This window comes from Roseovarius sp. (genome assembly GCF_048262375.1).
Taxonomy (GTDB): domain Bacteria; phylum Pseudomonadota; class Alphaproteobacteria; order Rhodobacterales; family Rhodobacteraceae; genus Roseovarius.
In genome coordinates, this window is the sequence record NZ_JBLXFE010000001.1 from 1 (window position 1) to 112,324 (window position 112,324).

Genomic DNA, 112,324 nt, shown 5'->3' on the forward strand with positions numbered 1-112,324 from the left:
GGTGGCCGCCAGCAGCGCCAGCGTGAGCATCGAGCGTTCGCGCAAGCTGATGCCATCACTGGCCCACACCGTGCCCCAGGCGGATTCGGTGATCAGCCCCTGAAACGCCGCGTCAAACTCCGACTTCTGCGCCTCCGCCCGGTCAACATGCGCATCCCCCAAAACCCGGCGCCGAACCGCCATCCCAATGGTGTAGCGCTCGGTCATCGTTTTGGAATCCCCTTGTGGCGCATCAGGCGTTTTTGTGCGGCGATGCGGAAGGGGGCGTTGGGGGCGCCGTAGCCCTGATAGCCGCCCTGACGCTGGACGAGTTCAAAGAACATGCCGCCGGCGTAGGGGCGTGAATAGAGCTGAAAGAAGGCGCCGCCGGCATCCTCGTCATAGAGGATATTGCCCGCCTCAAGCCGCGCCAGCAGGTCTGGTGCGAGGTCAAAGCGCGCCGCCAGATCCGCGTAGTAATTGGGCGACATTGGCAGGGGTTTGAACCCGCGCGCGCTGAGCGCCCGGGAGGTGGCGAAGATGTCATCGGTCGCAAGCGCGATATGCTGGACCGACGCGCCAAAGCTGTCAGCGAGGAAGTTGCCCGCCATGGTGCGGTGGGTTTCCGCGCCGTTGAGGGTGATGCGAAAAGAGCCGTCGGCGGTTTCCAGCGCCTGACTGCGCACAAGGCCATCGGGGTCAACCACATCGACCATCGGCGATTTTTGCATGCCAAAGAGCGTGGTGTAAAAGAGCGACCACGAGAGCATCTGATCATAGCTCATGGTTTGCGCCAGATGATCGATGCGGGTCAGCCCTGCGCCTTGCGGGCTGGGCTGTTCGGGGATGAATTCGACCGACCAGACATCGCTGAGCCCGCTCTTGTCGTCGATGAAATGCAGCACGCTGCCGCTGAGCCCACGGATGGCGGGAATGTCCAGTTCGCCCGGCCCGAGCGGTTGTGAGAAGGGATGCGCGCCAAGCGCCGTGGCGCGGGTGACGGTTGCATCCGCATCGTCCACGGCCAGACCCACGTCACAAACTGTGGTGCCATGCATCGTGTAGGCGCTGCTGGCATAGCCGGTGGTTTCGCGGTTGACGATGATGCGAATGTCGCCTTGGGTCCAGAGCGAAAGCTGTTTGGCAATATGGCTGCCCGCATGGGCAAAGCCCAGAGAGGCCAGCATTGCCTCAAGCGCCATGGCCTCGTCGCCCCGAGAGGCGAATTCCACGAAAGAGACACCCTGCACGGTGGCGCGGGCGGGCATTTGCGGCAGATCGAGCGCGGTTGACGGTTCCTTGCGCCGGACATCGTCCAGCAGGGCGGTGAGCGAGCGATAACCGTCTTCGGCCACGGTTCGGGTGCTGCCGCCGCGAAACTGATCGTTGAAGATTTCGAGCGAGATCGGGCCTGCGTAGCCAGTGGCGACCACCGCCTGCATGAAGGCGGTCACGTCGAGATCGCCCTCGCCGGGCATGTTGCGGAAATGCCGGGACCAATAGAGCAGGTCCATGTCAATCAGCGGCGCATCCGCGAGTTGAACAAAGAAGATCTTGTCGCCGGGGATGCGGCGGATGGTTTCGGGGTCGATGCCGCGCCCGAGGGTGTGAAAGCTGTCGAGGATCAGGCCGACATTCGCGTGATCGGCGCGGCGCACGATTTCCCATGCGTCGCGGTGATCGTTGACATGGCGACCCCAGGCGAGCGCCTCAAAGCCCACGCGCAACCCGCGCTTGGCCGCGCGGGTGCCAAGCTCGTGAAAGTCAGTCGCTGCACGGTCGATACCGCCAAGCGCCTCCGGATGGCAGGAGGAGCAGACCAGAATGAGATCGGTGCCCAGTTCCTGCATCAGGTCGAATTTGCGCTCGGCGCGGTCAAACGCCTTGGTGCGCAGGGGGGCGGGCAGGCCTTCGAAGTCGCGGAAGGGCTGGAAGAGGGTGATCTCAAGACCCATGGCGCGGATCATCTCGCCCACTTCGCGGGGGCTGCCGTCATGGGCGATGAAATCCTGCTCGAAGATCTCGATCCCGTCAAAACCGGCGGCGGCGATGGCTTCGAGTTTCTCGGGCAAGCTGCCGGAGACAGAGACCGTGGCGATGGAGGTTTTCATATGCTGTCCCCTTCGATGGCGGCGCGCAGGGCGGGCTCATCGAGTGGGGTGGCGGTGAAGATTGCCCAGGCGTCTGCCCCCTGTCCAAAGAAAAGCTCGTAGCCCGAAATGATGCGCAGCCCGGCGGCAGCGGCGTCGTGCAGGAATTGGGTATCGACGGGCGTATAGACCGCGTCGAAGGCCCAAGTGGCCCCTGCCATCGCGGAGCCGGGCAGGGGCGTGCCACCGATGCCCACCATCCCCAGAGGCGTGCAGTTGATCAGACCATCGGCACCCTTTGCGGCGGTGACAGGATCGGTCGTGACCTCGATTTGCGTGTCGGTGCCAAGGGCGCGCAGGCTGTCGGCCAATGCCTCGGCCTTGGCGGCATCGAGATCGACGCAGCGGATCACGGCCGCGCCAAGGCCGATCAGGCCAAAGGCCACCGCCTTGCCCACGCCGCCGGTGCCGATGAGGCAGACGGTGCCCGGATTGGTTGTGCCCAGCACGTCGCGATAGGCGCGCATGAAGCCGGTGTAATCGGTGTTGAACCCCTTTGGCCCGTCCGCGTCAAAGACCACCGTGTTGACCGCCCCGATGGCGTGCACCAACGGATCGGTGACGGTGACGCGCCGGGTCACGAGTTCCTTGTAGGGGTAGGTGATGTTGAGGCCGCGATAGCCTTTGGCCTGCGCCTGATCGAATACCTCGTCAAAGGTGAGGTGCATGTCGTGGGGGATCAGGCGGTCATAGGTCACGTTGAGCCCGGTCAGTTGTCCCGCCGTGACATGCAGCCGGGGAGATTTCGAGCGGGTGATATTGTCGCCGATCAGGCCGAGTTTGACGGCACGGGTCATGGTCGCGATCATTGTGTTGCCTTTCGGAAGAGGCGGGTTTTCAGGGCAGTCCAGAGCGGTGTCTGGCTGACGAAGATCAGGACCACCGCTATGAAGAGGGTGAGGGAGAGCGGGCTGGTGACGATGCCTTCGAAGAAGCGGCCAAGATCTTCGCGCTCGGAGATGATGGCGCGCCGCCAGTTGTCATCCAGGAGGCGTGAGAGAATGACGCCGAGGATCACCGGGCCAAGCGGATAGCCGTAATGCCGCATGAAGTAGCCAAAGACGCCAAAGCCCAGCATCCAGTAGACATCCGAGATCGCATTGTTGACCGCATAGGCCCCGACGATCGACAAAAGCAGGATCAGCGGAATGATGACCGCGCGCGGCATTTCCACGATCTTGGTAAAGATGCGGATGCCGGTGAGGCCAAAGATCAGCATGAAGATATTGGCGACAAAGAGCGCACCGACGATGAACCAGAACATATCGGGTTGGTCGATCATCAGCATCGGGCCGGGGTTGAGCCCGTGGATGAAGAGCGCGCCAATCATGATGGCGGTCACCGCATCGCCGGGGATGCCCAGCGTCATCATCGGGATAAAGGCCCCGCCCACGGCGGCGTTGTTGGCGGTCTCAGGGGCCACCAGCCCCTCCATCGCGCCTTTGCCAAAGGGCACCTTGGGGTTTTTGGTCACGCGCTTGGCGTGGTCATAGGCCATGAGCGCCGCGATATCGCCGCCGGTGCCGGGCAGGGCGCCGATGATCACCCCGATGGTCGAGGTTTGCAACGACAGTGGCAGGTATTTGCGGATCACGCCGAAGGACGGCACGATCTTGGTGATCTTTTGCCGGATGGCGGTTTTGTTGACATTCTGGAGTTGCAAGAGCGCCTCGGACACGCCGAACATGCCGATCATCACCGCAATAAAGGAAATCCCGCCCTGCATCAGTTGCAGATCGAAGGTGAAGCGTTCGGTGAAGGTCAGCGGATCGCGTCCAACAGCGCCGATGGCAAGGCCCAAGGCCCCGGCAAAGATGCCCTTGACCAGACTGCCAGAGGAGAGCGAGCCGACCAGAAGGATGCCCAGAACCGCAAGCAGCATGTAGTCGCGTGGCTGGAATGTCAGCGCGAAAACCGAGACATAGGGGGCGGCGAGGGCCAGAACGACGATGCCGATCAGCCCGCCGAAGAACGACATGACGGTGGTCACGCCAATTGCCTGACCTGCCTCGCCGCGCTGCGCCATGGGATAGCCATCCATCGCGGTGGCAATCGCCGAGGGAGCGCCGGGAATGTTGAGCAGGATCGCGGTGCGTGATCCACCGTAAACGCCGCCCATGTAGATGCCCACCATGAGCGAGATCGCCGGATAGACATCCCATGAGAAGGTGAAGGAGATCAGGATCGACACCGCCATGGTGACCGAAAGGCCGGGAATGGCGCCGATATAGATCCCGGCAAAGGTGCCCACCGCGACCAGAAGCAAAAGTTGGGGCTGGGTAAAGACCGTGAGAATGGCAAAGAGCGTATCCATCATGCGCCCCCCCCGGACAGAAGAGTGCGGAAGAACTGGATGAATTCCGCCTCGGGGACCACGCCTGAGGGCAGCAGCACGGTGAAGATCACCCGGAAGACGATCCAGATCACCAAAAGCGCGCCCAGAGCAACGACGATCGTGCGCGACCAGTCCCAGCGGGCCAGAAGTTTGATCGCGGCGATCAGAAAGAGTGCGGCGGTCGGCAGGAACCCAAGGGGTTTGAGCAGCAGCCCGAAGACGATCAGAAAGCCAGCAAAGATGACAACTGTCAGCGGGAAAATATCGCGTGACAGGCTTTCATGCATGACCTGCGGCAGGCGGGCGGTGCGCAGCGTGATCAAAAGGGCTGAAATGAGCATGGTGGCAGTGGTGGCCATGGGCACGGAGCCGGGGGCGGACAGGGCCTCGAAGCCTGAAATCGCATGTGCGTTGTAGAGCAGGACCGCGCTTGCGATGGTGAGGAACAGGGCAAAGCCCAATTCACCGGGTCTGCGTTTGGCGTCATACCCGCCGGGTGTTGCGTCGGACGTACCGTCGTGGTGGTCCTGATCGCCTCTGAATTCGGGGTCCATCGTTGTCTCCTCCCTTGGCCTGTCCGGGGATGATCCCGGCTGCAATGCATCGCCCAGCCCAAGGCCTTCGGTCATGTCCCGAAAAGCTGAAGAGCACGAACTGTCTGATTGGGCGCGATTACGAACAGAAAAGTCACGCAAGTTTTTCTGTAAGTGCTCAGTGGCGCGGGGCGCCGGGTGTGGCTGGCCAAAGGGCCAGCCACCATTGCGTTGGTCGATTACTTGCCGGGACGGGCGATGCCGAACTCTTCCGGCGAGGCTTTGGTCAGACCGGCCTCTTGCAAGAGCCAGGCGGTGTTCTGCTGCCATTTGGTCAGGAACTCGGTGGCCTCGGCCCCGCTGATCCCCATCATGGTAAAGCCGCGGCCATCCATCAATGCGAGGAAGTCGGGGTGCTGTGCGCCGGTTGCATAGGCGTCCGTCAGCTTGGCCACGACATCATCGGGTGTGCCTTTGGGGGCGAAGACGCCAAAGAACGGGCCCCAAGGCAGGTAGGTGTTGTAGCCGTCGTTGAAGGAGGTCACCACCGGCACATCGGGCAGTTTTTCGTTGGCGGCGACGTCAAAGATTGCCAGCGGTTTCATTGCCCCGGCGCGGATCGATTCGATGGCTGCGCCCAGAACGGCGGGCATCACGTCAATCGCGCCGCTTTGCAGGGCGGTCAGGGCGGGGCCGTCGCCGTCATAGGGAACGGCGGTTACATCAAGGGTGCCCTCGACAGTGTTCATCATCGCGGTGACGACCGACGGCACGCCGCCCGGTCCGGTGGAGCCGATGCGCAATTCGCCCGGATTGGATTTGATGAAATCCATCATCCCGGCGTAATCGTCGAAGGGCGCATCATTGCGAGCCACCAGAATGGGCGTGCCGCGTGCGAGGATGTTGATCGGGGTGAATTCCGAGTAATCTTTGTCGCCAAGGCCCATCACCTTATAGAGCAGCGGGTTTTCCGCACCCATCAGCAATGTGTAGCCATCCGCATCCGCATCCGCGACATAGTTGAGGGCAATTGCCCCCACCGCGCCGGTCATGTTCTGCATGACGACGGTGCCACCCAGTGCGGCCTCGGCATGCGGTGTGACCGAACGCATCACAGTGTCGGTCGAGCCACCGGCCCCCCATTGGATGATGCCTTGAATTTCCTTGGCGGGGTAGTCCTGCGCTGTTGCAACGGCGGCACTCAGGCCGAGCGCAACGAAGGCGCCAATAAGCTTACGAGACATCTCTGTCCTCCCTGGATTTCATCGCTGACGATTCGCTCCTCGTACCGCCAGTTAAGTTCTTTTATGTACCTTGCGGTTAATTTGTCAACACAAATGGACCTATGGGTTAAATTCATGCTATTCAGATCAGGAATCACTAAAGGTATGAGGCGGTTGCATGGGCGGGAGTACGGGTGACGCGAGTATCAAGCGCAAAACGTCATGGAAAAAAGACCCCGAGGCGGTGCGGCAAGACATTCTGACCATTGCGACGCAGGAGTTTGCCGCGCATGGGTTGTCGGGGGCCAATATCAATGAAATCGCACGCCAGACCTCTACCTCGAAGCGGATGATCTACTATTATTTCGGTGACAAAGAGGGGTTGTATTGCAGTGTGCTGGAGGGGGTTTATGCCACCCTGCGCGCGCGTGAGGATGAGTTGGATGTGGCCGGGCTTGAGCCGGTCGCGGCGCTGCGGCGGCTGATCGAGGCGACGTTCGAGGCGCATGTCCGCGCCCCGCATTTCATCCGGCTGGTGATGATCGAGAACATCCACAACGCCGAATATCTGCGCAAGTCAGAGATCGTGCCGAAACTCAACCGTTCGATCATCGAAAAGCTGGAAGATGTCTGCGCGCGCGGTAAGGCGGCGGGTCTGTTTCGCGAGGGGGTCGATGCGTTGGAGCTGCACTGGCTCACCAGTTCATTCAGTTTTTACAACGTGTCGAACCGCGCGACATTCTCGGCCTCGTTTGGCGAGACGCTCTATTCAGAATCGCGGCAGACGCACCTGATCGAACGGCTGGTTGATTTGGTTCTGGGCACTGTGGTGATCGGGTATGAGCCGCGATCCTGGAATGACCCTGTCTGACACCGGGGCGCTAGAATGGCGCCTGTTCCTTTAAAAAGAACCGGGCTGATCCGCCCGGCGGGTGCAAGTCGCGAGCGGAATGCGGAGTTGGATTTGCCAATTTTGCAGGGTTTCGAATGCTTTGGCCGCGAGGCGGGTCTTGGTCTTTTGCGCGTCGGGCCCGCTGTCTCAGAGCCAGACGATATGGTTGTCCCAAGCCAGCGCCCCTTGTGACAGGGCGCGCGTGTGCCCGCCCTGGAGCGCGAGCAGCCCGCCCAGCCCGTCGCTCAGAAAGAACCCTGTCGCGCGGGGGGCGAGGCCGCAGACATCGGCGCGTGAGACCGGACCCGCAAAGACGCCCTCTGCCGAGAAGCGGTGCAGTCGCCCGCCGCGCGGCGAGGTGATGGCGACCTCGGTTCCGTCACCACTGAAGGCCACGCTGCCTGCATAGCCCCGCATGGCGATTTCATCCGCAAGGGGCGCGCTGGCGAGGATCGGCGCGGCGCCTCGTCGGTGCAGGCCCAAAAGCGGTGGCGCGGCGCCTTCTTCGCCTTCCCATTGCATGGCAAAGGCCAAAAGCCCGTCGGACCGCAGGGCAAGATGCCGGATCGAATTGTGGTGCAGGTCCGGGGCAAGCTCTATCTGGTCCACAACCTCTCCCGCCAGATTGAGATAACTCAGATTGGGGCGCATTGTCGCGATATTGAGCTTGCGACGGTCGGAGGGGTCCGTCGCGATGCCGCCATTGGCCACTGCCAGCGTCTGCCCATCGGGCATCAGCCGAAGGTCATGCGGCCCGGTCCCGCCACTGGCGTATTCACCGATGCGACGATAGCCCGCCTCGACGTCCCAAACCCCGATTGCGCCAGCGCTGGTGTCGCTGTATTGCTCGGCGGTCAAGAGCCACGCGCCGTTCATCGCATAGCAGCCATGACCGTTAAAGTGCCGCCCCTCGGCGGGGGTGAGGCGGTGCCGCAAAGCCCCGGTGGCGCAGTCGATCACCAGAGCAAAGGTTCCCGGACGGCGGGCGAATCCCACTGCCTCGGCGCGTGTCGGGTGGCCCGCTCCGGCATGCCCGCGCGCGGGCAAGGGGATGTGAAACAGGCTCTGCCCGTCTTTATCAAGCCCGTGCAGCGCAAAACTGCCATCGGCCGTGCGGGCGGCGGCGAGATAGGCGGGGTTGCCCGCCGCAGCCCAGCCAAGGCGCGGTGCGGCGCCGCTGGCCAGAAGCGAGGCGAGAAAGGCGCGTCTTGTGGTCATGGTCTCAGTCTCCGTCCTGCGCGTTAAAGCCCGGCGCGATGCCAAGCCGGGTGCCGATTTCTGCAGTGATGGCGTCATGCAGCCCGCGCACTGCCTGTTGCAGCACCTCGACGTGCAACCGTGCCTGTGGATCGGTGATGTCCTGAAAGGCGGGGTTGGTGATCCTGTCGGCGGCCTCTGTCACGCGGATCAGGGCGGCGTCGCTCTGTGGCATGGGTCCATCGACGAGGGCCGTGGCAAGGGCATGCGCCGCCTCGGCGGCACGCATCACCTGTCGCAGACTGCGGCCAGACCGGCGCGCCTCGGCCAAGGGGGGGCGGGGGTGCGCAAAGGTGCCAAGCGGCAGGCCAAGCCGTTTGTCGGCGGTGATGTCAAGCGCGCTCAGAACTTGGGTGTAGAGGGCGCGCCGCGCCTCATCAGGGCTGAGATAGGTGGCGTTGCCAGGGGTTCCAGCCGTGCGCAGCACGGGCGCGTAGTCTTCTTGCCAAGCCGAGAACAGCGCCGTGGCCTGGGTGTTCAGATCGGCGGCGATGGTGGCGACGAGCGCGCAGCTGTAACTGTCTTGGTCATAATCCGAGAGCGTGGGATCATAGAGCAGCATGTCGAGCGCAAACATCCCCCGCGCGGCGATGGATACCTCAGAGTAATCGTCTGGCGCATGGGCTATGGGGTCCTCTTCGGCAATGAGCCGGGACAGCGTCCGCTCTGTAAACCCGCGCGGGTCGGGCCAGAAGGCTATGGAAAGCGCGCCGGTCTCGGATGGTCCGAGGCGCAGGTCGCCCACCGTCATCCATGCGTCAAACGCGGTGTGATAGGCGGGGCGCAGGGCCACGGCGCGGCAATCCTGTGCGGCCATCTGTGACAGATCCTCTGTCGTTCGCGCGAACTGGGCAAAGCCGGGCAGGATGTGTTGGTCCAGCGCCTCTTGCACACCGGCATTGGCTGCGGTGGCAAGGCACAGGGTCACGGCAAGGGGGGCAAGGCGCATTACAGGCTCTCCAGAAAGCGGATCAGGGCGGCGCGGTCTTTGGGCTGCATGGTCGTCACGGTGTCACGGGCCGCCTGCGCCTCGCCGCCGTGCCAGAGCACGGCCTCAAGCAGCGAGCGCGCGCGCCCGTCATGCAGAAAATAGCTATGGCCCGAGACCGCCTTGGTCAGCCCGATTCCCCAGAGCGGCGACGTGCGCCATTCCTGACCGTTCGCGCGCCCCTCGGGGCGGTTGTCGGCCAGGCCCTCGCCCATGTCATGCAGCAAGAGATCGGTATAGGGCCAGATCAGTTGGAACGACGCCGGGTTTTCATCCTTGAGCCGGTGGGTCACGAAATTGGGCCGGTGACAGGCTGTGCAGCCGGTGTCGTAGAAAACTTCGCGCCCGCGCAGCACCTCTGGATCAGCCAGATCGCGGCGGGCCGGAACGGCCAGCGTGCGGCTGTAGAAACTGACAAGGTCGAGCCCGGTCTGGTCCACCTCGAAGCCGCCCTGTTCGGGGTCGCCGCCGTGGATCGCCGCGCGGCAACCGGTCTGTGCCTCGGTGCAATCCCCCGCGCCAGCAGGGTGCAGGGGGTTGGAAATGCCGATATCGCCGGCAAAGGCGCTGGCGGTTTGTTCGAGCACGGTTGGATTGCCGGCCTTGAGCCCGAAGCGACCCAGCATGGGCCGGTCATGCAGGTCCGACCAGACGATCTGTGGCCGACCCGAAATGCCGTTGCCGTCGGCATCATCCGGATCAGCGGCGGCCAGAATATCTTTGGTGGGGATCGCCTCTAATAGCCCCATGCCGATCATCTGGGGAGCGATCCGCGGGCTGAGCATGGCATTCGGGTGAAGCGGGCCATAGCCAAGATCGGCGGCGCGATAGGTTGGCTGGCGCAAATACGCCACTGCGCCGCCCGAGAGGGGCACCTCCAGCTCTGCGTAGGTTACATCAAGCCGGTATTCGGGCGCATGGCCCGGCAGGCTGAAATCCTGCAACTGTGCGCCATAGGTGGGGTCGGGTGCTGTCGGATAGGTGCCCGCAATATAGGCCGCGATCTCTGACGGGGCTGGGGCGGGGATCGAGATGCGCAGGAACATTGATACGGCGCTGTCGGTGGGCCCGTCGGGCGGATGGCCGCGCCCGTCCTTGAGGTGGCAGCGCTGGCAGGAGCGTGCATTGTAGAGCGGACCCAGACCGTCGGAGGCCAGCGTTGAGGCCGGTGGCGACACCCAGAGCCGCCGGAAGAGCCCGTTGCCGACCCGGAAATCCAGTTCTTGTTCGAAGGTGAGGTTTGCGGCGGGCTGCGAGAAGGCATCGGCGGTGTCGCGCGCCCGCACGGTTTGCGCACCGCCCGCGTTTTCCTCAAACGGCCAAGCGGCGGAAAAGTCCTGTGGTGGGGCGGTGGCGGCGGTGACCCGCGCCCGCTCTGCCTTGGTGCGCGGCACGATGTCGAGATGAACGTCGGCCAGCGGTTGAGCAACGGTCATGCCCGCGCAAAGGGTGGCTGTTCCGAGGGTCAGAAGGGCCAAACGATGAAGCTGGGACAGGGGCACGGGCATGACCTTTTCGTTGTTTTCTAGAAGGCGTAGGCGAGCAATGCGCCGATGGTATGCGTTTCGTCACCGCTCTCGTCGCCATAGCGATAGGCAAGGGCCGCGCTCAGCCCGTCGGCCAGTTCGATTTCGCCCGAGACTGTCGCGAGGCGGTCGCGCGGCAGGGTATCGACATCCCGCAGCGCATAGACCGCCGAGAGCGTCACCGGCCCGACCGGCATCGCGGCCCCGATGGTGGCATAGGTGGCGCTGTCGCGGGTGCCGTCGAAACGATCGAAATAGGCCAGTTCGGCCAAGAGCGTGACCGGAGTGGTGCCGGTGGTGAAATCATGGCTGATACCGCCCACGACGCCTGTTTGATCGGCCAGATCGCCCACGCCGCGCGATTGGGATTGCCAGCCAAGTGTGTAGCCGGTTGCGCCGAATGTGCCCGAGAGGGCGACAGAGACGGATTCCGGCCCGCTGGTGTTCGACACGCCGCCCGCGCTCTGCCTGGTGCGCCCGCGATTTTCGCCGAGCGATTCGCTCAGGACCGTACGATCGGCGTTGAAGATGGCGAGGCTGAGTTCATGTTCGCCCTGTGCCATGGCAAAGGGGATCACAATGCCAGCACCTATCTTTTCGGTGATCTCGTAATCCTCCGCTAAATCAGCGCCATAGATACCCGGCGCGGCATCCCATGCGATGCCAAAGGCGGGATTGAACTTGCCCAGAACGATCTGTGCCGCGCCGAAATCATGTGCGGCGTAAAGTTCTTCGGCATAGAGACCGTGATCTTCGAGAATGCTGTCTGAGGTGGGCGCCGTGATCTGCTCGAACACCAGCGAGGTATTGAGCGAGGTTCGGGACGTGACTGCGTAGGAAATGGCACCTTCGATGGTGGCGAAGGTGTTGTCGATCTTGCCTCCGGGGGCGGAGGAGTCGACGGTGAAATCGCTTTGCAGTTCGACCGAAAATTCCGCTGAGAGAGGCACGGCGGATTCTTGGGATTGGGCGGTGCTCGCGGAGAATGCTGCGCAGGCCATGAGTGTAACAGGTAGGGTTTTCATCACTGTCCTTTGGATGTTTTGAGGGCAGCGGTCCTGTGGGCCCCCAGTTGATTATGTGATCGCGTACCTTGCTGCAGGCTGGGTCATTTCGCCCGCCACCTGAGGCGGCGGGCCGGAAAAAAAGGTTTACTGAAATACGGCCGAGGGATCGTCGAGGCTGTCGGAGCCCTCAATCGTCACCCCGTCAAGGTCGAGCGCCGTGATCACCCGTTCAATGGTGCGGGTCTGCGTGATCAGTGCATCGACACCGCCCATCACAAGTGCCTCGCCTGCCGGGTTGCCGCGCGCCAGCATCATGTCATAGGCAAAGCCTGCCTCGGCTGCTGTTTTGATTCGGCCAAGCGCCACCATCGTTGCGTCAAGCCGTGCGCGCATTTCGGTATCCAGCGCAGGATCAGTATCCGCCACGAGATCAGCCAGCGATGGGCCCGAGATCAGGGTGCCGTCGACGCGCAGATAGGTGCCCTGATAGACGTTGCGAATGCCCAGCCCATCGTAATAGTGGCTGTTATGGGTGTTATCGGAAAAGCAGTCATGCTCTTCTTCGGGGTCGTTGAGCATCAGCCCAAGCCGCATCCGCTCTCCGGCCTGTTCGCCATATGACAGGCTGCCCATGCCAGTCAGCATCGCCGTCAGCCCGCCCTGTGCATCCTTGGTGGCATATGTGCGGGCGGCGCCGTCGTTTTGCCACTGCGCCACCATCCATTCGAGGTCTGAGACCAGCAGATCAGTCGCGGCCTTGAGATACTCTGCCCGCCGGTCGCAATGGCCGCCCGTGCAGGCCTCGGGTGCTGCGTAATCCGTCCAAGGGCGAGCGCCCGCGCCGGGGGCGTGGCCGTTCAAATCCTGCCCCCAGAGCAGGAATTCGATGGCGTGATAGCCGGTGGCGACATTGGCCTCGATCCCGTCTGCCTCGTGCAGCGTATCGGTGAGCAATGCGGGGGTGATTTCAGAGGCGTCGATGTCTTGGCCCGAGAGGGTGAATGTCGGGTTGGCGATGACGTTGAGGGCGGCCAGTTGATTGGCATCCGTCGGCCCGCCATAGGCACCGTCGACATAGTCGATCAGCCCTTCGTCGAGTGGCCAGGCGTTTACCTTTCCTTCCCAATCGTCGACGATTGCGTTGCCAAAACGGTAAACCTCGGACTGCTGATAGGGCACGCGGGCGCGCAGCCAGGCGGTGCGGGCCTCGTCCAGATGTTCGGGTGAGGGGGTGTTGATCAGCGTGTCAACCGCCGCTTGCAGCATGCGGGCGGTGATCAGGCTGTCCTCATATGTTGCGGCGGCAAGATCGGCGTAGTGATCAAGCACCTCAGTGGCGGTTTGCGCCACGGCGGCCCCGGTGAGCGAGAGGCAGAGTGAGGTGGTGGTCAGGAAAATGCGGGTCATCGGGTGTCTTTCTGAGCGTGTCATTGCGGTGTGTCGCGCTCTGAACGCGCGCGTCTGCTGGGTGTGAGGCCCGTGCCGGGATCCGTGCTCTGACCCGTGCGTTTTGCAGCGTCGAGAGCTGTCCGTCGTCTCTTGTGGCAACGGGACGGCCCGCGCCGTCAGTTGGAACCTGTCCTGGGCGTCTTGCCTGTGATCTACTCCTCAGGGGAGTGATGCGGTTCCTAAGTGAAACAGTCAGGTATGGCAATTCCTAAGTTAAACAGTCACCTAATTTTTGCCTGTCAATCGGAGGCATACGGTTGTGCCTTGAGCCTTAGAACTGCAATTTCGCTGCGGTGACCGCGGCGGGACGTTCTGGGGATTTTGACAGGTTTGGGGGAGGTGGCCCTTGCACGGCGACATTTTGCGCGTTGTCAGAGCCATCAGACGCAGAGCCACTGTTCCGGGCGGATTCCCTGCCCATAATCTGAAACCGGTTGAAAGAAGCCCGAATCACGCGTGCGCTTGCAGGGCGGGTGCCCCGAAATTATCGGGTCTGAGGACGACCCATTGAGCCGGAATCGTGTGATCGAGAACCGCGCATTCCGCGCCAACGGCGCGCGCAGCTTAAGAGCCTCTGAAAGAGATGCCTCAAACCCCGCGCCACCCCCAATTGGGGAAAGCATAATTTTGGCAAGTGGTGAGCCGTGCAGGATTCGAACCTGCGACCCACTGATTAAAAGTCAGTTGCTCTACCAACTGAGCTAACGGCCCACTAGACGCGCTATCTAGAAAGAGCGGAGCGGGGGGTCAACCCCGAAAGTGCAAGATAATTCCGCGATCTGCTGGATTCGTCGCGAGGCTGGGTTTATATGCGCGAGCATGAGCCAAGTTGACCTCACTGGATTGCCCTTTTTCAAGATGCATGGGCTGGGAAACGATTTTGTCGTGCTGGATGGGCGCGCGCGGGATTTAGGGCTGACGCCGGAGCTGATCACGGGAATCGCGGATCGGCATAGGGGCATTGGATTCGATCAGCTGGCGGTGATCTCTGAGGGCTCGGGTGATGCGCATCTGACCTTTTACAATGCGGATGGATCGACCTCGGCGGCCTGTGGCAACGCCACGCGCTGTATTGCGCGGCATCTGATGCAGGAGAGTGGCAAGACCCGGCTGGAGCTGAGCACCGCGCGCGGCGCGCTGGTGGCGGTGGATGCGGGCGGCGGGCTGACGTCGGTGAACATGGGCGCGCCGCAGCTTGACTGGGCCGAGATTCCGCTGGCTGAGGCAATGGATACGCTGGAATTGCCGATCGAGGGCGGGCCGGTGGCCACCGGTATGGGCAATCCGCATTGCACATTCTTCGTGGCCGATGCCGAGGCCGTGCCGCTGGAGCAGTTCGGGCCGCGCTATGAGCATCACCCGCTTTACCCTGAGCGCACCAATGTGCAGGTGGCGACGGTCATCGGCACGGATCATATCCGCATGCGGGTCTGGGAGCGGGGCGTGGGGGTGACGCTGGCCTCTGGTTCATCGTCCTGTGCGACGGCGGTTGCGGCGGCGCGGCGGGGGTTGACGGGGCGCAGGGTGCGGATTGATCTCGATGGTGGCACGATCCATGTTGACTGGCGCGAGGATGGCGTCTGGATGACCGGCGAGACCGCGCATGTGGCAAGCGGGTGGTTCACGCCTGCGTTTCTGGCAGCGTTCCAATGAGCGAACAGAGAATCGGGGCGCCGAAATTCACCACGCTGGGCTGTCGGCTGAATGCCTATGAGACCGAGGCGATGAAGGAACTGGCCGGGCAGGCGGGTCTGGACAACGCGGTCATCGTCAACACCTGCGCGGTGACGAGCGAGGCCGTGCGCAAGGCGCGTCAGGAGATTCGGCGCTTGCGGCGCGAGAACCCCGCGGCACGGCTGATCGTGACCGGATGCGCGGCGCAGACCGAGCCCGAAACCTTTGCCGCGATGCCCGAGGTGGATGCGGTCATCGGCAATACCGAAAAGATGAGCCCTGAAACCTGGGGGCGGCTGGCCGGGGATTTCATCGGTGAAACCGAACGGGTTCTGGTCGATGATATCATGTCGGTGCGTGAAACAGCCGGGCATCTGATTGACGGGTTCGGCAGCCGCAGCCGCGCCTATGTGCAGGTGCAAAATGGCTGCGATCATCGCTGCACGTTCTGTATCATCCCGTTTGGACGGGGCAATTCGCGCTCTGTGCCCGCTGGCGTTGTGGTTGAGCAGATCAAGCGGCTGGTGGGTGCAGGCTATAACGAGGTGGTGCTGACGGGCGTGGACCTGACAAGCTGGGGGGCGGATTTGCCCGCCGCGCCCAAGCTGGGCGATCTGGTGATGCGGATTTTGCGGCTGGTGCCGGACCTGCCGCGTTTGCGGATATCCTCAATCGATTCCATCGAGGTGGATGAGAACCTGATGCAGGCGATTGCCACTGAACCGCGACTCATGCCGCATCTGCACCTGAGCCTGCAGCATGGCGATGATCTGATCCTCAAGCGAATGAAGCGGCGGCATCTGCGCGATGATGCCATTCGGTTCGCGGAAGAGGCGCGGCGCTTGCGGCCCGAGATGACCTTTGGTGCGGATATCATTGCGGGATTTCCGACCGAGACCGAGGCGCAGTTTGAAAATTCGTTGCGGCTGGTCGAGGACTGCCACCTGACCTGGCTGCATGTCTTTCCCTATTCCCCGCGCCCCGGCACGCCCGCAGCACGGATGCCGCAGGTCAAGGGGCCTGCGATCAAGGACCGGGCCGCGCGGTTGCGTGCCGCCGGAGAGGCGCGGGTGGCCGCGCATCTGGCCGAGCAGCAGGGCCGCGCACATGCTGTGCTGATGGAGGCCCCGCGCATGGGGCGGACCGAACAATTTACCGAAGTCGTGTTTGGCAGCGATCAGCCCGTGGGGCAAATCGTGCGCGCCACGGTTACCGGCTGGCAGGATGGGCAATTGACGGCAACCTGAGCGCGCCGGCCTTGGCCTGAGTGGCCGGGGCGATGCCGCAATGAGTATTTGCAGAACGGTGATCTGCAGGGCACCTGCCAAAAATGCCACATTTTGGGAGCTAGCCCATTGGTTTTGCTGGACCTGAGGCCGGGGCTTGGGTAGATTCAAGGAAACGGGACGCGAATGATCCCGAACCTTGAGGCAGTATCAGATGTTTCCCGAGCGGTTTGCGAACCTTCCGGCCTATGCGTTTCCGCGCCTGCGGACCCTGCTTGACGCTCATGCGCCCGGCGGCGAGGTCGTGCATATGACAATTGGCGAGCCCAAGCACGCATTTCCGCGCTGGGTTATTGATATTATTGCAGAAAATGCGGATGGATTTGGCTCTTATCCGGTCAATGAGGGGATGCCCGCGCTGCTTGAGGCTGCAAGTGGCTGGCTGGGGCGGCGCTATGGCGTGACGCTTGATCCGGCTCGCCATGTGATGGCGCTCAATGGTACGCGTGAGGGGCTCTATAATGCGATGATGGCGCTCAGCCCTGAAACCAAGGGCGGCAAGCGGCCCGTGGTGCTGACCCCCAACCCGTTTTATCAGGTCTATATGGTGGCGGCGCTCAGCGTGGGGGCCGAGCCGGTTTTCCTCAATGCGACGCATGAGACCGGGTTCTTGCCGGATTTTAACGCACTGTCCGAAGAAGTGCTGAACCGGGTGACGGTGGCCTATCTGTGTTCGCCTGCCAATCCGCAAGGCACGGTGGCCAGCCGCGCATATTGGGCGGATCTGATCCGGCTGGCGGAACGCTACGATTTCCGCATCTTTGCGGATGAATGCTATTCCGAGATTTACCGGGATACCCCGCCGGTGGGTATTCTGGAGGTGGCGCGGGATATGGGCGCGGACCCCGAGCGCATCGTTGCCTTTCACAGCCTGTCGAAGCGGTCGAATCTGCCGGGGCTGCGCAGTGGATTTGTCGCCTCTGGCCCCCAGAATATCGCGCAGATGAAGCAATTGCGCAATTATGCCGGATCGCCGCTGCCGATGCCGTTGCAGCATGCGGCGGCAAAGCTCTGGGCGGATGAGACGCATGTGATCGAGAACCGGCGGCTCTATGGCGAGAAATACGAGATTGCCGATGAGATTCTGGGCAATCTGCCGGGCTATCACAGCCCGGAGGCTGGATTTTTCCTATGGTTGCCAGTTGAGGATGGCGAGGCGGCGACGCTGCGGCTCTGGCAGGAAACCGGCGTGCGGGTGCTGCCGGGTGCCTATCTGAGCCAAGAGGCGGGGGGCGTGAACCCCGGTCAGGGATATATTCGGGTCGCGATGGTGGCCCCAAAAACCGAGATGGCGGGCGGTCTGATGCGGCTGCGCGACTGTCTCTATGGATGATTGAGGACGAGGGACGACATGGCATATCAGACGCGCGGGCGCGACCCTTTGCTGGACAGCTCCATGGCTGAGGCGCTCGAGAAACGTGGCAAGGAATTGCTGGGTCTTGTGATGATCGTCGTGGCGATGATGGCGGCGGCAATGGTGGTCTCGTACAGCCCGGATGATCCGAGCTGGATGTCGGCCACGGATGCGCCGGTGCAGAACTGGATAGGGCGCTTTGGGGCGTCGGTGGCGGCCCCTTTGTTCATGATCATCGGTTGGGGGTCGTGGGGTATTGCGCTGGTGCTGGGGGCGTGGGGCGCACGTCTGGCGCTGCACCGGGGCCAAGAGCGGGCCATGGGCCGGTTGATCTTTGCGCCGATCTGGCTGGCGGTTCTGGCGCTTTATGCGGCGTCGCTGACGCCGGGGGCGGACTGGGCGCAGACCCATAGCTTTGGTCTGGGTGGTCTGTTTGGTGATACCGTTCTGGGCACGTTGCTGGGGATTCTGCCCATCGGGGCGAGTGTCGGGCTCAAGCTCTTGTCGCTGGTGCTGGGGGCGGGGGTGTTGGCGCTGGGCGCGTTCGTGCTGGGCTTTAGCGGGGACGAGTTACGCCGGATCGGGCGGTTTCTGCTGGTTGGAGTGATCTTGTGCTACGTTGCGCTGATGCGCGTGATGGGCCGGGGGGCCGGGGGTGCGACACAGGCCGGGCAAGCGGTGCAGGCGATGCTGGCGGCGCGCCGGGCGCGCCGTGCCGAACGTGTCGCGGCACAGCCGCAGCGGGCCGAACCCGCGATGCAGGGCGCGCGCGTGCGCCGGTCCGATGATGTGCCGCTGACGGCACGCGCCGCAGTTGAGCCACAGCAACCCCTGGAAAAGCCCGTGGAAAAACCCGGTGGTTTGCTCGCGCGGATGCCGTTGCTGATGCGCAAGCCCGAGGTCATGCCCGAGCCGGAACTGATCGAGGCTGCGACCTATGAGGGTGAGGCGGAAATGCCCGGCGATGACCGGATTCGCGCCAAGATTTCGGATGTGATCAAGTCACGGGTGCGGCAGAACCCTGCGGTGCGGGTGGATACGGTTGCCCCCCTGACCAAAGGCCGGGGCAGGGGGCCTGATCCGTTGATCCTGAACTCTGCGCCGCGCGGGGCCTTGCCCCCCGAGCCGCCGCTGACCGCGCGCCATGCCGCACAAGAGTCTGCGCTGATGCAGCGTGCGCGCCCGGCCACCACGTCCTACCCGTCCGAGCCGCCGCTCACCGCGCGGTCCGCGGCGGCAGAGCCCGCGCCGATGATCGATCTGACTGAGGACGAGGAGTTCGACGCCATGATCGAGGCCTATGGTCTGGATGATGCGCCAGAGATGGCCGCCCCCGCGCCGCGCATTCCCATGCCCGAGCCGCGCAAGGTGGTTCAGCATGCCCCGCGCAAGCCGATGCAGCCGTCATCGCGCGCCTTGGCCGAGGCGCAGCCAACCTTGCGATTTGAGACCCCTGCGCAGCCGGAATATGAATTGCCGCCGCTGAGCCTGTTGTCGGACCCGGAAAATATCCAGCGGCATCACCTGAGTGACGATTCGCTGGAAGAAAACGCGCGGATGCTGGAAAACGTGCTGGATGATTATGGCGTCAAGGGCGAGATCGTCAGCGTGCGCCCCGGCCCCGTCGTCACCATGTATGAGCTGGAGCCGGCACCGGGTCTCAAGGCGAGCCGCGTGATCGGTCTGGCAGATGACATCGCGCGCTCGATGTCGGCGCTCTCGGCCCGTGTCTCGACCGTGCCGGGGCGCAGTGTCATCGGTATCGAACTGCCTAATGACAACCGCGAGATGGTGGGATTCCGCGAAATCCTGTCGAGCCGCGCCTATGGCGATGGCAATCAAAAGCTGCCCTTGGCACTGGGCAAGGACATTGGCGGCGATCCGATTGTGGCCAACCTTGCCAAGATGCCCCACCTCTTGATCGCCGGCACCACCGGGTCGGGCAAATCGGTGGCGATCAACACGATGATCCTGAGCCTGCTTTACAAGCTGACACCGGATGAATGCCGGCTGATCATGATCGACCCCAAGATGCTGGAACTGAGCGTTTATGACGGCATTCCGCATCTGCTGTCTCCTGTTGTGACCGACCCCAAAAAGGCGGTGGTCGCGCTCAAATGGGTGGTGGCCGAGATGGAGGACCGCTATCGCAAGATGTCCAAGATGGGCGTGCGCAATATCGATGGCTATAACGGGCGCGTGGCCGAAGCGCTGAAAAAAGGCGAGATGTTCAGCCGCACGGTGCAGACCGGGTTTGACGACGACACCGGCGAGCCGGTGTTTGAGACCGAAGAATTCGCGCCCGAGAAAATGCCCTATATCGTGGTCATCGTGGATGAGATGGCCGACCTGATGATGGTGGCGGGCAAGGAAATCGAGGCCTGTATCCAGCGGCTGGCGCAGATGGCGCGGGCCTCTGGTATCCACCTCATCATGGCGACACAGCGCCCGTCGGTCGATGTGATCACCGGCACGATCAAGGCGAATTTCCCGACGCGGATTTCGTTTCAGGTGACCTCCAAGATCGACAGCCGCACCATTCTGGGCGAGATGGGGGCCGAGCAGCTCTTGGGCATGGGCGACATGCTCTATATGGCCGGGGGCGGCAAGATCACCCGCTGTCATGGTCCTTTTGTGAGCGATGAAGAGGTTGAAGAAGTGGTCAATCACCTCAAGGCTTACGGCCCGCCGACCTATGTGGGATCGGTGCTGCAAGGGCCGGATGAGGATAAGGCCGAGAGCATTGATGCGGTGCTGGGGCTGTCGTCAGGCAGCGGCGCTGAGGGGGATGATCTGCTGTATGATCAGGCGGTGGCGATCGTGATCAGGGATCGCAAATGCTCGACCTCCTATATTCAGCGCAAGTTGGCGATTGGCTATAACAAGGCCGCGCGTCTGGTCGAGCAGATGGAGGATGAGGGGGTTGTCAGTTCCTCGAACCACGTCGGCAAGCGCGAAGTGCTGGTGCCCGAGCCGCAGTAGCAGGCGGCGGAAGATCGCCCGGGCACAAAAATTTACGCCCCGCGCAGGTGCAATCCTGCGTGGGGCGTCTTATCTCGGGAGAATGAACAAGATGCGTTTTCTCATGGTGCCCGTCCTCTGGGCGGCGATGGCGCTCCCGGCGGCGGCGGAAAAGCTGTCTTTGGGAGAAATCTCAACCTATCTCAATGGGCTAAAGACCGTGCAGGGGGCCTTTACCCAGATCAATGATGATGGCACGATCAGCACGGGCCGGATATTGATCAAGCGTCCGGGGCGCGTGCGCTTTGAATACGACCCGCCCGAACAGGCGTTGGTGGTGGCCGATGGCGATACGGTGGGGATCATTGATCCGCGCTCGAATGACGGGCCGCAGGGCTATCCGCTGAACCGTACCCCGCTCAAGATCATTCTGGCGCATAATGTCGATCTCTCGCGCGAGCGGATGGTGGTGGGGCATGCCAGTGACGGCACCGCGACCACGGTGCGCGCGCAGGACCCGGACAATCCCGAATATGGCAGCATTGATCTGGTTTTCACAGGCGATCCGGTCGAGTTGCGCCAGTGGGTGATACATGACGGCAGCGGCGGTGCGACCACTGTGGTTCTGGGGGATATGACGCGCGATGTTCGGCTGAACGACGAGAGTTTCGTCATCCCCGGCAAGGAACGGATGCGAATCGACCGCTGATGTGGTCGCCCCTAGGGGGCGACCGTAGGTGCGGGATGTTTCAGATCAGACCACGCGAACAGGTGCCAAGCTGGGCGCGATAGGTCTGCGACCGGACTTCGACCTCATCGGCCACGCGCAACAGCCACGGCTTGTTGTTGTGGCTGGCGCGGGAAAATCCGGTGCGCCCTTCGTGATAGGCCAGATACTGGTTGCGCGCATCGCTGAGTGAGATTCCCAGCCGTTCGTTGGATTGCGCCATGTACCAGCCGATGAAATCCGTGGCGTCCCGAATATCGGTTCGCCGCGCGCCGAACCGTCTGGTGTCTCGTTGGTATTCCTCCCATGTGCCATCAAGCGCCTGACTATAGCCATAGGCCGAACTGATCCGCCCGGTCGGAATCACGCCAAGTGCCCAGCGGAACGGCGTGCGCGCGTCGCTAATGAACTTGCTTTCCTGATAAATGGTCGCCATCTGCACATGCGCAGGCACGCCCCACCGCCGCTCTGCGGCGCGAAAGGCGCGGGCGTATTCGGGGCGCTCGTCCAGAATGGCGCATGCGTGGTCCAGATTGCGCGGGGCTGTGCCATAGCCATTGCCGCCCCCGCAGGAGGCCAGCACGAATAGCACCATCAACGCGCGAAGAGTTCTGCTCATATGCCTCTCGCTCTCTTTTTTTGGGGACAGTTTAACGGAAAGCGTCTCCGGGGGAAATCATGAATTCATCGGTTGTGCGCCGAAGTCCGCTGTCACCTTTCGGTTCACAAACTGTTTCCCGACTGTTTCAGCCGAAAATTGGACAAACCACCCTTGAAAGGTGTACACTCTCTCGTTAGGGGCTAGTTTAATATGATTAAAACGCGTGCAAAATATCATCTGGGTCAAGTGGTCCGCCACAAGAAGCATCCCTTTCGCGGGGTGATCTTTGACGTTGATCCACAGTTCTCGAACTCTGAGGAATGGTATACCTCGATTCCCGAGGACAGCCGCCCATCCAAAGAACAGCCGTTCTACCATCTGCTCGCAGAGAATGAGCAGAGTTATTATGTGGCCTATGTGAGCGAACAGAACCTCGTGGCCGATTATTCGGGCGAGCCCGTTGATCATCCGGACATTCCCGATCTCTTTGGACCGTTCGAGGACGGGCATTACCCGTTGCACTTCCAGTTGAACTGAGCCGGTTGCGGTGGGTTGGCCCCCACCCTACATCGCGCCTGTAGGGTGGGGGAAACCCACTGATTGCCATCAATACCCGAGCGCGCAGCCATCCTTACGCGGGTCGCTGCCACCTTCGAGCAGGCCGTCCTCATGAATGTAGATTGCCTGCGCGCCGCCGATAGGACCGGGCAGGCGCAGAATCTCGTGGCCCATGTCGGCAAGAGTCTGCGCCACCTCAGGCCCATAACCGCGTTCGAGGTTTAGACCCAACGGATCGGCAAAGGCGCGCGGTGCGTCGATAGCGGATTGTGGGTCCATCCCGAAATCGCGCATGTTTGACACCATCCGTGCATGGCCGGTCGATTGATACGAGCCGCCCATTACGCCAAAGGGCATGGCCACGCGGCCATTTTCTACCAGCATCCCGGGGATGATCGTGTGCATCGGGCGTTTGCCGCCGCCAAATTCGTTGGGATGCCCCTCTTCCAGCGTAAAGCCCGCGCCGCGGTTTTGCAGCAGCACGCCGAATTTCTCGGATGCGATGCCAGAACCGAAACCGTGAAAGATCGAATAGATCAGCGAGACCGCCATGCGGTCGCGGTCTACCACAGTGATGTAGATCGTATCGCGATGCACCGCCTCGGTCAGCGGTTTGGCAGCGGTCATGGCGCGTTTCGGATTGATCAGAGCGGCCAGTTTCGCCGCGGTTTCCGGCGACAGCATATAGTCGAGCTTGGTCGTGTGATTGGGATCGGCGATAAAGCGATTGCGCGCGTCATAGGCAAGTTTGGTGGCCTCGGCCTCGATATGAATGCGTTGGGCGCCAAACGGGTCCATGTCCGCAATATCGAAGTGTTTCAAGATGTTGAGCAGAAGGATCGCCGTTGCGCCTTGTCCGTTGGGCGGATGTTCGACCAGATTGGCGCCTTTGTATTCGCCGCTGACCGGCGTGGTGTAATCACAGCGTTGAGCGGCGAAATCGGCCGCCGTGTGCGTGCCGCCAAGCGCGTTGAGCGTGGCGATGATATCTTCGGCCACCTCGCCCTCGTAATAGGCAGCACGCCCGTCGCGCGCGACGCGGCGCAGCACCTCGGCCTGACCGGGCGCGTAGAACATCTGGCCGGTCTTGGGCGGGGTGCCTGTTGGCATGAAATGGGTCAGCCCGTGACCTTGCAGCGCTGCCCCGGCAGTGGGCCAGTCAAAGGCCACACGGGGGGCCACCGGAATACCCTCTTCGGCGTAGCGGATAGACGGTGCCAACAGCGTGTCGAGCCCGAGCTTGCCGTGATCGGCGCTGAGTTGGCAAAATGCGTCGACGGCACCGGGCACGGTCACCGCATGCGCGCTCTGGAGGGGGACGGTCTCATGTCCTGCGGCGCGCAGGGCGGCAGCAGAGGCTGCGGCGGGTGCGCGGCCAGAGCCGTTGAGCGCGTGAATGGTCTGATCGCCCGGTTTCGAGAAGAGGACAAAGCAATCGCCACCAATTCCGGTCATCTGCGGTTCGCAGAGGCCAAGGAGGATTGCGCCGGCAATTGCTGCGTCCATGGCGTTGCCGCCGCGTTCGAGGATGTCGATGGCTGTTTTGGCGGCCAGCGGGTGCGACGTGGCGCACATGCCATTAGTGGAGAACGTGGCCGAGCGGCCGGGCATATGAAAATCGCGCATAGATTGTCCTTGTGTCAGTGATGCCTGAACACTAGGCGCAGTTGCGACGTTTGCCAATTGGGGAAGATACGTTAAGGCCTCGACGCCGCGCGCTGGGTGGGGGCAAATACACGCGACGTCGAGGGAAGCCATATGCAGCTACAGGTTAAGGTATGCAGGGGCCGTGCGGCGTGAGTTTGCTCAGATTGAGGTAAGATTGAGGCGGGCGATTCCTCTGGTTGTATTAGGCGCGATTCACCGTAAATTCGAGCGTCAGATGGTTCCAGCCTGCCCTGCGGCGATAGGCCAGCCGTTCGGTCAGATCGCGAATCAGGAACCAGCCGAATCCGCCCTCGGGCAGATCATCACGCCCGACACTGGGATCCGGCAGGGCGCCGCCCGGCGGTTTGAGATCAGGCAAGGCCGCGCCTTGATCACTGAGCACGCAGACAAGCCGGGCCGGGGACAGCCTAACGACAAGCCGAATCCCGCCCGGCGTTTCCGCCGCATAGGCATGTTCCACGATATTGTTCAGCGCCTCTGCCAAGGCCAGCTCCACCGTGCCGCAGGTTTCGTCGGCGAGGCCTTTTGTGCGCAGCCAAACGCGGGCGCGGGCGAGAATGTCTCGTACCGAAAGCTCGGTTGCCTTGGTGATGAGTGTCAAGTTCTGTGGCGTGGCGCTGGGGGTCACCGCGCGCTCCCGTTGATGGTGATGGGGGGGGCCGTCCATCCCGCCGCGTCAGCCGCTGGCGCGGGATCTGAGGTCGAGGAGATCATCATGGATCTTAAAGACCGAATCCATGCGTGTGAGACGAAATACCTTGGCGACATCGGGCGTGAGCCCGGCCAGATCGAGCCGCCGCTCGCCCCCCATCTGTTTCATCGCGGCGACAATCGCGCCCAGGCCGCTTGAATCAACAAAGGTCACGTTGCTGAGGTCCAGCACCATATGCCCCGGCACATCTGAGGTGGCGGCGCGCATGGCGTCCTTGAATCGGATGGCGGCGGCGGCATCAATGCGCGCCTCGCCAACGGTGATGATGGTCATGTGATTGTGATGGGTTGCTTGCAGATCCATGGTGCCTCCGGGGCGATACGTAGTAATACGAGGCAAGCTAGACCCAATTCCTTACCATTCGGTATGCAGGATCAGGATTTGCGAGGAGGCAAACATGCAAGAGGTGTTTATTGCAGGGGCGGCGCGCACGCCCATGGGTGGATTTCAGGGCGATTTCGACGGTGTGCCTGCGGCGGTGCTCGGCGGGGCTGCGATTCGCGCGGCATTGGCGGATGCGCGGGCTGAAACGGTCGATGAGGTGCTGATGGGCTGTGTCTTGCCTGCGGGTCAGGGGCAGGCTCCGGCACGGCAGGCCGGGTTTCTGGGGGGCTTGGGCGAAGAAGTGCCCGCCACCACGCTGAACAAGATGTGCGGATCAGGCATGAAGGCGGCGATGGTGGCGTTTGACCAGATCGCATTGGGCCAGGCACAGGTGATGCTCGCGGGTGGCATGGAATCGATGTCCGGCGCGCCGTATCTCTTGCCCAAGATGCGCGGTGGGGCACGGTTGGGCCATGCGCAGGTGGTTGATCACATGTTTCTGGACGGTCTCGAGGATGCCTATGACAAGGGGCGGCTGATGGGCACATTCGCCGAGGATTGCGCGGAGGCGTTTCAATTCACCCGCGAGGCGCAGGACGCCTATGCGCTGGCCTCTTTGCAAGGCGCATTGGATGCGCAGGCCTCGGGGGCGTTCGCGCGTGAGATTGCGCCGGTGACTGTCCAAACCCGCAAGGGTGCGGTGGTTGTTTCCGCTGACGAACAGCCCGCCAAGGCCCGGCCCGAAAAGATACCAGAGTTGAAGCCGGCGTTTCGGGCAGGGGGCACAGTGACGGCGGCCAATTCCAGCTCGATCAGCGATGGTGCGGCGGCATTGGTTCTGGCCTCGCGCAGCGCGGTCGAGGCGCAGGGCCTGGAGGTTCGCGCCCGGATCATGGGCCATGCCAGCCATGCACAGGCCCCCGGTCTGTTTACCACAGCACCTGTTCCCGCCGCGCGCAAACTCTTGGAGCGGTTGGGCTGGAGCATTGCGGATGTCGATCTCTGGGAGGTGAACGAGGCCTTTGCCGTGGTGCCCATGGCCTTTATGCATGAGATGGGCCTGCCGCGTGACAAGGTCAACGTCAACGGCGGTGCCTGTGCCTTGGGTCATCCGATTGGCGCGTCTGGCGCGCGGATCATGGTGACGCTGCTCAATGCGCTGGAAACACGCGGATTGAAACGCGGCGTCGCAGCCATCTGCATCGGTGGCGGAGAGGGAACGGCGATCGCCATCGAACGGGTGTGATGTCATCTGGCCCAAAATACCTCGGGGGTGCGGGGGCTGGCCCCCGCGCGTCGCCACAAGGAGCAGAGCCTGCGGATAGGCTGTGAGCATAGCACACCATAGCACCCGGACTGCTGATTTTGAGACGCCGTGCAACGCGTCGGGGTCATACGGGGTTGGTCGGCCTATCTGCCGGGGGCCATGCCGCTTCAGGGCAAATCACGCCCTGCGGCGGCACGGTCTCTCCCGCTGTCAGCGCCCGGTCCAGACCGGATCGCGTTTTTCAGCAAAGGCGCGCGCGCCCTCTTGCTGATCCTCGGAGGCATAGAGGATGTCCACTGTCTCGAATTGTCGCCCGGTGATCCGGTTCATCGCATCCTGAAAGCGCATCGCCTCGGCCTCGCGCACGATCTCCTTGATCGCAGCATAGACCAGCGGCGGGCCAGAGGCGATGGTGTCGGCCATGGCGCGGGCCTCATCCATCAGCCGGTCGGCGGGGTGGATATGGTTGATCAGCCCCCATTGCGCCGCCTCCTTGGCATCGAACCAGCGGCCGGTGATCAGGAGTTCCATGGCGATGTGATAGGGGATGCGCTTGGGCAGTTTCACGCTGGCGGCATCGGCCACGGTGCCAGAGCGGATTTCGGGCAGGGCAAATGTGGCATGCTCGGCCGCAAGGATGATATCGGCCGAGAGCGCCAGTTCCAGCCCGCCGCCGCAGGCGATGCCATTGACGGCGGCAATCACCGGCTTGTTCATCCCGCGCAATTCCTGAAGGCCGCCAAAGCCGCCGACGCCATAGTCGCTATCGGGCGCTTCGCCTTGGGCTGCGGATTTGAGATCCCAGCCGGGGCAGAAGAATTTTTCGCCCGCGCCGGTCAGGATTGCCACGCGCAGGTCTGGATCGTCGCGGAAGTCGCGGAATACCTCACCCATGATCCGGCTGGTGGTGGCGTCGATGGCATTGGCCTTGGGGCGATCCAGCGTCACTTCGAGCACCGCGCCACGGCGTTCTGTCTTGACGGGCGTGTCGGTCATGGTTTCTCTCCCTTGGTGATGAGCGCATCCACCGCGACCGCGTCAGCGGCGGTGCAGAGGAGCGGGTTGATTTCCACCTCTTCGAGGGTGGCGGCATGGACGGTGACATACTCCTGCACCGCCTGAATAGCACGCAGGATCGCGGCGCGACAGGCGGCGGGCTGGCCGCGATAGCCGTTGAGCAGCGGTGCAAGGCGCAGACGCTCCAGCGCATCAGTGAGGTCGGTGTCCGTCACCGGCAAGAGCAGCGAAACGGTATCGCGCAGGATCTCGGTTAGGGTGCCCCCCGCGCCAAGGGTCAGCACAAAGCCATGCGCGGGGTCGCGCAGCACGCCGATCAGCAGTTCGGCGATCGGGCTCTCGATCATCTCTTCAATCAGCCAGCTCTGGCAAGGCATGGCCAAGGCCCTGGCCCGCGCCTCGGGCAGATCCTCTGCGGTGCGGGCAAAGACCACGCCGCCTGCCTCGGTCTTATGCGCCAGCCCCTCGGCCTTGATCACCAGCGGCAGGGGCATGTCGTTCAGGATTCCGGCAAGATCAGCGGCTGAGGGCGCACGGCGCGCGTGCGGGATGCGCAGACCGTGGGCAGCGAGCGCCGCCTTGGCCTCGGCTTCGGTCAGGGTGCAGACCTGCTGGGGAGTGCCGGGCAGCAGCAAGGGCGCAGGGGTGGCGCGCGCCTCTCCCAACCATGCCGCGCGGGCGATGGCGGCAAGGCCGTCATCGAGCCCCGCCAGCGGGATCAACCCGTTTGCGATGGCGCGCTCTGCCATGGCCTCGGGCAGGCAATCGGGCAATGTGGCGATGAGGGCCAGCGGCTTGCCTACCCGGCGCTGCGCCTCGGCGCCCGCCTCGAAAATACATTCCCACGCAGAGGCGTCGCAGCGGTCGGCGCGCGGGAAATCGGCGATCAGAACGCCGATATCCGCAGGCCCATCCAGCGCGGCGCTGAACGTGTCGGCCATGGCGGGCACGTCGCCCCAGATGAAGGTGTGGTAGTCCAGCGGATTGGCCAGCGCCACCCGTGGCCCGAGGGCCGCGCGCAGGGCGCTGGCCTGTGCGATCGTGAGCGGCGGCAGAGTAATGTCATGGTCAAGCGCGGTGTCGGCCATCAGACTGGCCTCGCCGCCCGAGCAGGAAATCGAGGCCACGGCATGTCCGGGCAGGGGGCCTGCGAAATGCAAAAGCTTGAGGGTCTCCAGCAGTTGCGGCAGCGATGTCACCTGCGCGATACCCAGCCGCGCCAGCAGCGCCGCTGCCCCCGCGCCGCTGCCCGCCAGCGAGGCGGTGTGCGATTGCGTGGCGGCGCGCGCCTGCTCTGAGCGGCCGGATTTGAGGGCGACGATGGGTTTGCCCGTCGCGCGCGCCGCATCTGCCAGTGCTTCGAAGGCGCGCAGATCGCCCACCCCTTCGATATGCAGGCCAAGCGCGGTGACGCGCGGATCCTCCAGAAGCGCGCGACCAAGGTCCGAAAGACCAAGCTGCGCCTGATTGCCCGCAGTCATCAGATAGGCGATGGGCAGGCCACGTGCCTGCATGCTGAGGTTGATGGCGATGTTCGAGCTTTGGGTAAGGATCGCCACGCCCGCCGCGCAGCGCCGACCGCCATGCTGATCGGGCCAGAGCAGTGCACCATCGAGATAATTGACGAAGCCATAGCAATTGGGACCGATGATGGGCATCTCGCCCGCCGCCTTGAGAAGCCGCGCCTGCATCTGCGCTCCGTCGCCCAGTTCGGCCTCGGCTTCGAGAAAGCCTGCGGCAAAGCAGACAGCGCCGCCCGCACCCATGTCTCGAAGCTGCGCGATGGTGGTGATGGTCGCCTCGCGGTTGACGCCGACAAAGACGGCATCGGGCGCGCCGGGCAGGGCGTCAAGCGACGCATAGGTGCGCGCACCGCCGATTTCTGACTTGGTGGGATGCACCGGCCAGACCGGCCCGACAAAGCCCATGCGTGCGCATTGGCGCATGAGATTGGCGCACCATGTGCCACCACCGATCACGGCGATGGAGGCGGGGCGCAGCAAGCGAGAGAGATCTTGGGTCATGACTGGACACTTTGAGAGAGGAAATCGGAGGGGCGCTGCCCCTCTGGCCCTGCGGGCCATTCACCCCGAGGTATTTCTGGCCAGATGAAACGGTTGCTTAACCATTTTCTGAGAGTCTGAGACTGCGGTACAGGCTGGGGAGCCGATGACCGCGCCAGGTGAAGCCCCCTGCTCTGATCGGGCGGGGGGTGCACCTGTTTCATCTGGCCAGAAATACTTCGGGGGTTTGGGGGCAGCGCCCCCAACCGGGTCCTCAGGCGGGGCGCGGGCGGCGGTGTCATTACGCCCCCAGAGGCCGCAGCATCTCGCGGCTGATGATATGGCGCTGGATCTCCGACGTGCCGTCCCAGATGCGTTCAACGCGGGCATCGCGCCAGAATCGTTCAATCGGCAGGTCGTCCATCAGCCCCATGCCGCCATGGATTTGCAGCGTTGCATCGGTGACGCGCGCCAGCATTTCGGAGGCATAGAGCTTGGCGCTGGCGATTTCGCGATTGGCAGGCAGGCCCTGATCCAGCCGCCACGCGGCGTTGAGCGTCAAGAGGTCGGCGGCGTCGATTTCGGTGATCATGTCGGCCAGTTGAAAGCTGACGCCCTGAAACTTGCCAATCGCCTGACCGAATTGTTCGCGCTCGGCGGCGTAGCTGAGCGCGTGGTCAAAGCAGCGGCGCGCCCGGCCCACCGCCATGGTGGCCACGGTGATGCGGGTGGCGTAGAGCCATTCGTTCATCACCGCGAAACCGCCGTCAACCTCGCCCAGCACCTGCGCGTCGGGCAGGCGGCAATCGTCGAATTCCAGTACCATGTTCTTGTAGCCGCGATGGCTGACCGAGTTATAGCCGTGGCGGATGGTAAAACCGGGCGTGCCGCGATCCACGAGGAAGGTGGTGATACGCTTTTTCGGGCCTTTGTCGGTCTGATCTTCGCCGGTGGCGACAAAGACGATGACGAAATCGGCGTGATCGGCGCCCGAGGTGAAATGTTTGGTGCCGTTCAGGATCCAGTCGCCGCCCTCGCGCCGTGCCGAGCATTTCATGCCGCGCACGTCAGATCCCGCCCCCGGTTCGGTCATGGCGAGCGCATCCATCCGTTCGCCGCGCACCGCAGGGTGCAGGTAGCGCTCGATCTGTTCGCCCTTGCAGGCCATCAGGATGTTCTGCGGGCGGCCAAAGAAATGCGTGAGCGCCATGGAGCCACGCCCCAATTCGCGCTCGACCAGCGCGAATTCGAGATGGGACAGCCCCGCGCCACCGACGTCTTCGGGAAAGTTGCAGGCGTAAAACCCGAGGTCGATGGTTTTTTGCTTGATGGCCTGGGCCACCTCGGGGGGCACTTCGCCGGTACGCTCGACCAGTGTCTCGTGGGGGTAAATTTCATTCTCGACAAAGCTGCGCACGGTCGAGACGATCATTTCCTGTTCGTCGGTCAGGCTGAAATGCATCTCATGCCTCCTTGTGCAGTTGCGCCAATGCCTCGACCCGGGCCAGAACATCGGCGCGCGGCTCGCAGGATTTGCGGGTTTTGAGATCGACATGCAGCATGAACTGATCCGAGGTCGCCAAAAGCTCAGCATCGCTCTCGCGCCGCATTTCGTGGAAACAGCGTAGTTTCTTGCCCTCGCCTTGGGTCACGCGTGTCTCGACGCGGACAGGTTCGCCGGCATGGGCCTCGGCCAGAAAGCTGATGGTGTTCTCGACGGTGAAATAGCTGAGCCCGCCCGCGATATAATCGGCATCGGCGCCGACATGGGTCATCACCGCGTCGGCGGCATCGCTGAAGAGCTGGCCAAAACGGCCTTCGTTCATATGGCCGTTGTAATCGGTCCAGTCGGCGGGGATGACGCGGCGGGCGCTGATGATCGGTGGCCCGTCGGTGAGTGCTGTTTTGAGGCTCGCCTGATGTTCGTTGATCAGCCGCCCCGCCGCATTGCCCTGCTGGCGCAGCGCGCGCATCATGGCGATGAGGTTATTGTCGCGTTTACGTTCCAGTGCGCGGATGCTGAGGTGGCCGGATTGCGCATCCGATTGATCGGCGATCATCTGCGCCAGTTCATCGGTCAATTCCGGCACATCCATCAGCTTGGTCCAAGGCCAAGAGAGGCAGGGGCCGAACTGGTCGATGAAATGCCGCATGCCCGCCTCGCCGCCCGCGATGCGGTAGGTTTCGAACAGGCCCATCTGCCCCCAACGCAGGCCAAAGCCGTAGCGGATGGCGTTGTCGATTTCCTCGGTCGTGGCGATGCCGTCCTTGATCAGCCAGAGCGCTTCGCGCCACACGGCCTCGAGGAAACGATCCGCGATATGGGCGTCGATTTCCTTTTGCACATGCAGGGGAAATTGGCCGAGAGAGGTGAGGATATCCTTGGCGCGGGTGATAAGGGCGGGGCTGTTTTTCTCGGTTGTCACCAGTTCGATCAGCGGCAAGAGGTAGACCGGGTTGAACGGATGGGTGACGACGATCTGTTCGGGACGGCTGGCGCAGCCCTGCAATTCCGAAGGTTTAAAGCCAGAGGTCGATGAGCCGATGATCGCGGTTGGGTCGCAATGCTCTTGAAGGGTTTGGAACACTTTGCGCTTTAGCTCCAACCTCTCGGGCACGCTTTCCTGAATCCACTCTGCCCCGGCGACGGTCTCGGACATGGTGGGGTGAAAGCTAAGCTGCCCTTCGTCAGGCAAGGCCACATCATAGAGCATCGGCAGGGCGTGGCGCGCATTGGCCAGCACCTCGCCGATATTGCGTTCTGCCTCTGGGTCGGGGTCGAACACCCGTACATCCCAGCCATTGAGAAGGAACCGCGCGGCCCAGCCACCGCCGATCACGCCACCGCCAATGATTGCTGCTGTTTTCGTCATTACACCATGCTCTCCGTATGTCCGTCCACGGCCAAAATCTGGCCCGTAACCTTGCTTGCGGCGGGCGAGGCGAGGAACAGCGCCATATCCGCCAAATCATCCGCTGTGACCCATGTGCGCAGGCTGGTGCCGCGTGCATAGAGCGTGCGCACCTCATCCTCGGTCCGGCCCGAGGCGCGGGCCTCCATTTCTACCACGCGCTCCATCCGCGCGCCCTCGACCGCGCCGGGGGCAATTGCGTTGACGCGCACACCGGCGGGGCCAAGCTCCATCGCGAGGGTCTTGGTCAGTCCCACCAGCCCCCATTTGGCCGCGACATAGGGCGTGCGATAGGGCACGCCGTGCAGGCCTGAGGTGGAGGTGGTCAGCAGGATCAGCCCCGCGCCCTGCGCCCGCATCACCCGCGCCGCCCAACGGCAGGCGAGGAAGGTGCCAAAGAGATTGACGCCGACGCAGGCCTGCCACTCGGCATAATCCAGGTCTTCGATCCGGCCCGCGGGGCCGCCAGTGCCAGCATTGGCGCAGAGCACATCGGCACCGCCCCATTCGGCCTCGACCTGTCCCAGAAACGCGGTCATCTGCGCCTCGTCGGTCACATCGGCCTGACGGGCTATCATCAAAGGGTGATCCGCCTGCATCCGGGCCACAGCATCGCCATCGGCATCGCAAATTGCCACCCGGTCGCCGCGCGCGGCAAAGCGCTCAGCGAGCCTGCGCCCGATCCCCGACGCGCCGCCGGTGATCACAATGCGTTGGCTCATCCGCGCGGGGCCCGTTTGGTCAGGTGCAGTTTCTGGCGCACTTCCGCAGGGGTCATCAGCCGTGCGCCAAGCCCTTCGATAATGCCCTTTGCGCGATCCACCAATTGCGCATTGGTGGCCAATACGCCGCGATCCAGCAGAAGATTATCCTCAAGCCCCACCCGGACATGCCCGCCCGCCAGCACCGAGGCGGCGACATAAGGCATCTGGTGGCGGCCAAGCGCGAAGGCGGAAAAGGTCCAGTTGTCAGGCACATTATTGACCATCGCCATGAAGGTGTTGAGATCATCGGGCGCGCCCCACGGCACGCCCATGCAAAGCTGCACCAGCGCATCGGGTTCCAGAATGCCATCTTTGACCAGTTGCTTGGCATACCAGAGGTGACCGGTGTCAAACGCCTCGATCTCCGGCTTTACGCCCAATTCGGTCATCATCCGGCCCATGGCCTGCAACATGCCGGGGGTGTTGGTCATGACATAATCGGCCTCGGCGAAATTCATCGTGCCGCAGTCGAGCGTGCAAATCTCGGGCAGGCATTCGGCCACATGCGCGACGCGCTCTGTTGCCCCGGCCATGTCGGTGCCTTTGCTCGAGAGGGGCAGGGGGGATTCCACCCCGCCAAAGATCATGTCACCGCCCATGCCCGCCGTCAGGTTGAGGACAACATCGGTGGCGCTGTCGCGGATGCGGTCGGTGAGTTCGCGATAGAGTTTGGGATCGCGCGACGGCGTGCCGGTTTCGGGGTCGCGGACGTGGCAATGCACCACCGCCGCCCCGGCCTGCGCGGCGGCAATCGCGCTCTCGGCAATCTCTTTGGGTGAGCGCGGGACATGCGGGCTTTTGTCTTGTGTGGCGCCGGATCCGGTGACGGCACAGGTGATGAAAACCTCGCGGTTCATGGTGAGCGGCATGGCATCCTCCGGTTTGCGTGCTGGGATCAGCCTATCGTGCTGGTGTGGCATTTGATTTTGCGGTATCAGACAAAAATCATGCCGGAATGGACAAAATCACCGCACGCGCCGACGCGCATCGCACTCCTGCTCTTTGACAGGTTCTCGAACCTCTGCCTTGCGAATTGCCTGGAGCCTTTGCGTGCCGCAAACACGTTGGCGCCCCGGCGCGGATTTGACTGGCAGATCCTGACACTGGACGGTGCGCCTGCGCGCTCTTCCAGTGGAATCGAAGTCTTGGCGCATGGCGGGCTGAAGGCGCTGACGGCCTGTGATTACCTCTTTGTGCTGGCCAGCTATGACCACGACCGGCATGACACTGCCGCCACGCGGCGCGCGCTTCAGGCGGCGGCGCGACGGGCGGGGGTAACGGTGGGGCTGGATGCAGGGCCGTGGCTCTTGGCGTCGGCGGGGCTCTTGGACGGGCGGCGCGCAACGGTGCATTGGGACCTGCTTGATACCTTTACCGAGCGGTTTCTGGCGGTCACGCCCGAGCGTGCGCGGGTGCTGCGCGACGGGCCGCGTATGACCTGTGCCGGGGCGATGTCGGCGCTTGATCTGACGCTGGGGTTGATCAGTGATCATCTTGGCGTGGCGGTGCGGCTGGATGTTGAGGCGCTGTTTTTGCATGGCGATCCGCCCTTGGCCCCGGCGCGCGACGGCGAGGCGGTGGGGGATCCGCTGTTGCGCCGGGCGCTGGCGCTCATGCGCGATCACGTTGAACGGCCGCTGTCGCTGGCGGATCTGGCGCGGCGGTTGTCGTGTCAGCCGCGCACGCTGGACCGACGGTTTCGGGCGGGGCTGGGTGCGCCCCCCGGCGCGGTGTACCGCCATCTGCGGCTGGCGGCGGCGCGCAAGCTGGTGGAGAATACACGCCTTGGCATGGCTGAAATCGCGCTGCGCTCAGGCTATGAATCCCCGGCGGCAATGACCCGTGCGCTGCGGCGGCAGTATGGCACCACGCCGCGCGCGTTGCGGCGGGGGTGAGCGGCGTCAGTCCCGGCGATGTTGCGCGCGCATGGCGCGGTAGTCAGCGATCTGCGCCTCAAGCCGGTCGGCATAGGCGGCGCGTTCGGCGTTGCTCATCTGGGCGAGATGCGCCATCAGCGCGACTTGTCCCATCTCGAAACGGGCGGCAAAGCCGTCGCGCTGGGCGCGCATTTGCGCGGCGACCCGGTCGGCATCAAACGGCACGGCGCGCAGATCTATCACCAACGCGTCAAAGCTGTCCCCGATGCTGGGGCCGGTGCCCGCGTGCGCACGCCATGCCGCACGCATGGCGCGGCTGATCTTTTGACGGTCCTCATCGGACAGCGCGCGCGTGAGCGGTCCCCCCACCATATCAAGGCGGGATGGGTGATGCCCGGAGTAATTGCCGCTATGCCGCAACGCCCAGCCCGCCGCCAGCCCTGCAACCGCAAGGTTGAGCGCCAGAGAGACCACCAGAAGCGCCCGTACCCAAGGCGTCATCTGACCCGCGGTGTCATGTTGCTCAGCCATCAGAAATCCCCCGCCAGTTCAAACACCGCGTCCGGTGCGATATCGACCAGATAGGCCGCCTCTGCACCGCCAGCCAACAGCCCCTCAGGCAGACCGGTGCCGATCCATATACCGGTAAGCGCCGCCGTCGTGAGCCCCGCCATGGCGGGCCAGCCGCCCAAAAGGCGATAAATTTGCTCCAAAAGGCCGGATTGCGGCGTTGCGTCCGCAACCTGCGCGCGGCGGCGCAGCCGGGCCTGTTCCGCCTCTGCACCGTTCAGCACGCGGGCCATCAGATCCGCCGATGGCGCGGGCGCATGGGTGCGGGCGGCGTCAAAGAACGCCTCCAACCCTGTGACATCCTTGTCCTTATCGCTCATCGGCATATCCCAACTCCTCTTGTCGTCCCGCAAGCTGCGCGCTGAGCGCGCGTTTTCCACGCGAGGTCAGACTCTCGACCGCTTCAACGGTCACGTCCATGATTTCGGCGATCTCGGGGTTCGCCAGCCCTTCGATATGCCGCAGCACCACCGCCTGACGCTGCCGTTCCGGCAACTGATCCAGTGCGGATTGCAGTGCGTCGGCGCGGGCGCGTTCCTGCATCCGGTCGGCGGCGCTGGCCTGCCCATCTTCGGGTTCGGGGATGGCATCGAGCGGCACCGAGCCGCCGCGCGTTCGGCGGCGGCGATCAATGCACAGATTGGCCACCACCCGGTAGAGCCATGTGCTGACCTTGGCCTCGCCGCTGCGCCAGTCAGGGGCCTGTCGCCAGAGCCGGAGCATCGCCTCTTGCGCGATATCCTCGGCCTCGGCCCTGCTGCCAAGCAGGCGGTAGGCATGCGCCAGAACGCGCGGCGTGAGTCGCAGGGTCAGGACACGCGCGGCCATGGCATCGCCGCCAGCGAAGCGCGCCAAAAGCGCGTCGTCGGGAAGTTCCTCCATGGCGTCGAATGGCATGCGCATCGCCCTCAAGCGTATCCTTCAGACGGGCCTCTGACCAGAGGCCCGGCGCGGGGCCATGCCCGCGCCGCCCCTTGTTACTCGCTTGCCTTGTTGTCTATCATCTTGCCGTGATGCTGGCCATGCTGGCCATGCTGACCGCGCATCTCGGCAAATTCTTCCTTGGAAATCGCGCCGTCGCCATCGGTGTCCATCCTGTCAAAGATGTTGCCCTTGTGGCGGGCCTGCATTTCATCCGAGGTGAGCTTGCCATCGCTATTGGCGTCGTGCCGCTCGATCATGTGATCGGCATAGGCGGCCATGCGCTCGGCCTGACGCTCGATCATGCGCGCAACCAGCTCGTCTTTGGACAGGGCCCCGTCGCCATCGGTATCGGCCCCCTCGAAACGCGCCTGCATTTGGGCGGTCATTTCCTCCGGGGTAATCTTGCCGTCGCCGTCGGCATCCAGATCCTCAAAGCTGTGCTGCATGCCCATGCCTTTGCCCATACCCATACCCATTTTTCCCATACGGCTATCGGCCTGTGCCATACTCAGCCCACCGGCCAGAATCGCGGTCGTCAGACCCAGCATCAAAACGGTCTTGTTCATAGTCTAATCTCCCTCAGGGATCGTTGTGGCATTTCGCGAAGCGCCCCGGTCATCGCGGCGTTTCTGAGGGCTCTAACGCAGGTCTCGGGCGGCTCCGTCGCGGATGGTGAAAATATTTGCAGATGGGAACCATCTTTGCGACATCGCGCCGCAAGGACGGTCGGTCGTCTTTCGGTTAGACCGCCGATGTGCGATGTTTGCGCAAACGCAATAAGAGGCGCCCTATGCTCGATTCTACCGCTGTTCAGTCTGACCGAGCCCTTTGGCCTGCGTTGCGCCGGGGATTTTCTCGTAAATGTCCCAAATGTGGGAGTGGTCCGATCCTCAGCAGCTATCTCAAGCTGCGCGACACCTGCCCGGTGTGCCGCGAGGACCTGAGCCATGCGCGCGCCGATGATGGACCGGCCTATCTTACGATTCTGATCGTCGGGCATCTGATGGCGCCGCTTCTGCATATCGCCTTTGTGCAATGGCGGCCTGAACCGCTGGTGCTGTTCACCATATTCGCTATTGGCACCATCGCACTGTCGCTCTACCTTCTGCCTCGGTTGAAGGGGGCTATCGTGGCCTTTCAATGGGCGCGGTTGATGCATGGGTTCGAACAGAGCCAATAGCCTCGCCGTTAAGGGGGCAGGCATGACCGCAATCGACAAAACCGCCATACGCGACGCCGCGACCGTGATCGTTTTGCGTGATCCGGAGCGCCCGCATGTCCTGATGGGACAGCGCGGGGCGACCGCGGCGTTCATGCCCAACAAATTTGTCTTTCCCGGTGGGGCGGTGGATGCGGGGGATGCGGATATTCCGCTGGGGCGTCCGCTGCCGCCGCTCTGTGCCGAACGTCTGACGGAGGATTGTGACCGCGATCTGAGCCATGCGCTGGCTGCGGCGGCAATCCGCGAGCTGTGGGAAGAAACCGGGCTGGCGCTTGGTATGCCCGGTGCGTGGCCGAATGCGGTGCCCGGCGATTGGGCGGGTTTTGCCGCGCGTGGTCTGGTGCCGGTGGCTGATCCTTTGCAATTCGTGTTTCGCGCCATCACCCCGCCGGGACGCCCACGCCGGTTTGATGCGCGGTTCTTTCTCGTGCATGCCGAGGCGCTGGCGGGCGATCTGGATGATTTCTCTGCCGCCTGCGAAGAATTGAGCCATTTGCAGTGGATTCCGCTGGAGGATGCCCGCCGCTTTGATCTGCCCTTCATCACCGAGGTGGTTTTGGCCGAGGTCACGGCGCGTGCGCATGACCGCAACCCGCCAGCCTCGGTGCCCTTCTTTCGCAACGACGACGAGGAGAGCCTGTTTTTGCGGCTCAAGGGGGCGGCGGCCGGGTGAAGGGGGATGCTGCGCGCGCCCCGCGCGGCTGAGCCGTCCCCTACCTGAGCGCCACCACCGCCATCACCGACAGGGTGATCAACGCAATCCCCCAGCCCTCGCGCCGGGTAATGCGCTCGCCAAAGAACAAAACTGAAGCGAAGAGCGAAAAGATCACCTCAACCTGACCCACCGCAAAGACCATCGCCGCATTTTGCAGGGTAAAGGCCGTGAACCAGCACAGGCTTCCGGCCATGCCGGTCAATCCCATCCAGACCGCCGTGCGCCGCGCTGCGACGACGCGCCCGACCTGTCCGGGTTCGCGCCACATCAGCCACAGCGTGAGTGCTGCCGCCTGCATCACTGTCACCACCATCAGCGACAGACCCGCGCGCAAGAGCGCGTCCTCGCTGGCAATTTCCAGTGTTGCACCACGATAGCCCACTGCCGAGATCGCAAAGAACGCCCCCGACGCCAGCCCAAGCGCCGCCGCGCGATTGCCCAAGCGCCGCCACCAGCGGCCCTCAAGCCCCGGCATGTCCGACAGGATCAGCACCCCGATCAGCCCCAAGAGGATCGCACCAAGCCCCAGCCACGTGATCCGGTCGCCAAGGATGACGAGGCCCACGAGGGCGGTTTGCACCACTTCGGTTTTCTTGAAGGTGATGCCCACCGCGAAATTACGCTCGGCAAAGAGGGCCACCACGCACCATGTCGCGAGTATTTGTGCGAGCCCGCCCGCCACGGCATAGGCCCAAAAGAGCGGGGTGTAGCCCGGCCAAACGGCATCCGTCGCCGCCAGATACCCCAGCGACAGCGCCACAACGAAAGGCGCGGAATAAAAGAACCGCGCCAGCGTCGCCCCGCCCGCACTGAGCGCCCCCATGCTGAGGTGCTTTTGCAGCATGAAGCGCAGCGTCTGAAACGCTGCCGCTGCGATTGAAATGAGGATCCAGGGTTCCATACCCGATCATGAAACCGAATGCGGCACGGGTGTGCCCTTAGCCGCCAAACTGGCCCTCATAGACCGGCTCCAGCGTCGGCGTGTCAAACAGCGACGACACGCTGGTGCCGTTCCAGATGTTGAGGATCGCCTGGGCAAAGACCGGGGCCGTGGGGATGATGCGGATATTCGGGGTCGCGCGCACCGCATCGGTGGGCAGGATCGTATCGGTGATCACCATGGATTTCAGCACGGATTTGGTGATCCGCTCGACCGCCGGGCCGGACATCACGCCATGGGTGGTATAGGCATGCACCTCGCGTGCGCCGTTTTCCAGCAGCACCTCAGCGGCCTTGCACATGGTGCCGGCAGTGTCACACATGTCATCGACGATGATGCAGATTTTATCTGTGACATCGCCGATCACGGTCATCTCGGCGACCTCGCCTGCTTTTTCCCGGCGCTTATCGACGATCGACAGGGGGGCGGTGATCCGCTTGGCCAGTTCGCGGGCCCGCGCCACCCCGCCCACGTCGGGCGAGACCACCATCACATCCTGTATGCAGCCCTTGAATTGCGTCATGATATCCAGCGCAAAAATCGGTGAGGCGTAAAGGTTGTCCACTGGAATGTCGAAAAAGCCCTGAATCTGGGCGGCATGCAGATCCATGGTCAGCACCCGCTCGACCCCGGCCTCGACGATCATGTTGGCAACAAGCTTGGCCGAAATCGGTGTCCGCGCCTTGGAGCGGCGATCCTGCCGCGCATAGCCGAAATAGGGGATCACGGCAGTGATGCGCGCCGCTGAGGACCGGCGCAGCGCGTCGGCCATGATCAAGAGTTCCATCAGGTTGTCATTGGCCGGGTTCGACGTAGGCTGGATAATAAACATGTCCTCGCCGCGCACGTTCTCATAAACCTCGACAAAGATTTCCTGATCGTTGAAGCGCTCGACCCGCGCATCCACCAACCCCACGTTGACGCCACGATGCATCGACATTCGACGGGCAATGGCCGTGGCAAGCGGCAGGTTGGCATTGCCCGAAATGAGCTTCGGTTGCGATGTGGCTGGCATTATGTGTCCCCGGCTGTGCAATATGACAGATTCGTGATGTTGACACCGCTTAGCATGTGGTCATGCTCAGGCAAAGTGATGCAGCAAGGGAACGTGCAGAAATGCCCCATATTGACTATTATTTCTCGACCCTCTCCCCCTATGCCTATCTCGCGGGTGCGGGATTAGAAGAGATCGCCGCGCGGCACGGCGCGAGCATCACCTATAAACCGCTCGATATCATGGCGCTTTTTGCGCGCACGGGGGGGGCCGCACCGGCGGACCGGCATCCGTCGCGCACGGCCTATCGCAATCAGGAATTGCCGCGTCAGGCGAAAAAGCGCGGTATGGCCCTGACATTGAAGCCTGCCTTTTGGCCGACCAACCCGGCCCCCTCGTCCTATGCCATCATCGCGGCACAGGCGGCAGGCGGCGGCGATCTGGGGGCGTTGGTGCAATCCATTCTGCGCGCCTGCTGGGCGGAAGAGCGCAACATCGCCGAGGACGAGGTGATCCGAGATTGCCTGAGCCGTGCCGGATTTGATCCGGCGCTGGCGGACAAGGGGCTGCTCAGCGGTGCGGAAACCTATGCCTCCAATCTTGAACAGGCGGTGGCGGCGGGCGTCTTTGGTGCGCCTTTCTATGTGGTGGATAGCGGCCAGAATTTCTGGGGTCAGGACCGGCTTGAGGATCTCGACCTGCATCTGGCGGGCAAGCTCTGATCCGATGCCGCAGGACATCCGGGGGGGATTTCCCACCCATTGGACAGAAATAGGCACGGGGTCGCGCCGGGCGCTGGCCATTCATTGCTCGCTGGCCCATTCCGGCAGTTGGGGGCCCTTGGCACGCGCGCTTGGGGACGCATTGCGTTTGACCGCGTTCGATCTGCCGGGACACGGGCACAGCGGCGCATGGCAAGGGCAGGGCGAGATTCAGGCGGTCAGCACCGCAATGGCGGCGGATTTTCTGGACGCGCCCACCGATATCATCGGTCATTCCTTTGGGGCGACGGTGGCGCTGCGGCTGGCGGTTGAGCATCCCGAACTGGTGCGGTCCCTGATTCTCTATGAACCGGTGTTTTTTGCCGTCGCCCTGCACGATCGCCCTGACGTGCGCGCAGGCCATGAGGCCGAAATGGCGGAATATGGTGCAGGCATGGCGGCAGGTGATTTTTACCGCGCAGCAGTGGGGTTCACCCATGTCTGGGGCGATCGGCGCGGATGGACGGTTCTGCCCGAGGCCGCCCGCCGCGCCATGGCGGCGCAAATGCCGCTGATCGAGGCGGCGAACCCTGCGCTCTACGGGGATGCAGGCGGGATGCTGGCCAGCGGCGCGTTGGAGAGGATCGGCGCGCCGACGCTCTTGATGGAGGGCAGCACCTCACCCGAGATCATCGGCGTGATCAACGCCGGACTGGCGGCGCGCTTGCCAAACGCCCGCCGCGTGAGTGTCCAAGGGGCCGGGCATATGGGGCCGATCAGCCATTCAAAGGTGGTCGCGGAAGAGGTTCTGGGATTTCTCCGGGGGATGCGGGCCGCCAATCTCGCGCCTACATCAGATCGCTGAGCGCCACGGCCTGACCGGGTGTGGCGGCAAATTCCACCGCCTCGACATCGACCAGCGTAACCGCGCCCTGTGGCCCCTCCAAGATCACCCGCACGCCGTCGCGCCCGATTCCATACGCGTCCCGCGCTCCCGGCAGGATTGCCAGATCACGGCCCCCGCCGCCGTGCATCCGGTCATTGCCGCCATGCCCTATGAGAACGTCATCGCCGGCATCCCCCAACAGAATATCGGCCTTGGCCGTGCCATCGAGCCGGGCGCCACCGGGGGCTGCCCGCAGTGTCACACCCTGCAAAAATACATCGGTGTCGCGCGTGCCATCCCACGTCGGCGCGACCGCATTGGCGCGCATCAGCGCATCCCAACGCGCGGTGCTGTCGTTCAAATACCGCAACGCGCCCCAACTGCCCCATTTCGACGGGGCCGCCACATCGACAAACGCATTAAAGAGTGTGCCGCCCGCCGCCGTCCAGCCGGTCATCAGCGCATCATAGAGCGCCCCCATCTGTGGGCTGTAATTGAACCCGACAAAGAAATCGGTCAGCGCGTCATTCTCGACCACCGCACCCTGCCCAACCACATGCGTGCCGCCCTCATACATCACCAATCGCAGGCCGTGCCGTGCCGCGACCTGCGCGTGATAGGGCAGGGTGTCGCGCAGCAACTCGCCCAGTGATCCCTGACGCAACGCCTCTGCGGCCAGATCATAGGCCAGATCATGCCCATGTGCGGCCACATAGGCCTCGGGGTCTGCCCCGGTCTCGACCGCCTTGGCGCGGGCCACGGCCTCGCTCGCGGCGATCCACGCCAGCACCGCGCGCGCCTGATCTTCGCTGCCCAGCTCATAGCCGAAATAGCCGGTCACGCCGTAGGCATCAAACCGCGTCACGGGGGGCTCTGTCAGTTGTCCATGCTCCAGTGCCAATGGGGCCATCAGCAGCGGCTCTTCCAATCCCGGCCAGCCGGTATGTGTTCCGATGACGATCTGCAAGCGGTCGTCTTGCCCGGCATAGATCGCGCGCCAGATATCGGCCATCTGCGCCGCACGCAGCCCGGCAAACTGCATCCATGCATCATCGCCTGCCGCCTCGCCCCAAAGCGCCAGCGCCTGATCCCGCGCCCAGACCGTCTGGGGGAACATGAAATTCCAGATCTCATTGGAATATTCGACATGCGCGTGCAAACCGGGATCGAGATGGTCACGCATATAGGTGGCAAAGCCCCGGAAATAGGCGTCGTTCCCGGCATGCGGCATGTTCACCCAAGGGTCGGCCCCGATCTGATTGGCGAGATCAACCATCACCTCGACCGGCACGCCGCGCCAGACATAGCTGGCGTCCTGCTGCACCGGACGATCCGCCCAGCCCGTCTGTGTTGCGCCATTGGTGAACATCCAGTCCATGAACCGGATCACCCGCAGATCGGCGATCTTTTCGATCCAGAGCGGGTTAAAAATCACCCCCAACTCGTGCAGGGCCAGCTGATCCTCGCGCACGATGGTTATGTCGCGCAATGGGTTGCCCGGCTGGGTCTCAAGCAGGGTGAGCGCGACCGGTCCCGCGCCGGGCATCACATCAAACCGCACCTCGCGCTTGCTGTAATCATAGCGCACATTGTCGGCGCGCCCGACGACGCGGATCACGCCCTTGCCAGTGTAGCGCAGCACATAGCGGCCAGTCAGATGCGTGGCCCCCTCGGGCTGATCGGTCAGGATGAACGCCTCCAGCGCCTTGGCCCCATCCGGCAGCGCCAGCGGCCAGCCAAATTCATCAAGATAACCCCCGGCCCGCAAGGCTTCGGTCGAATACGCCCCCCAATCCTTTGCTGTATGCCCAATCCAAGGGCGCGCGGTTTTCATCACATCGACGAACGGATGCTGGCTCGACCAATCGGCAATCCCGTTCAACCCTATGCCGAGGCTGGGATTGGCCAACCCCACGCCGGGTGCGGCATCGGTCTGTTGCACGGTCTGCACCGGCTTTGCGGTCCGCGCCTCATCGCGCAGCCCCAAACCCTGCGCCACCTCCTCAATAAGCCGAGCGTATTGGTCACGCACCTGCGGATGCAGGCGTGCGGGCAATTCAAACGCCACCGGCGCGGAGGTCTCATAGAGCGCGCTATAGGTGACCAGAGCGGCCAGAAAATAGAGGGTCGCGGTGCCATGCGGCGCGTCGTCCGAATAGAGCGCCTCGACAGGCACATCCTCCAGAACGCCGGTTTGCAACCCCGTGAGCACGGACGAGACAGGCAAGAGCGTGATGTCCACCTCTGGCCGCGCCGCCTGCAAAGCGGCCACATAATCGCGAAACCAGTCGTGATATTCGCTCAGCGCATAGCCATGCCAGCGCCGCAGATTTCGGGCCGAGGGCGGAAAGCCTCGGGTGAAGGCGCCCATATCGGGCCATCCCTCATAGATCAGCACCCGCGCGCCGGGCCAATCGCCGGTCGCTTGGTCGATCACGTCAAGCGTCACCGAAACCGGGCTGGCGCGACCCGGATTGTCGCCCTCAAACGGTGCATCCGGCGCTTGACCTTGAATGAAATTCGCAGGGGTGATGAGAACGGTATCCGCCGCCCCTCGCCGCACGCCCACACCGTCAAACGACCAGTTGGGCGCAACACCTTTGGTCGCGAAATCACGCAGAAACCCCCATTGCCCCGAAAGGGCCAGATCGCGCCCCCCCGCCTGCGCCAGCCGCGCCAGCCAATAGGGCACATTCGTGGCCGGATCGTCGCTGAGGTGATGCACGAGAGAATTGCCAAAGACATGCGCGTGGAGCGTTGCACGCTCCGCCTGCGCCGGGGCGGAGCCAAGGATCAACAATGCTCCGATCAGTCCAATCACATGTCGCACGGTCCATTCCCCCTTTGCCCTCACGTCACTATAGAGACAGGGCGCGCGCCTTGCCACCATCTGCGGTGCCGCCGACGTGGTGGAGTTCGGGTATTTTGCCAAGAAGAAACCCATGCCTGCGAATCATGCTTTTCTGGCCTCGGCCGATAGGGCAGAACAGGGCACATGACACCCGACGATCTGGTTCTCACCCGACTTGGCCTGCGGTTTCGCGGGCGCCGCTATCCCTGCACCATCGGGCGCGGTGGGATATCGGCATGCAAGCGCGAAGGCGACGGGGCGACGCCCGTAGGCGTGCATCGCATCGTGGGCCTGCTCTATCGCCCTGACCGCATGGCGCGGCCCAGCGATTGGGCGGTGCCGATCCGCCCCGGTGATCTGTGGTCGGATGATCCAGAGCATGAGGATTACAACCTCATGGTGCGCGCGCCCTATCTGCATAGCCACGAGGCGCTGCGCCGCGCCGATCCGCTCTATGATCTGGTGCTGATCACCGATTGGAACTGGCCGCAGGCCGAGCGTGGGCGCGGGTCCTGCATTTTCATCCACCGCTGGCGGCGTCCGGGCTATCCCACGGCAGGCTGCATCGGGCTGCGCCCCGATCACCTGCTCCAAATCGCAGGCCAGATCACCTTTGGTGCGCGGCTGATTGTGCGGTCGCGCTAGGCTTACTCGGGATATTTGCGGCTTGCAGTGGCGCGCGCCAGAACCTTTTTGTTGGCCCGCGCCGTCGCGGTCCAGACATAGGTGTGCACCCCGCCCGGCGGGCATGGGCTCTTGTATTTGAAAGCGCCGAACGGCAATTGCCCATCGCTGCCGATTTTCAACCGTCCGCCGCCGTGATTGTAATTTGGCGCATCGCGATCCTTGAGCGCAAACTCGATTGACGTGGTACCAGCCGGGACCCCGCGCAGAACAAAGGCGGGGCTTCCGACCGTGTTGGGATTTCCAGAGCGGCAAGCGGGGATATCGCCCCATTCAAAAGAAATCGTGAACTCTGCCGCCGCCGTAGTTGCGGACAGCGCAAGCGCGGCAAGTGAAAGCGATAAAAGGCGCATTTTCAATCTCCAGTTCAGACAGTCGCAACACAAAAAGCGTAGCCTGCTGCGCCCATCCTGACAAACGAAAGTTAATGTGACTTCAGCCGTAATCCCGCTCGCCAAAGATCGCAGACCCGACCCGAATATGTGTGGCGCCCTGCGCGATGGCACGTTCGAAATCGCTGCTCATGCCCATCGACAGCCCCTTTAGCCCGTTGCGCGCCGCCATTTTCGCCAGAAGCGCGAAATGCAGGCTTGGTTCTTCGTCCACCGGCGGGATGCACATCAGCCCCTGAACCGGCAGGTCGAGCGCGCGGCATTCGGCCACGAACCCGTCCACGGCGTCTGGCAAAACGCCCGCCTTTTGCGGCTCTTCGCCAGTGTTGACCTGCAAGAACAGCTCCGGGCAATGGCCCATCTCCTGCGCCAGCCGCGCGATGGTCTGTGCGATTTTGGGGCGGTCTACCGAGTGGATCGCCTGAAACATCTCCATCGCCTGCCGTGCCTTGTTGCTCTGCAACGGCCCGATCAGATGCAGCACGATTCCGTCATAGCGTTCCTGAAACGGCGGCCAGCGGCCTGCCGCCTCTTGCACCCGGTTTTCACCAAAGACGCGGTGGCCTTGGTCCAGTACGGCGGCGACCCGGTCCTCGGGTTGCACCTTGGATACTGCGATCAATTCCACCTCGGACGGCGCGCGCCCTGCTGCGGCGCAGGCCTTGTCCACCAGTGCTTTGATTTCGCTCAGACCCATGACTATTTCCTCATCTTGCCTGCGCCCTGCATGCCACAGCGCACAGTGCCGGCACAAGTGCGCGACAAACTGTCAAACGGCTTGCCCCTTCGGCCCGGCTTGGATAGTAGAGATGGAAACAATCCCGGACGGTGCCATGACCCACTCGCGTTTCAAGATCGTCGGCCTGACCGCGGCCTGCCTCGTGCTTCTGAGCGGCTGCGGCGGGTTTAAGAACGCCAAGCTCGACCCCGAGGCGATGCGTGTCAAAGGCGGACGCGAAAGACAGGCTGCGGCCGATGATGGCTCGATCTTTGATGCGTTTCGCGGCGCCAAGGATACCGTCAAGGTCAACCGCTTTCTCTGGACTGCGTCGCTTCAGGTGTTGGATTTCCTGCCGATTGAGGCGGCTGATCCCTTTACCGGCGTAATTTCCACCGGCTATGGCACCCCGCCGGGCGGTGGTCAGGCGTACCGAGCGACCATCCTGATCAGCGATCCGGCTCTGGATGCCCGCGCGCTCAACGTCGCGCTGCAAACCCGGAGCGGTGCGGTTGACGCGGCGACCGAGCGTGCGGTCGAGGATGCGATTCTCAACCGTGCCCGGCAATTGCGTATCAACGCCGCCCGGTTCTAAGCAGCCGCTAGGCGCGACGCCGTTCATCCAGCGCCTGCCGGATGATCTGGCGTGCGGAGTTGACAAAAAGCGTGGCCATGACCCCGGCGACAATCAGGTCGGGCCAGCCAGAGGCGGCCCCCCAAACGGCCAATGCCGCGACCATCACCGCAACATTGCCGATCGCGTCATTGCGGGAACACAGCCAGACCGAGCGGACATTGGCATCGCCATCCTTGTAGGCCATGAGCAAGAGCACGCTCGTCACATTGGCGGCCAGCGCCAGAAATCCGATGCTGCCCATGATCCCGGCCTCGGGCACGCCCAGATAGAACACCCGGTAAACCGTCGCGCCCAGCACCCAGATGCCCATCGTCATCAGGCTTAACCCCTTGAAAAGCGCCGCGGTGGCCCGCACCTGTACGGACATGCCGATCACAGCCAAGGACAGCCCATAGGTCAGCGCATCGCCCAGAAAATCCAGCGCGTCGGCCTTGAGCGCCTGCGACTGCGCCGCCTGCCCCGCGAACATTTCCACCGCGAACATCGTCGCGTTGATCGCGATCACGATCCATAATCGCCGCTTATAGGCTGCTGACATCCCGTCAAACCGGGCGTCATGGCCACAACATCCCGCCATTCCGGGGCCTCCTTTGCATTTGCATCACGGGCAATGTAATCTCTCTAGCGACTAGAGCTTCAAGAGGGATGTTCGATGTTTTTGTCGATCGGCGATCTGTCCCGGCGCACCGGGGTCAAGGTGCCAACCATTCGCTATTACGAAACCCGTGGTCTGCTCGACGCCCCTCTGCGCAGCGCGGGCAATCAGCGGCGCTATGGGCGCGCAGAACTGGAACGGCTGGGCTTTATCCGCCACGCCCGCGATCTGGGATTCGCGCTCGACGCCATCGCCGCGCTGATCGAGTTGCAGGACCACCCAGATCGCGCCTGTACGACGGCCACCCGAATTGCGCAGGTCCAGCTAGAGGCGGTGCGCCAGAAAATCCGCCGCCTGCGCGCGCTTGAGGCAGAGCTTGCGCGGATCACCGGGGGCTGCACCGGGACCGGCACCTCGCGCGACTGCTATGTGCTGGCCTCATTGGCGGATCACGATCTCTGCGCGCAGGATCACTTACCCGAAGCCAGCCCCTCGACCCAGCTCATCTGACGCGGCAGACAGATGGTGCGCAGATCATACTGCGTGCGGATCAATTCTCGGGCGTTGGCCCCCAACCGCGCCCGCTCTGTTGCATCCTCCAACAGCGCGCAGACCTCATTCACCAGCGCCTCACGGTCAAAGAAATCCACCAGCCGCCCGGTTTCGCCATGGGTGATGACCTCACGCACCGGGGCGGTATCGCCCGCCACGATTGCCGCCGCGCAGGACATCGCCTCCAGCAAGGACCAACTCAGGACAAAGGGATAGGTCAGGTAGACATGCACGCGGCTGACCTGCAACAGCCGCAGGAACTGGTCATAGGGAATTCGGCCAAGGAAATGCACCCTCTGCCAGTCGGGCGTGGAAATACGGCCGCGGACCTCGTCGATGAAAATCTGCTTCCATGTTTGCCCCTTGGGGGCGCGCGCGCCATAGCTTACCTCATCGCCGCCGACGATCAGCACCTTGGCATTTGGCCGTTCGCGCAACAGGCGCGGCAGCGCGCGCATAAAGATGTGATAGCCGCGATAAGGCTCCAGATTCCGGTTTACAAAGGTAATCACCTCATCGGCGCGGGTCACATCGCACTGCCCCTCGATGCTGAGCCGCACATCTGCAAGGGGCGCGGCCTGAACCGTGTCGATGCCGTCATGGCTGATCGTGATCCGTTCGCGGAACGGCAGGGGAAAGGTATCCGCCTGAAACCGTGTTGGGCTAATGCCGGCATGACCGGCCTCGAAATGCAGGTGGTTGTTGATGTTTTTCATCCGAATGCGCAGGGCTTCGGCCTCGGTGTTCTTGGCTGCAAATTCGGGATCGAAATTCAGATGCGGATATCCTGCCAGATGATACAGCTCACAATAGAGCCCCATCCGCGCCTCAGGCCAGACATCGCGCAGAAACAGCGACTCACCCCAGCCGGGATGCGCCAGAATGAGATCGGGCGTATAGCCCTGTTCGCGCAGCCTGATCGCGGCCCGCCAACAGGCCTCGCCGCGCGTCACCTTGCTGTCCAGATCCACCAGCCACGGGTGCAGGCTTTGTCCCTCCCGCTTGGGCAGAGCATAGGGGAGGATTTGCACCCCCTGCCATTTGGTCGCCTCCTTGACCCGCAGCGTCAGCGCCAGACACTCATGCCCCTGCCGCGCCAGAAGTGGGGCCAGATGTTTGTATTGGCCGGGAAAATTCTGATGGATGAAAAGGATTTTCATGGTGATCCGTACTGGTTCTGACCTCAGCGGTTATAATCCGCCCCTTCGCCCGCGCAAACCCCCCGCATTTTTGCGCCTGCCCACTGGACCCGCGCGCACCAAGCGCCTATCACCCCCTGCAACAACAGCATCAGCAAGAGGCTCGCCCCATGTCGCGCTATTCAGCCAGTGACGTCGAAGCGAAATGGCAATCCGAGTGGGATTCGGCCGGGATATTCCGCGCCCGCCGCGATCAGACTCGGCCCAAATATTATGTGCTGGAAATGTTCCCCTATCCGTCGGGGCGCATCCACATGGGGCATGTGCGCAACTACACCATGGGTGACGTGGTGGCGCGCTACAAGATTTCGACCGGGCATAATGTGCTGCACCCGATGGGGTGGGACGCCTTTGGCATGCCCGCTGAGAATGCCGCGATGGCCAGCGGTGGCCATCCAAAGGACTGGACCTACGGCAACATCGCCGACATGCGTGCCCAGATGAAGCCGCTGGGCCTCTCAATCGACTGGTCGCGCGAATTTGCCACCTGTGATCCCGAATACTACGGCCAGCAACAGGCGCTTTTCCTCGATTTCCTCGAACACGGGCTGGTCTACCGCAAGAATGCGGTGGTGAACTGGGACCCGGTCGATATGACCGTGCTGGCCAATGAACAGGTGATCGACGGCAAGGGCTGGCGTTCGGGTGCGGATGTGGAACGGCGCGAGCTGACGCAATGGTTCTTTCGCATCTCCGACTTTGCCGAAGAACTGCTAGAGGCGCTGGACAGCCTCGACAACTGGCCCGCCAAGGTGCGGCTGATGCAGGAAAACTGGATCGGCAAATCGCGCGGGCTGCAATTTGCCTTTGGCCTCTTGGATGGGCCAGATGGCCATGACCGCATCGAGGTTTACACCACCCGCCCCGACACTCTGATGGGGGCCAGCTTTGTTGGCATCTCCCCCGATCACCCGCTCGCCAAACGGCTTGAGGCCGAGCGTGACGATGTCGCGGCCTTCTGCGCCGAGGCGCGCAAGGGGGGCACCACCGCCGAGGCCATCGAGAAGGCCGAGAAGCTGGGCTTTGATACTGGCCTGCGCGTGCGCCACCCGTTCGACACCGCTTGGGAATTGCCGGTCTATATCGCCAATTTCATCCTGATGGATTACGGCACAGGTGCGATTTTCGGCTGTCCGGGCCATGACCAGCGCGACCACGATTTCGCGCGCAAATACGATCTGCCCATCGTCGACACGTTCTTGCCGGTCGATGCCGAGCATGACATTCAGGCCGCCCCCTATGTGCCCCTCAAATCCGAACGTGTCCGCTATACGCGGCTCGTCGCCGGTGAGGACATCCAGACCGGCGAGACGGGCGTCAATGCGGCGATCGACTTTTGCGAACAAAATGGCGTGGGGCAGGGCGTGACCAAATTCCGCCTGCGCGATTGGGGTCTCAGTCGCCAACGCTACTGGGGTTGTCCGATTCCGGTGGTGCATTGCGACACCTGCGGCGTGGTGCCGGAAAAGAAGGAAAACCTGCCCATCCGCCTGCCCGACGATGTCACCTTTGATACGCCCGGCAATCCGCTGGACCGCCATCCCACATGGCGTGACTGCACCTGCCCGCGCTGCGGTGCGCCCGCCCGACGCGAGACCGACACGATGGACACATTTGTCGATTCAAGCTGGTATTACGCCCGCTTTACCGCGCCGCATGCCGCGACCCCGACCGATCTGGCAGAGGCCGAGTATTGGATGAATGTCGATCAGTATATCGGCGGCATCGAACATGCGATCCTGCACCTGCTCTATTCGCGTTTCTTTGCCCGCGCGATGCAGATCACCGGGCATCTGCCGGACAAAGCCATCGAGCCGTTCGATGCGCTGTTCACCCAAGGCATGGTGACGCATGAGATATACCAGACCCGCGACGCGGCGGGCCGTCCGGTCTATCACCTGCCCGAAGAGGTGACGGACGGCAAACTTGCCAATGGCGTGGCGGTTGAGATCATCCCCTCCGCCAAAATGTCGAAATCCAAGAAGAACGTCGTCGATCCCTCGACCATCATCGCGCAATATGGCGCCGATACCGCCCGCTGGTTTGTCCTGTCGGACAGCCCGCCCGAGCGTGACGTGGAATGGACCGCCTCTGGGGCCGAGGCGGCACATCGCCACCTCTCCCGCGTCTGGCGTATTGCCGCCGAGATCGCGGCAACCCCCGCCGACCCTTCGCCAGAGGCCGATGAGGCGCTCTTGCGCGAGATGCACAAATGCATCGACGAGGTGACCAAGGGCATCGACAGTTTCGGCTTTAACGCTGCCATCGCGCGGCTCTATGCCTTTACCAACACGCTCGCCAAATCGCAGGCGGGTCAGGCGGCGAAATCCAGTGCGGCCCGGACGTTGGGACAGCTCATGTCGCCGATGACGCCCCATCTTGCCGAAGATGTCTGGGCTATGCTGGGGGGAGAGGGGCTTGTCGCGACCGCGCTCTGGCCCACGCCCGATCCGGCCATGCTGATCGACGATACCGTCATTCTGCCCATCCAGATCAACGGCAAACGGCGTGGCGAAATCACGGTTCCTGCCGATATGCCGAAATCCGAGGTTGAAAAACTGGCGCTGGCCCACAATGCTGTGCTCAAGGCGCTGGATGGGGCCCAGCCCAAAAAGATCATCGTCGTCCCCGGACGGATCGTGAATGTCGTCGTATAACCGCCGCCTTCTGCTGCTGTCAGGCCTGCTGTGCGGGTTTGGCCTGCTGTCTGCCTGTGGATTCGCGCCGGCCTACGGGCCGGGCGGGGCAGGGCAGGCGCTGATGGGGCGGGTCGTTGTGGATGCTCCAGACACCCGCGCGGCCTATCTGCTGACCCAAGAAATCGAGATGCGCCTTGGCCGTGCCGCGCACCCTCGCTATACGCTCAGCCACAAAATTACCCTCACGACACAGCCCATGGCGATCAATCGCAACAATGTGGCCTCGCGCTTCAACGTGTTGGGTCAGGTTGTCTATAGCCTGCGCGATGTCGAGAGCGGTGCCCTTGTCACCTCGGGTGACGTCAACAGCTTTACCGGCTATTCCGCAACCGGTACGACCGTGGCGGTGCAGGCTGCCGAGCGCGACGCCGAGGCGCGGTTGATGTCGATCCTTGCCGATCAGTTGCTCACCCGCCTGTTGGCCGCAGCTCCCGCTCTCTCGGAATGAAGCTTTCGCCGCGCGATGCCTCCCGCTATTTCGCCCGTCCCGAGGCGCATCGCACGGGCCTTCTGATCTATGGGGCGGACGCCATGCGCGTGGCGCTCAAGCGTCAGGAAATGCTGGCCGCTCTTCTTGGTCCCACGGCGGACGCCGAAATGCGCCTCACCCGGATGCCTGCCGGAGATCTGCGCAAGGACCCGGCCGCATTGATGGATGCGGTCAAGGCGCAAGGGTTCTTTCCCGGACCCCGCGCCGCCTTTGTCGAGGACGCGAATGACACCGCCGCCGATGCCATCCTTGCGGCGCTCGCCGACTGGCAGGCGGGGGATGCCCAGATCATCGTCACGGCAGGCGCGCTTAAAGCCGCCTCAAAGATCCGTAAGGCGTTTGAGAGCCACCCCAATGCCTATGCGGTGGGGATTTACGATGATCCCCCCACCCGCGAGGAAATCGAGGCGACGCTCACCCGCGCCGGGCTGCGCGATGTGCCGGGGCCGGTCATGGCCGATCTGACGGCACTTGCCCGCGATCTTGATCCCGGTGACTTTCGCCAGACCATTGAGAAACTGGCGCTCTATAAATTGGGCGATGCCACGCCGCTTGGGGCCGAGGACATCGCCGCTTGCGCCCCTGCCTCGACTGAGGCTGATCTTGATGACATCCTCAATATCGTGGCCGAGGGGCGCTCTGCTGAAATCGGCCCGGTGATGCGGCGATTGAAGGCGCAGGGCACCCAGCCCGTTGGTCTGTGTATCGGGGCCACCCGGCATTTTCGCGCGCTCTACACCGCCGCCTCGGATCCCGGTGGGGCGGCACAGGGGATTGCCCGCATGCGCCCGCCAATTTTCGGGCCGCGTCGCGACCGCATGCTGCGGCAGGCGCAGGGCTGGGGGCCGGAGCGGTTGCAACAGGCGCTCACCATCCTGACAGATACCGACCTCACCCTGCGGTCCGCCGCCCAACGCGCCCCTGAAATGGCGCTTGTCGAGCGTGCGCTGATCCGGCTGGCGATGTTGGCAGGGGCGCGGTGATCTGCGGTGCCTTTAAGGCCTTGAAACCGTCCAATGGGGTCTGAGGCCAACGTCAGCCCAAGACCATTCCCGCACGCGCCTTCGTGATCATAGAGAGGGGGTGAATGCCGACCCCGTTGCCTTGGCCCGGTCTTTGCGCAATGGTGCGGCAATGTAAACCGAACAGGGAAAATCTCATGTATGACGTCATTGGCTCTCGGGCCAGCCGGGCCTTTCGTGTGCTCTGGCTGCTTGAGGAAATGGGTGTGGATTACAACCATCTGGCCGTCGCGCCCGGATCACCCGAGGCGCTGGCCGCCAACCCATCGGGCAAGATCCCGGCACTGCGCGATGGCGATGCAGTGCTGACCGACTCCACCGCGATCATGACCTATCTTGCGGACAAGCATGGGCAGTTGACCCATGCCCCCGGCACCGTCGCGCGGGCGCGTCAGGATGCGTTGACGCATCAAATTCTTGATGAAATCGACGGCACGCTCTGGACCGCCGCCCGCCATAGCTTTGTCCTGCCCGAAGAGCACCGTGTGCCCGCCGTCAAGGAGTCGCTCAAATGGGAATATGCCCGCAATATCGCGCGGCTGTCCGAGGCTTTCACCGGTCCTTTTCTGCAAGGCGAGACCATGACCATCGCGGACATCCTGCTGGCGCATTGCCTGATGTGGGCGGGCAAGGCCGGATTTCCCGATCCGGGCGCAAAGCTGACGGATTATCTGGCGGTGATGGCGGCGCGCCCGGCCTGTCAGCGCGCCTCGGTGCTGTCCTGAGCATAGGCCGCCGCATGGCGGCCAGCCCAACGCCCGGTGGCAAGACAGGCGGTCAGCAAATAGCCGCCTGTCGGTGCCTCCCAATCGAGCATTTCCCCGGCGGCAAACACGCCGGGGCGCGCGCGCAGCATAAGCCCCGCGTCCAGCGCCTCGAACCGCAGCCCGCCTGCGGTCGAAATCGCCTCGTCCATCGGGCGCGGACCTGTCAGAGGCACGTTCAAACCTTTGAGCATACTGGATAAATCTTCGGAGCCACGGCCAAATTCCATCACCAGCGCCAGCTTGGCCGGATCAAGTTTCAGCCCCTTGCGTAACCGGTTCTTGAGGCTGTCACTGTCTCTGCCCCGCGCCAATCGTTCGGAAATCTGCCCCACGCTCAGATCCGGCAAGAGGTCCAGCACCAGTGGCGCGCCGTCGCGCAGCGCGGCGCTCACCTCATAGAGACCGCCCCCCTCAAGCCCTTGCGCCGAAATCACGAACTCTCCGCGTGATCGCAGCGGCCCGGCCTGTAGCTCCACACCTTTTACCGGGCTGCCGAAATGCCCCGTCATATGGGGTGACCAATCAACCAAGAATCCCATATTTGCAGGCTGAAACGGCGCCAATGCCTGCGCTTCGACATAGTGCGCCCATGCGCCATCCGATCCCAGCCGCGCCCAGCTTGCGCCGCCACAGGCCAGCACCGTGACCTGCGGGTTGACCACCTGCTCCCCCTCCGGCGTGTCGAACACCGCGCCGCCGTCCCAGCCGCGCCAGCGCCAGCGGGTGCGGATTTCGACCCCCAAGCCGTGCAACTCTGCCAGAAAACCGCGCAAGAGCGGCGAGGCTTTCATGGTCTTGGGAAAAACCCGGCCCGTGCTGCCGACAAATGTGTCCTGACCCAACCCTCGGGCCCAATCCTGCACGGCCTCGGGCCCAAAGGCGGCAAGCATCGGGCGCAGCGCCTCGGCGCGGGTGCCATAGGCCGCCAGAAACGCCTTGAAGGGCTCCTGCTTGGTCAGGTTCAGCCCGGATTTTCCGGCCATCAGAAACTTGCGCCCGACCGAGGGTTTTGCCTCGGCCACCACCACGCGCAGACCCGCCTGCGCCATCTCCTGCGCCGCCATCAGGCCCGCAGGCCCAGCCCCGATGACCAGCGCGTCGCTCATGCGGCCGGGGCTGCTGTGCCAGCCAATCCTCGGTGATGCACCACCCGCTGCGGATAGGGCATCTCTACGCCATGCGCGCGCAGCACGTTCCAGATCGAAAACAGCACGTCTGATTGATACTTGCCGGTCACGTCCTCGATCCCCTCGACCCAATATTCAACCGAGAAATCCACCCCGCTTTCGCCAAAGGCTTTCAATTCGCATTCGGGGGCGAATTTCCCGTTGGACAGCACTGCCGCGACTGCCGCGACTGCCGTCTCGACTATCGCCGGGATTGTATTGATATCGGTATCATAGCTCACTGAGAAAGCCGCCTCATAACGGTGCCTTTTGCCCGCATCCGAATAGTTTACCACGCGAGAGGTGATGAAATCCTCGTTCGGCACCACGATCCAGCGTCCGTCCACCGTTTCTAGAATGGCGGCGCGGGCGGTCATCTTGACGATGGTGCCCTCTTCCCCGTTGTCGAGCACCACGAAATCCCCCACCGTCGTCTGCCCCTCCAAGAGCAGGATGACGCCTGAGACAAAATTCGCCGCGATTTGTTGCAGCCCCAGGCCGATCCCAACACCCAAGGCGCCGCCCAAAACCGCAATCGCCGTCAGGTCGATCCCCATGATCGACATAAGCAGCAGGAAGGCTGCGCCGAAAATCACGATCTGGCTGGCCTTTATCGCCAGTTCGCGCGTTGCGGGGCGCAATTCCTGCTGGCGCTTGATGAAATCCTCTGACTGGCTGTTGGACCACCGCCCCAGCCAAAAGAGCAACGTCCCTGACACCGCCCCACGGATCAGCGCCAGCGCTGAGAAACTTATATTGCCCAGATCAACGGAAATCGCCGCCAGCCGTTCATTGGCCAATCCAAGCAGGTCAAAGAGATAGAGCAGCGCAACAGGCATCAGCACATAACGCCCCAGCATCCGCAGGAATGGATCAGTCAGGATTTCGCCTACAAAGATCCGCGCCGCGAGGACCAAAAACAGCCGCTTGCCAAAGGCGATCACATCACCCGAGCCAAAGATCTGGCGTGTTACACCCTCGCCAACCCCGGTCAGGCCATAGGCCAGAATCGGCATCAACAATGGCAGGAACATCAGCAAGAAACGCCGCGTCGAGGTGATCATGCCCTCTTGTCCGGCGGCGGGCATCAGCAGGTGGCTCAGGGCCGGGCGCACCCGGCGGCTGATCGCCACCGCCAAGAGCCAGGCCACCACCAACAGCGCGAATTGCGACCAAGCTGCGGGGCTCAAGAGCCAGCCCTTGGCCAAATCCCAGCCTTGCATGGCAAATCCAATCGCCTGCCCGATGATCTCCGGCTGTCCGTCCATCACACACCCCTTGCCTTTTGACCAAACCGCGCCATCCTCTTGCCCGCAGGCTGCACAAGGATCAAGTCAAACTGACGGAAATGCCGATTTGCCCGCTCTGCCAGCGCCCGATCCCGCCCGAGGCGCGCCAGAGCCTTCATCACCTTGTCCCCAAGCTCAAAGGTGGCAAGGGCGGTCCGGTCGTGCGTCTGCATCAGATTTGCCATAACGAGATTCACGCCACTCTGACTGAGGCAGAGCTTGCGCGCAATTATGCAACCATCGAGGCCTTGCGGGCCCATCCACGTCTGGTGAAATTCATTGATTGGGTGGCACAGCGTCCGCCCGGCTTTCATGCCAAGACCCCCGGCGCACGGCGCAAGCGCTAGGGCAGCGGGGGTAAGGGACAAGGGGCAAAGGGGCAGGGGGCAAGGGGTGCGACCCGTCTGTTGCAGATCGTCGCGCCCTGCCCAAACGAAAAAGGGCACCCCAACCGGGATGCCCTTTTCCTGTTTCAAGAGCCAAGCTTACTTGACGTCTTCAATCGACAGCGCCACGAACCGCGGATCGCCGGAACTGCGGACCAGCATCAGTAGCGATTTACGGCCCGCGTCCTTGGCCTCTGCGATCCGCTCATCCAGATCCGTGAGGCTCGCCACCTTTTGCTGACCGGCTTCGGTGATCACATCGCCCGCGCGCATGCCTTTTTCATAGGCCTCCGACAATTCATCTATATTGATCACAACCAAACCCTTGGCCGTGTTGTCCAGCTCCAGTTGATCACGCAGCTCGTCGCTGAGCGGCGTCAGAGTCAGGCCCAGAATGGTCTTTTCGACCGGTGCTGCGGGGTTGTCCGGGCCGGGCTGCGCCACAGGAATCGCGCCTTCGGCCTCTTCTCGGCGGCCCAGTGTGATCTTGAGCGTGGTGGTCTTGCCCTCACGGAACACAACCACGCGCACGGTCTTGCCGACCTCAGTGTTGCCCACGGTGCGCACCAGGCTGCGTGTGTCGGTTACGTCCTGACCGTCGAAGGACAGGATGACATCGCCTGCCATCATGCCCGCCTCTGCGGCAGGGCCCTCGGGCACATCCGTCACCAGCGCGCCTGCGGCCTTCTCCAGCCCCATCGCCTCGGCGACATCTGCTGTCACATCCTGAATGCGGACACCCAGCCAGCCGCGCCGCGTCTCGCCGAATTGCTGCAACTGATCGACCACCCGCTTGACCACGTTCGACGCCATGGAAAAGCCGATCCCGATCGAGCCGCCCGTGGGGCTGAGGATCGCAGTGTTGACCCCTACGACCTGGCCGTCGAGATTGAACAGCGGTCCGCCCGAGTTGCCCCGGTTGATCGCCGCGTCGGTCTGGATGTAATCGTCATAGGTGCCGCTCAGCGCGCGGTTGCGCGCCGAAACGATCCCTGCCGAGAGCGAGAACCCCTGACCCAGCGGGTTGCCCATGGCCAACACCCAGTCACCCACCCGTGCGGTGTCGCTGTCGCCAAAGCTGACATAGGGCAGGGGCTTTTCCGCCTTGACCTTGAGCAGGGCGATATCGGTCTTGGGGTCGGTGCCGATCACTTCTGCGGCCAGAGTTTCTCCGGAAAAGAACTCGATGATGATCTCATCGGCACTTTCGATCACATGGTTGTTCGTCACCACGAACCCATCCTCGGAAATCACAAAGCCGGAGCCCAGCGCAGACGAGCGCTGTGGCCGGTTGCCTTCGCCCTGACGTTCACGGAATTGGTCGAAGAAATCCTGAAAGGGCGATCCTTCGGGAACGATGGGCGAGGGGCCAGAAGGCCGCTCGACCACGGTCGAGGTGGTGATGTTGACCACTGCCGGGCTGATCTTGTCGGCCAGATCGGCAAAACTGTCGGGCCGCGCCTGTGCCGTGATCGCCTGCGCTATCAAGAAGCCCATCATCAGGGCCATGACCCATAGCGCGCGCAGGCCTTGCGGAATGGATCGTGTTTCGGAAATCGTTTGGGGGCTCACACCAATATCTCCCTTGGTTCGTACATCGGGCGGCACACGCGCACCGCTCTTCCTCTTGAATGTAGGTGCCTCGTGCCAGATCGCAAAGGATGCAATATCACGTCACGGTCATGTGACTGCTTTGTTTGGGCGAAATCAAGCGCCAAGGGTCTTGGCCGCCCAGACAAGGATCAAGCCCAGAACCAGCGCAATCGCCCCCATCAGCCGCCGCGCTTCAATCGGCAACGACGTCAGCGCGAGCAGCATCTGTTCAACAAGCGAAGGGGCCAGCACATAGACCAGCCCCTCCACAATAAGCACCAGTCCCAACGCCAAAAGCGCGGTTTCGATCATTCTGGCGCGGTTCCTGACCGCAAATAGTCAAAGAATTCGCTATCTGGCGTCATTACCATCGAAGAATTGCTGCCGCTCAGCGCTTTTTCATAGGCTTCAAGAGACCGGTAAAAGGCATAGAACTCTTGGTCCTGCCCATAGGCCCCGGCATAGATTGCGCTGCGCTCGGCATCGGCCTCGCCTCGGATCACCTGCGCTTCGCGCTCGGCATCCGATAGTGTCTCTGTCACGGTTCTGTCCGCCAGCGCGCGCACCCGCTGCGCCGCCTCGTTACCACGCGCGATCTCGTCGGCGGCTTCCCGCTCACGCTCGGCCCGCATCCGGGCAAAGGTGGCGTCAAGATTCTGCTCGGGCAGGTTGGTCTGTTTCAGGCGCACGTCCACGACATCCAGACCCAGACCTTCGGCGCTGCGTTGCGCCTGGCGCTGAATGCGGCGCATCAACTCGCGGCGATCTTCTGACAGAATTGTGTCTGAAGTGACCTGATCGGCCCCCAGAACCTCGCGGATTTGCGCATTGAGAACAGACGACAACCGGTCCTCTGCCACCCGCAATCCGCCCACACCGACGGCCTGCCGGAACTGCACCACATCCGCAATCCGGTAACGGGCAAAGGCATCAACCACCAGACGCCGGTCATCTGACGGCGTGACCTCGATCGTTTCAGTGTCCAGCGACAGGATGCGGTCGTCATAGCGCACCACTTCCTGAATGAAGGGGATCTTGAACGACAGGCCGGGTTCTTCCTGAACGGATTTGATCTGGCCAAACTGCAAAACCAGCGCCTTTTCGCGCTCATCAACCACATAGACCGAGGACAGGCCCAAAAAGCCCAGAATGACCACAAACGGAATTAGAAATTTAGTCATGTTCTTAGTTCCCCTGACCTGTCGTGGTGCGGCGCAGCTCATTCAGCGGCAGATAGGGCACGACACCATTGCCACCGCCCTCTGACCCGACAATCGAACTGTCCAGGATGGTCTTGTCGATATCGCCCAGAACCCGCTCCATCGTTTCCAGATACAGACGCTTGCGCGTCACATCCGGCGCTTTGGAATACTCTGTCAGAACCGAGGTGAACCGGCTCGCGTCACCCTGTGCCTCATTGACCACACGGGCGCGGTAGCCCTCTGAATCCTCCAGGATCTGTGCGGCCTGACCGCGGGCCTCGGCCAGCGCCCGGTTGGCATAGGCATCCGCCTGACGTTGCAGCCTGTCACGCTCTTGCTCGGCGGCCTGCACTTCGCGGAAGCTGTCGATCACTTCGCGCGGCGGATCGGCCTTGTCGAGGTTGACCCGGACAATTCGGATCCCGCTGTTATATTCATCCAGAGATTCCTGAATATTCTGCATCGCCGTATCAGCGATGATCCCACGATCACGGTTGAGAATGGGCGCCAGATTGGACGCCGCGATAATTTCGCGCATCACGGATTCCGACACCGCCTGCACCGTCAATTGCGGATCGCGGATGTTGAACAAGAGCTTGCCCGGATCGGAAATGTTCCACACCACCTGAAAGCCGATATCGACGATATTGGCATCGGTGGTCAGCATCAGACCGCCTTCGCGCCCGCCGGTGCTGCGTCCGATATCCTCGGTCCGTTCCGAGGTCACATTGACAATTTCCGCCGTGACCACCGGCCAAGGGGCAAAGTTCAGACCCGGATTTCCGGTTTTGTAATACTCGCCCAGAAACAATTCGACCGACTGCTCCTCAGGCTTGACCGTGTAGACGCTGGCAAAGACCCAGAGCGCCACCGCCCCAAGAACCGCAAGACCAATCGTGCCCTTGCCCAATTGCGGGCCACCTTCGCCGCCCGTGCCACCGCCGCTGCGATTGCCGCCACCGCGTCCGCCCATCAGAACGCGCAGTTGATCCTGACCCTTGCGTACCAGCTCGTCGATCTCAGGCAGTTGCGGACCGCCTTCGGGGGGGCGGCGACCGCCCCCGTTTTTGCGGTCGCGATCATCGCCGCCGCCCGAATTTCCGCCGCCGCCCCATGGGCCGCCAGAGTTTCCAGCCATACGTATGTCTTCCCTTGTTGTTCTGCCGTTCCCCGGCTTGTCTCACAACCTGTGCAGTACAGGCGAAAAATCAAGTCGTCCGAACAGGCGTTTTCATCGTTACCAGTTCTTCCGACATGGTCGGATGCACCGCCACGGTGCGGTCAAAATCCTCTTTTGTCGCCCCCATCTTGACGGCAATGCCCGCAAGCTGGATCATTTCCCCTGCGCCGGGTGCTACGATATGACACCCCAGAACCTTGCGGTTTTGCTGGCTCACGATCAGTTTCATCAGCACCCGATCCGCCCGCCCGGCAAAGGCACTCTGCATCGGGCGGAACGAGGTCGCATAGACTTCGATCGGCTCTTGTTCGCGTGCCGCCTCTTCGCTCAGCCCCACCGTACCCATCTCGGGCTGGGTAAAGATCGCCGTCGGGATCAGCGCGTGATCGACCGGCGTCGGGTTGCCGTTGAACACGGTCTCGACAAAGGCCATCCCCTCGCGGATTGCCACTGGCGTGAGGTTAACCCGGTCGGTCACATCGCCAATCGCATAGACCGACGGCACGCCAGTCTGGCTATACTCATCCACCACGATCTCGCCTTTGCGCCCTATGGCCACGCCTGCGGCCTCCAGCCCCAGATTTTCGGTGTTGGGCGCGCGCCCGGTGGCAAACATCACCTGCTCGAACACGGCCTCGCTGCCGTTGGTGCCGGTCACTCGATAGCCGCCCTCGACCTGCTCCATGCTCTCGATATTAGTGCCCAGATGCAACGTGATCCCCGAGGCGATCATCTCGTCCGAGACCAACCCCCGCGCCTCTTCGTCAAACCCGCGCAGGATCTGCGCGCCACGATAGAATTGCGTGACCTGCACCCCCAACCCATTGAGGATACATGCGAATTCACAGGCGATATAGCCGCCGCCAATGATCAGGATCGACTTGGGCAGCGTCTCCAGATGGAAAATATCATTGCTGGTGATCGCATGCTCGGCCCCCGGCAGATCCGGTTTCACGGGCCGCCCGCCGGTGGCGATCAGGATATGCTTGGCGCTCTTGCGCGTGCCATCCGCCAATTCGACCGTATGCGGATCGACCAGACGTGCCCGGCTGTCATAGGTCTCGACCCCGTTGTTGTTCAGGATACCGCGATAGACGCCTTCGAGCCGGTCCAGTTCCGCATGCAGCTTGCCCCGGAATGTGCCCCAGTCAAACCCGCCCGCATGCACGGTCCAGCCATAGGCCTGCGCATCCGCCATCGCCCCGCGATATTCTGACGCAAACACCATCAGCTTTTTCGGCACGCAGCCGCGAATGACACAGGTGCCGCCATAGCGGTCCTCTTCGGCCAGCGCCACGCGCGCGCCGCCCTGCGCCGCGACCCGCGCCGCCCGCACGCCACCTGAACCGCCACCGATCACGAAAAGATCATAGTCGAACGCCATGCCCGCCCCTCAGTCTGTCAAGTCGCGAAAGAGATTGTCGGTCTCGACGAAATCAAGCCGATCTTCCTCGACTGTGCCCTCGTTGATGTCGCGTGTCTCGACCCGCCCGTCACCATAGCCCAGAATGACCACATCGCAGATATCAAGAAATAGCCCGTTCTCCACCACCCCCGGCATCTGATTGAGCGCCATCGAAAGCTGATGCGCATTGCCGATCCGGCCCAGATGCAGGTCGATGATGTAATTGCCCTCATCGGTGATAAAGGGCCGCGCGCCGTTCATCCGCAGGGATGCGGTCCGCCCCAGCACATCTACGTTGATCAGCAATTCCTCGACCAGCGATTTCGTGGTCTGCCAGCCAAACGGGATCACCTCGACCGGAAGAGGAAACGCGCCCAGGGTTTCGACCTCTTTGCCGACATCGGCGATCACGATCATCTGGTCGCTCGCGGTCGCCACGATCTTTTCCTGAAGAAGCGCGCCGCCGCCGCCTTTGATCAGGTTGAGATTGCTGTCAAACTCATCCGCCCCGTCAATCGTCAGATCCAGCCACTTGGCCTCATCAAGGCTGATCACCTCGATTCCGACCTCGCGCGCCAATTCGGCGGTGCGCGTCGATGTGGGCACGCCGCGAATGCGTAAACCGCCTTCGCGCACCAACTCCCCCAGACAGCGCACCATCCACGCAGCGGTTGATCCCGTGCCAAGGCCCACGCGCATCCCGTCCTCGACGAAATCCACCGACCGCTTGGCGGCAACAAACTTGGCCTTGTCGATAGGCGACAATTCTCCGGTCATGGCAGCGACTCCCAGCATGTTTCGCTGGGGTTATAAGAGAGATGCAGCGCAGGTGCGAGACCGAATTCGCCCGCATCGGCGCGACTGCGCGCGTTAACCATTCCTAAACCCCTGCCGGGCTAGGCCTTAACCATGTTCTAAGCGATAGGGAACCGCATGGTTGCGCGCGCTTACACCGTGGCGTTTGAGGGGGTCGAGGCAAGGCCGGTCGAGGTGCAATGCGCCATCACCCCGGGGGTGCCCGCGTTTTCGCTCGTGGGCCTGCCCGACAAGGCCGTGTCCGAGGCGCGGGACCGGGTGCGCGCGGCGCTCTCCTCCATGGCCATCGCCCTGCCGTCCAAGCGGATCACCATCAACCTCTCACCTGCCGACATGCCCAAAGAAGGGAGCCATTTTGACCTGCCCATCGCGCTTGCCCTCTTGGCTGCGCTCGAAATCATTCCGCATGACGCGGCAGAGGGCACAACGGCTCTCGGAGAATTATCGCTCGACGGGACGCTCATCGCAGTGATCGGCGCGCTTCCCGCCGCCATGGCCGCCGCCGAGGAAAACCGCGTCCTGCTCTGTCCCAAATCCTGCGGCCCCGAGGCGGCATGGGTCGGCGCGGTGCAGGTGATCGCTGCCGCCTCGCTGGCCGATGTGGTGCGCCACTATACCGGACAATCTCCCATCGCAGCCTCTGAACCCGGCGAGGTGATCGCGGCCCCGACCGCCCGTGATCTGCGCGACGTCAAGGGGCAGGAACGTGCCAAACGCGCGCTGGAAATTGCGGCGGCTGGCCGTCACCACCTGATGATGATCGGCACACCGGGCTCTGGAAAGTCCATGTTGGCGGCCCGTCTTCCGGGCATCCTGCCACCGCTTTGCGCGCCTGAGGCGCTGGAAACCTCAATGATCCACTCCCTCGCCGGGCTGCTCACCGAGGGTGGCATCAACCGTGCTCGCCCCTTTCGCGAGCCGCATCACACCGCCTCGATGGCCGCCATCGTTGGCGGCGGGCGCAGCGCCAAACCCGGCGAAATCAGCCTTGCGCACAACGGCGTGCTGTTCATGGATGAATTCCCCGAGTTTCCACGCACCGTGCTCGAAACCCTGCGCCAACCGATCGAGACCGGCGAGGTCATGGTCGCGCGCGCCAACGCGCATGTGAAATATCCTTGTCGTTTCATGCTGGTCGCCGCCGCCAACCCATGCAAATGCGGCTATCTTTCTGACCCGGCCCGCGCCTGTTCCCGCGCGCCAAATTGCGGCGAGGATTACATCGGCCGCATTTCCGGCCCCCTGATGGACCGTTTCGATCTGCGCGTCGAGGTGCCGCCCGTGGCCTTCTCCGACCTTGATCTGCCCGCAGCGGGAGAGGACTCGACCACCGTCGCGGCGCGGGTGACGCGCGCGCGCGCCGTGCAGGCGGCGCGCTTTGCCGGGCACGCTCATATGCGGCTTAACGCCGATGCCGAAGGGGCCGTGCTTGATGATATCGCCACGCCCGATGCCGAGGGGCGCGCGCTTATCACGCGGGTTGCGACCCGTTTTGGCCTCACCGCGCGCGGCTATCACCGGGTTTTGCGTGTGGCGCGTACCATCGCCGATCTGGACGGCTCGGTGGATGTCCGCCAACCGCATGTCGCAGAGGCGGTCAGCTTTCGTGTGGCTGGCCTCAAAGAGACCTGATCCAGCCCGCCAGATCACGCAGGCTCGCCCCCGCCTCGGGCAATATGTTGTGAAAGATCGGCCAGACATGCGGGTGATCCGGCTTGACATCCAGCACGCTTTGCACCCCTTGCGCGCTCAGCACAGCCTGCATCCGCACCGCGTCGTCGCGCAGGATTTCCGTATCCCCCACCGTCATCCAGACCGGCGGCGCTCCCTCGAACCGGCCAAAGAGCGGCGAGGCGCGCGGGTCTTTGGGATCCTGTGCGCCCAGAAACATCCCGAGCATTTCCCCGATCCGGTCCGTTGTCAGCACGGTGTCGCGCGCTGCATTCTCTGTCACGGACGCCCCCGAATAGGTCACATCCGTCAACGGTGAAAAGGCAAACAAACCCATCGGCGGCGCAAGGCCCTGCGCGAGGATTTCATGCAGCAGCGCAAAAGCCAGCCCGCCGCCCGCACTGTCGCCGCCGATGATCACGTCATGCTCAGTGCGCAGCGCCCGGTAACAGGCCAGCGTATCCTCGATCTGTGCCGGAAAGGCATGCTCGGGCGCCAGCCGGTAATCGGGCAGACAGGCGGGCAACCCGGTCAGCGCCGACAGCTTGGCCAGCATCGCCCGATGCGTTGTCGACGAGCCAAAAACATAGGCCCCGCCATGCAGATAGAGGATCACAGGCCCGTGTGCCGCACCTCGTGCCTGCGCCCATTGAACGGACACCCCGCCGAGGTTCTCAAACCGAAATCTGCTGCCCCGAGGCGCATGAAAATAGAGCCTTGATTTGAACGCAAAGGACCGCCTCAGGCGGTCCTTGTCATGGCGTGCCAGCGCCGGCTTCTCAAACCAGCGCAGGTGGCGGTTGAGCAGCGTCAGTTGCCAGCTCATTCCCGCCGCCGGGCCGCGATGGCATCCCAGATCAGACCCGCACCGTTGGTGCCATCAAAGCGCTCCAATTCTTGCAGGCCTGTGGGCGAGGTCACATTGATCTCGGTCAGATAGTCGCCAATCACGTCGATCCCGACAAAAATCTGCCCTTTCTCGCGCAGAAGTGGCCCGATGGTGGCGCAAATCTCGCGGTCCCGGTCGGTCAGTTCGATCTTTTCGGCGCGCCCGCCCACATGCATGTTGGACCGGGTCTCGCCCTGCGCGGGCACGCGGTTGATCGCGCCGATCGGCTCTCCATCTACCAGAATCACCCGCTTGTCGCCCCGGGCGACGGCGGGCAGATATTTCTGCACGATCAGTGGCTCACGGCTGAACCCGGTGAACATTTCATGCAGGCTGGCCAGATTGCGGTCGCTCTCGGGCAGGTGAAACACCCCCGCGCCGCCATTGCCATAAAGCGGCTTGAGGATCACATCGCCATGCCGCGCCCGAAACGCCCGGATCGTGTCCAGATCACGCGCAATCGCGGTCGGCGGCATGAGATCCGGAAAATCGAGGATAAGCAGCTTCTCGGGATAGTTGCGCACCCAAAACGGATCGTTGGCCACCAGCGTGCCGGGGCTCAACCGCTGCAATATATGCGTTGTGGTGATGTAGAACATATCAAATGGCGGGTCTTGGCGCAGCCAAACCACGTCGAAGTCGCCCAGATCAACGGTCTGTTCATCGCCAAGGTGGAAATGGTCTCCCGCCACCCGTTGTACGGTCAACGGCCAGCCGCGTGCCGTGACCCGCCCCTCATCATAGGCCAGCCGGTCAGGCGTGTAATAAAACAGCTCATGCCCCCGCGCCTGCGCCTCTTCCGCCAGCCGGAATGTGCTGTCCCCATTGATGTTGATCGGCCCGATCGGGTCCATCTGAAAGGCGATTTTCATGTCTTGCCCCTTTAATACCGTCTTGCGCTTACATGCGGCATGCGGGCCGATCACGCAATTCAGAAATGACCAAAGGCATTTTCTAGGAGTCGCACAGCGCCTGTGCAATCCACCACCCCCAGATCAAAGCGCACCGGCGCCAATTGCCCCTCCGGCGTCAGGCCCAGATATTCCGAAGCGGCTGCGTAGATCCGCCGCATCTGCCCTTCATGCAGCCGCTGCAGCGCCAGATCGAACGTTGCCGCCTTTTTGACCTCGCAAAACACATAGGTCTCGGGTGCGCGCAGAATAAGGTCGATTTCGCCACTTTGTCCGCGCCAACGCTTGTGCAACAGGCACGCCCCCGATGCTTCATAGAGCCGGATCACACTTGCCTCCGCCGCCTGTCCCGAAAGATAGGCGCGCCGCCCGCGATCCTGCCGTTGCAACAGGCCAGACGGCCGCACAATCTCTGGCACGCCACGCGCTTCGAAATCAAAAGCCAGTTGTCGCATTACGTCCTCCGCACCGCTCAATCATCCATACCCCGCTACCGATCCATGAGCCGTCTTTGCATGTGGCTCAGCCCCGGTCGCTCAGCCCTTCTGCCGGTTCAATCCTCCTCTGCCCCCGGCGACCCGCCATCCGCCAACTGCAACGCACGTTGATAAACCTGCCGCCGCGGCAGCCCGGTGTCCGCCGCCACCAGATCCGCCGCATCGCGCACAGAATGTTCTTTCAGTGCGGCCACCACCATCAGATCTAGATCAACTTTCTTAATATTCTCCAAACCCCCGCGATCAATAATCACGACAATTTCACCTTTTGGTGGGGAATCGGCCCAGATTTGTGCCAGATCTTCCAGCGTCCCCCGCCGGATTTCCTCGAATTTCTTGGTCAGTTCCCGGCATACTGCCGCAGCGCGTGACCCTCCCAGCACCTCGGCTGCATCTCGCAGCATGGCCGCGACCCGCTTGGGTGATTCGTAAAACACCAGCGTCGCGGGCACTGCGGCCAACTCTTTCAGCACGGTTTTGCGCTTTGATGCGGTGTTGGGCAGGAACCCGGCGAATAAAAACCGGTCGGTCGGCAAACCGGCAAGGGTCAGCGCCGTGATCACCGCCGAGGGCCCCGGCGCCGAGACGAGATCGAAGCCCTCCGCCACCGCCGCGCGACCCAGATCGAATCCCGGATCGGCCACCATCGGTGTGCCCGCCTCAGAGGCGTAGACCACCGATTGCCCGTCCTTCAGCGCTGCCATGATCTTGGGGCGCATGCGCGCGCCATTGTGGTCATGATAGGGCCACATCGGGCGATCCCTGAGCGGCACGCCATGGATTTCCATCAACCGGCGCAGGCTCCGCGTATCTTCGGCCACCAGCACATCCGCCGAGGCGAGAATGTCGAGCGCGCGCAGCGTGATATCGCGCGCCGTCCCAATCGGTGTGGCAATGAGATATAGCCCACCGGCCAGTTTCTGCTGCATGGGATTCACCACTGGACCCGCTCCATATGACCGTTATGATTGTCCGCAATCGCGTCTGGCCATCGGCAAAGCGCAAAAAGGGAGTGAGAGATTAGCATGTTCGCCGTTTTATACACTATCTGCAAGTCATTCACCCGGCCGCTGATCCTGCTGGCCGCGCTCCTTCTCGCCGCATGCCAGCCGGTGCCCGTCGCCACGCCCGGTGGCGGTTCCGCGCTGTCCGGTCGGGTGCCGGTGGCGCTTCTGGTGCCGCATGGCAGCGCTGATGCGCAAGAGGCGCAGTTGGCGCGCGATCTGGAAAACGCGGCGCGGCTGGCGGTTTCTGATCTGGCTGGCGTCGAGATTGACCTGCGCGTCTATGGCACGGCCGGTCAGGCGCAACAGGCGCAGCAGGCCGCGCTCAACGCCGTTGCTGACGGCGCGCGTATCATCATCGGGCCGCTGCACGCCGAATCGGCCAATGCCGTGGCGGTCGCCATGGCGCCGCGCAACATCAACGTGCTGGCTTTTTCCAACAATCCGACCATCGCGGGCGGCAATCTCTTTATCCTCGGGCAGACCTTTCAGAACACTGCCAACCGGCTTGCGGATTTCGCCACCCGTCAGGGCAAATCCCGTATCATGGCGGTTTATTCCAACAATCTTGCCGGGGAACTTGGTCGCGCAGCCATTGAACAGGCGGTGCGCGATACCGGGGCGACACTCTCGGGCAGCGTTGGCTATGAATTCTCGCAAGAGGGGGTGATTGCCGCCATCCCCAACATCAAGCGCGCGGCCGACACCAATTCCGCCGATGCCATTTTCCTCACCGCCAATTCCGCCGGGGCTTTGCCGCTCTTTTCCCAGATGTTGCCGGAAAACGGGCTCGGCCCCGACCGGGTGCAATATATCGGCCTGTCGCGCTGGGATACCCCGCCGCAGACGCTTGATCTTCCGGGCGTGCAGGGCGGTTGGTTCGCCTTGCCGGACCCGGCGCGCGCCAGCCAGTTCATCTCGCGCTTCAGCGCGGCCTATGGCAACCTGCCGCATCCGATCGCAGGGCTCGCCTATGATGGAATCGCGGCGGTTGGTGCCTTGGTGAAAACCGGCAACCGCGAGGCGCTGGGCCGCACTGCGCTCATCCAGTCGGCGGGCTTTCAGGGGGTAAGCGGTGTCTTCCGCTTGCGTCCCGATGGCAGCAACGAACGCGGCTTGGCTGTGGCTACAATTCTCGACAAGCAGGTCACCATCCTGTCGCCCGCCCCCCAGAGCTTTGGCGGGGCCGGATTTTGAGCGACGTCATCGCCATGGCCTCTGAATAGGGTGTGAAACGCATAGCATGATGCAGGTCATTAAAGCGCGGGACGATCTGATCTGTGCCGCCGAGGATATTTTTGACATCCCCGCTGTCGCGGACGAAATCGCCCGTGCCGTGGCCGAGGCCGGCGGAGATATGGGCGCGCTGCGCCGTGCCGTCGTCGCCTGCCTTGGGGCGCGGATCAGCCAAGGCCGTGACGCCATCGCCAAAGGGCTTGCCGCCAAACCCTTCGAGGCCCGCCCCACAACCCGCGCCTATTGCTGGCTTACCGATTGCGTGATCCTGACCACGCTGGAAATTGCCACCCGCATCATGCACCCGCTGCCCAACCCGACCGAGGCCGAGCGCATCGCGGTCTTTGCCGTGGGCGGCTATGGGCGCGGCGAAATGGCACCGCATTCCGATGTCGATCTGCTCTTTCTCACGCCCTACAAGATCACCCCCTGGGCCGAGAGCGTGATCGAGTCGATGCTTTACATGCTCTGGGATCTGCGCCTCAAGGTGGGGCACGCCAGCCGCACCATCCGCGACTGCCTGCGCTTGGGCGGAGAGGATTACACCATTCGCACCGCGCTTCTGGAAAACCGCTTTCTGGCGGGAGAGGCGGCCTTGGCCGAGAAACTCAACCACCGCCTCTGGAACGACCTTTTCAAAGGATCCGAGCGTGCCTTTACCGAGGCCAAGCTCGAAGAGCGCGACGCCCGCCACGAAAAGCAGGGCGAGCGCTATATGGTCGAACCCAATGTCAAAGAGGGCAAGGGCGGGCTGCGCGACCTGCAATCCCTGTTCTGGATCGCCAAATATCTGCACCGCGTCCGCGACGTGAGCGAGCTTGTGGCGCTGGGCATGTTCACGCCCGAGGAGTTTGCCACCTTTGCCAAGGCCGAGAATTTCCTCTGGGCGGTGCGCTGTCACCTGCATCTGATCATCGGACGGCCCAATGACCAGCTGACCTTTGACATGCAGGTCGAAGTGGCGCAGCGCATGGGGTACAAGGACACTGCTGCCCGGCGCGGGGTCGAAATCTTCATGCAGGAGTATTTTCGCCACGCCACCGCGGTTGGCGATCTGACGCGCATCTTCCTGACCAAGCTTGAGGCGACACAGATCAAATCCGAACCGCTGTTGCAACGGCTCCTGCGCCGCCGCAAGACACTGAAAGAAGGCTATGCCGAGGTGCATGGCCGCCTTGGTATCGCTGATCCCAAGACCTTTCTTGCGGACCCGCTCAACCTGTTGCGGCTGTTTGAAGAAGGGTTGCGCACCGGCCTTTTGATCCATCCTGACGCGATGCTGTTGGTCTCCGCCAACATCAAGCTTATCGACGAGAGCATGCGCAACACCCCCGCCGCGCAAAAACTTTTTCTCGACCTGCTGCTGAAACACGGCAACCCTGAACGCGCGCTGCGGCGGATGAACGAACTGGGCGTGCTCTCGGCCTTTATCCCGGAATTCGAGCCGATCGTGGCGATGATGCAATTCAACATGTATCACCACTACACGGTGGATGAACATATCATCCAATGTATCAGCCATCTGGCCCAGATCGAGCGGCGCGAACTGATCGAGGAACTGCCCGTCTCCTCCTCTATCCTCAAAGAGGGGATCAACCGCCGCGTGCTCTATGTGGCGCTCTTGCTGCATGACATCGGCAAGGGGCGCGAGGAAGATCACTCGATCCTTGGCGCTCGGACCGCCCGCCGGGTGGGGCCCCGTCTGGGTTTGAAACCGCGCGAGGTGGACACCGTCGAATGGCTGGTGCGCTATCACCTCTTGATGTCCGACATGGCGCAGAAACGCGACATCGCCGATCCGCGCACCGTGCGCGATTTCGCCAAGGCGGTGCAAACCCGCGAGCGGCTCGACCTGCTACTCTTGCTCACTGTCTGCGATATTCGCGGCGTTGGCCCCGGCACCTGGAACAACTGGAAGGCCTCGCTCCTGCGCGCCCTCTACCGCCAGACCCGTCGCGCCATGGAAGGCGGGCTTGAGGATCTCAACCGCGAACAGCGCGGCTCGGATGCCAAGCGCAACCTGCGCGAGGCGCTGCCCGAGTGGGACGCGCGCGATCTCAAACACGAGACCGCCCGCCATTATCCGCCCTATTGGCAGGGGTTGCATGTCACTGCCCATGCGGTTTTTGCCCGGCTCCTGCGCGATCTCAAAGAGGACGAGATTGCCATTGATCTGGCGATTGACGAAGACCGCGATGCCACCCGCGCCTGTTTCGCGCTGGCCGATCATCCGGGCATCTTCTCGCGCCTCGCCGGGGCTTTGGCCCTTGTTGGGGCCAATGTGGTGGACGCGCGCACCTATACGTCCAAGGATGGCTTTGCCACGGCTGTTTTCTGGATACAGGACGCGGATGGGCATCCCTTCGAATCTGATCGCCTGCCGCGCCTGCGCAACATGATCCAGAAAACCTTGAAGGGCGAGGTGGTCCCCCGCGAGGCGATCAAATCCCGCGACAAGCTCAAGAAACGCGAACGCGCCTTCCGGGTGCCCACGCATATCACCTTTGATAATGATGGCTCGGAAATCTACACGATCATCGAGGTTGACACCCGCGACCGTCCCGGCCTGCTCTATGATCTCACCCGGACCTTGGCGGCGAACAATGTCTATATCGCCTCTGCCGTGATCGCGACCTTTGGGGAACAGGTGGTCGATACGTTTTATGTCAAGGATATGTTCGGGTTGAAATTTCACTCCGAGAGCAAACGCGTCGCGCTGGAGCGTAAACTCCGCGCCGCCATAACCGAAGGGTTCGAACGCGCCACAACCTGAGCCGGACAATCTGGACGGTCACGAGGTCAGCGATGGTGGTCGCGCGGCAGGCAGGGAGAGAAAAATAACGCCAAAGTCCAAGGAAGATTGTACTTAATTGGAAAATATAGACTATTTTTGCAGCAAACCAAGACAGAGGTATTGATGAGCGGACTACTGGCCCTTTTGGACGACGTGGCAGCAATTGCAAAGCTGGCGGCAGCGCAGCTTGACGATGTTGCCGGGCAGGCCAGCAAGGCCGGGGTAAAAGCCGCTGGTGTGGTTATTGATGACGCGGCCGTGACGCCCAAATACGTGACGGGTCTGCCCGCCGCGCGTGAATTGCCTATCGTGTGGAAAATTGCACGCGCGTCCTTTTTCAACAAGCTGGTGATCCTGTTGCCCGTGGCGCTGCTCTTGAATGCGGTCCTGCCGTGGCTCTTGACTCCTCTCTTGATGATTGGGGGCGCATATCTGTGTTTTGAGGGGGCTGAAAAGGTCTGGCACCTGATTATCCCGCAAAAGGATCACGGTCCTCAGCAGGCGGAAACGCTGGATGCGGCGCATCTGGAAGAACAGCGGGTAAAGGGCGCAATCAAGACCGATTTCATTCTTTCGGCTGAAATCATGACAATTTCGCTTGCCCAGATCGAGATTGACACGTTGTGGATACAGGCGGCGGCGTTGGCTGCTGTGGCCATCGGCATCACCGCGCTGGTCTATGGCGCCGTGGCCCTGCTGGTCAAAGCGGATGATCTCGGTGTTCTGCTCAGCGTCAAGGGCCGGCTTGCCGCGACACGGGCGTTTGGCCGCAGAATTGTCAAATCCATGCCCGCAGTAATGCTGGTGATCGCGACGATCGGCACAGTGGCCATGCTTTGGGTCGGTGGCAGTATCATTGTGCACGGGGTCCATGATCTCGGCTGGCATCTGCCGTATGAACAGATCAAATACGCCGCCAAGGTCGCGGCAGAGACCCTTGGCGCGGCCAACGGCTTTGTCACTTGGGCGGTCACTGCCGGGTTGGATGGCGTGATCGGTCTGGCCGTCGGATTTATTCTGATTCCGATTGTCACCCGCGTCATCGCGCCGGTCACGGGCTGGCTCTTTCCTGAAAAGACCTGAAGCGGCCCTGGCTGCCCAAACAGACCCTGGGGCAGTGTGGGGGCAGTGGGGCCAGCCACCTTGCGGTGCGTCTCTGCAATCACCTGTCTGCGCCCATTGTTCTGTCCTGCATTTCCGCAGCAGGACCAGCGATAAATCCCGGCCCGAACCCGCCTTTACAGTCAAACCTTGCGATCCGGTTACGGCCCGGCGCGCCCGTACGCTACCGCCGCACAACCGTACGGCTGTTGACGGTTTCCTGGCGACAAGTAATGGCGGGTTGTGCGGTTTTAATGGGCAGACAACCGGGATGACCCCGCCGCCATCGGAAAAACTGGTCATAAAAATCTTGATAAAAACCAGATTCACACGCAATTGTGATGACGCGTGAAATCACGTGAAGACCATCGAGCTTGATAATGAACAGGAATTATTCATGCAAATTACCCAACAATCAGTTGTTGCGCAGTGGAACGAACTGCAGCTTCAAGTTATTCGTGAAGGCTCTCCCGCGCCAACACCCACAACCTATCAACTCCACATCGTAAGCGCTGCGGTCTACGACGCCTATGCCGCGCTATCCCCGAGCGCATCGGGGCACTATTCCGATATTGCAACATCACTTGCAAACACTGAGGAGAACAAGGCCGAGGCGGTCAGTTTTGCCGCCTACACCGCACTTGTTGACCTTTATCCCGAGAGAACGGCGGATTTTGACGCCCTGATGCAAGAGCTGGGATACAATCCCGCGACAGCCTCGACCGATCCTGAAACCCCGGCAGGTCTGGGCACGCTGGCCGCGCAAAACGTGTTTGCCGCCCGCGAGAATGATGGCTCGAATTCAGAAAACGGTTTCACGGATACCACTGGTTTCGTGCCCGTGAACGAGGCTGACCCGACCTCTGACCGCGCGCCGGGTGGCGAGAATTTCGATCCCAACCACTGGCAGCCGTTGCGCGAACCCAATGGCACGCTGACCGATGGGAACGGCATCCCGATCTTTGACAATAACGATCCCAGCACCTTTGATGATCAACAGGCGTTGACCCCGCATTGGGGCGGTGTCGATGGTTTCGCGCTGACCTCGGGCGATCAGTTCCGCCCGCCCGCGCCGCCCGAGTTGGGCGATTTCTCGGAGTATACCGACGGTCTTGGCAATGTGACGACCGCCGATCAGGCCTATCGCAACCAGATCGGTCAAGTTCTCGAGATTTCCGCCAACCTGACGGATGAGCAAAAGGTCATCGCGGAATACTGGGCCAATGGTCCGCGCGGTGAAACCCCTCCGGGTCACTGGTTCCAGATCGCTCAGGATCTCGCGCTGCGCGAGGGACATGGCATCGATCAAGACGCCGAGATGTTCTTTGCCCTCAGCACGGCCATTCTCGATGCCGGGATCGCCACATGGGAGGCGAAATACACCTATACCTACATCCGTCCCTATTCGGCCATTCGCGATCTCTTCTTCGATCAGGAGATTCAGGCATGGGGCGGTCCGAATCAAGGCACGCAGACAATCCTTGGCCAAAACTGGCTGCCGTATCAGGATGTGACCGCGCCCACGCCACCGTTTCCGGAATTTGTTTCGGGTCACTCGACCTTTTCGATGGCTGCCGCGCGAACCCTTGCCGCCTATCTGGGCAGTGACACCTATTACGACGGCACCAGCCTCAGCAACTATGATCTCGACGGGGTCGCGGGCATCGACATGCTGGGCGAGTTCGTGACCACAGAACTGACCTTCGAGAACCGCGCCGATGGCGGCGATCCCATCGTTCTGCGCTGGGACACCCTGACCGAGGCGGCCCAAGAGGCGGGCATTTCACGCATTTACGGCGGCATCCACATTCAGGATGGCAATCTGCGCGGTCTTGAAGTGGGCGAGAGCGTGGCCGAGAACGCCCAAGTGCGCTGGAGCGCGCTTTTCAGCAACGGCGGGTCGGATTTCACCACGTTGTCGGACGATGGCGGTCTGGCCCTTGCAGGGGCGGGCAACGACAGCGTCCAAGGCGGGGCCGGAGATGATACCATCGAAGGCGGTGCTGGCGATGACGTGCTGGCCGCAAGCGACGGCAACGACGTGGTTCTCGGCGAGGCGGGCAATGACCGGATCGGCGGGGGTCTGGGCAACGACGTGATCGACGGCGGGGCCGGGGATGACGTGATCGGCGCTGGTCAGGGCGATGACATCGCCGCAGGCGGTGACGGTAATGACGTGGTCAGCGGCGGTGCGGGCAACGACAGGCTCGCGGGCGGTAATGACAATGACTCGATCTCAGGCAGCTTTGGCGGCGACAGCATCGACGCTGGCGATGGCGATGACCTCATCGGCGGCGGCACCGGGCAGGATACCATCGAGGCGGGCGCGGGCGATGACCTCGTCGGTGGCGGCGAAGGCGATGACGATATCTTCGGCGGCGACGGTAACGATTTCCTCGCCGGGGGTAGTCGCGACGACATCATCGACGGCGGCGCGGGCAACGACACCATCAACGGTGGCGCGGGCTCTGACCTGATGGCCGGTGGCGAAGGGGCCGATCTCTTCGTGTTCAACGCGTTCGTTGACGGCGATTTCGACCTGATCACCGATTTCGAGGTAGGCGTCGACCGCTTCCTGATCCGGGTGAACGATCTCGACAACGGTGGCAACGGGCTTCAGGGCTTCGTCGATGCGCTTGGTATCGTCGATACCGTGGCCGGGGCCCAGTTCAACGTGAACGGCAACGACGTGCTGCTTGAGGCGGTGCTGGCGTCCAATCTCACGCTTGACAGCTTCACCTTCCTCTGAGGGGGGGGGCGGGGGCGGTACTTGCCGCCCCCTCTCGCCGTCGGGCAACAGGGCGCGCACCTCAAAACGACCAAAGGCCCCTGGCGGGGTCTTTTTCATACGGCGATACTATTTGGGGTGTCACTGGTCGGGCTGAGAGGATTCGAACCTCCGACCCCCTGCTCCCGAAGCAGGTGCGCTACCAGGCTGCGCTACAGCCCGACCGTGAGACAGGCGATTATACCGCGAGGCAGGGCATTGCAAGGGGTTTCGAGACCGAAGAGCCGCTGCATGTCATTGGTCCAAAGGTCTGATTGACAGGGTGGTGGGACAGAGCGTCTAACAGAGTCCAGATCCCCCTTCAAAGGCTCCGGAGGTCCGACATCACCTATCGCTGCTCCCATGTAGACAAGGTCCTCGAACAATCGCACTCCGCCTCCGCCCCGGCGCGGTCGCGCATCGTGGCCTCTTGGCGGCGCTCAATGCTCAAACATGGGTTGGACCCGGCCGAGCGCCGCGCGCCCGAACGGGTCGATCTGCTAGATCTTCAGGCCCGTCAGGGCGAGCATGCGCAGTTCCTTCAGGTGGCGGCCCCCAAACTGGACCAGCTTTTTGGCCTTGTCGGGCATTCCGGCTGTGCGGTTCTCTTGACCGATGCCGAAGGTGTCGTGCTTGATCAGCGCTGCGCGCAGGGCGACGCCGCGATTTTTGAGGACTGGGGGCTCTGGCAAGGGGCCGATTGGTCAGAGGCGGCAGAGGGCACCAACGGGATCGGCACCTGCATCGCCGAGGATCGCCGGGTCATCATCCACCGCGATGAACATTTCCTTGCGCGCAACACCGCAATGAGCTGCATGGACGCGCCCATCTATGGTGCCGATGGCTGCATCATCGGCGCGCTCGATGTCTCGTCGGCGCGCTCGGACCAGACCGAGGCGTTCAACCGGCTGATCGCCGCGATGGTGGCCCAGACCGCCCGCCAGATCGAGGCCGACAATTTCCGCGCCGCCCATCCGCGCGCGCGCATCCTCTATGCCGACCATGACGAGACCGAGGCGGCGATGCTGCTGGCGGTCGATGCCGACGATATCGTCGTGGGAGCGACCCGCGCCGCGCGCAAGGCGTTTAATCTTGGCGCAATCGGCCCGATTCGTCCTGTTCCCGCCTCGGACATTTTTGGCCGCGACGACGGGCCCACCGGCTTTGAGCGGGCAGAGCGCGCGGCGGTGATTCGCGCCCTCGCACGCGCCTCCGGCAATGTCTCTGAGGCAGCGCGCGCACTCGGCATCGGGCGTGCCACGCTCTATCGCCGGATGAAACGGCTGGGTGTCGGTGAAAACCTCCACTGATGTGTCTCAGGACTGAGACAGGTCGCCCCCCCACGCCCCGCCCCCCCGGTGACGGCGCGCAGGGTAGGGCGCATGCTGCCTCCATTCCCGGCGGAGGACCGGGCGCAACGGAGGAACCCCATGAACGAGATGACCCAAGTCGCGAGCCATTACGCCTCGCCCTTTAAAACGCGCTACGACAATTTCATCGGCGGCACATTCGTGCCCCCCGTGAACGGGCGCTATTTCGACAATATCACACCGATCACCGGTGAAGTGGTCTGCGAAGTGGCCCGTTCTGATGCGATGGATGTGGAACTGGCGCTCGACGCCGCCCACGCCGCGCGCGAGGGCTGGGGTCGGACCTCGGCCGCCGACCGCTCGAACGCCCTGCTCAAGATTGCCGATGTGCTTGAGGCCAATCTCGACCTTCTGGCGCAGGCCGAAACTTGGGACAACGGCAAGCCGATCCGCGAGACGACCCATGCCGATATCCCGCTCGCTATCGACCATTTCCGGTATTTCGCGGGCGTGCTGCGCGGGCAAGAGGGCACCATGTCCGAGATCGACCACGATACCGTGGCCTATCATTTCCACGAACCCTTGGGCGTCGTGGGGCAGATCATCCCGTGGAACTTCTCGATCCTGATGGCGGCGTGGAAACTCGCCCCTGCCTTGGCCGCTGGCAATTGCATCGTGCTGAAACCGGCCGAGCAAACGCCCGCCGCAATCATGGTGCTGGCCGAGTTGATCGCCCCCCTGCTGCCCGCCGGTGTTCTGAATATCGTCAACGGCATGGGGGCCGAGGTCGGCGCGCCGCTGGCGAAATCGACCCGCATCGCCAAGATCGCCTTTACCGGCTCGACCGCGACGGGCCGCAAGATCATGGAGGCCGCGACCGAGAACCTCATTCCCGTGACGCTGGAACTGGGGGGCAAATCGCCCAATATCTTCTTCTCGGATGTAATGGCGCAGGATGACGCCTTTCTCGACAAGGCGGTTGAAGGCTTTGTTCTCTTTGCCTTCAATCAGGGCGAGGTTTGCACCTGCCCCAGCCGCGCGCTGATTCAGGAAGACATCTATGAGGAATTCATCGCGCGCTGCATTGCCCGCGTGAAGGCCATTCAGCAGGGCGACCCGCGCGAGATGACCACAATGGTCGGCGCACAGGCCAGCCAACAGCAGTTCGAAAAAATCATGTCCTATTTCACCATCGGTGTGGAAGAGGGGGCCGAGGTGCTGGTGGGTGGCGACGCTGCCCGCTTCAACGGCGAGATCGCGGGCGGCTATTACATCCAGCCCACCATCCTCAAGGGCCACAACAAGATGCGCGTGTTCCAGGAGGAAATCTTTGGCCCGGTCGTGTCCGTGACCACCTTCAAGGACGAGGCCGAGGCGCTCGCCATCGCCAATGACACGATGTATGGGCTTGGCGCCGGGGTCTGGACCCGCGACGGCACCCGTGCCTATCGCTTTGGCCGCGCCATCGAGGCGGGGCGCGTCTGGGTCAACAACTATCACGCCTACCCGGCCCATGCGGCCTTTGGCGGCTACAAGCAATCGGGCATCGGGCGCGAGACCCACAAGATGATGCTGGACCACTACCAGCAGACCAAGAACATGCTGGTCAGCTACAACCCCAACAAGCTCGGATTTTTCTGAGCTACCTAAAGTCACGAGTGCAGGCCGTCGGGGATTACCGGCGGCCTTTTTCGTGGATTACCCGAGGATGCCCTCAGAGGTGCTTGGCTTGCCGCTGGCCGAGGTGCATTCTGCGCCAAAGGGGATCATGAATGACGATGCAGATCATGAGCGCGCTGGGCGGGGTCGGGCTTTTTCTTCTGGGCATGGAACTCATGACTGCCGCCCTGCGCGAGATGGCCGGCTCCGGGTTGCGGCGCAGCCTTGCGCGGCTCACCTCATCGCCTTTGCGCGGGGCTGTCAGCGGGGCACTGGCCACGGCGGCAATCCAATCCTCTACGGCGGTCACGTTGATAACGATTGGCACGGTAGGTGCGGGCCTGCTCAGCTTTGCACAGGCCATCGGGGTGCTCTACGGGGCCAATATCGGCACCACCGTCACCGGCTGGCTGGTGATGGTGCTGGGGCTCAAGCTCAAGCTGGGGGTGATCGCGCTGCCAGTGCTTTTTGGTGCGGCGATGCTGTCGCTCTTGGGGCAAGGGCACAGCGCGCGGGCTGGTCGGGCGCTCTCTGGTTTTGCACTGCTGTTCATCGGGCTGGACATGATGCAGGGTGCGCTGACCGGGGCAGAGAGCCTGTTGCATCCCGGCCTCTTGCCCGGTGATGGCTGGGGGGGCCGTATGCTGCTGACGGCGCTGGGCATGGGGCTTGTGGCGCTCATTCAATCCTCGTCGGCGGGCATGGCGCTGGTGCTGGTGCTCTTGGGGACCGGGTCGGTCAATTTCGCACAGGCTGCGGCGCTGGTGATCGGGTTCAACATCGGCACCACAGTGACTGGCCTTTTGGCGGCCTTGGGCGGCGGGCGGGCGATGCGGATGACGGCGCTGGCCAATCTGCTCTTCAACATTGGCACGGCGGCGCTGGCCTTTCCCTTGCTCGATCTGGTTGCACCGATCTTGCATGGCACCGGGTTGGGGGCGGATGATCTGACGGCCTTGGTGCTATTCCACACCGGGTTCAATACTCTAGGGGCAGCCGTCTTTCTGCCGTTCACCGCGCGTTTTGCGGCGCTGGTTGAGCGGCTTGTGCCTGAACGCCCGGTGCCTCTGGCCGAGGCGCTGGACCAGCGGCTGCTGGCGGATGAGGGGGCAGCGCTGGACGCAGCCCAAGGCGTGGCAGACGGGCTGCGCCATGTGCTCTTTTCCGCGCTGGCCAAGGCCCTCGGGGCAAATGGTGATCTGCGCGGGCTGGCCTCGGTCTCGGTTCAGGGCGCAGATGTGATCAAGGCGCTTGAATCGTATCTCTCACAGGTAAGGATTTCACCCCAGCGTACGGCCGATCAGGCCCGCTATGTTCTGCTCTTGCATCAAATTGACCATTTTCAGCGCTTGTTAGAGCGTTGTCGGCAACGCGACCGCATCGCCACTCTGCGCCAAGAGCCGCAGTTGCGCCGGGATATCGCGGCGTTGTCCGCCGCTTTGGCACGCGAGATCGAGCCCCGCCGCCTTGAGCGCCTCTCAAATCTGATTGGCACACGGGCCGCGCGGTTCCGACGGGGTGCGCTTTTGCGCGAACATGTGGGGCTGATTTCGGTCAGTGAGGTTTTTGCGCGCACCGATGCCCTGCGTTGGCTGGTGCGGGTGGCCGAACATGCCGACCGACTCGCGGTGCACGCCCAAGAGGCCCGAGTGGTGACATGAAAAAGGCCCGCACCGGGGGGCGGGCCTTGATCTCATATGCGTCCGGCGTCAGAGGCTCGCGTCGAGCGCCGCCACAATCGCATCGCCCATTTCCGAGGTCGAGACCGGCGTCACACCGTCCTCACCCAAGAGGTCGGCGGTGCGAAGACCATCGGCCAGAACCTGCTCCACAGCCTTTTCCAGCCGCGTCGCCTCTGCCCCCTGATCGAACGAATACCGCAGCGCCATGGCAAAGCTGAGAATGCAGGCGATCGGGTTGGCCTTGCCTTGACCGGCAATATCGGGGGCCGAGCCATGCACCGGCTCATAGAGCGCCTTGGGCCGGCCATTGGCCATCGGCAGGCCGAGCGAGGCCGAGGGCAGCATGCCAAGCGAGCCCGTGAGCATCGCCGCGGCATCCGACAGCAGGTCGCCAAAGAGGTTGTCGGTGACGATCACGTCGAACTGCTTGGGCCAGCGGCAGAGCTGCATCGCGCCGGCGTCGGCATACATATGGCTCAGCTCGACATCGGGGTAATCCGCGTCATGCACACGCTGCACCACTTCGCGCCACAGGATGCCGGATTCCATCACATTGGCCTTTTCCATCGAACAGACCTTGTTGCCCCGCTTGCGCGCCAGCTCGAACGCGGCGCGCGCCACGCGGTCGATCTCGCTCTCGGTATAGCGCTGCGTGTTGATGCCCACACGCTCGTTGCCTTCGGTGAAAATGCCGCGCGGCTCGCCGAAATAGATGCCGCTGGTCAGTTCACGCACGATCATGATGTCGAGCCCCGCCACCACATCGCGCTTGAGGCTCGAAAAATCCGCCAGCGCGTCAAAGCATTGCGCCGGGCGCAGGTTGGCGAACAGGTCCATTTCCTTGCGCAGGCGCAAGAGGCCGCGCTCGGGCTTTACGCTGAAATCGAGTGCGTCGTATTTCGGTCCGCCCACGGCCCCCAAGAGCACGGCATCGACCTCTTGCGCCTTTGCCATCGTGTCGTCATGCAGCGGCGTGCCGTGCTTGTCATAGGCGGCCCCGCCCACCAGATCCTCGGATACATCAAAGACCAGCCCCCGCTTGGCCCCGAACCAGTCGATGATCTTGACCACCTCGGTCATGACCTCGGGGCCGATCCCGTCACCGGGCAGAATAAGAAGCGATGGGTTGCTCATGGGGCGTTTCCTTGGCTTGCGTTGGATGTTGCCCGTTGGCCTATACGCAAGCCCCGGAATGGTCAAGAAAGCCCGATGTTACGGCAGGCTAAGATCGACCCAGACCAACCGATGTCGACTGGCTATGGCCACCAGATCACCCTCTGGCGTGCCCTCGGGCGGCCAATGCACGCCCGCCCCCGTGACGGTCAGATCAGCGGCAGGCAAGATATAGGACACCCGCCGCGCGCCGGGGCCGGGGGCTGGCCAATCGACGGTCTCGAGCTGCGTCCCCGGCCCGGCGCGTATCGGGCGCGGGTCTTGCAGGCGCGGATCGGCCAGCAGCGCGCGCAGCGCCTCGGGCCGCCCCTCGCCCAGTTGCGCGTCAAGGTTGGCATGGCCCATCAGCACGAACCGCGCCTTTGGTGGCGGCCCGAACGCCCCATCGAGATAGAGCTGCCAGAACCGGAGCTCATCGTGGTTGCGCCGCCCGTTCAAATCTTCGGGCCCGTCAAATACCGGAGGCGAGGCGTGAAACATCAACACCCGCAACACCCCTGAGGAAAGCATTACCGGCACCACCCAATGCCCGTTTGACGACAGTCGTTGAACCGCCTGCGCCTGTTCTGACGGAAACGGCATTCCCTCACGCAGCGGCAAGAGCGCTCCGGGCAGGTCACGCCACAGAAACGCGCTGAAGTCCTGCGCGCCGGCACGATCCAATGGGTGGCGCGACAACAGCGCCATACCGCCTTGTCCGGCAAACTCGCCATAGCCCTGTGCATCGCGCGGCCCGCCACGCCGCCCGTCGCCATCCATGTCTATCCCGGTCGCCATGCCTGCGTTGGGTGCACGTGCAAAGACATGGGCGTAACGCGGCCCGCCCCCCTCTGCGATGAGGTCACGCAGCGCGCTCAGCGCCAAGAGGTCAAGATCGTAATCCACCCCCTGCAAGATCAGGATATCAGGACGCGTCTGCGCCAGCACCTCTACGATTGCCGCAATCTGCGCATCCGCGCCGCGCCGCAAATCCCGCAAGAGCAATCCCGGTCCGGCGCGTTCCAGATCCACATTCCAGCTTGCCAGTCGCAGCGTATCCGCACGCACGGGCAGGACACAGATCAAGAGCGCCAGAAGCCCCGCGATCAGGCGCTTTGCAGCCTCTTGCCGGGCAGCGCGTCGCCCTCTGCATAGGCGCGGCGGCGCTTGTCCTCGATCATGTCGGCAATCCGGCTCATCGCGATACCGCGCATCAACATGCTGGCAGGAAGAAATGCCCATGCGGTCATTGTCCAGATCAGGGTTTGCGGATGCGTGATGGAAATCGGGTCAATCATGGTCGAGGCGGCGCGCACCCCCGCCGGAATCAAGAATGGCAGCAAAGACCCTAACACAATGTTAAGACCCGCATCCCGGCGCAAGCGATGCAGCACGTCGCCGCCTCCGGTCGGGTCAAACAGCGGCAGGTTGACCCAGACGTTGAACGCCCCCGAGCGCGAAGGCCATCCCAAAAGACGTACCAGCGTCACGAAATAAAGGATCATCGCCAGCGAGATCGCGTAGGAGATCCCCGAAGCGATCCGCACCATGTCGATCAGGGCGGCATCCGCATCAGCGGGCATCATCAGTACAACCAAACGCACCGGAGAGTATGGAAAATCAATCGCCTCGCCCAGACCTCGGCCCAATTGCGTTAACCATTCGGTCGCTCCTGTCGGATCGGTGGTGCCGCGCACGATCATCGACAGGGATAACAGGATAAGGCCCAGAGCAACGAACTTGCTTCGGTTGAAGGGGGGCGCAAAGCGAAATTCTATGATGCTGGGATATTTGCCGTAATACTCGATAAAGGTCATAAAACCTGCGAGGATCGACAGCACGATAACGATCTGCGCGGTGTCCGCACCGGTCGAGGGCACGACCAGAGAAGGCGTTGCCACCATCATTAAAACAAGAACGGCCCGCGTAAGCGCACCTGGAATCAGTGAAAACACTGCCCTTTCCCCTTCAAACTGGTCGATCGCGATACAATGCCGCGCCCTTGTGCCAACTTGATCCCGCACTTTATGGCGGGCTGCCTCAATCTTGCCTAATTTTTGCCTACTTTAACTAACCACCACAAGTCCTTGGTTAATAAGACGAAAGATTTAGGGCCGATTGAAGGTCTAACTGGTGCAGGATTGCATCAAACTTGGAGCGGATTTATGGCGTAACATGCTGTAACTACTGTATCTAGTGGTACGCGCCAAAGTGACCACAAGAGGGGTCATGCAAATAAAAACGCCGCGGGCAGACCCGCGGCGTTGTCGAGGTTCGGTTTTACGGGTTTAAACCCAAGGGCGCGCCTGTGACGCGCTGGCCTCAAACGCCTCGATCGCGTTTGCCTTTTCCAGCGTCAACCCGATATCGTCCAGGCCCTCAAGCAGACAATGCTTCTTGAACGCATCCACCTCAAAGGCAAAGACCTCACCCTCCGAGGTTGATACGGTCTGCGCCTCCAGATCCACTTCGATCCGGGCATTGGCGCCTTTTTCGGCTTCCTTCATCAGCACATCAACCTGCTCTTGCGGCAGGGCAATGGGCAGGATGCCGTTCTTAAAGCAGTTGTTATAGAAAATATCGGCATAGCTCGGCGCGATGATACAGCGAATGCCGAAATCCTTGATCGCCCATGGCGCATGCTCGCGGCTTGACCCACAGCCGAAATTGTCTCCGGCGACCAGAATCTGCGCCTCGCGATACTGTGGCTTGTTCAGCACGAAATCGGGGATCTCTTTCCCGTCATCGTCATAGCGCATCTCGTCAAACAGGTTCACACCCAATCCCGACCGTTTGATCGTTTTCAGGAACTGCTTGGGGATGATCATGTCTGTGTCGACATTTATCAGGGGCAGGGGGGCGGCAATGCCGCTGAGTTTCGCAAACTTTTCCATTCTATTCTCCTATCCTCGGCCAAGCCCGTCGATCCGGCTCTCCGTTATTGGCAAACAAGCAGACATGTGTAACCTCATCGCATGGACATGATTGACATCGCGACGCTTTATGAATGCATCACGCGGCGCTGGTCGCCGGGCATCGGAGATCCGTCCGTCATGGCGTGGGTTACTGTTGGCGGTTATGTGGTCACGGGGGGGCTTTGCCTTGCGGCGGCGCGGGTGCGTGTGCAGGACCGTCGGTTCTGGACAATTCTGTCGGTTGTCTTGCTCTTTCTCGCTGTGAACAAACAGCTCGATCTGCAATCCGCTCTCACGGCGACAGGGCGCTGCATTTCCAAAATGCAAGGTTGGTACCAAGACCGAAAGCCCGTCCAGTTTGCTTTCATCCTTGCACTGCTGACCGCGAGCGTCACCACCATGTCGATCACTCTTATCAGATTGCGCCGTCACCTTGGTCGCATCGGCATAGCGCTTTGCGGCTTTGGGATTTTGCTGACCTTCGTCGCCATCCGCGCGGTCGGGTTCCACCATTTCGACCAGATCATCGGCATGACCTTGGGCAACTTTCGCATGAACTGGGTGCTCGAACTGTCGGGAATTGTCCTGATCTTTGTGAACGCCGTATGGGCCTGCGGGTCGCGCCAGCCCGTTCGATCCCCAAAGCCGGGTGGCTTGCAGGGACCGAAGACCTGAACGCATAGCAAGTGATACGAAATCTGACCCGCTTGGCCAGATCTCTGCCATCACATCATCTCCCGGACATCTGTCAACTTGCCGGTGATCGCCGCCGCCGCCGCCATGGCGGGGCTCATCAGATGGGTGCGTCCGCCGCGGCCCTGACGGCCCTCAAAGTTGCGGTTCGACGTCGCGGCACAGCGTTCGCCGGGGCTGAGCTGATCCGGGTTCATCGCCAGACACATCGAGCAGCCCGCAAGCCGCCATTCAAAGCCAGCCTCGATAAAGATATCCGCCAGACCTTCCTCCTCCGCCTGCGCCCGCACAAGACCAGAGCCGGGCACGACCATCGCCCGCTTCACGGCGATCTTCTTGCCCTTGAGGATTTCGGCCGCGGCTCGCAGATCTTCGATCCGGCCATTGGTGCAAGAGCCGATAAAGACGGTGTCGATCTCGACATCGCTCAGCTTCTGACCGGGCTTGAGGCCCATATACTCCAGCGCGCGCTTGACCGCATCGACCTTGCCGCCCTTAAAATCTTCGGGCGCAGGCACGGTCGCGGTGATCGGCAGCACATCCTCGGGGCTGGTGCCCCATGTGACGACGGGGGCAATATCCTCGGCCTTCAGCGTCACAACCTTGTCCCAATGTGCGTCGTCATCGGAATAGAGCGTTTTCCACCAGTTCAGTGCGGCTTCCCATTGCGCGCCTTTGGGGGCGTGCGGGCGACCTTTGACATACTCAAATGTCTTTTCATCCGGCGCGATCAGGCCCGCGCGCGCGCCGCCTTCGATCGCCATGTTACAGACTGTCATGCGGCCTTCCATGCTCAGATCACGAATAGCCTCGCCGCAATATTCGATCACATAGCCGGTGCCACCCGCCGTGCCAGTCTCACCGATCACCGACAGGGTAATGTCCTTGGCGGTCACACCGGGGCGCAGCTTGCCGGTGATCTCGACCTTCATGTTCTTGCCCTTGCGCTGAATCAGCGTCTGGGTGGCCAGTACATGCTCGACCTCGCTGGTGCCTATGCCATGCGCCAGCGCGCCGAAGGCGCCATGCGTCGCGGTGTGGCTATCGCCGCAAACCACGGTCATGCCGGGCAGGGTCCAGCCTTGCTCGGGGCCAACGATATGCACGATCCCCTGCCGTACATCCGACACAGGATAATAGTGAATGCCGAAATCCTTGGCGTTCTTGTCCAGCGCCTCAACCTGAATGCGGCTGTCTTCGGTCATGGTGGCGGCATTGGCCCGGTCCAGCGTGGTGGGCACGTTATGGTCCGGCACGGCGATGGTCTTGTCGGGGGCATGCACCGAACGCCCGGCCATCCGCAGCCCTTCAAAGGCTTGCGGGCTCGTCACCTCATGCACGAGGTGGCGGTCGATATAAAGAAGGCAGGTGCCATCTTCGGCTTCATGGGCTACATGAGCATCCCAGATTTTGTCATAGAGTGTCTTGGGGGACATGCGTCCTCTCCCGTTTTGCTGGTTGGATTGGCTATATAGAGACATCACGAGGGGCAGCGCGCCTCATAGGCGCGCGGTAATGCTGCACATTGCCCCGAAAAACCTCCAGGGCAGGCGCGCGCGATCATCCATGTCGAAAACCCGTGTCATGCACCGCAGATACAGTGCCGCAGCCGCTCTATCAAGGGGGTTGCCATCAGGGACACGGGCGCGTCACGCCGCCCCGCTTCATCTGACCCAAAATACCTCGGAGGTGTCCCCGCCGTGGCGGGGACGGGGGCAGCACCCCCGAGTCCTCTTTCCAATCAGGGTTTGTCGCCGATCTCGCCGGTGAGGGTAAAGAGCCGCTTTGGCCCCTCAGCGGCCTCGATCTTCAGCGCACCAACTCCGCGTTTCCCGGCGAATTGCCCGGTGCCGCTGACCAGTTCCCAGAACCCGTCATCATGCAACTCGGGCTTGTCCGCCCCCTTCATGAACACCGCGCGCACGGTGAACTTGACGACGGCCACATCGCCGTTCTCTGCCTCAAACCGCAGATAGCCGCGTGGATCACCCGCCACCGGCGGATTAATGTCATGCCAGCCAAATTCCGTGACCTTGGCCCCGGCCAGCAGGCCCGCACCCTCGGAAACCCCTTCGCGGCGAACGGCCATTACAAAATGCCCGGTCCCGTCCCCCATCTCGAAACGCATTTGTTCTTGTGGGTCCAAAACAGTGGTGACGGCAACGGGCGCGGCATAGGCGCTGCTCATCGTCATTGCTGCGGCGGCGCACAGCATTGCAAGCTTTTTGGTGAATATCATGTGCATCTCCTGCAACTCGTTCAATACCGGGGCGCACACGCGACCTCAGCTAAGGACAGGGTCCCATGCCGCGCCCATCGGCTCAACGAGTCTTTGGTTTCAGCCGGTCACATATATGTGCAAAAATCGTGATTTCAGAATGTGATCGCGCCTTGCCGATTATCCGTCAATCACAGGCGAGCATATAGCCTTCGCCGCGCACGGTCTGCAAATAACGGGGCTGCTTGGGATCGCTCTCGATCTTGCGGCGCAACCGTGTGATCTGCACATCAACCGCCCGCTCTTGGGCCTGCCCGCCATCGCGGCCCAGATCCTCGACCAGCTTGGTGCGGCTGACCGGCTTGCGCAGGTTATCGGCAAAAATTCGCATCAACTGCACCTCGGTCGCGGTCAGTCGGATCGGCTGGCCCGCGCGGCTCAGTTCGGCGCGCTCGATGTCATAGCGCACGGGGCCCAGATACACGATCTTGGGTTGAGTTAGTTCGGGTTCCGGTTCGGGGACACGACGCAGGATCGCATTGATCCGAAGCAACAGCTCTTTGGGCTCGAAAGGCTTGGGAAGGTAATCATCCGCACCTGCCTCCAGGCCCTCGATCCGGTCGGAGGTCTCGCCCTTCGCGGTGAGCAGCAGAATGGGCGTGGTGTGGGTCTCTCGCAGCGCGCGTGTCAACTCGATCCCACTCTCGCCGGGCATCATGACATCCATCACTATGAGGTCGAAGTCCAACCCCGTCAGCACCCGACGGGCATGCCCGGCATCCCGCGCAACCGACACCAGAAATCCGTGCCGCATCAGGAATTTGCGCAACAGGCCGCGAATGCGCTCGTCGTCATCTACAATCAGCAAATGAGGGGCGGGTTCGGTCATGTGTCACTCTCCCGAATGGCGTGGTAGCGTCGGCGCAGATCAGGGTCCATCATCGCCTCAAGCACCTGACGAAATCCTGCGACTGCCTGCGGTCCGGCGGCGCGATAGGCGGCGCGCATGCGCGCGCGCTGTGCGTCCGACAGCTTGCGTTCTAGGGTCGCGCCCGCGTCTGTCAGGGTCAGATGCCGTTCGCGCTTGTCGACGGTGCCGACCCGGCTCTCGACCAGCCCGTCCTCGATCAAAGTGCGCAACACCCGGTTGAGCGACTGCTTGGTGACACCGAGAACCGCAAGCAGGTTGTTCACCGTGGTGCCGGGACTGCGGGCGATAAAGTGGATCGCCCGGTGATGCGCCCGGCCATAGGCCATCGTGGCCAGAATACGGTCGGGATCAGCGGTAAAGCCGCGATAGGCAAAGAACATCGCCTCAATGCCCTGACGCAACTGCTCGTCCGTAAGAAACAAGAGGTTTTCGCCGCCATGCATTTCGGCCATGCTTACGCTCCGTTCACAATCTACGCACCTTGTGTTTCACATTAAGTCAGCTTTGTTGACATTCCAAGATCAAACTGCTAGCGAATCTCAGTTTTTGCGCAATTTTATGTCCGAGGTGGACGTAATTCGCGCAACAAATGAAAATCAGACTGAGAGGAAGCGGAAAATGTCTGGCTATGACGATCGGGACGGCAAGATCTGGATGGATGGCAAGCTTGTGGAATGGCGCGATGCGAATGTGCATATCCTGACCCATGCGCTGCATTACGCCAGTTCGGTCTTTGAGGGTGAGCGCTGCTATGACGGCAAGGTGTTCAAGAGCCGCGCCCATTCCGAGCGCCTGCTGAAATCGGGCGAGCTCATGGATATGACAATCCCCTACACCGTGGACGAGATCGAGGCGGCCAAGCGTGCCGTGCTCGAAGCCAATAACCTGACCAATGCTTATTTGCGCGTCGTTGCGTTCCGTGGGGCTGGCCCGGATATGGGCGTGGCCGCCGCCCGCAACCCGATCCGCATGGCCGTGACCGCCTGGGAATGGGGCAACTACTATGGCGACGCCAAGATGAAGGGCGCCAAGCTCGACATCGCCAAGTGGAAGCGCCCCAGCCCCGAGACCATCCCTGTCGCGGCCAAGGCCGCCGGTCTCTACATGATCTGCACCATGTCCAAACACGCCGCCGAGGCCAAGGGCTGCTCTGATGCCATGTTCCTTGACTATCGCGGCTATGTGGCCGAGGCGACAGGGGCCAACATCTTCTTCGTCAAGGATGGCGAGGTGCATACGCCGCTGGCGGATGCGATCCTCAATGGCCTTACCCGTCAGACCGTGATCGGCATGCTCAAGGACCGCCAGATCAAGGTGCATGAACGCCATATCATGCCCGAAGAGCTTGAGGGTTTCGAGCAGTGCTGGCTCACCGGATCTGCTGCCGAGGTAACGCCGGTTGGTCAGATTGGCGATTACACCTTCGAGGTGGGCGCCCTGACCCGCGAGGTGGCCGAGGCCTATGAGGCACTCGTGCGCGCCTGACGCCACAGCGCGTCAGACCAAATGCCGCCGCCCGGTCCACGCCGGGCGGCGTTCTTCATGAGACTTCTGCGAATTTTACCAGAAAATTGCCGAATGATTCGGGGAAAAGCCGTTCTTCATTGCCTCAGGAGGCACGGCACCTGCGCCAAGATGCTCTACCTAAACGTGTCTGAATTGTGGCGAGCCGCTGTTTGCTTCATCTCGAAAGGCCAAACCCGGAACGCCGTCCCTGCGCTGCGCTGCAGCGTTTCCTGTTATGCAACATTGCGCGGTGCCTCCGTGCTCGATTTGCGTGCATCCCCCGTATTTTCCCCTTATCACGCCGGTAGCACACCGCATATCGATTGGTTGTTTCGAAACGTAGGACAATCGGAGGGGGGTGCGTTCAGCATGTGCGACCAGAGAGACACCGGGAGGCGTGCAAATTTTGGTTGAAATATGGCCAAAACAGGTCAAGCCCAGCAAGATGCAAGGCTGTTCAATGAGGCAATATTTGGGCGGCGCCAATCTGCAGTGCAGGTGGAAATGGGCAAAATACGACGGGTAAAACATGCTAAGGTTGTAAATTTCCGAGGTTCTTGACTTGCCTTCTGGCAAGGTGCATTTTGGCCAAGTTAGTTTAATACCTAGAAAATCTGGTCTGACAGGCAGTGGGGGCATTGGGCTGTTGGAACCGTAAGGTGCTTTAAATTGACCGAAGCAATATGCACGGTGTGTCGCAATGCGTGTATCTGTCCCGTACAAGTACAGCGCCATTTGCGCCACATTTTGGGCGCAATTGAGACGGGTTTGCCAAACAATCCGGCAAACATAAGGATAGCGTGTACATGTTCTGGCGTTTGAACGCTTAAACGGTTTTGTGATTTCGGGGAGTGCTGCCATGTCAATTCGAACAGTTTCGACGCTAACGCGTCAGGAGGACGCTAAATTCATTCAAAACCCTCCTGCTTTGTCGACGGGAACTAAAATTTATTCTTCTGTTTTTAAAAGATTTTCGGACATTTTGATCGTTATGGTTTCCGCTCCTGCGGTGCTTGTGATCGTTGCGATCTTGTCGTTGCTCATCGCCCGCGATGGTGCCTCGCCGTTTTACGCTCAGGACCGTGTTGGCAAAAATGGCCGCATCTTCCGCATGTGGAAATTGCGCAGCATGGTCGTTGACGCAGAAGATAAACTCGAAAGCTATCTTGCGGCCAATCCTGTGCGGCGTCTGGAATGGGACGAACGCCAGAAGCTGCGCCATGATCCCCGGATCACCCGGATCGGCCACCTCATCCGCAAGACATCGCTCGACGAATTGCCACAACTCTGGAATGTGTTGATCGGGGATATGTCAATCGTCGGGCCGCGCCCGATGATGCCGAGTCAAAAGGCGATTTATCCCGGACGGGCCTATTATGTGCTGCGCCCCGGTATTACCGGGTTTTGGCAGATTTCTGCGCGCAACGAGAGCAGTTTTGCAGAGCGGGCGCGCTTTGATACCAACTATCTGAACGAGCTGTCTTTCTGGGCGGATATTCGTGTCATGATCTGCACCGTGCGTGTTGTTCTCACCGGAACCGGCTGCTAACCCTTCCAAAGAGTTTCCCGCGCGCGCAGCATCTGTGCGCGCGTTGTCGTTCCCCAAACCCGCCAATTCAGGCGGGTTTCATATTCCTTGCGTGTCGTTTGACGCAGCACATCATAGGTTTCAGGGGCGTCTATATAGGCCATGATCAGGGCGGCAAAATCTTCTGCACGCATGTCAGGTGTCAGAGTGTGCCCATTAACCCCATCTCTGACCGGCACACCGCCCACCTCCAGACAGAGCGAGGGCAGCCCATGTGCCGAGGCCTCGCAAAACGCAAAGCCGTAGGATTCGAGCGAGGGCATAACCATGAAATGTGCCGTTCCCAGACAGTCGGTCAGCAAGGCGCTCTCTTCGGGAATGGATTTATCCAGATGGCCATGCACCGTGACATGCTCTGTTCGATGTGTTTCCGGTGGTATGCACCCGACAACTGTCAGTCGTACGTCATGCCCAGCTACGCGCAAACGCTGCATGGTTTCAAACGCCAGCGGCCCGCCTTTCGCCTCCCAGTCTCGCCCCAGCACCAAGAGTCGGATCGGCCCATGCCGGCGCAAGGCAACCGGGGCTGGCGGGCCGGGGTCCTCGATATTTGCACCCCATGGCACGATCAAAGAGTGTTCGGGCATCAGATCATACAGCCGATCCGCTTCGAATTTGAGCCAGGCGCTCGGCCACAACAGCAAGTCACAGCTTTGCAAGACCGCCCGCTCGGCCTTTTGAACCAAAGGATCGACCAGCCGGGACAATTTGAGATAAGAGCCAAAGGCCGCGCCGACTTCGGATTTCTTGTAAATGGTCGGCGTCGCATCCGAAGTGAACACCCGCAGCATCGGATACGGCAGGCGCAGGCCCACGAGCGAGTGAAAGCTGTATGCGCAAAACAACGCATCATATTGGCCCGCGCGCAGTTCTGCTTCGACACCTTTGGCAATCATCCGCGCCAACATCAAATGCGCCCGCCACCGCGCCCGAATGGTCAGCGCATCCGGCAAGGCTTCGATGAGATCTCGCGCGGGTTGCGCTGCATGCCAGCCAGAACTGAGGGCAGTCACCTCGCCCACATGCTCGCGCAATGTGGTCAGGAGCCTCAAATTCCCGCCGGAATAGCTATGATGATCCAGCGGATCCCGATCGCACAGATACGCAATTCGCAATGGCTGTGTTTGTGCCATACCGTGGCTATTTCCCTGTCCTTCAAACAATTGCCTGCAAACCGATGCATTGATGCAATCCGTTGCCGCAATCGCCCCCTATGGCATTGATTTTGTTGGAATGCAGCGACTTTACAGCATAGGATGTGAGCCAAAGCAAGCCACAAGGGCGTGGAAAGTCCTGCGGGCGCGGCTCGCGAAACCGACGAAACGAGGTGCCCGGCGGGTCATGCCAAATACTCTGGCCTATCTGATGCTCGCGGCCTGGCCGCTGATAACGCTGGCGATGTTCCGGCGTTGGCCGATTGAGCGCGCTCTGATCTGGTCACTCTTGGGGGCTTATATGTTCTTGCCGCCGCCGCCAGCCGCCTTCGATTTCCCGCTGATGCCGCCCCTGACCAAAGAGTCGCTCCCGAGCCTTGCCACTTTCGCGATCTGTTTGTTCTACACTGGCTGGCGCAGGTCCCTCTTGCCAAACAGCGTGTTGGCTCGCGTTCTCGTCCTGCTCTTCATCCTCAGCCCGGTTGCCACGGTTCTGAGCAATGGCGAGCCGGTGTTCTATGGCCGCATCGGCCTGCCCGCGCTCGGGCTCAAGGACATGGTGGCGCTGGTTCTTTTGCAATTCATCCTGCTCTTGCCTTTTCTTATGGCGCGTCAGCATCTTGCATCGCCTAAGGGGGTGCGCGAACTGGTCATGGCACTGATGGTGGGCGGTCTGATCTATTCCCTGCCGATGCTGCTTGAAGTGCGGCTTTCGCCACAGCTCAACATCTGGATCTATGGCTATTTCCAGCACAGTTTCGAGCAGATGATGCGCGCCGGTGGGTTCCGACCCATCGTCTTCATGTATCATGGCCTGTGGGTGGCCTTCTTTACCGTCATGGCGATGACCTGCACGATCGCCCTCGCGCGTGAGGCGGATGTTCGGCGGCGCGTGCTCTACCTGTTGGTGGCGCTCTATTTCGCCGTGGTGCTTGTGCTTTGCAAATCATTGGGCTCGCTGCTCTACGGGATTTATCTGGCGCCGCTTTCGCTTTTGTTGCCCACGCGCATTCAAATCCGCATCGCGGGGGTGATGGCGGTGTTGGCGATCAGCTACCCGGTGCTCAAGGGCGCGGGTCTCATCCCGGTGGACTGGTTGCTCGATCAGGCGGCCAGAGTCAGCCCCGAACGCGCCTATTCCCTGCGCTTTCGACTCGACAACGAAGATATCCTGATGGAGCGCGCGTTACAAAAGCCGTTCTTTGGCTGGGGCAGTTGGGGCCGCAACCATCTGCTCGATCCGATCACCGGTACGATCGAGACCGTGACCGATGGGCGCTGGATCATCCTCATCGGCATCTTTGGCTGGGTCGGCTACCTCGCTGAATTTGGCCTTATTGCGCTGCCCATCCTTATGCTCTGGGTCTATGCGCGCCGTCTGGGTGATGGCGCACATCTGCGCTTGATCGGCCCGGTGGTGCTGCTTCTTGCGATCAACCTGATCGACATGCTGCCCAATGCGACGCTCACACCGCTCACTTGGCTCTTTGCCGGGGCGGTTCTGGGGCTGGCCGAGGTCGCGCGTGCGCAAGGCCCCGTAATATCCCGCCGCCGTCCCTTGGGCTGGCGGCCGATCATGTGAGGCGCCTTTGATGACCCGGCCTCGTGTGCTGGCCATTGCTGAGGCCGCCAATCCCGAATGGGTCAGCGTGCCGCTGGTGGGCTGGTCGCTGGCCACCGCCCTGCGCGCCGTGGCAGATGTTCACATTGTCACGCAAATCCGTAACCGTGATGCATTCCTGCGCGCGGGTCTCATCGAAGGGCAGGATTTTACCGCCATTGATTCCGAGACACTGGCCCGCCCCCTCTGGGCTCTGGGCGAGCGGCTGCGCATGGGGCAGGGCCGGGGCTGGACCACCCTGCAAGCGATCAACGCCATCAGCTACCCTTGGTTCGAGCATCTGGTCTGGCAACGGTTTTGCGCGGACATCCGTGCTGGCCGCTATGACATCGTCCACCGCATCACCCCGCTCAGCCCGACGATTTCCTCGTCACTGGCGGGTAAATGCGCGCGCGCGGGCGTGCCTTTTGTCCTCGGCCCCCTCAATGGCGGCGTGCCATGGCCCGCAGGCTTTGACGCCGACCGGCGACGCGAGCGGGAATTCCTCAGCTACCTGCGCAGCGCTTACAAGGCCCTGCCGGGGCGCAGGTCCACCCTGCGTCATGCCTCGGCTATCTTGGTGGGCTCTCGCCATACGCAGAGCGAACTCTCCAGATTTGCGCAGGCCAAAACCGTTTATCTTCCCGAAAACGCCATCGACCCGGCGCGATTTTCGCGTATCGCGGCGCCGACGCAGGAGGGTCCCCTGCGCGCCGCCTTCGTCGGGCGGCTGGTGCCCTACAAAGGCCCCGACATGCTGATCGCGGCGGCAACGCCGCTCTTGCGTGCCGGGCGTCTGCATCTCGATCTCGTGGGCGAGGGGCCAATGATGACGGAGTTGCGCGCGCAGGTCGGGGCCTTGGGTGTCAGCGACCGGATCACCTTTCACGGCTGGCTCGAACATGCCCGCGTGCAGGATGTGCTGGCCACCTGTCACCTCTTTGCTTTTCCCTCGATCCGCGAATTTGGCGGCGGTGTGGTGCTCGAGGCGATGGCGTTGGGGGTGCCGCCGCTTATCGTCGATTACGCAGGCCCCGGCGAGTTGGTGGGCGAGGGACATGGCTACAAGGTGGCCTTGGGTCCGCGCGCAGAGATCATCGCTGGGTTTGGCGCAGCGCTCGACAGGCTGACAGGCGACCGGGCGGGGCTGGCGGCAACCGGGCAGGCGGGCCGCAATTGGGTGATGGAGCACGCCACTTGGGCCGCCAAAGCCCGGCAGGTCCGCATCGTCTATGACGCCGTGCTCGCGGCCCAATCCCCTCTGCCACAAGTGTTCGGGGCTACCGCATGAGCGCCGCGCCATACCGGCCCGAGATTGACGGGCTGCGCGCTATCGCGGTGCTGTCGGTTGTCCTTTACCATTTTGGCCTGCCGGGGTTGTCCGGCGGTTTCGTCGGCGTGGACATCTTTTTTGTGATTTCCGGCTTTCTCATTGGCGGCATCCTCTGGTCTGACCTCAAGGAAACTGGCCACCTCCGCCTCGCGCGGTTTTACCTGCGTCGCCTGCGCCGCCTCGCGCCTGCCTATTTTGCCATGACGGCGGTGACGCTCATCTTGGGCTGGTTGATCCTCTTGCCGTTCGAGTTTCGTGAATTCGGCAAGGCGCTGATTGCCTCTACGGTCTATCTCTCCAACATCTATTTCTACCGCGAGGCGGGGTATTTCGACGGGGTGTCCGAGGAAAAGCCGCTCTTGCACACGTGGTCGCTCGCGGTTGAGGAACAGTTCTACATCATTGTGCCCGTCCTCCTTTTGGTGCTGGCCCGGTGGCGTCCCTCAGTGCCGGTGATCCTCGCCGCTCTGGCCGCGCTCTCGCTGGCCGCGTGCCTCTGGCTCACAGCCCGCGCGCCCACGGCGACCTTTTACCTCTTTCCGTTTCGTGCATGGGAACTGCTGGCAGGTGTGCTTTTGGCCATTGCCGGGCAAGAGCGCGGGCTGCGCTACGCCCTGCACCCCTCACTGTCTTGGGGCGGTCTGGCGCTGATCCTTGCCGCGATTACCCTGATCCGCGCCGAGGGGTTCCCCGGCTGGCAGGCGCTTGTGCCGGTGGCGGGAACGGTGTTGATCTTGATGAATGGCCGCGATGCCAATTGGGTCAACCGCGCGCTGACCCATCCCGCTCCGGTCTTTATCGGGCTCATCTCCTATTCGCTCTACCTCTGGCACTGGCCGGTTTTCGTTCTGTCCTCCTATTGGCGTGATGGCTATTCCGGCCCGGTCGAGGGGGCCGCGTGGCTGACACTGGCCTTCGTGCTTTCCATCCTCTCATGGCTCTTTATCGAGCGTCCGGTGCGCCATATGCAGGGCGGCATCGGCGCAGTGGTCAGCGGTGCGGCTCTTGCCTCTGCAGCGTTTCTGGTCTTGGGCGCGGTGCTTTGGCGTGGGGATGGCTTGCCGGGCCGCTTTGCCCCTGAACTGCGCACTCATATTGCCGCCTCCGGTGATTTCAATCAGGACTGGTCACGCTGCACAACGCCCACCTCTGGCCCGCTTGCCGGGGTGGAAACCTGCCCCATCGGCCCCGAAGGCCCGCCCGAGGTTCTGATTTGGGGCGACAGCCATTTGCGCGCGGTAAAGGAAGGGCTGGAGGTCGCAGCCCATGCCGCCAACCGCCCTGCGCTGATCCTCTGGCACGCCGGATGCCCGCCGCTCTTTGGCGTGACCAAGACCGAGACAGCGGTCACCCCCGCGCAGGACGCCGCCTGCGCCCGCGCCAATCAGACGATCCGCGATGGGATCAGCCAAATGGACAGCGCGCAGACCCTCTTGCTCGTGGGGCGCTGGTCCTATTACGCCGAGGGGCGGGGGGTAGGGCTCGATGCCCACAACCGCATCTCCCTTGCACCACAAGCCGACAGCCTCTTGCCACAAGGCCCGCAACACACACTCTTTAACGCGGCACTCACCCGCAGCATTGCCGAGCTGGCACCGCAATTCCCCCACATCTTCATCCTGCGCCAACCGCCCGAGGTGCCCAATTACGATTCCCGCGCCGTGGCCCGCGCGCTCGTGCATGGCCGGATGCAGGCCGATGACATCACGCGCCTCACTGTGACCCGCACAAACGCCGAGACCCGTGCCGCCCGCGCCGAGGCTCCGCTCTTTGCGCTTGCCCAAACTGGCGCACTCCGCCTGATTGATCCTTGGCCCCGGCTCTGCGATGAGAGAACGTGCAGCGTGCTGCAGGACGGACAGGCCCTTTATTTCGACAACAACCACCTGACCAATCGCGCGGCCCTCGCCCTTGCCGATCTTTTCGCTCCCGTGTTTGAGGCCCCGCAGTGACCGCTGATATCCGCAACTCTCATTGGGACGTGATTGTCATCGGCACCGGCATGGGCGGCGGTCTCATCGGTCGCAGGCTGGCGGACATGGGGTTCAAGGTGCTCTTTGTCGAAAAGGGCCCTGGCGGCTATCGGTCAGAGCGCCAAGGTCTTAGCTCTGAAATGCTCGATCCCACGGCGCGCCAGATCCGGGGGTATTGGCCGGGACCGATCCGCGCGCGCATCAATGGCCGCGCCTCTGAATTCTTTGGACCCATTGGCGCGGGGGTGGGCGGCTCGTCGGTCTTTTACGCCGCCACGCTGGAGCGGCCCGAACGCCACGATCTCGAAGCGACCGAAACCCGCCCACATCCCACCGGTGGCTGGCCGATAGGCTTTGATGAGATGCGCGACTGGTATGATCAGGCAGAACGCTTGTTGCATATCTGCGGTGATCCTGATCCGCTCTCGCCCGAGCCTGCCCCGGTGCTTGCCTCTCCGCCACCGCTTTCGGGCGTGGACGGCGCGCTGATGCAGTCGCTCCGCGCGGCTGGCTTGCACCCTTACCGCCTGCATTCGGCTATCCGTTATCTGGAGGGCTGTCACGATTGCCTCGGCGTGAAATGCCCCAAACCCTGCAAGATGGATGGCCGCTCCGCCGGGGTGGAACCGGCCCTTGCCACCGGCAACGCAGCGCTGCTTGACGGCTGCGAGGTTCGCCGCCTCTGCGGCACATCCCAAACCATCACCCATATCGAGGTGACCCGCGCCGGGGAAAGCTTCCCGCTGAGGGCCCGCCAGATCGTGCTGGCCGCAGGCGCGCTTGGCTCACCCCGCCTACTGCTGGCCTCCGCCTCCGAGGTCTGGCCCAACGGTTGCGCCAATCAGAGCGGCCTCGTGGGCCGCAACCTCATGTTCCACATGAATGAGATTTTTGCGATCTGGCCACCGCGCGGCACGCCCCAAGCAGGCCCCGGTAAGGCCATCTCGTTGCGCGATTTCTACTATTACGACGGGCAGCGGTTTGGCACGGTGCAGGCCATGGGCATCGCGGCGGGCTATGGCGAGATTGTGCATACATTGAACGGCATGTTCGACCGCTCCGCCCTGCGCCACCTGCGCCCCTTGCGGCATTTCACCCGCCTGCCTGCGGCTATTGCCGCCCGCATCCTTGGGCGGGCGCAGGTCTTTGTCGGGCTGATGGAGGATTTGGGATACCCTGAGAATCGCGTCACATGGGACCCAAGCGCACCCGAGGCGATTGACATCGAATACACGCTCCACCCGGAACTCCTCAACCGTCGCCGCGCCTTTCGCCGGGCAATCCGACAGGGGCTGCAGGGGCATCGGCGGCTGTTTCTGACCCATACACCAGAGTTGAACTTTGGCCATCCTTGCGGCACGCTGCGTTTTGGCAGCGATCCCGCGACCAGCGTGCTTGACCCTGATTGCCGGGCCCATGGTATCGCAAATCTCTGCGTGGCGGATGCGTCCTTCATGCCTTCGTCCATGGGGGTTAATCCCAGCCTCACCATCGGCGCCAACGCGCTGCGCGTGGCCGAGGCCATCACCCGCAACAGAAAGGCAGAGACATGACGCTCGCAGACGGGATCGCGGTTGTCACCGGCGCAGGCGGCGGGCTGGGGCGGGCACTGGCGCTGGAACTTGCGGCGCGGGGCCGGCGCGTCGCCGCGATTGGCCGCGCCCCCGAAGGCATCGCCAAGACCGCCGCGATGGACAAGGCCGGGCGCATCACGCCGGTTCTGGCCGACGTGGCCGATCCACATGCCCTGCGCGATGCTTTTGCGCAGATCACCCGAACCGGCCCGGTTACGCTCCTGATCAATAATGCCGCCGTCTATCCCCGTCGCGATTTTCTTGAGGAAACACCCGAAAGCTTTGCCGAAACCGTGGCGATCAATCTGGGCGGCACCGTGACCTGCACCCGTCTGGCGCTGGAGGGCATGATCGAGACCGGATTGGGCCGCATCCTCAATGTCTCAACCTTTGCCGATATGGCCCCTTTGCCCGCCTCTTCGGCCTATGCGGTGTCCAAGGGGGCAGGGCGCATTCTCACCCGCGCGCTGATTGCGGATCTTGGAGACCGCTTTCCGGACATTGTCATCACCGATTGGATGCCCGGCATGCTGGCCACGCGGATGGGGGTGGCCGATGGGGTGGACCCTGCGCAGGCGGCCCGTTGGGGGGTGTCCCTTGCGCTCTGGCACGACCCCGCCCTGAACGGCGCAGTCTTTGAAATGTCACAAGAAATTCTGGCGCCGCGCGGCCTCAAGGGCCGGATCAAGGATAGGCTTCTGCTGCGTCGCCGGTCGCCGCGTTCGATCCCCGATCAGACGATCTAACGGCAGTATGGGCCGCCCCGATGCTGCGCCGTGTCGAAATGCAGATGGTCCTGATGGTGCCGGTCCGAATTTGGCCCCAGCACCGTGCCAAAGGGGCCGCAGGCCTCGCGATGCACCCGTTTGAGGATGCGCCCCTCATGGCCCCGGTCCCAATCCTTGAGCACCGAGATTTCAGACCCATTTTTCAACTGCAGCGCCGATATGTCGATGGCCTTGCCTCGACCATGTTCGGAAATCCGCGCACCGGGCTGGCTGTTGCGGGTGCGGCAGACGTAATGCGCGGGCACCCGCAGGCCTGACAGCCCGCCACCCAAGCGCCCGACCGCAGGCTTGGCGCTCCGGCCCACCCATTTTCCAAGCGCCCGTGCCGTTGGGCAATCCAGCGTCGCGGGCTGGCTCAATCGCACACCGTGCACGGCTTCAAGCCGCACGGCGCGCTCCACGCCACAGCCATTCACCTCGTGATGCTGAAACCCCGAAACAGACCCCACCAATGCGGGATCACCGCAGAGTCCGCCCCGCCGACTGACCTCATCTGTGTCATTGCGCCCACAGCCCGAGACGATCAGGCTCAGCCCCATCGCCATACCCAGAACCGTGCGCCTCATGCCTTCTTGACCCGGCCGAAATCCGGGGCTGCGGTATCCTGCCCGGCCTCGATGATGCCGCGCCGAATGGCGCGCGTGCGGGTGAAATAGGCATGCAGATGATCGCCGTCGCCAATGCGAATAGCGCGCTGCAGCGCAAACAGTTCCTCGGTAAAACGGCCCAGAATTTCCAATGTCGCTTGCCTGTTGTTGAGAAACACATCGCGCCACATCGTCGGATCAGAGGCGGCGATCCGGGTGAAATCGCGGAATCCCGCGGCGGAATACTTGATCACCTCGCTGTCGGTGACACGGCGCAGGTCATCGGCCACGCCGACCATCGTATAGGCGATCAGGTGCGGTGCGTGGCTGGTGACGGCCAGAACCAGATCATGATGCTCGGCGTCCATCTCGTCGGTATTCGATCCAAGCGCCTGCCAGAACTGCTCCAACCGCTCAACCGCCGCCCGATCGCTGCCCTCTTGCGGCACGATGAGACACCAGCGATTGTCAAAAAGCTCGGCAAAGCCTGATCGTGGCCCCGAATGCTCGGTCCCCGCCAGCGGATGCGCAGGCACGAAATGCACGTCTTGCGGAATAAGCGGTCCAACCGCTTCGATCACGGCCTTCTTGACCGATCCGACATCGCTGACCGTGGCCCCGGGTTTGAGCACGCCCGCGATCTCGGCGGCAACCGTGCCCATCGCACCCACCGGCACACAGAGCACCACCAGATCGGCACCCTCACAGGCCTCTGCCGCGCTGTCGCACACCCGGTCGCACAGTCCAATCTCGCGCGCCACATCCCGTGTCTCGGTTGAGCGCGCATAGCCCGTGACCTCTCCGGCCACGCCCGCGCGCTTCATCGCCCAGAACATTGAGCTTGCAATCAGGCCCAACCCAACAAGCGCCACCCGGTCATAGATCAACGCCATCAGCGGGTCCCCTTGAACTGTCCGATCACATGCGCCACCCGGCGGCAGGCGGATTCCTCGCCCACCGTGATCCGTAACCCTTGAGGAAAGCCATACCCCCCCACCCGGCGCACAATGATCCCATCGGCCCGGAGCGCCGCATCGCAGTCTGCGGCTTCCTCTTCCGAGGCGAACCGTGCCAGCACGAAATTGGCGTGGCTCTCGTCAACCGCGACACCCGCCTCGCGCAGCGCTTCGGTCAGCCAGGCGCGGTTGCGGATCGTGTCGCTCACCACCTTGGTCAGCCATTCCTGATCGCGTACCGCAGCTTCGGCCGTAACCAATTGGGTGGGCGATAGGTTGAAGGGCTGGCGAATACGGTTGAGAACCTCAATCATGTCGCTCTGTGCATAGCCCCAGCCGATCCGCAGCCCGCCCAGACCATAGGCCTTGGAAAAGGTCCGCGTCATGATGACATTCTCGCGCGCCTCGACCAATGCCACCCCGCCGTCATAGCCTTCGGCAAACTCTGTATAGGCACCGTCAAGGACCAAAATGGCTCTCTCAGGCATGCCGTCGGCCAAGCGGATCAGCTCTGCGTCGGGCAGGATCGTGCCCGTGGGATTGCCCGGATTGGCAATAAACACAATGCGCGTTCGCGGCGTACAGGCGCGCAGGATCGCGTCCACATCCACTTGTCGCTCACGTTCCGCCACACAGACCGGCGTGGCCCCCACCGCATGCGCAAGGATGGGATACATGGCAAAACCATGCTCGGTGTGGATCACCTCGTCACCGGCTCCGGCATAGGCCTGCGCCACAAACTGCAATATCTCGTCCGAGCCTACACCACAGATCACCCGCTCGGGGTCCAGCCCATGCACCTCGGCAATAGCAGACCGCAGATCGGCATGGTCGGTGCCGGGATAGCGGTGCAAGGTTGCCGCCGTGCGCGCAAACGCCACCTTGGTCTTATCCGAGGGCCCATAGGGGCTCTCATTCGCAGAGAGTTTCAATATCTCGGATTTGCCCGCGATCACGGCCTCGCCGCTCTTGTAGAGCGCGATTTCCATGATGCCCGGCTGTGGGGTGATCTTGGTCATGTCTTCCCTCGTCTGTCGCAAGAGGTTCTAGCTTTGGCGCCCCGGCTTGACCAGCACCAAAAGAAAAAGGCCGCGGCGGTTCCCCGTCGCGGCCTCTTCGCATTATGTCAGAACGATTAGTTCTGGGCGTAGAATTCGATCACGAGGTTCGGTTCCATCACCACCGGATAGGGCACGTCGGACAGGCCGGGCTGACGCACAAAGGTGGCTTTCATCTTGGAATGATCCGCTTCGATATAATCGGGAACGTCACGCTCGGCCAGTTGCACGGCTTCGAGCAGAACGGCGATTTGCTTGGACCGATCACGGACCTCGATCACGTCCCCCTCTTTCACACGGTAAGAGGGGATGTTCACGCGGTTGCCGTTCACGGTGACATGGCCGTGGTTCACGAACTGACGTGCGGCAAACATGGTGGCCACGAACTTGGCGCGGTACACAACCGCGTCGAGACGGCGCTCCAAGAGACCGATCAGGTTCTCGCCGGTGTCGCCCTTCACGCGCTCGGCCTCAGCATAGATGCGGCGGAACTGTTTTTCGGTCAGGTCGCCGTAATAGCCCTTCAGCTTCTGCTTGGCGCGCAGCTGAAGACCAAAGTCGGAAACCTTGCCCTTGCGGCGCTGACCGTGCTGGCCGGGGCCATATTCACGACGGTTGACGGGGGATTTGGGGCGGCCCCAGATGTTTTCACCCATCCGGCGGTCAATTTTGTACTTGGCAGACGTGCGTTTTGTCACGGCTGATCTCCTTCATCTATATCGAAGGGCGTTGTCCTCTGCGTCCCGGCACTCTCCGGTCGGCCGACAGGCTTCCCCTTGCAGGGTCCACCAACACCAATGAAGCCGCGCTTATACAGGCGCGTGTGGGGGTGTCAACAGGGCTGATTGCGGCGGGATGCGATCTTCCCCATCGTGTGGCCCTAGCCCTTTTGCCGGATATGCGTCAGCATGGTCTCGGCATCCGCGACCAAGAGCGGCACGCCGGGTGGATTGTCCCTCAACCCCGGCTCGGAAAACAGCGCGGTGATCACCCGGTCCTCCACCAGCATCGCATAGCGCCAGCTGCGCTTGCCCATGCCTTGGCTCGACCGATCCACCAGCATGCCCATCCCGGCAGCGAAATCGCCATTGCCATCGGGCAGCATCATCGTCTTTTCGATGCCGCGCGCCTTGCCCCACTGGAACATGACAAAGGCATCGTTGACCGAGGTGCAGATCACCCGGTCTATGCCTGCGGCGATGAAGTCATCGTGCAGACGCTCATAACCGGGCAGATGGCTTTCGGAACAGGCAGGGGTAAAGGCCCCGGGCAGGCCAAAGACAACCACGCGCTTGCCAGCAAAGATCTCCTCGGTGCTGACATCTTTCCATTCGAACGGGTTGTCACCCTCCAGCGCCGGGTTGCGCACGCGGGTGTGAAAAATGACATCGGGAACAGTTTTGGGGGTCACGTCTTGATCTCCGCTCCAGGCTCCAAAAGAACACGCATCGCCCGTCATAACCCATCCGCGCCAAAGGTAAAGAGGCCCGCAACCCGCAAACCAGCCCGCCCCCTCATCTGGCCCAAAATACCTCGGGGGTCCGGGGGCGGTGCCCCCGTTTCTCAGGCTGCCTCATGCGCCAGAATAGCGGCCTCGGATCCGTTCAGACAACGCCGGGCGTATCCACCATAGAGATGCGGTTCGTATTCCAGATTGGGGTTTAGTGCCAACAACCGTAGGCGATCCGCTTCGCTCAGCGTCGACAGCGCCGCGTTTGCCGGGTGAAAACTCTCGGTTTCGAGGCCGTTGGCCCAGACGATCTGATGATGCGGCAAGAGCAGGTGAATATAGGTCACCTCGCGCGATCCCAGATCGACCGACACCGTGTCCTTGTTGACCAGATCGCGCGCCATCACCAACACTTCGGGCGTGTTGAAAAGCGCGCGCGCCACATCGCCGCGCACCAGCAGGCGGTGTTCGGGACTGACCAGCAATTCGGCATCGGGCCGGTTGATGCCGAGCGCACCCGCCCGGAACCGGATCGGCCTGAGACGTGGCATCGCAAAGAGCCGCGCGCCGGTCATCCGGCGGCTGCCAATCCATTGAATCTCTTCGGCCCCGTTGTCGCGGGTCTGCACACAGTCGCCCTCGCGCAACTCTTCGACCAGACGCGGGCCCTCGGGGGTCTCGATCCGCGTGCCGGGGGTGAAACAGATGACGCCCCCAGAGGCCGGCCCTGTCGAGGCACTGCGCATCCCCTCAAGCGAGTGATGCACGACCCACATCTCGCGATCACGGGGCGGAATGTCATTGTGGAACATCAAAAGCGGCGGCGCGCCGTTGCCCACTTCGATGACGGTCACGGTAAAGCTGCGCGAGCCGTCAGTGACGACAAAGCCCAGATCCATCAACGGCTCATCCACGTCATGCAGGATCGGCTCGCGTGTGTTTTTCATCGCGGCGCCCACCAGACGCCGCACCATCCGTGCCGCACGTTTGCGGTTCACGGTTTCCCCATCCGCCATATCAAGCCGCAACAGCTCGTTCGGCCCATCGACACGCACGGCATCGCCCCGCCAGGACCATGTGTTCCCAACCGAAAGCGACTGCACAGGCGCAGCCGATACCCCATCCAATTCCGTTTGCGACCAGGAAATGACGAACGTGCCTCGAAAGCCCGTTCCCATAACTCTGACTGCCTGCCTCTTCGTTTTTTTATCGCGTTTTTTATAAACGTTAAGGTAGCAAAGCCGAATCAGTCTGAAAAGCCCCTGATTGTATTTTTGTCAGAACCGCAGCCGGAACTGCACAGCGCCCAGAAATTGCCCTTCGCGCTGCTCGTCGAATTCTTCGCTCAGCCATGTCAGCCCATAGAAGAGCGCAGCACCATTGCGGTTCTCCCAATGCAGGCCCGCGCGCACACGGGTGCGGTCCTCGCTCAAGGTGACACCGCTGCGCGCGGGCAGGTATTCGCTGGCATCGACATAGGCGACATCCGCCCCGAGCAGGAATGCCGTGCCCGCCCGCTCGGCCCGCACCACCCGATAGCGATGGCCGGTCACCGCGTCGCGCACCAGCAATTCGCCCTCTCCGATGCCGCCCAAGGTGATATCCGCCCCGGTGCGGATCAGATCCTCAACCCCCAGTCGGGCCTCGGCAAAGGGCCGGATGCGCACGCGGCCCAGCTTGAATTCGCGGCTGGCCTCGAACACGCCCGAGGGGCGAACCGCGTTGCTGATCTGATTGCGCTGCACCAGCCCGCCCACTTTGCGCCCTCCCAGAAACCCATGCAGAAAGTCCTGAAAGTCATCGAGCCGGGTTTGCGATCCGGTTACGATCAGATCCGCCCCAAGGGCGTAATCCACCTGCCGCTGCTGGAAATGCGTATGCAGCCCAAACCCAAGAGCGCCCACATAGGGCCGGTCGAGCGGCGCGGGACGGCTCAGGTTCTCGGGGGCGATCACCTCGCCGTGAAAACGAAATTCGAGAAGTTGCCCGATGCGCCCGGGCGCGTGGCCCTGCCATTCGGGACCCCAGACCCGGCTCGACGTGATAGAGCCGGTGCGCCAGCGATCGTTCGTGTCGCCCAGAACATCATTGGTAAAGAGCAGGCCATAACCCAGACGCTGCCGCCCTTCGGACTGCGCCAAGGCTGTCATTGTCATGCCGGCCAGACCCAGTATCGCCCCAAGGGCGACGACGAAAATACGTGTCATACGTCACGTCCCCATGTTGCGTCCCCCGGCCGGTCCTGATTAACAAACCCATTGGTTGAATAGCCAGTAAAACTTTTGCGTTCTAGCCAAGCGTGGCGCAAATTCCATGGCCGCCCTGTCAGAGCGCGCGCATCCAGACTTGCAGATCATGCGCGCTCTCACTTTGCGCCCCGGTTTCGCGCCAGTTGAATGTCGCCACCGCCCCGTCCAGTGGTTCGTACCCCCGCTTGCGCCAGAACCCATCTAGCGGCTGATAGCCTTCGGGCCGCGCCGGGTGGCCCTTGGGCCGTATCACCGAGCAGAACGCGGCATAGTCACGCCCCAGCTCCCGCGCCTGCGCCTCGCGCAGGTCGAAAAAGCGGTGACCAATGCCCCGCCCGCGATACGCGGGCAAAAGCACGCTTTCGGCGCAATAGAATATCCGGTCGAGCGCAAGGCCGCTCTCGGCGAATGCCGCGCCGAAATCGCCCGCATGATCCTCCATCGGTGCGCCGGTGGCCGCCCCGATCAGCCGCGCGCCGTCATAGGCACCCACCAGAATGGCATCGGCACTGTCGCGGTACACCTGCAGATAGCGCTCTTCATAGGCCGCATCGCCGTCATAGAGATAGGGATAGGCGCGAAATACCGCGATCCTGAGGCGCGCCACGTCGGGCAGGGCGGCGGCCAGCGCCGCCCCCGTCAGTCGCTCGACCCGGATCACGCCGAAACCTGTTTCACCCAATCCGCAAGGTTGTAATAGGTCACGACGCGGGTGATCAGCCCATCCTTGAGCGTAAAGAACGATCCGGCGGGCAGCACATAGGTCTGCCCCTTGGCCTCCGGCAGGCCCTCATCCGTCGCCAGATAGCTGCCGTTCACGACGAATTCCGCCGCCGCGCGGGTGCCGCCCTCGGCGTCAAAGATGACCATATCGGTCAACTCCTCACGGTAGCAGCGGCTCATGTGATCGCAAAAGGAGCGAAACAGCTCCTTGCCGACCCGCACCTGCCCCTCGTTCACATGATGGCGCACATCGTCGCTCAGACAGGCCAGCATACCGGGGGTATCGCCCCGATTGAAGGCATCGAAATAGGCTTTGACGGTCTCGTTCATAAATCCTCCCGGGGCGGTCCCCAACGGTCTTGCAAATGCCCGATGATCTGATCTCGGGTCTTACGATAGGCATCCAACCGCGCTTCGCGTTCCTGCGCCAGTCCGGTGGGGTCCATGATGGGCCAGTAAACGACATCGAGATGAAAAAAACGGGTCAGTTCCAATGCACGTCGCTGGCTCGCCGGGCTCAGCGCGACAACAAGATCAAACGATGATAGATCATCGCCCCATTGCTCCATCTCGTCGAAACTGCGGCTGCGGTGACGCTCCAGTTCCACCCCGATCTCGCGGCATACGGCGATACTGAAACCGTCGATCTCCATGTCATTCTTGACACCGACCGATTGTACATAAGTGTCAGTGCCATAGAACTTTTTCATTATCCCCTCGGCCATGGGCGAGCGGACAGCGTTGTGGTCGCAGCAAAACAGCACCGACTGCGGCAGCGGTTGCGGCATGTATCAGCCCCCGAAATGCAACACGCAGATCAGCGTAAACAGTCGCCGCGCGGTGTCATTGTCGATTTCGGCCTTGCCCTCCAGCCGCTCGGTCAGAACCCGCGCACCCTCATTGTGAATGCCGCGCCGGGCCATGTCGATGGTCTCGATCTGGCTGGGGGGCATGTTCTTGACCGCATCGAAATAACTCTCGCAGATCGACCAGTAATCTTTGACCACCTGCCGGAACGGGCTGAGCGACAGGTGAAATTCCGCCGCAGGCTCATTGGCTTCGGTGTGGATGTCGAACACCAGCCGTTTGTCGCGGATCGCCAAACCGAGACGGTACGGACCATCCGGAACCACCCGATCATCGCGTTGAGGCAGTGAAAAACTGTTGTCCTCAATAAGGTCATACATCGCCACCTTACGCTCCTGTTCGATCTCAGGCGTGGGGGGAGGCAGGTTGGCATCATCCAACTCGATATGGCAAATCCGGCTCATGGTTTTACTCGTGCTGCGTCTTTTTACCGTCCCTAGCGCAGCGTGGCGCGTTCGGCAATCACTGCGGCCCATTGCGGGGCGCTTCTGCGCACCACGTCACCCACCTGCCACGCTTGCCGGGAAATTGTCATGATTCTTGAGCTATTGATCACAATCTTGCCTTGTTGGCTTGGCATATTGTCTCCAAATCGGCGATAATATTAAAAATCAGGCTAAGCCGAGCTTAAGAGTTCCCGTTATAACCGGGAGAGCAGGTATACCGGGGCGATTGAATGCTCGAGTTCGAGAACGTCAGCAAGTCCTTTTGGACAGGCACGCAGCGCAAGGTCATTCTTGATCAGGTGTCATTTCGTGTCGAGCTTGGTCATAGCTTGGGCATCCTCGCCCCCAATGGCACCGGCAAGACGACGTTGATCAACATGATGGCGGGATTGGAAAAGCCTGACGATGGCGTGATCCGGCGCGGCTGCCGGATCTCATTCCCCTTGGGTTTTATGGGCGGGGTGCTCGGTCGTCTCTCGGCGCTCGACAATTCACGCTATATCGCGCGCCTCTACGGGCTGGACCCCGATTATATCGAAGCTTACTGTCGCTGGCTCTGTGGATTGGGCGAATATTTCGACCAGCCGCTCGGCACCTATTCCTCGGGCATGCGGGCGCGGTTCAGCTTTGCGCTGATGCTGGCGCTTGATTTCGACATGTATCTGATAGATGAGGGAATGCCGGGCTCTACCGATGTAGAGTTCAACCGCAAGGCGGGCGATATTCTCAAGGAACGGTTGCGCACCACCACGGTGATCATCGTGTCGCATGATCCCAAGGTGCTGGAAAAATTCGTCCGCTCAGCGGCTGTGCTGATGGGCGGCAAACTTTATATGTTCGACACCTTGGAAGAGGCAAAAGAGCTCTATGACTACGAAACCCAAGGCTAGAAAATTCCGCATCCGCCGCAGCCCGGCGCAGGCCACGCCGCTTGCAGCCACAGGCACGGACGCGGCGACGTCTGATGCGGTCTTGGCCGCTGCCGCCCCTGTCGGGGGCCATGCCATTCCCGTGCAAGAGGGACAGGTTGCCTCAGCGCGCGAAACCACGACCAGCCAGAATATCGACGATATCCGGCGCGAGGGGCTAACGGGACGTGAATTGCGTATGGCCCGGCGCTTGGCGCAGAAATACGGGCTCGCCCCCACTTCGGATTTCGACGCCGTGCGACTCTTGCGCGCGCGCGGCGTAGACCCGTTTCAGCGCGCCAATATCCTAGAACTGGTGGCCAGTGATGGCGGCACGCCGCCGCCGCCGCCCAACACACCCGGCATGGCCCCTGCCACGCCTCCCGATGGCCGTGTGCAACTGCCGCAAACCGTGCCCGCCGGACGCCAGACACTCCCCTCGACTGACATCAGCCCGGCCGACCGCCGCGCGCAGGAGATCATGGCGATCCAGCGCGACATTGCGCGCCGCCGCCGCCGCAAGCTGGTGCTGCTCTTCTCGCGGCTTGCAGCCTTCGTTTTGCTGCCGACCATCATTGTCAGCTATTATTTCTATGCCATCGCCACGCCGATGTATTCCACCAAATCCGCGTTCCTGATCCTGTCGGCGGATGGTGGTGGCAGCAGTGGGGGCGGTCTAGGCGGCCTCATTCCCAGCCAGTTCGCTACCGGGCAGGATGCCATCGCCACGCAGGAATATCTCGAATCCAAGGATGCCATGCTGCGCCTTGACGAGGAACTCGGCTTTCGCGCGCATTTCAGCCAGCCGTGGATCGACCCGCTCCAGCGGCTCGATGCGGATGCAAGCCATGAAGTTGCCTACAAACTTTACCGCAAATACGTCAAGCTTGGTTATGACCCAACCGAAGGCGTGATACGGATGGAGGTCTCAACTGCAGATCCGGCGGTCAGCGCCCAATTCTCGGAACGGCTGATCAAATACGCCGAGGAACGTGTTGACGAACTCAGCCGCCAGAAACGTAACGATGCCGTCAGCACGGCTGCGTCCAGCTTTGAACACGCCAAGGCCGATCGCCGCATCGCGCAACAAATGCTTGTCACCCTGCAAGAGGACAGCATCCTTGACCCCGAGGGCGAGATTGCCAGCATCCGCAACCTGATTGGCACTGTCGAACTGCAGCTTCAGGAAAAGGAACTGGCGCGCAATATCCAGATGAACAACGCGCGCCCCAACGCCGCCCGCGTCGAGGCGCTCGGGAGTGAAATCGAGATCCTCAGGACCGAACTCGACAAACAGAAGCGGCGCCTGACCGATGCCACCGCAGGCGAAAGCTCGCTCGCGTCCAAGACTGCGGCGATCCAGATGGCGCAGGCGGATCTCGCCACCGCCGATTTGGTGCTGCAATCCGCGCTTGAGGCAAAGCGCCAGTCCGAGATCGAGGCCAACAAACAGGTCCGCTACCTCACCGTCAGCGTGCGCCCACTGCCATCGCAGGATTCCTCCTATCCCCGCGCCTTCGAGAATACCGTACTGGCCTTCCTGATCTTTTCTGGTATCTACCTGATGATCTCGCTTACGGCGTCCATTCTGCGTGAACAGGTGTCTTCCTGATATGAAACATATTGATCTCAACGGGCTTGTGCTCGGCAATGACCAGCCCCTCACCTTCGTTGCCGGGCCTTGCCAGCTCGAATCCGCCGACCATGCTCAGATGATCGCTGGCACGCTCAAAGAGGCCTGCGCCGCTTTTGGTGCGGGGCTGATCTTCAAGGGCAGCTTTGACAAGGCCAACCGCACCTCGCTTTCGGGCAAGCGCGGCCTCGGGGTCGATGAGGGCCTCAAGGTGCTGCAATCGGTCAAGGATACGCTCGGACTGCCGGTGCTCACCGATATCCATACCGCCGATCAATGCGCCCCCGTGGCCGAGGTGGTCGATGTGCTGCAAATCCCGGCATTTCTTTGCCGCCAGACCGATCTTCTGATCGCCGCCGGTGAAACCGGTGCGGTGATCAATGTGAAAAAGGGCCAGTTTTTAGCGCCTTGGGACATGCCCAATGTAATCTCCAAGATCGAGAGCACCGGCAATACCCGCATTATGCTGACCGAACGTGGCACGTCCTTTGGGTATAACACTCTGGTTGCCGACATGCGCAGCCTGCCGCAGATGGCGGCGACCGGCTATCCTGTGGTGATGGACGCCACCCATTCCGTGCAACAACCGGGCGGGCGCGGCGGCTCGTCAGGCGGGCAGCGCGAATTCGCCCCCGTCATGGCCCGCGCGGCGGTGGCCTTGGGGGTCGCGTCGGTCTTCATTGAAACGCATGAAGATCCGGACAATGCCCCCTCCGATGGGCCCAATATGATTCCGCTGACCGAAATGGCGGCCCTCATCGACACGCTGATGCAGTTTGACCGGTTGGCCAAAGCCAATCCAATACATCTCTGAGCATTAAAGAGTTTTCATGACCAAACCCCTGCCGACTGTCACCCCCAA

Annotated in this window: 106 protein-coding genes, 2 tRNA genes and 1 pseudogene (1 of these 109 cut by a window edge); 41 read left to right on the top strand and 68 right to left on the bottom strand. The window is 62.4% G+C overall.

What is annotated here, in order from left to right; genetic code table 11:
* From ACN0SW_RS00005 to ACN0SW_RS00030, 6 genes and pseudogenes are all read right to left on the bottom strand, one after another.
* Nucleotides 1-207, bottom strand: a pseudogene (locus tag ACN0SW_RS00005) (4-carboxymuconolactone decarboxylase); the annotation flags it as partial.
* Nucleotides 204-2,090 (bottom strand): bifunctional sugar phosphate isomerase/epimerase/4-hydroxyphenylpyruvate dioxygenase family protein, encoded by a 1,887-nt coding sequence (locus ACN0SW_RS00010; RefSeq protein WP_417725835.1) that lies wholly within the window; start codon nt 2,088-2,090, stop codon nt 204-206. The pseudogene ACN0SW_RS00005 and the gene ACN0SW_RS00010, both read right to left, overlap by 4 nt.
* On the bottom strand, nt 2,087-2,926 hold the full coding sequence (locus tag ACN0SW_RS00015) for a shikimate dehydrogenase family protein (RefSeq protein WP_417725836.1): 840 nt from the start codon (nt 2,924-2,926) through the stop codon (nt 2,087-2,089). Before ACN0SW_RS00015 ends, ACN0SW_RS00010 begins: the two co-directional genes overlap by 4 nt.
* Nucleotides 2,927-2,934: 8 nt before the next feature.
* Entirely contained in the window at nt 2,935-4,443 is a 1,509-nt protein-coding gene (locus tag ACN0SW_RS00020; protein ID WP_417726304.1) for a tripartite tricarboxylate transporter permease, read from the bottom strand.
* Nucleotides 4,443-5,018 (bottom strand): tripartite tricarboxylate transporter TctB family protein, encoded by a 576-nt coding sequence (locus ACN0SW_RS00025; protein WP_417725837.1) that lies wholly within the window; start codon nt 5,016-5,018, stop codon nt 4,443-4,445. The genes ACN0SW_RS00020 and ACN0SW_RS00025 overlap by 1 nt, the downstream gene beginning before the upstream one ends.
* A 218-nt stretch (nt 5,019-5,236) precedes the next feature.
* Nucleotides 5,237-6,241: a Bug family tripartite tricarboxylate transporter substrate binding protein gene (locus ACN0SW_RS00030; protein ID WP_417725838.1), complete on the bottom strand. Its 1,005-nt coding sequence runs from the start codon at nt 6,239-6,241 to the stop codon at nt 5,237-5,239.
* 157 nt (nt 6,242-6,398) lie between these two features.
* Between ACN0SW_RS00030 and ACN0SW_RS00035 the strand changes: the two genes are divergently transcribed.
* Nucleotides 6,399-7,091, top strand: coding sequence for a TetR family transcriptional regulator (locus ACN0SW_RS00035; protein ID WP_417725839.1), 693 nt, complete (start codon nt 6,399-6,401; stop codon nt 7,089-7,091).
* Nucleotides 7,092-7,259: 168 nt separating this feature from the next.
* Here ACN0SW_RS00035 and ACN0SW_RS00040 read toward each other — a convergent pair whose 3' ends face one another.
* From ACN0SW_RS00040 to ACN0SW_RS00065, 6 genes are all read right to left on the bottom strand, one after another.
* Nucleotides 7,260-8,330 carry a DUF1513 domain-containing protein gene (locus ACN0SW_RS00040; protein ID WP_417725840.1) on the bottom strand — a complete coding sequence of 357 codons (1,071 nt, stop codon included), beginning with the start codon at nt 8,328-8,330 and terminating at the stop codon, nt 7,260-7,262.
* 4 nt (nt 8,331-8,334) lie between these two features.
* On the bottom strand, nt 8,335-9,318 hold the full coding sequence (locus tag ACN0SW_RS00045; RefSeq protein WP_417725841.1) for an imelysin family protein: 984 nt from the start codon (nt 9,316-9,318) through the stop codon (nt 8,335-8,337).
* The gene (locus ACN0SW_RS00050; RefSeq protein WP_417726305.1) at nt 9,318-10,793 is read right to left on the bottom strand and encodes a di-heme oxidoredictase family protein; all 1,476 of its coding nucleotides are present in this window, start codon (nt 10,791-10,793) and stop codon (nt 9,318-9,320) included. Before ACN0SW_RS00050 ends, ACN0SW_RS00045 begins: the two co-directional genes overlap by 1 nt.
* A gap of 89 nt (nt 10,794-10,882) precedes the next feature.
* A complete protein-coding gene (locus tag ACN0SW_RS00055; RefSeq protein WP_417725842.1) occupies nt 10,883-11,908 on the bottom strand; it encodes a hypothetical protein in 1,026 nt (341 codons plus the stop codon).
* Between the two features lie 126 nt (nt 11,909-12,034).
* Nucleotides 12,035-13,297, bottom strand: a complete 1,263-nt coding sequence (locus tag ACN0SW_RS00060; RefSeq protein WP_417725843.1) for an imelysin family protein — start codon at nt 13,295-13,297, stop codon at nt 12,035-12,037.
* Nucleotides 13,298-13,974: 677 nt separating this feature from the next.
* Nucleotides 13,975-14,050 (bottom strand) — tRNA-Lys (locus tag ACN0SW_RS00065).
* 108 nt (nt 14,051-14,158) lie between these two features.
* On the opposite strand from ACN0SW_RS00065, the gene dapF reads away from it, so the two are divergent.
* The 5 genes from dapF (at nt 14,159) to ACN0SW_RS00090 (ending at nt 21,323) form a co-directional block, all read left to right on the top strand.
* Nucleotides 14,159-14,992: a diaminopimelate epimerase gene (dapF, locus tag ACN0SW_RS00070; protein ID WP_417725844.1), complete on the top strand. Its 834-nt coding sequence runs from the start codon at nt 14,159-14,161 to the stop codon at nt 14,990-14,992.
* A complete protein-coding gene (gene mtaB / locus ACN0SW_RS00075) occupies nt 14,989-16,260 on the top strand; it encodes a tRNA (N(6)-L-threonylcarbamoyladenosine(37)-C(2))-methylthiotransferase MtaB (protein ID WP_417725845.1) in 1,272 nt (423 codons plus the stop codon). The genes dapF and mtaB overlap by 4 nt, the downstream gene beginning before the upstream one ends.
* A gap of 193 nt (nt 16,261-16,453) precedes the next feature.
* Nucleotides 16,454-17,632: an aminotransferase class I/II-fold pyridoxal phosphate-dependent enzyme gene (locus ACN0SW_RS00080; RefSeq protein WP_417725846.1), complete on the top strand. Its 1,179-nt coding sequence runs from the start codon at nt 16,454-16,456 to the stop codon at nt 17,630-17,632.
* A gap of 18 nt (nt 17,633-17,650) precedes the next feature.
* On the top strand, nt 17,651-20,635 hold the full coding sequence (locus ACN0SW_RS00085; protein WP_417725847.1) for a DNA translocase FtsK 4TM domain-containing protein: 2,985 nt from the start codon (nt 17,651-17,653) through the stop codon (nt 20,633-20,635).
* Between the two features lie 82 nt (nt 20,636-20,717).
* Nucleotides 20,718-21,323, top strand: coding sequence for a LolA family protein (locus ACN0SW_RS00090; protein ID WP_417725848.1), 606 nt, complete (start codon nt 20,718-20,720; stop codon nt 21,321-21,323).
* A 40-nt stretch (nt 21,324-21,363) separates the two neighbouring features.
* On the opposite strand, the gene ACN0SW_RS00095 is transcribed toward ACN0SW_RS00090, so the two are convergent.
* Entirely contained in the window at nt 21,364-21,960 is a 597-nt protein-coding gene (locus ACN0SW_RS00095) for a lytic transglycosylase (protein ID WP_417725849.1), read from the bottom strand.
* A gap of 192 nt (nt 21,961-22,152) precedes the next feature.
* Between ACN0SW_RS00095 and hspQ the strand changes: the two genes are divergently transcribed.
* Nucleotides 22,153-22,479, top strand: a complete 327-nt coding sequence (gene hspQ, locus ACN0SW_RS00100; protein ID WP_417725850.1) for a heat shock protein HspQ — start codon at nt 22,153-22,155, stop codon at nt 22,477-22,479.
* 69 nt (nt 22,480-22,548) lie between these two features.
* On the opposite strand, the gene ACN0SW_RS00105 is transcribed toward hspQ, so the two are convergent.
* The 3 genes from ACN0SW_RS00105 to ACN0SW_RS00115 form a co-directional block, all read right to left on the bottom strand.
* Nucleotides 22,549-24,126: a gamma-glutamyltransferase family protein gene (locus ACN0SW_RS00105; protein ID WP_417725851.1), complete on the bottom strand. Its 1,578-nt coding sequence runs from the start codon at nt 24,124-24,126 to the stop codon at nt 22,549-22,551.
* Between the two features lie 223 nt (nt 24,127-24,349).
* Nucleotides 24,350-24,796 carry an ATP-binding protein gene (locus ACN0SW_RS00110; RefSeq protein WP_417725852.1) on the bottom strand — a complete coding sequence of 149 codons (447 nt, stop codon included), beginning with the start codon at nt 24,794-24,796 and terminating at the stop codon, nt 24,350-24,352.
* 48 nt (nt 24,797-24,844) lie between these two features.
* Entirely contained in the window at nt 24,845-25,183 is a 339-nt protein-coding gene (locus ACN0SW_RS00115; RefSeq protein ID WP_417725853.1) for an STAS domain-containing protein, read from the bottom strand.
* Nucleotides 25,184-25,277: 94 nt separating this feature from the next.
* Here ACN0SW_RS00115 and ACN0SW_RS00120 point away from each other — a divergent pair, with 94 nt between their 5' ends.
* On the top strand, nt 25,278-26,450 hold the full coding sequence (locus ACN0SW_RS00120) for a thiolase family protein (RefSeq protein WP_417725854.1): 1,173 nt from the start codon (nt 25,278-25,280) through the stop codon (nt 26,448-26,450).
* A gap of 231 nt (nt 26,451-26,681) precedes the next feature.
* On the opposite strand, the gene ACN0SW_RS00125 is transcribed toward ACN0SW_RS00120, so the two are convergent.
* The 6 genes from ACN0SW_RS00125 to ACN0SW_RS00150 all read right to left on the bottom strand — a co-directional run bounded on the left by ACN0SW_RS00125 (nt 26,682) and on the right by ACN0SW_RS00150 (nt 34,036).
* The gene (locus ACN0SW_RS00125; RefSeq protein WP_417725855.1) at nt 26,682-27,467 is read right to left on the bottom strand and encodes a carnitinyl-CoA dehydratase; all 786 of its coding nucleotides are present in this window, start codon (nt 27,465-27,467) and stop codon (nt 26,682-26,684) included.
* Nucleotides 27,464-29,512, bottom strand: a complete 2,049-nt coding sequence (locus ACN0SW_RS00130; protein WP_417725856.1) for an acetate--CoA ligase family protein — start codon at nt 29,510-29,512, stop codon at nt 27,464-27,466. The genes ACN0SW_RS00125 and ACN0SW_RS00130 overlap by 4 nt, the downstream gene beginning before the upstream one ends.
* Before the next feature lie 280 nt (nt 29,513-29,792).
* Complete coding sequence (locus ACN0SW_RS00135) at nt 29,793-30,953, bottom strand: acyl-CoA dehydrogenase family protein (RefSeq protein WP_417725857.1); 1,161 nt, start codon at nt 30,951-30,953, stop codon at nt 29,793-29,795.
* A 1-nt stretch (nt 30,954) separates the two neighbouring features.
* Complete coding sequence (locus tag ACN0SW_RS00140) at nt 30,955-32,364, bottom strand: carnitine 3-dehydrogenase (protein WP_417725858.1); 1,410 nt, start codon at nt 32,362-32,364, stop codon at nt 30,955-30,957.
* A complete protein-coding gene (locus ACN0SW_RS00145) occupies nt 32,364-33,125 on the bottom strand; it encodes an SDR family oxidoreductase (RefSeq protein WP_417725859.1) in 762 nt (253 codons plus the stop codon). The genes ACN0SW_RS00140 and ACN0SW_RS00145 overlap by 1 nt, the downstream gene beginning before the upstream one ends.
* A complete protein-coding gene (locus ACN0SW_RS00150) occupies nt 33,122-34,036 on the bottom strand; it encodes a 3-keto-5-aminohexanoate cleavage protein (RefSeq protein ID WP_417725860.1) in 915 nt (304 codons plus the stop codon). The genes ACN0SW_RS00145 and ACN0SW_RS00150 overlap by 4 nt, the downstream gene beginning before the upstream one ends.
* 78 nt (nt 34,037-34,114) lie before the next feature.
* Between ACN0SW_RS00150 and ACN0SW_RS00155 the strand changes: the two genes are divergently transcribed.
* Nucleotides 34,115-35,062 carry a GlxA family transcriptional regulator gene (locus tag ACN0SW_RS00155; protein ID WP_417725861.1) on the top strand — a complete coding sequence of 316 codons (948 nt, stop codon included), beginning with the start codon at nt 34,115-34,117 and terminating at the stop codon, nt 35,060-35,062.
* A 6-nt stretch (nt 35,063-35,068) separates the two neighbouring features.
* On the opposite strand, the gene ACN0SW_RS00160 is transcribed toward ACN0SW_RS00155, so the two are convergent.
* The 4 genes from ACN0SW_RS00160 to ACN0SW_RS00175 all read right to left on the bottom strand — a co-directional run bounded on the left by ACN0SW_RS00160 (nt 35,069) and on the right by ACN0SW_RS00175 (nt 37,104).
* Nucleotides 35,069-35,575, bottom strand: coding sequence for a periplasmic heavy metal sensor (locus tag ACN0SW_RS00160; RefSeq protein WP_417725862.1), 507 nt, complete (start codon nt 35,573-35,575; stop codon nt 35,069-35,071).
* On the bottom strand, nt 35,575-35,934 hold the full coding sequence (locus ACN0SW_RS00165) for a hypothetical protein (RefSeq protein WP_417725863.1): 360 nt from the start codon (nt 35,932-35,934) through the stop codon (nt 35,575-35,577). Before ACN0SW_RS00165 ends, ACN0SW_RS00160 begins: the two co-directional genes overlap by 1 nt.
* Nucleotides 35,924-36,517, bottom strand: a complete 594-nt coding sequence (locus tag ACN0SW_RS00170; protein ID WP_417725864.1) for an RNA polymerase sigma factor — start codon at nt 36,515-36,517, stop codon at nt 35,924-35,926. Before ACN0SW_RS00170 ends, ACN0SW_RS00165 begins: the two co-directional genes overlap by 11 nt.
* A 74-nt stretch (nt 36,518-36,591) precedes the next feature.
* A complete protein-coding gene (locus tag ACN0SW_RS00175) occupies nt 36,592-37,104 on the bottom strand; it encodes an EF-hand domain-containing protein (RefSeq protein ID WP_417725865.1) in 513 nt (170 codons plus the stop codon).
* A 224-nt stretch (nt 37,105-37,328) separates the two neighbouring features.
* Between ACN0SW_RS00175 and ACN0SW_RS00180 the strand changes: the two genes are divergently transcribed.
* Nucleotides 37,329-37,718: a DUF983 domain-containing protein gene (locus ACN0SW_RS00180; RefSeq protein WP_417725866.1), complete on the top strand. Its 390-nt coding sequence runs from the start codon at nt 37,329-37,331 to the stop codon at nt 37,716-37,718.
* Between the two features lie 22 nt (nt 37,719-37,740).
* Nucleotides 37,741-38,433 (top strand): NUDIX hydrolase, encoded by a 693-nt coding sequence (locus tag ACN0SW_RS00185; protein ID WP_417725867.1) that lies wholly within the window; start codon nt 37,741-37,743, stop codon nt 38,431-38,433.
* A gap of 40 nt (nt 38,434-38,473) precedes the next feature.
* Here ACN0SW_RS00185 and ACN0SW_RS00190 read toward each other — a convergent pair whose 3' ends face one another.
* Both ACN0SW_RS00190 and ACN0SW_RS00195 read right to left on the bottom strand, forming a co-directional pair.
* Nucleotides 38,474-39,376, bottom strand: coding sequence for an EamA family transporter (locus ACN0SW_RS00190; RefSeq protein ID WP_417725868.1), 903 nt, complete (start codon nt 39,374-39,376; stop codon nt 38,474-38,476).
* Between the two features lie 37 nt (nt 39,377-39,413).
* A complete protein-coding gene (locus ACN0SW_RS00195; RefSeq protein ID WP_417725869.1) occupies nt 39,414-40,430 on the bottom strand; it encodes a ribose-phosphate pyrophosphokinase in 1,017 nt (338 codons plus the stop codon).
* A gap of 101 nt (nt 40,431-40,531) precedes the next feature.
* On the opposite strand from ACN0SW_RS00195, the gene ACN0SW_RS00200 reads away from it, so the two are divergent.
* Together ACN0SW_RS00200 and ACN0SW_RS00205 are read left to right on the top strand one after the other, a co-directional pair.
* Nucleotides 40,532-41,131 (top strand): 2-hydroxychromene-2-carboxylate isomerase, encoded by a 600-nt coding sequence (locus tag ACN0SW_RS00200; protein ID WP_417725870.1) that lies wholly within the window; start codon nt 40,532-40,534, stop codon nt 41,129-41,131.
* On the top strand, nt 41,094-41,975 hold the full coding sequence (locus ACN0SW_RS00205; protein WP_417725871.1) for an alpha/beta fold hydrolase: 882 nt from the start codon (nt 41,094-41,096) through the stop codon (nt 41,973-41,975). Before ACN0SW_RS00200 ends, ACN0SW_RS00205 begins: the two co-directional genes overlap by 38 nt.
* Here ACN0SW_RS00205 and ACN0SW_RS00210 read toward each other — a convergent pair.
* Nucleotides 41,959-44,826, bottom strand: a complete 2,868-nt coding sequence (locus ACN0SW_RS00210) for a calcium-binding protein (protein ID WP_417725872.1) — start codon at nt 44,824-44,826, stop codon at nt 41,959-41,961. The two genes, ACN0SW_RS00205 and ACN0SW_RS00210, sit on opposite strands and share 17 nt — an antisense overlap.
* A 165-nt stretch (nt 44,827-44,991) precedes the next feature.
* Between ACN0SW_RS00210 and ACN0SW_RS00215 the strand changes: the two genes are divergently transcribed.
* Entirely contained in the window at nt 44,992-45,492 is a 501-nt protein-coding gene (locus ACN0SW_RS00215) for a L,D-transpeptidase family protein (RefSeq protein ID WP_417725873.1), read from the top strand.
* A 2-nt stretch (nt 45,493-45,494) separates the two neighbouring features.
* On the opposite strand, the gene ACN0SW_RS00220 is transcribed toward ACN0SW_RS00215, so the two are convergent.
* Together ACN0SW_RS00220 and ACN0SW_RS00225 are read right to left on the bottom strand one after the other, a co-directional pair.
* Entirely contained in the window at nt 45,495-45,884 is a 390-nt protein-coding gene (locus ACN0SW_RS00220) for a hypothetical protein (protein ID WP_417725874.1), read from the bottom strand.
* Between the two features lie 82 nt (nt 45,885-45,966).
* Nucleotides 45,967-46,620 carry a YggS family pyridoxal phosphate-dependent enzyme gene (locus ACN0SW_RS00225; RefSeq protein WP_417725875.1) on the bottom strand — a complete coding sequence of 218 codons (654 nt, stop codon included), beginning with the start codon at nt 46,618-46,620 and terminating at the stop codon, nt 45,967-45,969.
* Between the two features lie 136 nt (nt 46,621-46,756).
* Between ACN0SW_RS00225 and ACN0SW_RS00230 the strand changes: the two genes are divergently transcribed.
* Nucleotides 46,757-47,236 carry a DUF3576 domain-containing protein gene (locus ACN0SW_RS00230; RefSeq protein ID WP_417725876.1) on the top strand — a complete coding sequence of 160 codons (480 nt, stop codon included), beginning with the start codon at nt 46,757-46,759 and terminating at the stop codon, nt 47,234-47,236.
* A gap of 7 nt (nt 47,237-47,243) precedes the next feature.
* On the opposite strand, the gene ACN0SW_RS00235 is transcribed toward ACN0SW_RS00230, so the two are convergent.
* Nucleotides 47,244-47,855: a cation transporter gene (locus ACN0SW_RS00235; protein WP_417725877.1), complete on the bottom strand. Its 612-nt coding sequence runs from the start codon at nt 47,853-47,855 to the stop codon at nt 47,244-47,246.
* A gap of 75 nt (nt 47,856-47,930) precedes the next feature.
* Between ACN0SW_RS00235 and ACN0SW_RS00240 the strand changes: the two genes are divergently transcribed.
* Nucleotides 47,931-48,383 (top strand): MerR family transcriptional regulator, encoded by a 453-nt coding sequence (locus tag ACN0SW_RS00240; protein ID WP_417725878.1) that lies wholly within the window; start codon nt 47,931-47,933, stop codon nt 48,381-48,383.
* Here ACN0SW_RS00240 and ACN0SW_RS00245 read toward each other — a convergent pair.
* A complete protein-coding gene (locus ACN0SW_RS00245; protein ID WP_417725879.1) occupies nt 48,344-49,585 on the bottom strand; it encodes a glycosyltransferase in 1,242 nt (413 codons plus the stop codon). The two genes, ACN0SW_RS00240 and ACN0SW_RS00245, sit on opposite strands and share 40 nt — an antisense overlap.
* Before the next feature lie 149 nt (nt 49,586-49,734).
* On the opposite strand from ACN0SW_RS00245, the gene leuS reads away from it, so the two are divergent.
* From leuS to ACN0SW_RS00265, 4 genes are all read left to right on the top strand, one after another.
* A complete protein-coding gene (leuS, locus tag ACN0SW_RS00250) occupies nt 49,735-52,281 on the top strand; it encodes a leucine--tRNA ligase (RefSeq protein WP_417725880.1) in 2,547 nt (848 codons plus the stop codon).
* On the top strand, nt 52,268-52,771 hold the full coding sequence (gene lptE, locus ACN0SW_RS00255; RefSeq protein ID WP_417725881.1) for an LPS assembly lipoprotein LptE: 504 nt from the start codon (nt 52,268-52,270) through the stop codon (nt 52,769-52,771). The genes leuS and lptE overlap by 14 nt, the downstream gene beginning before the upstream one ends.
* Nucleotides 52,768-53,796, top strand: a complete 1,029-nt coding sequence (holA, locus tag ACN0SW_RS00260) for a DNA polymerase III subunit delta (RefSeq protein WP_417725882.1) — start codon at nt 52,768-52,770, stop codon at nt 53,794-53,796. The genes lptE and holA overlap by 4 nt, the downstream gene beginning before the upstream one ends.
* Nucleotides 53,797-53,972: 176 nt before the next feature.
* The gene (locus ACN0SW_RS00265; RefSeq protein WP_417725883.1) at nt 53,973-54,560 is read left to right on the top strand and encodes a glutathione S-transferase family protein; all 588 of its coding nucleotides are present in this window, start codon (nt 53,973-53,975) and stop codon (nt 54,558-54,560) included.
* Here the strand turns inward: ACN0SW_RS00265 and ACN0SW_RS00270 are convergent.
* The 3 genes from ACN0SW_RS00270 to ACN0SW_RS00280 are packed head-to-tail and all read right to left on the bottom strand — an operon-like array spanning nt 54,536 to nt 57,230.
* Nucleotides 54,536-55,708, bottom strand: coding sequence for a TIGR03862 family flavoprotein (locus ACN0SW_RS00270; protein WP_417725884.1), 1,173 nt, complete (start codon nt 55,706-55,708; stop codon nt 54,536-54,538). The genes ACN0SW_RS00265 and ACN0SW_RS00270 overlap by 25 nt on opposite strands.
* Complete coding sequence (locus ACN0SW_RS00275) at nt 55,705-57,036, bottom strand: mechanosensitive ion channel family protein (RefSeq protein WP_417725885.1); 1,332 nt, start codon at nt 57,034-57,036, stop codon at nt 55,705-55,707. The genes ACN0SW_RS00270 and ACN0SW_RS00275 overlap by 4 nt, the downstream gene beginning before the upstream one ends.
* Nucleotides 57,036-57,230 carry a hypothetical protein gene (locus tag ACN0SW_RS00280; RefSeq protein WP_417726323.1) on the bottom strand — a complete coding sequence of 65 codons (195 nt, stop codon included), beginning with the start codon at nt 57,228-57,230 and terminating at the stop codon, nt 57,036-57,038. The genes ACN0SW_RS00275 and ACN0SW_RS00280 overlap by 1 nt, the downstream gene beginning before the upstream one ends.
* Here ACN0SW_RS00280 and ACN0SW_RS00285 point away from each other — a divergent pair.
* Nucleotides 57,147-57,404, top strand: a complete 258-nt coding sequence (locus tag ACN0SW_RS00285; protein ID WP_417726306.1) for an HNH endonuclease — start codon at nt 57,147-57,149, stop codon at nt 57,402-57,404. The two genes, ACN0SW_RS00280 and ACN0SW_RS00285, sit on opposite strands and share 84 nt — an antisense overlap.
* Before the next feature lie 138 nt (nt 57,405-57,542).
* On the opposite strand, the gene ACN0SW_RS00290 is transcribed toward ACN0SW_RS00285, so the two are convergent.
* The 6 genes from ACN0SW_RS00290 to rpiA form a co-directional block, all read right to left on the bottom strand.
* Nucleotides 57,543-58,952, bottom strand: a complete 1,410-nt coding sequence (locus ACN0SW_RS00290; RefSeq protein WP_417726307.1) for a Do family serine endopeptidase — start codon at nt 58,950-58,952, stop codon at nt 57,543-57,545.
* Between the two features lie 198 nt (nt 58,953-59,150).
* On the bottom strand, nt 59,151-59,348 hold the full coding sequence (locus ACN0SW_RS00295; protein ID WP_417725886.1) for a DUF2065 domain-containing protein: 198 nt from the start codon (nt 59,346-59,348) through the stop codon (nt 59,151-59,153).
* Nucleotides 59,345-60,217: a protease modulator HflC gene (gene hflC, locus ACN0SW_RS00300; RefSeq protein ID WP_417725887.1), complete on the bottom strand. Its 873-nt coding sequence runs from the start codon at nt 60,215-60,217 to the stop codon at nt 59,345-59,347. The genes ACN0SW_RS00295 and hflC overlap by 4 nt, the downstream gene beginning before the upstream one ends.
* Before the next feature lie 4 nt (nt 60,218-60,221).
* A complete protein-coding gene (gene hflK / locus ACN0SW_RS00305) occupies nt 60,222-61,376 on the bottom strand; it encodes an FtsH protease activity modulator HflK (RefSeq protein ID WP_417725888.1) in 1,155 nt (384 codons plus the stop codon).
* Between the two features lie 70 nt (nt 61,377-61,446).
* Complete coding sequence (gene gor / locus ACN0SW_RS00310) at nt 61,447-62,802, bottom strand: glutathione-disulfide reductase (protein ID WP_417725889.1); 1,356 nt, start codon at nt 62,800-62,802, stop codon at nt 61,447-61,449.
* Nucleotides 62,803-62,811: 9 nt separating this feature from the next.
* Entirely contained in the window at nt 62,812-63,600 is a 789-nt protein-coding gene (gene rpiA / locus ACN0SW_RS00315) for a ribose-5-phosphate isomerase RpiA (RefSeq protein WP_417725890.1), read from the bottom strand.
* Nucleotides 63,601-63,756: 156 nt separating this feature from the next.
* On the opposite strand from rpiA, the gene ACN0SW_RS00320 reads away from it, so the two are divergent.
* Nucleotides 63,757-65,271 (top strand): YifB family Mg chelatase-like AAA ATPase, encoded by a 1,515-nt coding sequence (locus tag ACN0SW_RS00320; protein WP_417725891.1) that lies wholly within the window; start codon nt 63,757-63,759, stop codon nt 65,269-65,271.
* On the opposite strand, the gene ACN0SW_RS00325 is transcribed toward ACN0SW_RS00320, so the two are convergent.
* The 4 genes from ACN0SW_RS00325 to rsmI all read right to left on the bottom strand — a co-directional run bounded on the left by ACN0SW_RS00325 (nt 65,258) and on the right by rsmI (nt 68,536).
* On the bottom strand, nt 65,258-66,136 hold the full coding sequence (locus tag ACN0SW_RS00325) for an alpha/beta hydrolase (protein WP_417725892.1): 879 nt from the start codon (nt 66,134-66,136) through the stop codon (nt 65,258-65,260). The genes ACN0SW_RS00320 and ACN0SW_RS00325 overlap by 14 nt on opposite strands.
* The gene (gene gshB, locus ACN0SW_RS00330; protein WP_417725893.1) at nt 66,133-67,071 is read right to left on the bottom strand and encodes a glutathione synthase; all 939 of its coding nucleotides are present in this window, start codon (nt 67,069-67,071) and stop codon (nt 66,133-66,135) included. Before gshB ends, ACN0SW_RS00325 begins: the two co-directional genes overlap by 4 nt.
* 59 nt (nt 67,072-67,130) lie before the next feature.
* Nucleotides 67,131-67,565 (bottom strand): YraN family protein, encoded by a 435-nt coding sequence (locus tag ACN0SW_RS00335; RefSeq protein ID WP_417725894.1) that lies wholly within the window; start codon nt 67,563-67,565, stop codon nt 67,131-67,133.
* A gap of 98 nt (nt 67,566-67,663) precedes the next feature.
* Entirely contained in the window at nt 67,664-68,536 is an 873-nt protein-coding gene (gene rsmI, locus ACN0SW_RS00340) for a 16S rRNA (cytidine(1402)-2'-O)-methyltransferase (RefSeq protein ID WP_417725895.1), read from the bottom strand.
* A gap of 96 nt (nt 68,537-68,632) precedes the next feature.
* Here rsmI and ACN0SW_RS00345 point away from each other — a divergent pair, with 96 nt between their 5' ends.
* The 4 genes from ACN0SW_RS00345 (at nt 68,633) to ACN0SW_RS00360 (ending at nt 76,491) form a co-directional block, all read left to right on the top strand.
* Nucleotides 68,633-69,808, top strand: a complete 1,176-nt coding sequence (locus tag ACN0SW_RS00345; protein WP_417725896.1) for a penicillin-binding protein activator — start codon at nt 68,633-68,635, stop codon at nt 69,806-69,808.
* Nucleotides 69,809-69,854: 46 nt separating this feature from the next.
* Nucleotides 69,855-72,620: a [protein-PII] uridylyltransferase gene (locus tag ACN0SW_RS00350; RefSeq protein ID WP_417725897.1), complete on the top strand. Its 2,766-nt coding sequence runs from the start codon at nt 69,855-69,857 to the stop codon at nt 72,618-72,620.
* A gap of 144 nt (nt 72,621-72,764) precedes the next feature.
* Nucleotides 72,765-73,724, top strand: coding sequence for a DUF808 domain-containing protein (locus tag ACN0SW_RS00355; RefSeq protein ID WP_417725898.1), 960 nt, complete (start codon nt 72,765-72,767; stop codon nt 73,722-73,724).
* Between the two features lie 415 nt (nt 73,725-74,139).
* On the top strand, nt 74,140-76,491 hold the full coding sequence (locus tag ACN0SW_RS00360) for a DUF6851 domain-containing protein (RefSeq protein ID WP_417725899.1): 2,352 nt from the start codon (nt 74,140-74,142) through the stop codon (nt 76,489-76,491).
* A 124-nt stretch (nt 76,492-76,615) separates the two neighbouring features.
* Here the strand turns inward: ACN0SW_RS00360 and ACN0SW_RS00365 are convergent.
* Nucleotides 76,616-76,692 (bottom strand) — tRNA-Pro (locus ACN0SW_RS00365).
* 260 nt (nt 76,693-76,952) lie between these two features.
* On the opposite strand from ACN0SW_RS00365, the gene ACN0SW_RS00370 reads away from it, so the two are divergent.
* The 3 genes from ACN0SW_RS00370 (at nt 76,953) to ACN0SW_RS00380 (ending at nt 81,139) form a co-directional block, all read left to right on the top strand.
* Entirely contained in the window at nt 76,953-77,819 is an 867-nt protein-coding gene (locus ACN0SW_RS00370) for a GAF domain-containing protein (protein ID WP_417725900.1), read from the top strand.
* A gap of 120 nt (nt 77,820-77,939) precedes the next feature.
* Nucleotides 77,940-79,460 (top strand): aldehyde dehydrogenase, encoded by a 1,521-nt coding sequence (gene adh / locus ACN0SW_RS00375; RefSeq protein ID WP_417725901.1) that lies wholly within the window; start codon nt 77,940-77,942, stop codon nt 79,458-79,460.
* A gap of 131 nt (nt 79,461-79,591) precedes the next feature.
* Nucleotides 79,592-81,139, top strand: coding sequence for a Na/Pi cotransporter family protein (locus ACN0SW_RS00380; RefSeq protein WP_417725902.1), 1,548 nt, complete (start codon nt 79,592-79,594; stop codon nt 81,137-81,139).
* 48 nt (nt 81,140-81,187) lie between these two features.
* Here ACN0SW_RS00380 and leuB read toward each other — a convergent pair whose 3' ends face one another.
* From leuB to leuD, 4 genes are all read right to left on the bottom strand, one after another.
* The gene (gene leuB, locus ACN0SW_RS00385; RefSeq protein ID WP_417725903.1) at nt 81,188-82,294 is read right to left on the bottom strand and encodes a 3-isopropylmalate dehydrogenase; all 1,107 of its coding nucleotides are present in this window, start codon (nt 82,292-82,294) and stop codon (nt 81,188-81,190) included.
* A gap of 78 nt (nt 82,295-82,372) precedes the next feature.
* Entirely contained in the window at nt 82,373-83,344 is a 972-nt protein-coding gene (locus ACN0SW_RS00390; RefSeq protein ID WP_417726308.1) for an endonuclease/exonuclease/phosphatase family protein, read from the bottom strand.
* 74 nt (nt 83,345-83,418) lie between these two features.
* Nucleotides 83,419-84,219 carry a hypothetical protein gene (locus tag ACN0SW_RS00395; protein WP_417726309.1) on the bottom strand — a complete coding sequence of 267 codons (801 nt, stop codon included), beginning with the start codon at nt 84,217-84,219 and terminating at the stop codon, nt 83,419-83,421.
* A 381-nt stretch (nt 84,220-84,600) separates the two neighbouring features.
* Nucleotides 84,601-85,206 carry a 3-isopropylmalate dehydratase small subunit gene (gene leuD / locus ACN0SW_RS00400; protein WP_417725904.1) on the bottom strand — a complete coding sequence of 202 codons (606 nt, stop codon included), beginning with the start codon at nt 85,204-85,206 and terminating at the stop codon, nt 84,601-84,603.
* Nucleotides 85,207-85,287: 81 nt separating this feature from the next.
* Between leuD and ACN0SW_RS00405 the strand changes: the two genes are divergently transcribed.
* Nucleotides 85,288-85,902 carry an isopropylmalate isomerase gene (locus ACN0SW_RS00405; RefSeq protein ID WP_417725905.1) on the top strand — a complete coding sequence of 205 codons (615 nt, stop codon included), beginning with the start codon at nt 85,288-85,290 and terminating at the stop codon, nt 85,900-85,902.
* 50 nt (nt 85,903-85,952) lie between these two features.
* On the opposite strand, the gene leuC is transcribed toward ACN0SW_RS00405, so the two are convergent.
* The 4 genes from leuC to ACN0SW_RS00425 form a co-directional block, all read right to left on the bottom strand.
* Nucleotides 85,953-87,356 carry a 3-isopropylmalate dehydratase large subunit gene (gene leuC / locus ACN0SW_RS00410; RefSeq protein WP_417725906.1) on the bottom strand — a complete coding sequence of 468 codons (1,404 nt, stop codon included), beginning with the start codon at nt 87,354-87,356 and terminating at the stop codon, nt 85,953-85,955.
* A gap of 305 nt (nt 87,357-87,661) precedes the next feature.
* On the bottom strand, nt 87,662-88,159 hold the full coding sequence (locus ACN0SW_RS00415) for a hypothetical protein (RefSeq protein ID WP_417725907.1): 498 nt from the start codon (nt 88,157-88,159) through the stop codon (nt 87,662-87,664).
* Nucleotides 88,160-88,325: 166 nt separating this feature from the next.
* Entirely contained in the window at nt 88,326-89,027 is a 702-nt protein-coding gene (locus ACN0SW_RS00420; RefSeq protein ID WP_417725908.1) for a response regulator, read from the bottom strand.
* Nucleotides 89,024-89,521: a MarR family winged helix-turn-helix transcriptional regulator gene (locus tag ACN0SW_RS00425; RefSeq protein ID WP_417725909.1), complete on the bottom strand. Its 498-nt coding sequence runs from the start codon at nt 89,519-89,521 to the stop codon at nt 89,024-89,026. Before ACN0SW_RS00425 ends, ACN0SW_RS00420 begins: the two co-directional genes overlap by 4 nt.
* Before the next feature lie 166 nt (nt 89,522-89,687).
* Between ACN0SW_RS00425 and ACN0SW_RS00430 the strand changes: the two genes are divergently transcribed.
* Entirely contained in the window at nt 89,688-90,554 is an 867-nt protein-coding gene (locus tag ACN0SW_RS00430; protein ID WP_417725910.1) for a branched-chain amino acid aminotransferase, read from the top strand.
* 880 nt (nt 90,555-91,434) lie between these two features.
* Nucleotides 91,435-92,124 (top strand): sugar transferase, encoded by a 690-nt coding sequence (locus tag ACN0SW_RS00435; protein WP_417726310.1) that lies wholly within the window; start codon nt 91,435-91,437, stop codon nt 92,122-92,124.
* Here the strand turns inward: ACN0SW_RS00435 and ACN0SW_RS00440 are convergent.
* Nucleotides 92,121-93,296, bottom strand: coding sequence for a glycosyltransferase family 4 protein (locus tag ACN0SW_RS00440; RefSeq protein WP_417725911.1), 1,176 nt, complete (start codon nt 93,294-93,296; stop codon nt 92,121-92,123). The genes ACN0SW_RS00435 and ACN0SW_RS00440 overlap by 4 nt on opposite strands.
* A 208-nt stretch (nt 93,297-93,504) precedes the next feature.
* Here ACN0SW_RS00440 and ACN0SW_RS00445 point away from each other — a divergent pair, with 208 nt between their 5' ends.
* The 5 genes from ACN0SW_RS00445 to ACN0SW_RS00465 are packed head-to-tail and all read left to right on the top strand — an operon-like array spanning nt 93,505 to nt 100,543.
* Nucleotides 93,505-94,899 (top strand): hypothetical protein, encoded by a 1,395-nt coding sequence (locus tag ACN0SW_RS00445; protein WP_417725912.1) that lies wholly within the window; start codon nt 93,505-93,507, stop codon nt 94,897-94,899.
* Nucleotides 94,900-94,909: 10 nt separating this feature from the next.
* Entirely contained in the window at nt 94,910-96,208 is a 1,299-nt protein-coding gene (locus ACN0SW_RS00450; protein ID WP_417725913.1) for a glycosyltransferase family 4 protein, read from the top strand.
* On the top strand, nt 96,205-98,202 hold the full coding sequence (locus ACN0SW_RS00455; RefSeq protein WP_417725914.1) for an acyltransferase family protein: 1,998 nt from the start codon (nt 96,205-96,207) through the stop codon (nt 98,200-98,202). The genes ACN0SW_RS00450 and ACN0SW_RS00455 overlap by 4 nt, the downstream gene beginning before the upstream one ends.
* Nucleotides 98,199-99,776, top strand: coding sequence for a GMC oxidoreductase (locus tag ACN0SW_RS00460; protein WP_417725915.1), 1,578 nt, complete (start codon nt 98,199-98,201; stop codon nt 99,774-99,776). The genes ACN0SW_RS00455 and ACN0SW_RS00460 overlap by 4 nt, the downstream gene beginning before the upstream one ends.
* Entirely contained in the window at nt 99,773-100,543 is a 771-nt protein-coding gene (locus tag ACN0SW_RS00465; protein ID WP_417725916.1) for an SDR family oxidoreductase, read from the top strand. The genes ACN0SW_RS00460 and ACN0SW_RS00465 overlap by 4 nt, the downstream gene beginning before the upstream one ends.
* Here ACN0SW_RS00465 and ACN0SW_RS00470 read toward each other — a convergent pair.
* From ACN0SW_RS00470 to ACN0SW_RS00525, 12 genes are all read right to left on the bottom strand, one after another.
* Nucleotides 100,540-101,151: an extensin family protein gene (locus tag ACN0SW_RS00470; protein ID WP_417725917.1), complete on the bottom strand. Its 612-nt coding sequence runs from the start codon at nt 101,149-101,151 to the stop codon at nt 100,540-100,542. The two genes, ACN0SW_RS00465 and ACN0SW_RS00470, sit on opposite strands and share 4 nt — an antisense overlap.
* Nucleotides 101,148-102,065 (bottom strand): prephenate/arogenate dehydrogenase family protein, encoded by a 918-nt coding sequence (locus ACN0SW_RS00475; RefSeq protein WP_417725918.1) that lies wholly within the window; start codon nt 102,063-102,065, stop codon nt 101,148-101,150. Before ACN0SW_RS00475 ends, ACN0SW_RS00470 begins: the two co-directional genes overlap by 4 nt.
* Nucleotides 102,065-103,147 (bottom strand): histidinol-phosphate transaminase, encoded by a 1,083-nt coding sequence (gene hisC, locus ACN0SW_RS00480; protein WP_417725919.1) that lies wholly within the window; start codon nt 103,145-103,147, stop codon nt 102,065-102,067. The genes ACN0SW_RS00475 and hisC overlap by 1 nt, the downstream gene beginning before the upstream one ends.
* Before the next feature lie 116 nt (nt 103,148-103,263).
* Nucleotides 103,264-103,884 (bottom strand): 30S ribosomal protein S4, encoded by a 621-nt coding sequence (gene rpsD, locus ACN0SW_RS00485; RefSeq protein WP_417725920.1) that lies wholly within the window; start codon nt 103,882-103,884, stop codon nt 103,264-103,266.
* Nucleotides 103,885-104,066: 182 nt separating this feature from the next.
* Complete coding sequence (locus tag ACN0SW_RS00490; protein WP_417725921.1) at nt 104,067-104,597, bottom strand: peroxiredoxin; 531 nt, start codon at nt 104,595-104,597, stop codon at nt 104,067-104,069.
* Between the two features lie 152 nt (nt 104,598-104,749).
* A complete protein-coding gene (locus tag ACN0SW_RS00495) occupies nt 104,750-105,814 on the bottom strand; it encodes a Hint domain-containing protein (protein ID WP_417725922.1) in 1,065 nt (354 codons plus the stop codon).
* A gap of 99 nt (nt 105,815-105,913) precedes the next feature.
* Nucleotides 105,914-106,843 (bottom strand): lipid A-modifier LpxR family protein, encoded by a 930-nt coding sequence (locus tag ACN0SW_RS00500; RefSeq protein ID WP_417725923.1) that lies wholly within the window; start codon nt 106,841-106,843, stop codon nt 105,914-105,916.
* A 118-nt stretch (nt 106,844-106,961) separates the two neighbouring features.
* Entirely contained in the window at nt 106,962-107,546 is a 585-nt protein-coding gene (locus ACN0SW_RS00505) for a GNAT family N-acetyltransferase (protein ID WP_417725924.1), read from the bottom strand.
* The gene (locus tag ACN0SW_RS00510) at nt 107,543-107,938 is read right to left on the bottom strand and encodes a ketosteroid isomerase-related protein (protein ID WP_417725925.1); all 396 of its coding nucleotides are present in this window, start codon (nt 107,936-107,938) and stop codon (nt 107,543-107,545) included. Before ACN0SW_RS00510 ends, ACN0SW_RS00505 begins: the two co-directional genes overlap by 4 nt.
* On the bottom strand, nt 107,935-108,396 hold the full coding sequence (locus ACN0SW_RS00515; RefSeq protein ID WP_417725926.1) for a low molecular weight phosphatase family protein: 462 nt from the start codon (nt 108,394-108,396) through the stop codon (nt 107,935-107,937). The genes ACN0SW_RS00510 and ACN0SW_RS00515 overlap by 4 nt, the downstream gene beginning before the upstream one ends.
* A gap of 3 nt (nt 108,397-108,399) precedes the next feature.
* Nucleotides 108,400-108,879, bottom strand: a complete 480-nt coding sequence (locus tag ACN0SW_RS00520) for a UPF0262 family protein (protein ID WP_417725927.1) — start codon at nt 108,877-108,879, stop codon at nt 108,400-108,402.
* A gap of 32 nt (nt 108,880-108,911) precedes the next feature.
* Nucleotides 108,912-109,055 carry a hypothetical protein gene (locus ACN0SW_RS00525; RefSeq protein ID WP_417725928.1) on the bottom strand — a complete coding sequence of 48 codons (144 nt, stop codon included), beginning with the start codon at nt 109,053-109,055 and terminating at the stop codon, nt 108,912-108,914.
* Nucleotides 109,056-109,151: 96 nt separating this feature from the next.
* Here ACN0SW_RS00525 and ACN0SW_RS00530 point away from each other — a divergent pair, with 96 nt between their 5' ends.
* The 4 genes in view from ACN0SW_RS00530 to ACN0SW_RS00545 are tightly spaced (at most 16 nt apart) and all read left to right on the top strand, a layout consistent with a single transcriptional unit that may run on beyond the window.
* Nucleotides 109,152-109,811 (top strand): ABC transporter ATP-binding protein, encoded by a 660-nt coding sequence (locus tag ACN0SW_RS00530; protein WP_417725929.1) that lies wholly within the window; start codon nt 109,152-109,154, stop codon nt 109,809-109,811.
* Nucleotides 109,789-111,441, top strand: coding sequence for a capsule biosynthesis protein (locus ACN0SW_RS00535; RefSeq protein ID WP_417725930.1), 1,653 nt, complete (start codon nt 109,789-109,791; stop codon nt 111,439-111,441). The genes ACN0SW_RS00530 and ACN0SW_RS00535 overlap by 23 nt, the downstream gene beginning before the upstream one ends.
* A gap of 1 nt (nt 111,442) precedes the next feature.
* Complete coding sequence (gene kdsA / locus ACN0SW_RS00540) at nt 111,443-112,276, top strand: 3-deoxy-8-phosphooctulonate synthase (protein WP_417725931.1); 834 nt, start codon at nt 111,443-111,445, stop codon at nt 112,274-112,276.
* Between the two features lie 16 nt (nt 112,277-112,292).
* Nucleotides 112,293-112,324: the 5' portion of a phosphomannomutase/phosphoglucomutase gene (locus ACN0SW_RS00545; protein WP_417725932.1), read on the top strand. Its footprint extends 1,465 nt past the window's final position; the window shows 32 of its 1,497 coding nt (coding positions 1-32); the start codon lies at nt 112,293-112,295; its stop codon lies beyond the right edge, outside the window.

Bases quoted from the DNA above. Each gene is read 5' to 3' on its own strand.
- ACN0SW_RS00150 (WP_417725860.1), bottom strand. From the start codon at position 34,036: ATGCCGCTCACCATGAACCGCGAGGTTTTCATCACCTGTGCCGTCACC.
- leuC (WP_417725906.1), bottom strand. From the start codon at position 87,356: ATGTCCCCCAAGACACTCTATGACAAAATCTGGGATGCTCATGTAGCC.
- hflK (WP_417725888.1), bottom strand. From the start codon at position 61,376: ATGGCTGGAAACTCTGGCGGCCCATGGGGCGGCGGCGGAAATTCGGGC.
- hspQ (WP_417725850.1), top strand. From the start codon at position 22,153: ATGATTAAAACGCGTGCAAAATATCATCTGGGTCAAGTGGTCCGCCAC.
- ACN0SW_RS00230 (WP_417725876.1), top strand. From the start codon at position 46,757: ATGACCCACTCGCGTTTCAAGATCGTCGGCCTGACCGCGGCCTGCCTC.
- ACN0SW_RS00115 (WP_417725853.1), bottom strand. From the start codon at position 25,183: ATGGATCTGCAAGCAACCCATCACAATCACATGACCATCATCACCGTT.
- ACN0SW_RS00325 (WP_417725892.1), bottom strand. From the start codon at position 66,136: ATGAGCTGGCAACTGACGCTGCTCAACCGCCACCTGCGCTGGTTTGAG.
- ACN0SW_RS00535 (WP_417725930.1), top strand. From the start codon at position 109,789: ATGACTACGAAACCCAAGGCTAGAAAATTCCGCATCCGCCGCAGCCCG.
- ACN0SW_RS00495 (WP_417725922.1), bottom strand. From the start codon at position 105,814: ATGGGAACGGGCTTTCGAGGCACGTTCGTCATTTCCTGGTCGCAAACG.
- ACN0SW_RS00345 (WP_417725896.1), top strand. From the start codon at position 68,633: ATGTTCGCCGTTTTATACACTATCTGCAAGTCATTCACCCGGCCGCTG.
- ACN0SW_RS00520 (WP_417725927.1), bottom strand. From the start codon at position 108,879: ATGAGCCGGATTTGCCATATCGAGTTGGATGATGCCAACCTGCCTCCC.
- ACN0SW_RS00425 (WP_417725909.1), bottom strand. From the start codon at position 89,521: ATGGCCGAAATGCATGGCGGCGAAAACCTCTTGTTTCTTACGGACGAG.
- leuB (WP_417725903.1), bottom strand. From the start codon at position 82,294: ATGAGCAACCCATCGCTTCTTATTCTGCCCGGTGACGGGATCGGCCCC.
- ACN0SW_RS00225 (WP_417725875.1), bottom strand. From the start codon at position 46,620: ATGGGTCTGAGCGAAATCAAAGCACTGGTGGACAAGGCCTGCGCCGCA.
- ACN0SW_RS00190 (WP_417725868.1), bottom strand. From the start codon at position 39,376: ATGGAACCCTGGATCCTCATTTCAATCGCAGCGGCAGCGTTTCAGACG.
- ACN0SW_RS00010 (WP_417725835.1), bottom strand. From the start codon at position 2,090: ATGAAAACCTCCATCGCCACGGTCTCTGTCTCCGGCAGCTTGCCCGAG.
- ACN0SW_RS00455 (WP_417725914.1), top strand. From the start codon at position 96,205: ATGAGCGCCGCGCCATACCGGCCCGAGATTGACGGGCTGCGCGCTATC.
- adh (WP_417725901.1), top strand. From the start codon at position 77,940: ATGAACGAGATGACCCAAGTCGCGAGCCATTACGCCTCGCCCTTTAAA.
- ACN0SW_RS00105 (WP_417725851.1), bottom strand. From the start codon at position 24,126: ATGCGCGATTTTCATATGCCCGGCCGCTCGGCCACGTTCTCCACTAAT.
- ACN0SW_RS00085 (WP_417725847.1), top strand. From the start codon at position 17,651: ATGGCATATCAGACGCGCGGGCGCGACCCTTTGCTGGACAGCTCCATG.
- ACN0SW_RS00475 (WP_417725918.1), bottom strand. From the start codon at position 102,065: ATGGCGTTGATCTATGACCGGGTGGCGCTTGTTGGGTTGGGCCTGATT.
- ACN0SW_RS00220 (WP_417725874.1), bottom strand. From the start codon at position 45,884: ATGCGCCTTTTATCGCTTTCACTTGCCGCGCTTGCGCTGTCCGCAACT.
- ACN0SW_RS00435 (WP_417726310.1), top strand. From the start codon at position 91,435: ATGTCAATTCGAACAGTTTCGACGCTAACGCGTCAGGAGGACGCTAAA.
- ACN0SW_RS00295 (WP_417725886.1), bottom strand. From the start codon at position 59,348: ATGATCGAAACCGCGCTTTTGGCGTTGGGACTGGTGCTTATTGTGGAG.
- ACN0SW_RS00180 (WP_417725866.1), top strand. From the start codon at position 37,329: ATGCTCGATTCTACCGCTGTTCAGTCTGACCGAGCCCTTTGGCCTGCG.
- ACN0SW_RS00355 (WP_417725898.1), top strand. From the start codon at position 72,765: ATGAGCGGACTACTGGCCCTTTTGGACGACGTGGCAGCAATTGCAAAG.
- lptE (WP_417725881.1), top strand. From the start codon at position 52,268: ATGTCGTCGTATAACCGCCGCCTTCTGCTGCTGTCAGGCCTGCTGTGC.
- ACN0SW_RS00035 (WP_417725839.1), top strand. From the start codon at position 6,399: ATGGGCGGGAGTACGGGTGACGCGAGTATCAAGCGCAAAACGTCATGG.
- leuD (WP_417725904.1), bottom strand. From the start codon at position 85,206: ATGGAAAAGTTTGCGAAACTCAGCGGCATTGCCGCCCCCCTGCCCCTG.
- ACN0SW_RS00240 (WP_417725878.1), top strand. From the start codon at position 47,931: ATGTTTTTGTCGATCGGCGATCTGTCCCGGCGCACCGGGGTCAAGGTG.
- ACN0SW_RS00040 (WP_417725840.1), bottom strand. From the start codon at position 8,330: ATGACCACAAGACGCGCCTTTCTCGCCTCGCTTCTGGCCAGCGGCGCC.
- ACN0SW_RS00055 (WP_417725842.1), bottom strand. From the start codon at position 11,908: ATGAAAACCCTACCTGTTACACTCATGGCCTGCGCAGCATTCTCCGCG.
- ACN0SW_RS00215 (WP_417725873.1), top strand. From the start codon at position 44,992: ATGACACCCGACGATCTGGTTCTCACCCGACTTGGCCTGCGGTTTCGC.
- mtaB (WP_417725845.1), top strand. From the start codon at position 14,989: ATGAGCGAACAGAGAATCGGGGCGCCGAAATTCACCACGCTGGGCTGT.
- gor (WP_417725889.1), bottom strand. From the start codon at position 62,802: ATGGCGTTCGACTATGATCTTTTCGTGATCGGTGGCGGTTCAGGTGGC.
- ACN0SW_RS00140 (WP_417725858.1), bottom strand. From the start codon at position 32,364: ATGACGAAAACAGCAGCAATCATTGGCGGTGGCGTGATCGGCGGTGGC.
- ACN0SW_RS00045 (WP_417725841.1), bottom strand. From the start codon at position 9,318: ATGCGCCTTGCCCCCCTTGCCGTGACCCTGTGCCTTGCCACCGCAGCC.
- rsmI (WP_417725895.1), bottom strand. From the start codon at position 68,536: ATGCAGCAGAAACTGGCCGGTGGGCTATATCTCATTGCCACACCGATT.
- ACN0SW_RS00270 (WP_417725884.1), bottom strand. From the start codon at position 55,708: ATGAGCGACGCGCTGGTCATCGGGGCTGGGCCTGCGGGCCTGATGGCG.
- ACN0SW_RS00420 (WP_417725908.1), bottom strand. From the start codon at position 89,027: ATGACCGAACCCGCCCCTCATTTGCTGATTGTAGATGACGACGAGCGC.
- ACN0SW_RS00470 (WP_417725917.1), bottom strand. From the start codon at position 101,151: ATGAGGCGCACGGTTCTGGGTATGGCGATGGGGCTGAGCCTGATCGTC.
- ACN0SW_RS00370 (WP_417725900.1), top strand. From the start codon at position 76,953: ATGCTCAAACATGGGTTGGACCCGGCCGAGCGCCGCGCGCCCGAACGG.
- ACN0SW_RS00160 (WP_417725862.1), bottom strand. From the start codon at position 35,575: ATGGCTGAGCAACATGACACCGCGGGTCAGATGACGCCTTGGGTACGG.
- ACN0SW_RS00235 (WP_417725877.1), bottom strand. From the start codon at position 47,855: ATGGCGGGATGTTGTGGCCATGACGCCCGGTTTGACGGGATGTCAGCA.
- ACN0SW_RS00280 (WP_417726323.1), bottom strand. From the start codon at position 57,230: ATGCAGACGCACGACCGGACCGCCCTTGCCACCTTTGAGCTTGGGGAC.
- ACN0SW_RS00120 (WP_417725854.1), top strand. From the start codon at position 25,278: ATGCAAGAGGTGTTTATTGCAGGGGCGGCGCGCACGCCCATGGGTGGA.
- ACN0SW_RS00155 (WP_417725861.1), top strand. From the start codon at position 34,115: ATGCCGGAATGGACAAAATCACCGCACGCGCCGACGCGCATCGCACTC.
- ACN0SW_RS00465 (WP_417725916.1), top strand. From the start codon at position 99,773: ATGACGCTCGCAGACGGGATCGCGGTTGTCACCGGCGCAGGCGGCGGG.
- ACN0SW_RS00200 (WP_417725870.1), top strand. From the start codon at position 40,532: ATGCCCCATATTGACTATTATTTCTCGACCCTCTCCCCCTATGCCTAT.
- dapF (WP_417725844.1), top strand. From the start codon at position 14,159: ATGAGCCAAGTTGACCTCACTGGATTGCCCTTTTTCAAGATGCATGGG.
- ACN0SW_RS00335 (WP_417725894.1), bottom strand. From the start codon at position 67,565: ATGCGACAACTGGCTTTTGATTTCGAAGCGCGTGGCGTGCCAGAGATT.
- ACN0SW_RS00130 (WP_417725856.1), bottom strand. From the start codon at position 29,512: ATGACCCAAGATCTCTCTCGCTTGCTGCGCCCCGCCTCCATCGCCGTG.
- ACN0SW_RS00415 (WP_417725907.1), bottom strand. From the start codon at position 88,159: ATGATATTCACCAAAAAGCTTGCAATGCTGTGCGCCGCCGCAGCAATG.
- ACN0SW_RS00015 (WP_417725836.1), bottom strand. From the start codon at position 2,926: ATGACCCGTGCCGTCAAACTCGGCCTGATCGGCGACAATATCACCCGC.
- ACN0SW_RS00095 (WP_417725849.1), bottom strand. From the start codon at position 21,960: ATGAGCAGAACTCTTCGCGCGTTGATGGTGCTATTCGTGCTGGCCTCC.
- ACN0SW_RS00275 (WP_417725885.1), bottom strand. From the start codon at position 57,036: ATGGACGGACAGCCGGAGATCATCGGGCAGGCGATTGGATTTGCCATG.
- hflC (WP_417725887.1), bottom strand. From the start codon at position 60,217: ATGACTAAATTTCTAATTCCGTTTGTGGTCATTCTGGGCTTTTTGGGC.
- ACN0SW_RS00050 (WP_417726305.1), bottom strand. From the start codon at position 10,793: ATGACCGTTGCTCAACCGCTGGCCGACGTTCATCTCGACATCGTGCCG.
- ACN0SW_RS00185 (WP_417725867.1), top strand. From the start codon at position 37,741: ATGACCGCAATCGACAAAACCGCCATACGCGACGCCGCGACCGTGATC.
- leuS (WP_417725880.1), top strand. From the start codon at position 49,735: ATGTCGCGCTATTCAGCCAGTGACGTCGAAGCGAAATGGCAATCCGAG.
- ACN0SW_RS00510 (WP_417725925.1), bottom strand. From the start codon at position 107,938: ATGAACGAGACCGTCAAAGCCTATTTCGATGCCTTCAATCGGGGCGAT.
- gshB (WP_417725893.1), bottom strand. From the start codon at position 67,071: ATGAAAATCGCCTTTCAGATGGACCCGATCGGGCCGATCAACATCAAT.
- ACN0SW_RS00090 (WP_417725848.1), top strand. From the start codon at position 20,718: ATGAACAAGATGCGTTTTCTCATGGTGCCCGTCCTCTGGGCGGCGATG.
- ACN0SW_RS00165 (WP_417725863.1), bottom strand. From the start codon at position 35,934: ATGAGCGATAAGGACAAGGATGTCACAGGGTTGGAGGCGTTCTTTGAC.
- ACN0SW_RS00145 (WP_417725859.1), bottom strand. From the start codon at position 33,125: ATGAGCCAACGCATTGTGATCACCGGCGGCGCGTCGGGGATCGGGCGC.
- ACN0SW_RS00025 (WP_417725837.1), bottom strand. From the start codon at position 5,018: ATGGACCCCGAATTCAGAGGCGATCAGGACCACCACGACGGTACGTCC.
- ACN0SW_RS00195 (WP_417725869.1), bottom strand. From the start codon at position 40,430: ATGCCAGCCACATCGCAACCGAAGCTCATTTCGGGCAATGCCAACCTG.
- ACN0SW_RS00430 (WP_417725910.1), top strand. From the start codon at position 89,688: ATGTCTGGCTATGACGATCGGGACGGCAAGATCTGGATGGATGGCAAG.
- ACN0SW_RS00360 (WP_417725899.1), top strand. From the start codon at position 74,140: ATGCAAATTACCCAACAATCAGTTGTTGCGCAGTGGAACGAACTGCAG.
- ACN0SW_RS00245 (WP_417725879.1), bottom strand. From the start codon at position 49,585: ATGAAAATCCTTTTCATCCATCAGAATTTTCCCGGCCAATACAAACAT.
- ACN0SW_RS00440 (WP_417725911.1), bottom strand. From the start codon at position 93,296: ATGGCACAAACACAGCCATTGCGAATTGCGTATCTGTGCGATCGGGAT.
- ACN0SW_RS00450 (WP_417725913.1), top strand. From the start codon at position 94,910: ATGACCCGGCCTCGTGTGCTGGCCATTGCTGAGGCCGCCAATCCCGAA.
- ACN0SW_RS00320 (WP_417725891.1), top strand. From the start codon at position 63,757: ATGGTTGCGCGCGCTTACACCGTGGCGTTTGAGGGGGTCGAGGCAAGG.
- ACN0SW_RS00290 (WP_417726307.1), bottom strand. From the start codon at position 58,952: ATGGCCCTGATGATGGGCTTCTTGATAGCGCAGGCGATCACGGCACAG.
- ACN0SW_RS00135 (WP_417725857.1), bottom strand. From the start codon at position 30,953: ATGCATTTCAGCCTGACCGACGAACAGGAAATGATCGTCTCGACCGTG.
- ACN0SW_RS00525 (WP_417725928.1), bottom strand. From the start codon at position 109,055: ATGCCAAGCCAACAAGGCAAGATTGTGATCAATAGCTCAAGAATCATG.
- hisC (WP_417725919.1), bottom strand. From the start codon at position 103,147: ATGACCAAGATCACCCCACAGCCGGGCATCATGGAAATCGCGCTCTAC.
- ACN0SW_RS00020 (WP_417726304.1), bottom strand. From the start codon at position 4,443: ATGGATACGCTCTTTGCCATTCTCACGGTCTTTACCCAGCCCCAACTT.
- ACN0SW_RS00395 (WP_417726309.1), bottom strand. From the start codon at position 84,219: ATGATGGTGGCAACGCCTTCTCTGGTCGTGCCCTCGACCGGTGCGGAC.
- ACN0SW_RS00125 (WP_417725855.1), bottom strand. From the start codon at position 27,467: ATGACCGACACGCCCGTCAAGACAGAACGCCGTGGCGCGGTGCTCGAA.
- ACN0SW_RS00530 (WP_417725929.1), top strand. From the start codon at position 109,152: ATGCTCGAGTTCGAGAACGTCAGCAAGTCCTTTTGGACAGGCACGCAG.
- ACN0SW_RS00350 (WP_417725897.1), top strand. From the start codon at position 69,855: ATGATGCAGGTCATTAAAGCGCGGGACGATCTGATCTGTGCCGCCGAG.
- ACN0SW_RS00500 (WP_417725923.1), bottom strand. From the start codon at position 106,843: ATGACACGTATTTTCGTCGTCGCCCTTGGGGCGATACTGGGTCTGGCC.
- holA (WP_417725882.1), top strand. From the start codon at position 52,768: ATGAAGCTTTCGCCGCGCGATGCCTCCCGCTATTTCGCCCGTCCCGAG.
- ACN0SW_RS00405 (WP_417725905.1), top strand. From the start codon at position 85,288: ATGGACATGATTGACATCGCGACGCTTTATGAATGCATCACGCGGCGC.
- ACN0SW_RS00175 (WP_417725865.1), bottom strand. From the start codon at position 37,104: ATGAACAAGACCGTTTTGATGCTGGGTCTGACGACCGCGATTCTGGCC.
- ACN0SW_RS00170 (WP_417725864.1), bottom strand. From the start codon at position 36,517: ATGCGCATGCCATTCGACGCCATGGAGGAACTTCCCGACGACGCGCTT.
- ACN0SW_RS00445 (WP_417725912.1), top strand. From the start codon at position 93,505: ATGCCAAATACTCTGGCCTATCTGATGCTCGCGGCCTGGCCGCTGATA.
- ACN0SW_RS00380 (WP_417725902.1), top strand. From the start codon at position 79,592: ATGACGATGCAGATCATGAGCGCGCTGGGCGGGGTCGGGCTTTTTCTT.
- ACN0SW_RS00265 (WP_417725883.1), top strand. From the start codon at position 53,973: ATGTATGACGTCATTGGCTCTCGGGCCAGCCGGGCCTTTCGTGTGCTC.
- ACN0SW_RS00515 (WP_417725926.1), bottom strand. From the start codon at position 108,396: ATGCCGCAACCGCTGCCGCAGTCGGTGCTGTTTTGCTGCGACCACAAC.
- ACN0SW_RS00030 (WP_417725838.1), bottom strand. From the start codon at position 6,241: ATGTCTCGTAAGCTTATTGGCGCCTTCGTTGCGCTCGGCCTGAGTGCC.
- rpiA (WP_417725890.1), bottom strand. From the start codon at position 63,600: ATGACCGGAGAATTGTCGCCTATCGACAAGGCCAAGTTTGTTGCCGCC.
- kdsA (WP_417725931.1), top strand. From the start codon at position 111,443: ATGAAACATATTGATCTCAACGGGCTTGTGCTCGGCAATGACCAGCCC.
- ACN0SW_RS00060 (WP_417725843.1), bottom strand. From the start codon at position 13,297: ATGACCCGCATTTTCCTGACCACCACCTCACTCTGCCTCTCGCTCACC.
- ACN0SW_RS00080 (WP_417725846.1), top strand. From the start codon at position 16,454: ATGTTTCCCGAGCGGTTTGCGAACCTTCCGGCCTATGCGTTTCCGCGC.